At 39.5% G+C, this 115,343-nt stretch carries 109 protein-coding genes, 2 tRNA genes and 2 pseudogenes (2 of these 113 only partly in view); 67 read left to right on the plus strand and 46 right to left on the minus strand.

Features of this window, described 5'->3' with window-relative positions:
* Positions 1-984, minus strand: partial view of a MalY/PatB family protein gene (locus HMPREF9455_RS14385; RefSeq protein WP_006800449.1) — the 5' portion only. It extends 198 nt beyond the left edge of the window; the window shows 984 of its 1,182 coding nt (coding positions 1-984); the start codon lies at positions 982-984; its stop codon lies beyond the left edge, outside the window.
* A gap of 88 nt (positions 985-1,072) precedes the next feature.
* Here HMPREF9455_RS14385 and HMPREF9455_RS21410 point away from each other — a divergent pair, with 88 nt between their 5' ends.
* On the plus strand, positions 1,073-1,210 hold the full coding sequence (locus HMPREF9455_RS21410) for a hypothetical protein (protein ID WP_006800450.1): 138 nt from the start codon (positions 1,073-1,075) through the stop codon (positions 1,208-1,210).
* 128 nt (positions 1,211-1,338) lie between these two features.
* Here the strand turns inward: HMPREF9455_RS21410 and HMPREF9455_RS14390 are convergent, their stop codons facing one another.
* Complete coding sequence (locus HMPREF9455_RS14390; RefSeq protein ID WP_006800451.1) at positions 1,339-1,974, minus strand: peroxiredoxin; 636 nt, start codon at positions 1,972-1,974, stop codon at positions 1,339-1,341.
* A gap of 264 nt (positions 1,975-2,238) precedes the next feature.
* Here HMPREF9455_RS14390 and HMPREF9455_RS14395 point away from each other — a divergent pair, with 264 nt between their 5' ends.
* The 12 genes from HMPREF9455_RS14395 to porD all read left to right on the plus strand — a co-directional run bounded on the left by HMPREF9455_RS14395 (position 2,239) and on the right by porD (position 13,813).
* Positions 2,239-3,438 (plus strand): hypothetical protein, encoded by a 1,200-nt coding sequence (locus tag HMPREF9455_RS14395; RefSeq protein WP_006800452.1) that lies wholly within the window; start codon positions 2,239-2,241, stop codon positions 3,436-3,438.
* A 95-nt stretch (positions 3,439-3,533) separates the two neighbouring features.
* On the plus strand, positions 3,534-4,133 hold the full coding sequence (locus tag HMPREF9455_RS14400) for a riboflavin synthase (RefSeq protein WP_006800453.1): 600 nt from the start codon (positions 3,534-3,536) through the stop codon (positions 4,131-4,133).
* 1 nt (position 4,134) lies between these two features.
* Positions 4,135-4,689, plus strand: coding sequence for a nitroreductase family protein (locus HMPREF9455_RS14405; RefSeq protein ID WP_006800454.1), 555 nt, complete (start codon positions 4,135-4,137; stop codon positions 4,687-4,689).
* Between the two features lie 11 nt (positions 4,690-4,700).
* Positions 4,701-5,423: a porin family protein gene (locus HMPREF9455_RS14410; protein ID WP_006800455.1), complete on the plus strand. Its 723-nt coding sequence runs from the start codon at positions 4,701-4,703 to the stop codon at positions 5,421-5,423.
* Between the two features lie 42 nt (positions 5,424-5,465).
* Positions 5,466-6,071, plus strand: a complete 606-nt coding sequence (locus tag HMPREF9455_RS14415) for a DUF2238 domain-containing protein (protein WP_006800456.1) — start codon at positions 5,466-5,468, stop codon at positions 6,069-6,071.
* A 37-nt stretch (positions 6,072-6,108) separates the two neighbouring features.
* On the plus strand, positions 6,109-7,047 hold the full coding sequence (locus HMPREF9455_RS14420; RefSeq protein ID WP_006800457.1) for a DMT family transporter: 939 nt from the start codon (positions 6,109-6,111) through the stop codon (positions 7,045-7,047).
* A 153-nt stretch (positions 7,048-7,200) separates the two neighbouring features.
* On the plus strand, positions 7,201-8,403 hold the full coding sequence (locus HMPREF9455_RS14425) for a hypothetical protein (RefSeq protein ID WP_006800458.1): 1,203 nt from the start codon (positions 7,201-7,203) through the stop codon (positions 8,401-8,403).
* Between the two features lie 141 nt (positions 8,404-8,544).
* Positions 8,545-9,054 carry a hypothetical protein gene (locus HMPREF9455_RS14430; RefSeq protein WP_006800459.1) on the plus strand — a complete coding sequence of 170 codons (510 nt, stop codon included), beginning with the start codon at positions 8,545-8,547 and terminating at the stop codon, positions 9,052-9,054.
* A 10-nt stretch (positions 9,055-9,064) separates the two neighbouring features.
* Complete coding sequence (gene mnmA / locus HMPREF9455_RS14435; RefSeq protein ID WP_006800460.1) at positions 9,065-10,141, plus strand: tRNA 2-thiouridine(34) synthase MnmA; 1,077 nt, start codon at positions 9,065-9,067, stop codon at positions 10,139-10,141.
* 47 nt (positions 10,142-10,188) lie between these two features.
* A complete protein-coding gene (locus tag HMPREF9455_RS14440; protein ID WP_006800461.1) occupies positions 10,189-10,824 on the plus strand; it encodes a trimeric intracellular cation channel family protein in 636 nt (211 codons plus the stop codon).
* Between the two features lie 103 nt (positions 10,825-10,927).
* Positions 10,928-12,913 carry a PorE family type IX secretion system protein gene (gene porE / locus HMPREF9455_RS14445; RefSeq protein ID WP_006800462.1) on the plus strand — a complete coding sequence of 662 codons (1,986 nt, stop codon included), beginning with the start codon at positions 10,928-10,930 and terminating at the stop codon, positions 12,911-12,913.
* Complete coding sequence (gene porD / locus HMPREF9455_RS14450) at positions 12,914-13,813, plus strand: type IX secretion system protein PorD (RefSeq protein WP_006800463.1); 900 nt, start codon at positions 12,914-12,916, stop codon at positions 13,811-13,813. It abuts the gene before it with no gap.
* Positions 13,814-13,870: 57 nt separating this feature from the next.
* Here the strand turns inward: porD and HMPREF9455_RS14455 are convergent, their stop codons facing one another.
* Together HMPREF9455_RS14455 and HMPREF9455_RS14460 are read right to left on the minus strand one after the other, a co-directional pair.
* Positions 13,871-15,157 (minus strand): hypothetical protein, encoded by a 1,287-nt coding sequence (locus HMPREF9455_RS14455; RefSeq protein WP_006800464.1) that lies wholly within the window; start codon positions 15,155-15,157, stop codon positions 13,871-13,873.
* A 113-nt stretch (positions 15,158-15,270) separates the two neighbouring features.
* Complete coding sequence (locus HMPREF9455_RS14460) at positions 15,271-16,029, minus strand: TrmH family RNA methyltransferase (protein ID WP_006800465.1); 759 nt, start codon at positions 16,027-16,029, stop codon at positions 15,271-15,273.
* Positions 16,030-16,328: 299 nt separating this feature from the next.
* Here HMPREF9455_RS14460 and tamL point away from each other — a divergent pair, with 299 nt between their 5' ends.
* The 5 genes from tamL to HMPREF9455_RS14485 all read left to right on the plus strand — a co-directional run bounded on the left by tamL (position 16,329) and on the right by HMPREF9455_RS14485 (position 24,686).
* Positions 16,329-18,734 carry a translocation and assembly module lipoprotein TamL gene (tamL, locus tag HMPREF9455_RS14465; RefSeq protein ID WP_006800466.1) on the plus strand — a complete coding sequence of 802 codons (2,406 nt, stop codon included), beginning with the start codon at positions 16,329-16,331 and terminating at the stop codon, positions 18,732-18,734.
* A 135-nt stretch (positions 18,735-18,869) separates the two neighbouring features.
* Positions 18,870-19,691 carry a tetratricopeptide repeat protein gene (locus tag HMPREF9455_RS14470; protein ID WP_006800467.1) on the plus strand — a complete coding sequence of 274 codons (822 nt, stop codon included), beginning with the start codon at positions 18,870-18,872 and terminating at the stop codon, positions 19,689-19,691.
* A gap of 743 nt (positions 19,692-20,434) precedes the next feature.
* A complete protein-coding gene (locus tag HMPREF9455_RS20775) occupies positions 20,435-21,148 on the plus strand; it encodes a transposase (RefSeq protein WP_006800468.1) in 714 nt (237 codons plus the stop codon).
* Positions 21,149-21,429: 281 nt separating this feature from the next.
* Positions 21,430-22,866, plus strand: a complete 1,437-nt coding sequence (locus tag HMPREF9455_RS14480; RefSeq protein WP_006800469.1) for a PDZ domain-containing protein — start codon at positions 21,430-21,432, stop codon at positions 22,864-22,866.
* A 206-nt stretch (positions 22,867-23,072) separates the two neighbouring features.
* Positions 23,073-24,686: an ABC-F family ATP-binding cassette domain-containing protein gene (locus HMPREF9455_RS14485; RefSeq protein ID WP_006800470.1), complete on the plus strand. Its 1,614-nt coding sequence runs from the start codon at positions 23,073-23,075 to the stop codon at positions 24,684-24,686.
* 228 nt (positions 24,687-24,914) lie between these two features.
* On the opposite strand, the gene serB is transcribed toward HMPREF9455_RS14485, so the two are convergent.
* The 9 genes from serB to feoB form a co-directional block, all read right to left on the minus strand.
* Positions 24,915-26,135: a phosphoserine phosphatase SerB gene (gene serB, locus HMPREF9455_RS14490; protein WP_006800471.1), complete on the minus strand. Its 1,221-nt coding sequence runs from the start codon at positions 26,133-26,135 to the stop codon at positions 24,915-24,917.
* 32 nt (positions 26,136-26,167) lie between these two features.
* Positions 26,168-27,508 (minus strand): argininosuccinate lyase, encoded by a 1,341-nt coding sequence (gene argH / locus HMPREF9455_RS14495; protein ID WP_006800472.1) that lies wholly within the window; start codon positions 27,506-27,508, stop codon positions 26,168-26,170.
* Between the two features lie 3 nt (positions 27,509-27,511).
* The gene (locus tag HMPREF9455_RS14500; RefSeq protein ID WP_006800473.1) at positions 27,512-27,952 is read right to left on the minus strand and encodes a hypothetical protein; all 441 of its coding nucleotides are present in this window, start codon (positions 27,950-27,952) and stop codon (positions 27,512-27,514) included.
* Between the two features lie 15 nt (positions 27,953-27,967).
* Positions 27,968-28,597 carry an orotate phosphoribosyltransferase gene (gene pyrE, locus HMPREF9455_RS14505; protein WP_006800474.1) on the minus strand — a complete coding sequence of 210 codons (630 nt, stop codon included), beginning with the start codon at positions 28,595-28,597 and terminating at the stop codon, positions 27,968-27,970.
* 832 nt (positions 28,598-29,429) lie between these two features.
* On the minus strand, positions 29,430-30,137 hold the full coding sequence (locus HMPREF9455_RS14510) for a lipid-binding protein (protein WP_006800475.1): 708 nt from the start codon (positions 30,135-30,137) through the stop codon (positions 29,430-29,432).
* Between the two features lie 15 nt (positions 30,138-30,152).
* A complete protein-coding gene (locus HMPREF9455_RS20780; RefSeq protein ID WP_006800476.1) occupies positions 30,153-30,866 on the minus strand; it encodes a BT_2262 family domain-containing protein in 714 nt (237 codons plus the stop codon).
* Between the two features lie 18 nt (positions 30,867-30,884).
* Positions 30,885-32,408 (minus strand): SusD/RagB family nutrient-binding outer membrane lipoprotein, encoded by a 1,524-nt coding sequence (locus HMPREF9455_RS14520; protein WP_006800477.1) that lies wholly within the window; start codon positions 32,406-32,408, stop codon positions 30,885-30,887.
* Between the two features lie 22 nt (positions 32,409-32,430).
* Positions 32,431-35,622 carry a SusC/RagA family TonB-linked outer membrane protein gene (locus HMPREF9455_RS14525; RefSeq protein ID WP_006800478.1) on the minus strand — a complete coding sequence of 1,064 codons (3,192 nt, stop codon included), beginning with the start codon at positions 35,620-35,622 and terminating at the stop codon, positions 32,431-32,433.
* A 487-nt stretch (positions 35,623-36,109) separates the two neighbouring features.
* Entirely contained in the window at positions 36,110-38,599 is a 2,490-nt protein-coding gene (gene feoB / locus HMPREF9455_RS14530; RefSeq protein ID WP_006800479.1) for a ferrous iron transport protein B, read from the minus strand.
* Positions 38,600-40,483: 1,884 nt separating this feature from the next.
* Between feoB and HMPREF9455_RS14535 the strand changes: the two genes are divergently transcribed.
* Genes HMPREF9455_RS14535 through HMPREF9455_RS14545 form a run of 3 tightly spaced genes read left to right on the plus strand, consistent with a single transcriptional unit; the run spans position 40,484 to position 44,113 of the window.
* A complete protein-coding gene (locus HMPREF9455_RS14535) occupies positions 40,484-42,946 on the plus strand; it encodes an endonuclease MutS2 (protein WP_006800480.1) in 2,463 nt (820 codons plus the stop codon).
* 15 nt (positions 42,947-42,961) lie between these two features.
* The gene (locus HMPREF9455_RS14540) at positions 42,962-43,207 is read left to right on the plus strand and encodes a hypothetical protein (protein ID WP_006800481.1); all 246 of its coding nucleotides are present in this window, start codon (positions 42,962-42,964) and stop codon (positions 43,205-43,207) included.
* A gap of 30 nt (positions 43,208-43,237) precedes the next feature.
* Positions 43,238-44,113, plus strand: a complete 876-nt coding sequence (locus HMPREF9455_RS14545; protein ID WP_006800482.1) for a TolB family protein — start codon at positions 43,238-43,240, stop codon at positions 44,111-44,113.
* Between the two features lie 60 nt (positions 44,114-44,173).
* On the opposite strand, the gene HMPREF9455_RS14550 is transcribed toward HMPREF9455_RS14545, so the two are convergent.
* Together HMPREF9455_RS14550 and kbl are read right to left on the minus strand one after the other, a co-directional pair.
* Complete coding sequence (locus HMPREF9455_RS14550) at positions 44,174-45,133, minus strand: NAD-dependent epimerase/dehydratase family protein (RefSeq protein ID WP_006800483.1); 960 nt, start codon at positions 45,131-45,133, stop codon at positions 44,174-44,176.
* A gap of 3 nt (positions 45,134-45,136) precedes the next feature.
* Positions 45,137-46,333, minus strand: a complete 1,197-nt coding sequence (gene kbl, locus HMPREF9455_RS14555; protein WP_006800484.1) for a glycine C-acetyltransferase — start codon at positions 46,331-46,333, stop codon at positions 45,137-45,139.
* 468 nt (positions 46,334-46,801) lie between these two features.
* Between kbl and HMPREF9455_RS14560 the strand changes: the two genes are divergently transcribed.
* Both HMPREF9455_RS14560 and HMPREF9455_RS14565 read left to right on the plus strand, forming a co-directional pair.
* Positions 46,802-47,836 (plus strand): glycerophosphodiester phosphodiesterase family protein, encoded by a 1,035-nt coding sequence (locus HMPREF9455_RS14560; RefSeq protein WP_006800486.1) that lies wholly within the window; start codon positions 46,802-46,804, stop codon positions 47,834-47,836.
* Between the two features lie 143 nt (positions 47,837-47,979).
* Positions 47,980-48,306: a hypothetical protein gene (locus tag HMPREF9455_RS14565; protein ID WP_006800487.1), complete on the plus strand. Its 327-nt coding sequence runs from the start codon at positions 47,980-47,982 to the stop codon at positions 48,304-48,306.
* Between the two features lie 155 nt (positions 48,307-48,461).
* Here the strand turns inward: HMPREF9455_RS14565 and HMPREF9455_RS14570 are convergent, their stop codons facing one another.
* On the minus strand, positions 48,462-49,415 hold the full coding sequence (locus HMPREF9455_RS14570) for a hypothetical protein (protein WP_006800488.1): 954 nt from the start codon (positions 49,413-49,415) through the stop codon (positions 48,462-48,464).
* A 266-nt stretch (positions 49,416-49,681) separates the two neighbouring features.
* Here HMPREF9455_RS14570 and HMPREF9455_RS14575 point away from each other — a divergent pair, with 266 nt between their 5' ends.
* Positions 49,682-52,222 (plus strand): alpha/beta hydrolase family protein, encoded by a 2,541-nt coding sequence (locus HMPREF9455_RS14575; RefSeq protein WP_006800489.1) that lies wholly within the window; start codon positions 49,682-49,684, stop codon positions 52,220-52,222.
* Between the two features lie 85 nt (positions 52,223-52,307).
* On the opposite strand, the gene HMPREF9455_RS14580 is transcribed toward HMPREF9455_RS14575, so the two are convergent.
* Positions 52,308-52,787 (minus strand): hypothetical protein, encoded by a 480-nt coding sequence (locus HMPREF9455_RS14580; protein ID WP_044216388.1) that lies wholly within the window; start codon positions 52,785-52,787, stop codon positions 52,308-52,310.
* Between the two features lie 11 nt (positions 52,788-52,798).
* On the minus strand, positions 52,799-53,713 hold the full coding sequence (locus tag HMPREF9455_RS14585; protein WP_006800491.1) for a dimethylarginine dimethylaminohydrolase family protein: 915 nt from the start codon (positions 53,711-53,713) through the stop codon (positions 52,799-52,801).
* 1,343 nt (positions 53,714-55,056) lie between these two features.
* Between HMPREF9455_RS14585 and HMPREF9455_RS14590 the strand changes: the two genes are divergently transcribed.
* Together HMPREF9455_RS14590 and HMPREF9455_RS14595 are read left to right on the plus strand one after the other, a co-directional pair.
* Complete coding sequence (locus HMPREF9455_RS14590; protein WP_006800492.1) at positions 55,057-55,482, plus strand: organic hydroperoxide resistance protein; 426 nt, start codon at positions 55,057-55,059, stop codon at positions 55,480-55,482.
* Between the two features lie 391 nt (positions 55,483-55,873).
* A complete protein-coding gene (locus HMPREF9455_RS14595; RefSeq protein ID WP_006800493.1) occupies positions 55,874-56,230 on the plus strand; it encodes a hypothetical protein in 357 nt (118 codons plus the stop codon).
* Between the two features lie 56 nt (positions 56,231-56,286).
* On the opposite strand, the gene HMPREF9455_RS14600 is transcribed toward HMPREF9455_RS14595, so the two are convergent.
* On the minus strand, positions 56,287-57,237 hold the full coding sequence (locus HMPREF9455_RS14600; protein WP_006800494.1) for an NAD-dependent epimerase/dehydratase family protein: 951 nt from the start codon (positions 57,235-57,237) through the stop codon (positions 56,287-56,289).
* A 168-nt stretch (positions 57,238-57,405) separates the two neighbouring features.
* On the opposite strand from HMPREF9455_RS14600, the gene aldA reads away from it, so the two are divergent.
* From aldA to HMPREF9455_RS14620, 4 genes are all read left to right on the plus strand, one after another.
* Positions 57,406-58,842, plus strand: a complete 1,437-nt coding sequence (gene aldA, locus HMPREF9455_RS14605; RefSeq protein ID WP_006800495.1) for an aldehyde dehydrogenase — start codon at positions 57,406-57,408, stop codon at positions 58,840-58,842.
* A gap of 90 nt (positions 58,843-58,932) precedes the next feature.
* A complete protein-coding gene (locus tag HMPREF9455_RS14610) occupies positions 58,933-59,673 on the plus strand; it encodes a (Fe-S)-binding protein (protein WP_006800496.1) in 741 nt (246 codons plus the stop codon).
* Entirely contained in the window at positions 59,670-61,064 is a 1,395-nt protein-coding gene (locus HMPREF9455_RS14615; RefSeq protein ID WP_006800497.1) for a lactate utilization protein B, read from the plus strand. Before HMPREF9455_RS14610 ends, HMPREF9455_RS14615 begins: the two co-directional genes overlap by 4 nt.
* Positions 61,054-61,632 (plus strand): LutC/YkgG family protein, encoded by a 579-nt coding sequence (locus HMPREF9455_RS14620; RefSeq protein ID WP_006800498.1) that lies wholly within the window; start codon positions 61,054-61,056, stop codon positions 61,630-61,632. Before HMPREF9455_RS14615 ends, HMPREF9455_RS14620 begins: the two co-directional genes overlap by 11 nt.
* Before the next feature lie 115 nt (positions 61,633-61,747).
* On the opposite strand, the gene HMPREF9455_RS14625 is transcribed toward HMPREF9455_RS14620, so the two are convergent.
* The 4 genes from HMPREF9455_RS14625 to HMPREF9455_RS14640 all read right to left on the minus strand — a co-directional run bounded on the left by HMPREF9455_RS14625 (position 61,748) and on the right by HMPREF9455_RS14640 (position 64,301).
* Positions 61,748-62,563 (minus strand): META domain-containing protein, encoded by an 816-nt coding sequence (locus HMPREF9455_RS14625; protein ID WP_006800499.1) that lies wholly within the window; start codon positions 62,561-62,563, stop codon positions 61,748-61,750.
* A gap of 25 nt (positions 62,564-62,588) precedes the next feature.
* The gene (locus HMPREF9455_RS14630) at positions 62,589-63,374 is read right to left on the minus strand and encodes a nitrilase family protein (protein WP_006800500.1); all 786 of its coding nucleotides are present in this window, start codon (positions 63,372-63,374) and stop codon (positions 62,589-62,591) included.
* A 106-nt stretch (positions 63,375-63,480) separates the two neighbouring features.
* Complete coding sequence (locus HMPREF9455_RS14635; protein ID WP_006800501.1) at positions 63,481-64,020, minus strand: 1-acyl-sn-glycerol-3-phosphate acyltransferase; 540 nt, start codon at positions 64,018-64,020, stop codon at positions 63,481-63,483.
* Positions 64,020-64,301, minus strand: a complete 282-nt coding sequence (locus HMPREF9455_RS14640; RefSeq protein ID WP_006800502.1) for a hypothetical protein — start codon at positions 64,299-64,301, stop codon at positions 64,020-64,022. The genes HMPREF9455_RS14635 and HMPREF9455_RS14640 overlap by 1 nt, the downstream gene beginning before the upstream one ends.
* A gap of 342 nt (positions 64,302-64,643) precedes the next feature.
* Between HMPREF9455_RS14640 and HMPREF9455_RS14645 the strand changes: the two genes are divergently transcribed.
* The 11 genes and pseudogenes from HMPREF9455_RS14645 to HMPREF9455_RS14695 all read left to right on the plus strand — a co-directional run bounded on the left by HMPREF9455_RS14645 (position 64,644) and on the right by HMPREF9455_RS14695 (position 74,267).
* Positions 64,644-66,296, plus strand: coding sequence for a glycogen/starch synthase (locus tag HMPREF9455_RS14645; protein ID WP_006800504.1), 1,653 nt, complete (start codon positions 64,644-64,646; stop codon positions 66,294-66,296).
* A gap of 267 nt (positions 66,297-66,563) precedes the next feature.
* Positions 66,564-69,149, plus strand: a complete 2,586-nt coding sequence (gene glgP, locus HMPREF9455_RS14650; RefSeq protein ID WP_006800505.1) for an alpha-glucan family phosphorylase — start codon at positions 66,564-66,566, stop codon at positions 69,147-69,149.
* Positions 69,150-69,263: 114 nt separating this feature from the next.
* Positions 69,264-69,470 (plus strand): annotated as a pseudogene (locus tag HMPREF9455_RS14655) (hypothetical protein); the annotation flags it as partial.
* Positions 69,471-69,490: 20 nt separating this feature from the next.
* On the plus strand, positions 69,491-69,979 hold the full coding sequence (locus tag HMPREF9455_RS14660; RefSeq protein WP_006800507.1) for an RNA polymerase sigma factor: 489 nt from the start codon (positions 69,491-69,493) through the stop codon (positions 69,977-69,979).
* The gene (locus HMPREF9455_RS14665; protein ID WP_006800508.1) at positions 69,966-70,571 is read left to right on the plus strand and encodes a hypothetical protein; all 606 of its coding nucleotides are present in this window, start codon (positions 69,966-69,968) and stop codon (positions 70,569-70,571) included. The genes HMPREF9455_RS14660 and HMPREF9455_RS14665 overlap by 14 nt, the downstream gene beginning before the upstream one ends.
* 198 nt (positions 70,572-70,769) lie before the next feature.
* Positions 70,770-71,432, plus strand: a complete 663-nt coding sequence (locus HMPREF9455_RS14670; protein WP_006800509.1) for a helix-turn-helix transcriptional regulator — start codon at positions 70,770-70,772, stop codon at positions 71,430-71,432.
* A gap of 212 nt (positions 71,433-71,644) precedes the next feature.
* Positions 71,645-72,115, plus strand: coding sequence for a DUF4252 domain-containing protein (locus HMPREF9455_RS14675; protein ID WP_006800510.1), 471 nt, complete (start codon positions 71,645-71,647; stop codon positions 72,113-72,115).
* Positions 72,116-72,232: 117 nt separating this feature from the next.
* A complete protein-coding gene (locus HMPREF9455_RS14680) occupies positions 72,233-72,733 on the plus strand; it encodes a DUF4252 domain-containing protein (protein ID WP_006800511.1) in 501 nt (166 codons plus the stop codon).
* Positions 72,734-73,228: an RNA polymerase sigma factor gene (locus HMPREF9455_RS14685; protein ID WP_006800512.1), complete on the plus strand. Its 495-nt coding sequence runs from the start codon at positions 72,734-72,736 to the stop codon at positions 73,226-73,228. It abuts the gene before it with no gap.
* Positions 73,228-73,794: a hypothetical protein gene (locus tag HMPREF9455_RS14690; RefSeq protein ID WP_006800513.1), complete on the plus strand. Its 567-nt coding sequence runs from the start codon at positions 73,228-73,230 to the stop codon at positions 73,792-73,794. Before HMPREF9455_RS14685 ends, HMPREF9455_RS14690 begins: the two co-directional genes overlap by 1 nt.
* A complete protein-coding gene (locus HMPREF9455_RS14695; RefSeq protein ID WP_006800514.1) occupies positions 73,791-74,267 on the plus strand; it encodes a DUF4252 domain-containing protein in 477 nt (158 codons plus the stop codon). The genes HMPREF9455_RS14690 and HMPREF9455_RS14695 overlap by 4 nt, the downstream gene beginning before the upstream one ends.
* A 63-nt stretch (positions 74,268-74,330) precedes the next feature.
* On the opposite strand, the gene recA is transcribed toward HMPREF9455_RS14695, so the two are convergent.
* From recA to HMPREF9455_RS14720, 5 genes are all read right to left on the minus strand, one after another.
* Positions 74,331-75,353 carry a recombinase RecA gene (gene recA / locus HMPREF9455_RS14700; protein WP_006800515.1) on the minus strand — a complete coding sequence of 341 codons (1,023 nt, stop codon included), beginning with the start codon at positions 75,351-75,353 and terminating at the stop codon, positions 74,331-74,333.
* 25 nt (positions 75,354-75,378) lie between these two features.
* On the minus strand, positions 75,379-75,840 hold the full coding sequence (bcp, locus tag HMPREF9455_RS14705; protein ID WP_006800516.1) for a thioredoxin-dependent thiol peroxidase: 462 nt from the start codon (positions 75,838-75,840) through the stop codon (positions 75,379-75,381).
* A gap of 15 nt (positions 75,841-75,855) precedes the next feature.
* Positions 75,856-76,389: a hypothetical protein gene (locus HMPREF9455_RS14710; RefSeq protein WP_006800517.1), complete on the minus strand. Its 534-nt coding sequence runs from the start codon at positions 76,387-76,389 to the stop codon at positions 75,856-75,858.
* A 47-nt stretch (positions 76,390-76,436) separates the two neighbouring features.
* Positions 76,437-77,012, minus strand: coding sequence for an LOG family protein (locus HMPREF9455_RS14715; protein ID WP_006800518.1), 576 nt, complete (start codon positions 77,010-77,012; stop codon positions 76,437-76,439).
* A gap of 631 nt (positions 77,013-77,643) precedes the next feature.
* Positions 77,644-78,501 (minus strand): helix-turn-helix domain-containing protein, encoded by an 858-nt coding sequence (locus HMPREF9455_RS14720; RefSeq protein ID WP_006800519.1) that lies wholly within the window; start codon positions 78,499-78,501, stop codon positions 77,644-77,646.
* Positions 78,502-78,954: 453 nt separating this feature from the next.
* On the opposite strand from HMPREF9455_RS14720, the gene HMPREF9455_RS14725 reads away from it, so the two are divergent.
* Positions 78,955-80,220, plus strand: coding sequence for a carboxypeptidase-like regulatory domain-containing protein (locus HMPREF9455_RS14725; RefSeq protein ID WP_006800520.1), 1,266 nt, complete (start codon positions 78,955-78,957; stop codon positions 80,218-80,220).
* Positions 80,221-80,321: 101 nt separating this feature from the next.
* Complete coding sequence (locus HMPREF9455_RS14730) at positions 80,322-80,900, plus strand: acyl carrier protein phosphodiesterase (RefSeq protein ID WP_006800521.1); 579 nt, start codon at positions 80,322-80,324, stop codon at positions 80,898-80,900.
* A gap of 12 nt (positions 80,901-80,912) precedes the next feature.
* Here the strand turns inward: HMPREF9455_RS14730 and HMPREF9455_RS14735 are convergent, their stop codons facing one another.
* A complete protein-coding gene (locus HMPREF9455_RS14735; protein WP_006800522.1) occupies positions 80,913-81,650 on the minus strand; it encodes a LexA family transcriptional regulator in 738 nt (245 codons plus the stop codon).
* Positions 81,651-81,839: 189 nt separating this feature from the next.
* On the opposite strand from HMPREF9455_RS14735, the gene HMPREF9455_RS14740 reads away from it, so the two are divergent.
* The 3 genes from HMPREF9455_RS14740 to HMPREF9455_RS14750 all read left to right on the plus strand — a co-directional run bounded on the left by HMPREF9455_RS14740 (position 81,840) and on the right by HMPREF9455_RS14750 (position 82,761).
* Positions 81,840-82,019 carry a hypothetical protein gene (locus HMPREF9455_RS14740; protein WP_006800523.1) on the plus strand — a complete coding sequence of 60 codons (180 nt, stop codon included), beginning with the start codon at positions 81,840-81,842 and terminating at the stop codon, positions 82,017-82,019.
* 14 nt (positions 82,020-82,033) lie between these two features.
* Positions 82,034-82,306 (plus strand): immunity 17 family protein, encoded by a 273-nt coding sequence (locus tag HMPREF9455_RS14745; RefSeq protein WP_006800524.1) that lies wholly within the window; start codon positions 82,034-82,036, stop codon positions 82,304-82,306.
* A gap of 152 nt (positions 82,307-82,458) precedes the next feature.
* The gene (locus tag HMPREF9455_RS14750) at positions 82,459-82,761 is read left to right on the plus strand and encodes a hypothetical protein (RefSeq protein WP_006800525.1); all 303 of its coding nucleotides are present in this window, start codon (positions 82,459-82,461) and stop codon (positions 82,759-82,761) included.
* A 92-nt stretch (positions 82,762-82,853) separates the two neighbouring features.
* On the opposite strand, the gene HMPREF9455_RS14755 is transcribed toward HMPREF9455_RS14750, so the two are convergent.
* The 4 genes from HMPREF9455_RS14755 to HMPREF9455_RS14770 all read right to left on the minus strand — a co-directional run bounded on the left by HMPREF9455_RS14755 (position 82,854) and on the right by HMPREF9455_RS14770 (position 86,699).
* Positions 82,854-84,005 (minus strand): esterase, encoded by a 1,152-nt coding sequence (locus HMPREF9455_RS14755; protein ID WP_006800526.1) that lies wholly within the window; start codon positions 84,003-84,005, stop codon positions 82,854-82,856.
* A 40-nt stretch (positions 84,006-84,045) separates the two neighbouring features.
* Positions 84,046-85,056: an AI-2E family transporter gene (locus HMPREF9455_RS14760; RefSeq protein WP_006800527.1), complete on the minus strand. Its 1,011-nt coding sequence runs from the start codon at positions 85,054-85,056 to the stop codon at positions 84,046-84,048.
* 297 nt (positions 85,057-85,353) lie between these two features.
* Entirely contained in the window at positions 85,354-85,764 is a 411-nt protein-coding gene (locus HMPREF9455_RS14765) for a DoxX family protein (RefSeq protein WP_006800528.1), read from the minus strand.
* Positions 85,765-85,838: 74 nt separating this feature from the next.
* A complete protein-coding gene (locus HMPREF9455_RS14770) occupies positions 85,839-86,699 on the minus strand; it encodes an energy transducer TonB (RefSeq protein WP_044216392.1) in 861 nt (286 codons plus the stop codon).
* A 683-nt stretch (positions 86,700-87,382) separates the two neighbouring features.
* Between HMPREF9455_RS14770 and HMPREF9455_RS14775 the strand changes: the two genes are divergently transcribed.
* The 6 genes from HMPREF9455_RS14775 (at position 87,383) to HMPREF9455_RS14800 (ending at position 90,411) form a co-directional block, all read left to right on the plus strand.
* On the plus strand, positions 87,383-87,973 hold the full coding sequence (locus tag HMPREF9455_RS14775) for a hypothetical protein (protein ID WP_006800530.1): 591 nt from the start codon (positions 87,383-87,385) through the stop codon (positions 87,971-87,973).
* Between the two features lie 9 nt (positions 87,974-87,982).
* Complete coding sequence (queG, locus tag HMPREF9455_RS14780) at positions 87,983-88,906, plus strand: tRNA epoxyqueuosine(34) reductase QueG (RefSeq protein WP_006800531.1); 924 nt, start codon at positions 87,983-87,985, stop codon at positions 88,904-88,906.
* 30 nt (positions 88,907-88,936) lie between these two features.
* Entirely contained in the window at positions 88,937-89,410 is a 474-nt protein-coding gene (locus HMPREF9455_RS14785) for a hypothetical protein (RefSeq protein WP_044216394.1), read from the plus strand.
* 112 nt (positions 89,411-89,522) lie between these two features.
* Positions 89,523-89,595, plus strand: a tRNA-Gly gene (locus HMPREF9455_RS14790).
* A gap of 8 nt (positions 89,596-89,603) precedes the next feature.
* Positions 89,604-89,686 (plus strand) — tRNA-Leu (locus HMPREF9455_RS14795).
* A gap of 365 nt (positions 89,687-90,051) precedes the next feature.
* Positions 90,052-90,411 carry a DUF805 domain-containing protein gene (locus HMPREF9455_RS14800; protein WP_006800533.1) on the plus strand — a complete coding sequence of 120 codons (360 nt, stop codon included), beginning with the start codon at positions 90,052-90,054 and terminating at the stop codon, positions 90,409-90,411.
* A gap of 74 nt (positions 90,412-90,485) precedes the next feature.
* On the opposite strand, the gene HMPREF9455_RS14805 is transcribed toward HMPREF9455_RS14800, so the two are convergent.
* The 4 genes from HMPREF9455_RS14805 to HMPREF9455_RS14820 form a co-directional block, all read right to left on the minus strand.
* The gene (locus HMPREF9455_RS14805; RefSeq protein ID WP_006800534.1) at positions 90,486-91,748 is read right to left on the minus strand and encodes an LVIVD repeat-containing protein; all 1,263 of its coding nucleotides are present in this window, start codon (positions 91,746-91,748) and stop codon (positions 90,486-90,488) included.
* Between the two features lie 39 nt (positions 91,749-91,787).
* Positions 91,788-93,101: an outer membrane beta-barrel protein gene (locus HMPREF9455_RS14810; protein ID WP_157256605.1), complete on the minus strand. Its 1,314-nt coding sequence runs from the start codon at positions 93,099-93,101 to the stop codon at positions 91,788-91,790.
* A complete protein-coding gene (locus HMPREF9455_RS14815) occupies positions 93,079-93,639 on the minus strand; it encodes an RNA polymerase sigma factor (protein WP_006800536.1) in 561 nt (186 codons plus the stop codon). Before HMPREF9455_RS14815 ends, HMPREF9455_RS14810 begins: the two co-directional genes overlap by 23 nt.
* 209 nt (positions 93,640-93,848) lie before the next feature.
* A complete protein-coding gene (locus HMPREF9455_RS14820) occupies positions 93,849-94,226 on the minus strand; it encodes a hypothetical protein (protein ID WP_006800537.1) in 378 nt (125 codons plus the stop codon).
* Between the two features lie 204 nt (positions 94,227-94,430).
* Between HMPREF9455_RS14820 and HMPREF9455_RS14825 the strand changes: the two genes are divergently transcribed.
* The 3 genes from HMPREF9455_RS14825 (at position 94,431) to HMPREF9455_RS14835 (ending at position 96,636) form a co-directional block, all read left to right on the plus strand.
* A complete protein-coding gene (locus HMPREF9455_RS14825; protein ID WP_006800538.1) occupies positions 94,431-95,084 on the plus strand; it encodes a hypothetical protein in 654 nt (217 codons plus the stop codon).
* Between the two features lie 199 nt (positions 95,085-95,283).
* Entirely contained in the window at positions 95,284-95,955 is a 672-nt protein-coding gene (locus HMPREF9455_RS14830; protein ID WP_006800539.1) for an oxidoreductase, read from the plus strand.
* A gap of 147 nt (positions 95,956-96,102) precedes the next feature.
* On the plus strand, positions 96,103-96,636 hold the full coding sequence (locus HMPREF9455_RS14835; RefSeq protein WP_006800540.1) for a GNAT family N-acetyltransferase: 534 nt from the start codon (positions 96,103-96,105) through the stop codon (positions 96,634-96,636).
* A 4-nt stretch (positions 96,637-96,640) separates the two neighbouring features.
* Here HMPREF9455_RS14835 and HMPREF9455_RS14840 read toward each other — a convergent pair whose 3' ends face one another.
* The 4 genes and pseudogenes from HMPREF9455_RS14840 to HMPREF9455_RS14855 all read right to left on the minus strand — a co-directional run.
* On the minus strand, positions 96,641-97,399 hold the full coding sequence (locus tag HMPREF9455_RS14840; RefSeq protein WP_006800541.1) for a GNAT family N-acetyltransferase: 759 nt from the start codon (positions 97,397-97,399) through the stop codon (positions 96,641-96,643).
* 25 nt (positions 97,400-97,424) lie between these two features.
* Positions 97,425-98,300, minus strand: a complete 876-nt coding sequence (locus HMPREF9455_RS14845) for an SPL family radical SAM protein (RefSeq protein ID WP_006800542.1) — start codon at positions 98,298-98,300, stop codon at positions 97,425-97,427.
* On the minus strand, positions 98,297-99,184 hold the full coding sequence (locus HMPREF9455_RS14850) for an AraC family transcriptional regulator (RefSeq protein ID WP_006800543.1): 888 nt from the start codon (positions 99,182-99,184) through the stop codon (positions 98,297-98,299). The genes HMPREF9455_RS14845 and HMPREF9455_RS14850 overlap by 4 nt, the downstream gene beginning before the upstream one ends.
* A gap of 4 nt (positions 99,185-99,188) precedes the next feature.
* Positions 99,189-99,473, minus strand: a pseudogene (locus tag HMPREF9455_RS14855) (zinc ribbon domain-containing protein); the annotation flags it as partial.
* A gap of 200 nt (positions 99,474-99,673) precedes the next feature.
* Here HMPREF9455_RS14855 and HMPREF9455_RS14860 point away from each other — a divergent pair.
* From HMPREF9455_RS14860 to HMPREF9455_RS14870, 3 genes are all read left to right on the plus strand, one after another.
* Positions 99,674-100,414: a hypothetical protein gene (locus tag HMPREF9455_RS14860; protein ID WP_006800545.1), complete on the plus strand. Its 741-nt coding sequence runs from the start codon at positions 99,674-99,676 to the stop codon at positions 100,412-100,414.
* Between the two features lie 140 nt (positions 100,415-100,554).
* The gene (locus HMPREF9455_RS14865) at positions 100,555-100,989 is read left to right on the plus strand and encodes a hypothetical protein (protein ID WP_006800546.1); all 435 of its coding nucleotides are present in this window, start codon (positions 100,555-100,557) and stop codon (positions 100,987-100,989) included.
* Between the two features lie 163 nt (positions 100,990-101,152).
* Entirely contained in the window at positions 101,153-102,145 is a 993-nt protein-coding gene (locus HMPREF9455_RS14870) for a hypothetical protein (RefSeq protein WP_148401907.1), read from the plus strand.
* 39 nt (positions 102,146-102,184) lie between these two features.
* Here HMPREF9455_RS14870 and HMPREF9455_RS14875 read toward each other — a convergent pair whose 3' ends face one another.
* The gene (locus HMPREF9455_RS14875; protein WP_006800548.1) at positions 102,185-102,571 is read right to left on the minus strand and encodes a hypothetical protein; all 387 of its coding nucleotides are present in this window, start codon (positions 102,569-102,571) and stop codon (positions 102,185-102,187) included.
* A gap of 471 nt (positions 102,572-103,042) precedes the next feature.
* Here HMPREF9455_RS14875 and HMPREF9455_RS14880 point away from each other — a divergent pair, with 471 nt between their 5' ends.
* Genes HMPREF9455_RS14880 through HMPREF9455_RS14895 form a run of 4 tightly spaced genes read left to right on the plus strand, consistent with a single transcriptional unit; the run spans position 103,043 to position 108,099 of the window.
* Positions 103,043-103,702 carry an HAD family hydrolase gene (locus HMPREF9455_RS14880; protein ID WP_006800549.1) on the plus strand — a complete coding sequence of 220 codons (660 nt, stop codon included), beginning with the start codon at positions 103,043-103,045 and terminating at the stop codon, positions 103,700-103,702.
* Positions 103,702-104,604, plus strand: coding sequence for a class I SAM-dependent methyltransferase (locus HMPREF9455_RS14885; RefSeq protein WP_006800550.1), 903 nt, complete (start codon positions 103,702-103,704; stop codon positions 104,602-104,604). The genes HMPREF9455_RS14880 and HMPREF9455_RS14885 overlap by 1 nt, the downstream gene beginning before the upstream one ends.
* A 9-nt stretch (positions 104,605-104,613) precedes the next feature.
* A complete protein-coding gene (locus HMPREF9455_RS14890) occupies positions 104,614-107,187 on the plus strand; it encodes a glycosyltransferase family protein (protein ID WP_006800551.1) in 2,574 nt (857 codons plus the stop codon).
* 6 nt (positions 107,188-107,193) lie between these two features.
* Positions 107,194-108,099 (plus strand): glycosyltransferase family 2 protein, encoded by a 906-nt coding sequence (locus tag HMPREF9455_RS14895; RefSeq protein WP_006800552.1) that lies wholly within the window; start codon positions 107,194-107,196, stop codon positions 108,097-108,099.
* 84 nt (positions 108,100-108,183) lie between these two features.
* Here the strand turns inward: HMPREF9455_RS14895 and HMPREF9455_RS14900 are convergent, their stop codons facing one another.
* Complete coding sequence (locus tag HMPREF9455_RS14900; protein ID WP_006800553.1) at positions 108,184-108,441, minus strand: hypothetical protein; 258 nt, start codon at positions 108,439-108,441, stop codon at positions 108,184-108,186.
* 181 nt (positions 108,442-108,622) lie between these two features.
* On the opposite strand from HMPREF9455_RS14900, the gene HMPREF9455_RS14905 reads away from it, so the two are divergent.
* From HMPREF9455_RS14905 to HMPREF9455_RS14925, 5 genes are all read left to right on the plus strand, one after another.
* Entirely contained in the window at positions 108,623-109,333 is a 711-nt protein-coding gene (locus HMPREF9455_RS14905; protein ID WP_006800554.1) for a helix-turn-helix domain-containing protein, read from the plus strand.
* 612 nt (positions 109,334-109,945) lie between these two features.
* Positions 109,946-111,790, plus strand: a complete 1,845-nt coding sequence (gene glmS, locus HMPREF9455_RS14910; protein WP_006800555.1) for a glutamine--fructose-6-phosphate transaminase (isomerizing) — start codon at positions 109,946-109,948, stop codon at positions 111,788-111,790.
* A gap of 110 nt (positions 111,791-111,900) precedes the next feature.
* Entirely contained in the window at positions 111,901-112,428 is a 528-nt protein-coding gene (locus HMPREF9455_RS14915) for a Hint domain-containing protein (protein ID WP_006800556.1), read from the plus strand.
* A gap of 6 nt (positions 112,429-112,434) precedes the next feature.
* Positions 112,435-112,872, plus strand: a complete 438-nt coding sequence (locus HMPREF9455_RS14920; protein WP_006800557.1) for a PaaI family thioesterase — start codon at positions 112,435-112,437, stop codon at positions 112,870-112,872.
* 87 nt (positions 112,873-112,959) lie between these two features.
* On the plus strand, positions 112,960-113,550 hold the full coding sequence (locus tag HMPREF9455_RS14925) for a hypothetical protein (protein WP_006800558.1): 591 nt from the start codon (positions 112,960-112,962) through the stop codon (positions 113,548-113,550).
* Between the two features lie 194 nt (positions 113,551-113,744).
* Here HMPREF9455_RS14925 and HMPREF9455_RS14930 read toward each other — a convergent pair whose 3' ends face one another.
* The 3 genes in view from HMPREF9455_RS14930 to HMPREF9455_RS14940 are tightly spaced (at most 4 nt apart) and all read right to left on the minus strand, a layout consistent with a single transcriptional unit that may run on beyond the window.
* Entirely contained in the window at positions 113,745-114,104 is a 360-nt protein-coding gene (locus HMPREF9455_RS14930; protein WP_006800559.1) for a GntR family transcriptional regulator, read from the minus strand.
* A gap of 4 nt (positions 114,105-114,108) precedes the next feature.
* Positions 114,109-114,891, minus strand: coding sequence for a hypothetical protein (locus HMPREF9455_RS14935; protein ID WP_006800560.1), 783 nt, complete (start codon positions 114,889-114,891; stop codon positions 114,109-114,111).
* A gap of 4 nt (positions 114,892-114,895) precedes the next feature.
* Positions 114,896-115,343, minus strand: the 3' portion of a protein-coding gene (locus HMPREF9455_RS14940) for an ABC transporter ATP-binding protein (protein WP_006800561.1). It continues 386 nt past the right edge of the window; only the last 448 of its 834 coding nucleotides appear in the window; its start codon lies off the right edge, out of view; the stop codon is at positions 114,896-114,898.

Here is a 115,343-nt window from a genome sequence, read left to right on the forward strand (position 1 = left end):
ATCGAGCCAGACAAGGAAAGAAGCCTGTGGCAACATAACCTTTATCTGAGGTATATTCTCTTTCAGGTATTCATCTACAAAAGTAATGTTTTTCCAGATATAGTCCTTAGCCTCTGCAAGCCACTCATCGCCATGTTCATAAACAGCCTGTGCGGCAATATAGGCAAAGATATGCCCTTCTTCGAGTTCACTGCTCGAAAGATAGGCATTGAACCGGTCCCGTAGATCCTTATTTGGTATAATAGAATAGGAACTTACTATACCTGCTATATTGAATGTCTTACTTGGTGCCATAAATGTTATGCTGTTTTGAGCAGCTTTTTCTGACACACTGGCAAAAGGAATATGTTTATATGGAGTAAATGCCAAATCGGAATGAATCTCATCTGAGATAATAAGGATATTATTATCATAACAGATTTCAGCTATATCAAACAATTCCTGCCGTGTCCATACCCGTCCGCCGGGATTATGAGGATTGCAAAGAATAAGGACCTTACATGACGGATCGATCATTTTTTTCAATCCCTCCAAATCCATTCTATATTGCCCGGACTCCAATATCAACGGGTTATCCGCTACCGGACGGTGGTGCAATGTGGGAATTATACGAAAAGGGTGATAAACAGGCGGCTGAATGATCACTTTATCCTCTTTGGTTGTAAAGCAGTCGATAACAAAAGCAATTCCTTTGACAATACCGGGAATGAATGTTAACCATTCCTGTGCTATCTTCCAGTCATGTTTTTTGTTCACCCAGTTGATTATAGAATCATAATATGCCTGAGATGGACATGTATATCCAAATATACCATGTTTTGCCCGCTCTATAATAGCCTCTCTAACTGCCGGAGGTGACAAAAAGTCCATATCGGCTACCCATAGGGGTATCAGATCAGGATTTCCATAGCGCGGCTCCAGTGCGTCAGTTTTAAGGGCATTTGTTCCTTTGCGGTCGATTATCTGGTCGAAATTATATTTCACAATTCGGTTATATTAAATTAGCAACCGCAAAGGTACAGAATAGTTAGCAGAATAAAGTCTTAATAAAAGATAGAAATTATTTATTTGTATGGATCATCAGATAATATTCATTCATTTCAACGGCTTTGCGATAACCGGAATAATAGGTTATGAGATATACATTCTTTTCAAATCAGTACCTATCGATAAAACAGAAAGCCGTAATCTCCCGATTACAGCTTTCTGAACTAAATTAACCTAAAAATATTCCACTAAGGTCTCAGGCCTTTTTATTAGTTCTGTATCTGCAACAACAATAGTTATACTTGAAATATGTTGCATTAATACATTCTATCGCTTATATAAGATTGATCCTTAATGTTTGTGGGATAAATAATCGGATATCCCCTCTTGTGTTGCCTTTAGTGCTTTATCTCCTTTTTTCCAGTTAGCAGGGCAAACTTCGCCATATTCTTCAGTAAACTGAAGGGCATCGATTACACGAAGAATTTCATCCACGCTACGGCCTAATGGCATATCATTTACCACCTGATGGCGCACTACACCTTCCTTATCGATAAGGAAAAGACCGCGATAAGCCTGAGGAGCACCGTTAAATACGTCTTCGCCCTCATCGTTATAATCGAATGCTCCGGCCAATACATCATATGCCGAAGATATCATTAAACTCTGATCCGCCACCAATGGATATTTAACCCCTTTGATGCCACCATCGTTTTGTTCTGTTTGCAGCCACTTCCAGTGTGAAAAAGCTGAATCGGTTGAAGCTCCGACCACTGCAACATTACGGGATTCGAATTCTGCTATTTTTTCCTGAAAAGCGATGATCTCAGTTGGACAAACAAATGTAAAATCGGCCGGATAGAAAAAGAATACGACATATTTCTTACCTTTGAATTGTTCCAAAGAAAAACCTTCTACTATTTCGTTACCGTTTACCACTGCATTAGCCTTGAATACAGGCGCTTTTTTTCCTACTAATACTGACATAATTTATTATTTTTTGAGTTAGTTATTTTCAATTGTGACACAAATATAAACCCTTATTTTCAATAAGTCAAATAGATAATTATTATGTTAATATTGATATCGTTTATACTATTTTTATAAATCGGAGATTCAAAAGATATTCACTATTTTTGCAAGCGTTAAGTTTAGATAGAATTTAATGATATGATCTAAAGCGATAAGCTGATACCCGTTGTTTCGCTTACTTGAATAATAAAATAGGTCTATGACCTTAAATAATTGAAAATGCTTCTCTTCTTCAATCCCGGACATGAAACTGCTGTAAAAAACAGTTCTCCATATTATACAGCGCCGTCAAATATTGCATCGATGCAAAAGGAACTGTCTTTCCTTCCGGCATGGTATGGCGCAGCCTGCGATTCAGTCTTGATTGACGAAAATAATGATACCGGATTTTATCGATTTCTATTAGAATATTTTCCGTCACTATCTAAGCATATAATTGCCGAAAACTTACATCATTACCCGGAACTGGAGGTGTCATTATGGGGAATATCACCACAAGCCATATATTACTTCTGCGAACTGAATAAAAAATATGATACAAGCCTGAAGATACCGGAATGGAATGAGGCATACACCTACCTTAATAGCAGGCAGGCTGCAAACGATTGTTTAAAAGACATTATTGCAAACATACCCGAAATATCAGAAAATATCGCCACACATTTTTATAAAAAGCTGGAAGATATTGAAGAAGCTGTAAATAGTTCTCCTCAACAATTATTGGCAAAAGCGCCTTATTCTTCATCAGGCCGGGGCTTACTGTGGCTTCCATCAACTGGACTGACACGAACAGAACGACAAATATTGCATGGCATACTAAAAAAGCAAGGCAGTGTATCCATCGAAAGGGTTTTAGATAAACAAGTTGATTTCGCTATGGAATTTATTTGTGATGGACAAGGAGGAATCGACTTTGCGGGATACTCTTTATTCTATACCACCAATAAAGGTGCATATCAGGGAAATTATCTGGGTTCGCAAGAGAATATCGTAAATGAGCTAATGACGAATATCCCGCTATCCCTTCTGGATAAAATCAAGTTAGAACTCATCGCTATTTTAAAAGAGAGATACGCATTTGTTTACAAAGGTTGTATCGGAGTGGATATGCTTATATATAAAGAAGAGGGTGGGTATAAGATACACCCTTGCCTGGAGATAAATATGCGCTACAATATGGGATATCTGGCAATCCGTCTGTTCGAGAATTATATATCGCCCCTGTCGGACGGCAGATATCACCTTGAGTTCAGTTCCGGAGAAGGAGAAATCTTTAATCGCCACAAATTGATGGAAGAGCAATATCCTGCTGTATTTAAAGACAACAGGCTGATCGAAGGTTATCTTCCTCTTTGCCCTGTGAACAAAAACAGCAAATATTGGGCTTATATAATCGTTAAGTCGTTATCAAAAGAATAGAACATTAAATCTCAACTACCGATTCATATAACTTGTAACTTTTTCCGTACCTTTGCACTACTAAATATAATTCAACTAACTAAAATAAAGATATCATGTTTTCAGGTATAGTAGAAGAGGCAGCAAAAGTGGTTTCGTTGCGTAAAGAGGCAGAGAATCTGCATATAACAATGGAGTGTTCATTTACCCATGAGTTGAAGATTGACCAAAGTGTCTCACACAACGGAGTATGTCTTACAGTAGTGAATATCGATGATAATAAATATACCGTTACCGCTATTAAAGAAACATTGGAATGTTCAAATCTCGGTTTGTTGAAGGTAGGAGATAAGGTCAACCTGGAACGCAGTATGTTGATGAACGGCCGCCTCGACGGACATATTGTTCAGGGACATGTAGACCAGACTGCAAAATGCGCTGAAATAAGGGAAGCCGATGGCAGCTGGTACTTCAAATTTGAATACGAGTTCGATCGTGAAATGGCAAAGAAAGGCTATCTGACAGTCGATAAAGGCTCAGTAACAGTAAACGGCGTCAGCCTGACCGTAGTTGACCCTACCAATAATACATTCGAAGTGGCTATAATACCTTACACATACGAACATACTAACTTCCACCAGTTTAAAGTAGGTAGTGTGGTAAATCTGGAATTTGATATTATAGGTAAATACATCAGTCGTATTACACAATTGTAATATGGATAAAGATTTTTTTTACAATCTTGTAAAACAACGCCAGAGCACCCGTGCTTATGATATTGCCCGCATGGTAGACCGTGAAATCATAAGCCGCATACTGGAAGCTGCCCGTCTGGCTCCTTCGGCCTGCAATGCGCAGCCGTGGCATTTTATCGTGGTAGATGACCCCGAACTGAAAAATAAGGTGGCAGATGCGGCCTCGGCCCGGTTGCTGGGTATGAATCATTTCACCAAACAAGCCCCTGTGCATATTATAGTAATAGAGGAGAAGGTGAATATAAGTTCAGGTATTGGCGGTATTGTGAAAGATAAACATTTCGCCTTTCTGGATATCGGTATTGCTGCTTCTCATATTTGCCTTGCGGCTGAAGCCGAAGGGCTGGGCAGTTGCATCCTTGGTTGGTTCGCCGAGTCAAAAATGAAAAAACTGCTGAATATCCCTGATAACAGACGTGTGGTACTCGATATTGTTATCGGCTATCCCGCACAGCCGTTGAGAGAAAAGAAACGCAAGCCTACAGAAGAAGTTATTTCCTATAATACTTACACTTAACCTAAAAAAAAATGAAAAAAAACCTCTTACTGGTACTTTTTATTATGGCAGTATGTTCTGCGAATGCCCAATTTCGTTTTGGTGTAACAGCCGGTGGAAATGTATCTAAAATTACAATGGAAGATGGCTTGGGTAACAATAACGGACTCTATAAATCCCGTATTGGATTTCAAGGAGGAGCAGTTGCCGAATACATGTTTTCCGATGTATTCGGACTGCAAACACGTTTGCTTTATACACAAAATGGCTCTAATATGGATAAAGAGAGGTTGAGCGAAGGCATGCGTATGACTAACGAAGAAGAAATACCTGAGGGTATGACTATGGGAGGACGTACAATTTACAACCAGATTCAGCTGCCTCTTTACGCAAAAGTAAAGTATCCGATCGCTCCGGGGCTGGACATATATGGACTGTTTGGCGGTTTTGCCGGATATATTTTTGATGGGAAGGCTAAGATGGAAGCAAAATTGAATGGTGTGACCCAATCCTTTACCTGGGATTTGTTTGATGTGCAGATTTTCGATGGCCAGTCGACAGAAATAAATCCTTATTATACAAAGAGATGGAATGCAGGTCTAGCTGTAGAACTGGGTTTTGAACTTTCAGATAAAATGTTTCTGGGAGTAGGATACAAGCGTATTCTGACAGAAATGTCAGCATATAGCATAGCCGGATACAGATTGAAAACGCATTTAGACGATTTTTCCCTGTCGGCAGGCTATTTCTTTTAAGCAATTACTAAATTATACAAATAAAAAAACTACATACGATTAATGGAAAAGAAGCATTGGATATTCCTTATCATATTCTTTATAGTAGGTATATGGTCGGGTATTAATCCTTACGAAACGGGACTGTGGTTTCTCGAAGCGGGAATGTGCATTGTCGGTGTGGCTATACTAGCCTTTACCTTTAAGCGGTTCAGGTTTACGGATATGACCTATGTTTTTATCCTCATCCATCTTATCATCCTTTTTGTAGGGGCGCATTATTCCTATGCTAAGGTTCCTTTATTCGACTGGATAAAAGAAGCATTTGACCAAAGCCGCAACAATTATGATAAAGTAGGGCATTTTGCGCAGGGCTTTATTCCGGCAATGATTACCCGCGAATTGCTTATTCGTCTCAATGTGCTCAAAAAACGTTCATGGCTGCCATTTATCGTTATTTGTATCTGCCTTGCCATCAGCGCTTTTTACGAATTGATCGAGTGGTGGGTAGGTGCATTGTCTGACGACGAGGCTGACGATTTTCTCGGTACTCAGGGATATGTCTGGGATACACAGTCGGATATGTTTTGCGCCATGTTTGGGGCCATCTGTATGCTGATATTCTTTTCGAAATTACAGGATAAGCAAATTAGCAGGCAGGCAAATTAACAAATGAATTCATCATTATTAATTCTTAATTAACACAATGACTCTTTCTCAGAAACAACAGGGACATCTTATTATGCTTGTTGTGATGACAGTTTTCGGACTGAATATTCCCATCAATAAGTATCTGTATAGTACCGGACTTCTTACTCCTATGGCTATGACAATGCTGCGTATGGGTTTTGCTGCCATTGCCTTTTGGGTAGTGTCGTTATTCACGAAAAAAGAAAAAGTAGACAGACGGGATTTACTCATACTGTGTATAGGTGGTATTTCGGGCATGCTCATCAATCAGAGTCTCTTTGCATACGGTCTTGGGCAAACATCATCTGTGGATGCATCTATAATAACTACCAGTGGCCCTTTGTTTGCCATGATACTGGCGGCTGTATTACTCAAAGAACCCATTACATTCAAAAAAGCAGGCGGTGTGCTGCTCGGTGGACTTGGAGCGATATTTCTGGTTTATACGTCCAATCAGGTGGTTACTCCCGGGCAGGGATCAGCCCTTGCAGGGGATATCGCCGTGCTTAGCGCGCAACTGTTTTATGCATTTTATCTGGTAATTACACGTCCGTTGTCGACTAAGTACTCTCCCATAACGATGATGAAATGGATGTTTTTCTTTGCCGCCCTGATCAATCTGCCTGTCAGCTATAATGCTGTATTTACCGCGCAGCTGTTCCGTCAGCCCGATATAATGCCGTATCTGATGCTATCATTTACATTGCTGGGCGCTACATTTTTTACTTATATGATGATTCCCTTAGCTCAGAGGCGTATAAGGCCTACAACTATTTCCATGTATAATAATATGCAGCCACTCATTGCTTCCGGCGTAGCCATATATATGGGAATGGACCGGTTTACATTCGAAAAACTGCTGGCCGCCATATTAATCTTCGGAGGAGTATATCTGGTGACGGCCAGTAAATCAAGAGCCGATGTAGAACGGGAGTCCAAAATAGAACAACAATAGGCTTGTATTCTGGTTTTCTGAAAAATAAGCTGTATTTTTGCACAGATTTTAAGGTCGCAGACCTATTTATTGCTTTAGTAGGCATGCCAACAACTGGAAGGCTATGTTTGAATAAAGGTGAATAAATACTTACTCTTACTTAATACATACACAATGGACAAAGTTAGCAACCGCATAAAGTATTGCTGTTTCGGCCTTATATTCCTGGGGCTGGTAATCAGGCTGCTTTTATTCAAATATCATTCTACTGACTATGGCGGATTCCTTATTCACTGGATAGATCATATAAAGACATATGGCTTTGCCGGATTTAAGGACGATTTCTATAATTATGCACCTACATATATCTATATGCTTGCTATTGTGGCAAAAACAGATATATACCCCTTGTACGGAATCAAGATATTGTCGGTCATATTCGACTTTATAGCCGCGTATTTTCTTTCGCAGATTGTTTTCCATGTAACAAAGAAAGAGTCTTTCAAGTGGATTGCATTTGCTTTGGTATCAGTACTTCCTACTATTATACTCGATGGCTCATTCATGGCGCAATGTGATTCTATTTACGTATCGGTAATACTGGCTAGTGTTTATTTTTTACTGAAACGGAACAATCCGGCCTCTGTGATCCTTCTCGGGCTGGCATTTGCCCTGAAAGCTCAAACGGCAATTGTGCTGCCATTCTTCTTCGTATATATGCTTAGGGGAGGTATAAAATGGTATTATTTTTTGCTTGTACCCGTTGTGTTTGTCATTATGATTATCCCTGCATGGCTTGCCGGTAGGCCGTTTCTCGATCTATTGCTGGTTTATAAGATGCAATCGGAATATTATGAAGGTATAGTAGGATTCTTTCCTAATATCTATGTGTGGATACAGCAACTTATCAATTACGATAAGAATATTGGTATGATATTCACTATGCTGCTTACTCTTACAGGAGGGTTTATCCTCTGCCGGAAGAAGTATATATTTTCACTCGAATCGTGGATACAATTACTCTTTATCAGTGCGATTGTTTGTCCGTTTTTCTTGCCGGGTATGCGCGAGCGTTACATGTTTTTGGGCGATGTAGTGGCGGTTGCCTATATCCTTATGTTCCCTAAAAAGATGTATTTACCGATAGGGATAATATTCATATCGTTCTTCTCCTACATCAGGTGTTTTTACTACTTCGCGCCTTTTGCCGATTATCCGCAGGCTGTGTTTTCTTTCTTCGAGTTTATTCCGTGGAGGCTGATGGCGTTGGTATATTTTACAATAATTGTGCTGACAGTGATAGACTTTATAAGGACTTTGCAGAATAACAAGCCGGAAGATGAATTTGTGATGGGAGACAAAGCAAACCCAAATTAATTGTCATCTGCAAAATAAAGCGTATTTTTGTACCTTGATTGAAAATGTTAAAGTAAATTATAGTAATTCAAACTTATAACAGCCAGTCGTTGTTATACTTGGGTGGCTAATAAATAGGGTCGGTGACCATTGTTGATAAAAATGAAAAAGATACAAATTATATGCTTGTTCCTGCTATTGCCTTTTGCCTGTTCAGCTCAGTTTATAGGTGTCGGGGCGCAGTATGCAGATGCCAAGGGTAAAGGAAACGATTTCCAGTTTGCAGCTAATGCATCCTTTCCGGTATGGCATAAGAAAAATCCGCTGAATTCGTTCGTGTCCAGTGGTGTGGATTATACAGGAGGAAGTTCTCCGGTCGCAGGGTTGAACTTGAAGCCTATACAATTGACTTCTTTCCTGAGCGAATCTTTATTTAATAATAACAAAGCGACAATTCTGGTTGGCTGTGATGCCGGGTATATCTTCAATTTCAGGCATGGAAAGGACGGAATTGTGATTACTCCGAATGTATATGCCGATTATAAATTCTTTTTTGTAAAGGCAGGTTATGATTTTAATGTGACGGGGAATGAGCAGCAATTTTTTGTCAGAGCTGGATTTTGCTTTGGCATGGGAACATTTAAAAATTTTGTGAAGACAGAAATCTGGTAGATAGATAATAATGAAAATAGCAGCATTGGTATCGGGCGGGGTAGACAGTTCCGTAGTTGTACATCAGCTAAAGGAACAAGGTTACGACCCTACCATATTTTATATACGCATAGGAATGGAAGATGAGCAGGGTTATATCGATTGCCCTGCCGAAGAAGATATTGAAATTACAACCTATATAGCAAAGAAGTATGGTTGTAAGATGGAGGTTGTGTCCCTGCATGAGGAGTATTGGGAAAATGTGGTGAGTTATACAGTCGATGCGGTAAAGCGTGGACTGACTCCCAATCCGGATATGATGTGCAACAAAATGATTAAGTTTGGATGCTTTGAGCAAAAATGGGGGCACGAATTTGATAAGATTGCAACAGGACATTATGCAACAACTACTGAACTGAACGGCAAGACATGGCTCTCTACTGCAAAAGATCATGTGAAAGACCAAACCTACTTTCTCGGGCAGATAGATTATTTACAAGTGTCGAAATTGATGTTTCCTATAGGTGATCTGCTCAAGAGTGAGGTACGCGCTATTGCCGCTCAACAGGGATTGCCATCGGCCCAGCGTAAAGATAGTCAGGGTATTTGTTTCCTAGGCAAAGTAAATTATAATGACTTTATTCGCCGCTATCTGGGAGAACGCAAAGGTAAGATTGTGGAATTGGAAACAGGGAATGTTCTAGGCAAGCATGATGGTTATTGGTTTCACACTATCGGCCAACGTCGGGGTTTGAAGCTGAGTGGTGGCCCGTGGTTTGTGATAAAGAAGGATACGAAACGCAATGTCGTTTATGTTTCTAATGGCTATGATCCTGAAACACAATATGGGAAAGTGGTAAATCTTGCAGGCTTTTCATTTATCACAGAAGATATCTGGGGAGATTTTGAAGGTAGGAAAGACATCACTTTCAAAATACGGCATACCCCTGAGTTTACCCATGGCTATATAGAAAAAATAGGAGATCTGTATCGCATCCACTCCGATGAAAAGATACAGGGTATTGCCGCCGGACAGTTTGGCGTAGTCTATGATGCCGATTCCAAATTGTGTATTGGCAGCGGGATGATAGCCAATGACGAGACTTAAGATAAGTATATCAGCAAAGAACTTATAACCATAATCCATAAACATCCATGTTTCTCTTTGATGACCTAGCTAAAATCCAGCTTGTCGATGTAATCGAATTTCTGGGGACGATTGCGTTTGCTATCAGTGGTATCCGTCTGGCTTCGGCTAAACGGTTCGACTGGTTCGGAGCAATAGTAATCGGTTTTGTTACCGCTACCGGAGGTGGTACATTGCGCGACCTGTTGCTGGATGTGCCTATATTCTGGACACAGGCCAGCCGGTATATCTGGTGTACACTGTTTGCCTTTCTTATTGTACTGTGTTTCCGTAAATTTCTGGTACATCTCAATAATACCATTTTCTGGTTCGACTGTATCGGGCTGGGACTATTTGTTGTAGTAGGTTACGAAAAAGCTCTGGCTCTCGATTATCCGGTTTGGGTATGTGTGTCTATGGCTACTATAACAGGTATAGTCGGAGGTATGATACGGGATATTCTGATAAATGAAGTCCCTATTATTTTTACGCAGGAGCTTTATGCTGTAGCCTGTATCTTGGGCGGAATTTTGTTTAGCATCCTTCATTATCTCAATGTGGATTTGGCGGTAATAGAAATCTCTACGGCTGTATTTGTTGTAGTGATAAGAGTATTAGCTACAAAATATCGGCTGAAACTACCTATATTAAAAGGAGAGGATTAGTTAATAAACATGATGATTCTCACTGTTGTAGACAATATTAGACGGATAAATGAGTTATATTTGTGTATTAATTAATGATTGTTAAGTAACAGGTGACAACATCTTGAAAAGATATATTTACTATACATTAGGTTCGATAATATTACTCTCATATTTAGCTTCGTGCAAATCGGTTAAACTGGAAGATGCCGATAAGAAATTTGCACAGGGCGAGTATTTTGTTGCTGCCGATATGTACCGTAAAATATACCGTAAAACACCGGCAAAAAAACGTGAATTGCGTGGTGAAGTAGCTCTTCGTATGGCTGAAAGCTACCGTCTCATAAATTACCCGATGAGAGCAAATGCGGCATATGCAAATGCTATACGCTACAAGGTGAACGACAGTACGGTAACCCTTCAGTATGCACGTTCTCTTCACAAGGCAGGCGATTATAAGCAGGCGGCAAAATATTATCAGGAATTTCTTCAATTATATCCGGGAAATCAATTTGCCCTGAATGGTCTGGAAGGTACGCGACTGGCTCCGCTATGGAAAGCCAAGCCCACGCTACATCCCGTCAAACGTATGGACTTGTTTAACTCCAACAGAGGCGAATTCAGCCCCATGCTTCTGCCTCCCGATTACGATCAGGTTTATTTCTCATCCAATCGCAAAGAAGCTACAGGTGATACTATCAGCGGGATAACAGGGGCAAAACTGAATGATATTTTCATGTCCCGGAAAGATGAAAATGGTAACTGGATGAAGGTCGAGCATGTCGAATCAACAATTAATACAGAATCGGATGAAGGAACGCCATCTTTTACCACAACAGGGACAACAATGTACTATACACATACTCCGGTTCCCGATTCGGTAGGAATATTCTTCCCGGGTATTTATGTGTCGCAACGTTCGGGCGGATCGTGGAGTGCAGGTACTAAACTGGATATAGGCAGAAAGGATACACTCAGTGTGTATGCCCACCCTACAATAAATTCGACGGGAGATGTGCTCTATTTTGTATCCGACAGGGCAGGCGGGTATGGAGGAAAAGATATATGGAAAGCTACTTTAGTTGGTGATCTTGTCGAATCTGTTCAAAATCTTGGGCCGGATATAAATACGGCAGGAGACGAAATGTTCCCTTATCTGCGCAATGATTCCACCCTTTACTTTTCATCGGACGGACACCCGGGGATGGGAGGTCTGGATATATTCAGGGCATCTTATAATTCTGTAACCGGACGATGGACTCCGGAGAATATGCAGTTTCCTGTCAATTCGCAGGCTGATGATTTCGGCATAACCTTTGAAGGAGAGAGGGAAAGCGGGTTCTTTAGTTCCAACCGTGGCGACGGGAAAGGCTTCGACCATCTCTATTCGTTCGAATATCCTGTAATCAAGACGCTTGTTGAGGGCTATATAGTAGATACCGATGATGAGTTTGTCACCAATTCCACTATCCGCATCGTAGGCCGCGACGGAACGAATAAAAAGTTTCCTGGTAAGAATGACGGGACTTATACTCTCAATGTCGCGCAGGGTGTTGATTATGTATTCCTTGCCAGTGGCACAAATTATCTGAATACCCGCATGTCATTGAAGACAGTGGAGATGGAAAAGGATTCCACTTATCTGGTCGATTTTATTCTGACTCCGATAAATAAGCCTGTGGTGTTGGAGAATATATTCTATGATTTTGATAAAGCTACTTTACGTCCCGAATCGAAAGAGGAACTGGATGGGTTGATAGATTTACTCAATCTGAATCCGAATGTAACCATAGAATTATCGGCGCATACCGACCGTAAAGGTTCGGATGAATATAATAACAGATTGTCGCAACGTAGAGCTGAGTCAGTGGTCAATTATCTGATTACACATGGCATAGCCAAAGATCGCCTGACTGCAGTAGGTAAAGGAAAGGCCCAGCCAAAAAACGTAACCAAAGCGGTTGTCAAGAAATATGATTTTCTGAAAGAAGGAGAGGTCTTGACTGAGCAATTTATACAGGAGTTGCCGCCTGAACAGCAGGATATGGCCGATCAGGTAAACCGTCGTACAGAGTTCAGAGTATTGAGTATAACTTATAATTTGGAATAGATGAAAAGATTTATCCTGTCTTTTTTACTCTTTGCTGTATCTTTTGTCTTTTTGCAGGCGCAGGAACTGAATGCCAAACTGACTATAAATACACAACAGGTCCCATCTGCCGATAAGCAGTTGTTCTCTTCTCTGGAGTCTGAGCTCAATAAGTTATTAAACGAACAGAAATGGACAGATGCCAATTTTAGCAGGGATGAACGTATAAGCTGCAATGTAAATATAACTGTAACTGGTTTTTCGCCTTCAGATAATAATTATACCGCCGAAATACAGATTACATCCCAGCGTCCGGTTTATAATTCGTCCTATGTAACTTCTCTGATAAATTACAGGGATACTCAATTTGATTTTAACTATTCATCCGGTTTGTCGCTGGATTTTAATAACACGGCAGTTAGCAATAATCTCGTTGCTGTGATCTCGTTTTATGCTTATATTATTATTGGTTTCGATTTCGATTCCTTTTCTCTGAATGGAGGCAGGCCCTATTTTAGTAAGGCCATGGAGATAGCCAATATGTCGCAATCTTTAGGTGTGAGAGGGTGGGAGCCATTCTCCGGAAAGAATAATAACAGATATGATTTAGCACTAGCGCTTACAGAAGAGAGTTCCTCTTCTTTCCATAGTTTCTGGTATAACTATCATCGCATGGGATTGGACGAGATGGCCGCAAATCCGTCGCGTGGAAGGATACGTATTATAGAATCTGTCAGTGATGTACGTAAGTTATATGATGCCCGCCCGTCCTCGATATTACTTAGTATTATCGCTGAAACGAAGATAGATGAAATCGTCCGTGTATCTTCTCAGGCTACAACGGAGGAAAAGCAAAGTATGAAAAAAACATTGAGCCAGATGTTCCCTACCAAGAGCTACAATATAAATATGCTGAAGTAATATAAAGTAACGGCGTAAAAAATGGTTGGTGCTTTTTTGCACCGTTACTTCTTATATTTAGAACTTACAGCCAATACGTACCAACAGATTTCCATAAGGTTCGTAAGCATCGAATCCAGTTACCGAGGAGGACTCCTTATCACTTATTAATGATATATTATGGCGATAACCTGCTCCTATAAAAAAGATTTCGCCGCGTTTGAGTCTGAAACCCAGATCCAACGTTCCCATCGGTCCGTAGTAAAGCGTATTGTATCCACTCCCGACCATACCTCCAAGAACTATATGAGCGGCAGGTATTACATATATTTTACCGAAACAGAAAGGTAACTGCCCGCCTGCAAAAGCATTGACGCGGAATAAGGTACTTTTGGAAAAATCGGCATCTGTAGCAGGAGTTTCCGGTTTACCCGTGATTACCGGATGATTTTCAAGCCATTTTACCTGATCGATATATTTCGCGGAGGCAAAACCGAGATCGGCACCATAAGTAAGAAATTTGTACTTGGAAGTCCTGATCCCCAAGCCGAACTGAGTACCATATATGTCTTCCGTAGGAATGGCCGCTTCAAGGGAAAGAATCATTTCACCATCAAAGTCATTTGTCAGTAAACTTCTTTTTTTCGATTTTATTACCTTTCCATCTATAACCAGTTCATTATTACCTCTATGCGGATCGTAATTCGTTATAATAGTACCGATATTGTCAAAATCCCACTTTTCCTGGCGCATGTGTTCGCAAAGCGTAGGATCATCGAACAAATAATGTGATACGCCACTCCTGAAAGCTGAGCCTTCGAACTTGATACCTTCTTTCAGAGCAACGTTTACTAAGGCTTTACCTCCTTCTTTGAGCATATATACAGGAAAACTTGGCTGTATGATAGCTCTGCTTGTCCCGGTGTTTATCACTTGTCGTGTTCCTTCCAGCTTAACAGTACCGTCCGGATTGAGGCTATAACGCTCAGCGCCGATATAAGCCGAAGCATACCGGCCCTCTGCGACCTGTAATACCCATATAGTGCTTGTCCTTCCAAACACTTTTTTTATCGGCATATACCTTACAACTTGGTGGTTGCCGGCATATTCAAACACTATTTTGTCTACATCCGTAGCATTGATAGAGAGTTCGGTGGTATTATCCTGTCCTTTGAACAGTACTGATTTACTTGATGGCCGGGGCATTGTAATATAACCTGTCTTTTTCTCCCCGTTTGAGAGAAAAACAGTTCCTTGATACGTATTGCTTATACCATCCAATGATAGTTTGTTGGTTCCACAACTGTAAAATAAGAGAACAAGGCTAATAAACAGAGGTAGTTTGTGTAATTTGCTAGTTTTCATGTAATAATAGTTTTGTTTAGTGTCAATTTCTGCGCAAGAATAAGGTTACAATATTATAAATAAAAAGTAAATTATAAATATAAATAACTAAGTTATTTTTATTATTTAATGATTCAACTCTTATTACTTCTCCTCCTGAACTCCGCACATACTATGGCTGTCGCTATCGCTACATTCAGCGACTCGGAAGTTGTATTTCCTTCAGGATAATTGGGTATGTAAAGTTTCTTTGTAATCCGTTTCTCTATCTCGGGACGGATACCATTGCCTTCATTACCCATTACAATAATGCCGTGAGGGGTAATATCCTGTTCATACATATTTTTGCCGTCCAATAGCGTTCCGTAAACCGGGATGTGTTTATTATTATCCAGAAAGCCGGCTAAATCGACATGATGGATAGTAACTCGTGCGAGTGCTCCCATTGTGGCCTGCACTACTTTCGGATTGTAAATATCGGCTGTATCGTGTGTACAAAATATATGTTTTATTCCGTACCAGTCGGCCAAACGGACTATCGTTCCCAGGTTACCGGGGTCTTGTATGCCATCGAGAGCAAGTACGAGCTGATTATTAATATCAATAGCTTCCGGATGTTTAGGTTGATAGAAAACGGCAAGCACCTGTTGCGGATTTTGGAGAAAACTGGCTTGTGCGAGCTGGCTTTCATTCACTTCTATAACTTCTTCAATGTCTGTAATATTCAATTCAGATAAGAAGCCGGGTAGTGCGACCAGTAGCTGACACTTCATATAGGGGAGTAAATCGCTCACCAGTTTATTACCTTCTGCGATGAAAGTTCCATATTCAGACCTGAATTTTTTCTCTTTCAGCGAACGGATATATTTTAATTTATTTTTGCTTAGACTCATTTGTTTACATGTAATTCATAGACTGCCGACTGAAGCAATTGATACAATATGTTTTTATATCAGTCACCCAAATAGTTGAATGATACGCCTTCATATCCGACTCTTTTTCTTAAATTAAACAGTTTCTTGCAACAAAACTACAAAAAGAAACAATTAAAACCCTAAATTTGTCGTTCATTTGATAAATGCTAAGGTCACAGACCTGTTTATTACTATTGTATCTACAACAGTAATAGTTGATTACGACTAGATTACGTTGCTTTGAATACAGTCTTTTACTTATATTTGTTAGGTTGCCAATGAGGTATAAAATAATAGTTTTTGCGCTTGTAATTAGTTTTTGCGCCATTTTTATTCAATCCTGTAGTTCCACGAAATTTGTTCCTGACGGAGAATATTTGCTGGAGAGCGCTACCGTAAAGAGCGATAAGAAGGTTATACCAACCTACGAAATGGAGACGTATATAAAGCAGAAGCCGAACTATAAGACTTTTTCCATCTTTAAATTACCCCTTTTTATATACAATCTTGCCGGGACGGATACCACCAAATGGATAAGCCGCACATTGATACATGCGGGTGACCCGCCGGTGCTTTATGATAGTTCGATGGTACATCTGACCGTGAATAATCTGGAGAGGATAATGACGAACAAAGGGTATTTGAATGCCGAAGTAGCACCAATTATCGATTTGGATAAAAAGAAGGCGAAGATAACATATGATATAAAAGCCGGAGAACCTTACCGAATCAGTGATTATAGAATAGATGTCAATGACAGTATCATATCCAACCCGCTACTGATAACGCCTCCATCACGTAAAAATGAGAATAAGGATGGTATGATACGGCCTCCTCTGGGTATAGATTCTATACTGAAAAGAAATACCCTGGTAAAGAAAAATTCGATTTTCGACCTCGATATGCTTGATCAGGAAAGGGATCGTATCTCCTCCATTTTCAGGAGAGCGGGTTATTTTGCCTTTAATAAGGAATATATAGGTTTCGAAGCTGATACTACAATGGGTAAAAACAATGTAGAGTTGGATCTTGCTATATATCCTTTTGTTCAGGGAGGAAATGGCGGTAACCAGACTAATCCTGTGCCACATCGTCAATACAGGGTAAAGGCAGTAGAATTCTATGTTGATTATAATCCTCTGGAGGATGGGAATCTGTCCCAATATAAGGAGACAACGGTATATGAAAGAGGTGGATATAAAATAAAATACGGGCCCAGAGGGGAATATATCAAGCCTAACGCGATCCTTAATAATTGCTATATTACACCGGGAAGCTTGTATAATGAAACCCTGACAACGATGACATACAGTGCCTTGTCGCAGTTGAAAATTCTCAAAAATGTCAATATTGCCTGGGAAAATGATTCTACGGACTTACGTTGTATAATCACATGTGTACCGGATAAAAAGCAAGGGATCTCGGCAGAGATAGAAGGTACCAATTCAGGAGGCTTCTTCGGTCTGGGCGCAGGAGTGGGTTATCTGCACCGGAACGCATTTAAAGGTTCGGAGTTATTTAGTGCCCGTTTGCGTGGTTCTTATGAAGCTATTACACCTAATTTTTCCAGTTTTTATAAAAATTATTTTGAGATCGGCGGAGAAACTTCTCTTACATTTCCCCGTTTTATGTTCCCGTTTCTTAAGCGTGATTTCCGGCGTAGTATACACGCTTCTACACAATTCAATACGAGTTATACCTTTCAGCGGAGACCGAATTTTTTCACTCGCACTGTTTTGTCGGGAGGAGTAAAATATATATGGCAAGATAGGCGATTATCCTTGAACAGGCATGTATTCGATCTGATAGATATCAGTTATGTGCATTTGCCTAAAAGTTCATTAGATACTACATTTTACAATGAGCTGTCTGCAGCAGCGCAGCAATATAGCTTCAATGACCATTTTATTATGAGTATGGGGTATACATTTTCCCGCTCAAATGTAGCTAGTCCTACCAGACGAAACCAGCCTGTCTATTCATTGCGTGCATCCATAGAGACGGCGGGTAATGCGCTGGCCCTTGCCGCGGCTATTGCCAATGCGGAACCTAACGAGATGGGTTCCAAACAGGTATTTGGAACTAATTTTGCCCAGTATGTCAAAGGAACAGTTGATTATAGTAAAACATATCAGGTGGATGAGAAGAATTCTTTTGCATGGCATGTGGGAGGAGGTATCGCCTATCCGTATGGAAACAGTGAACAGATACCTATACAGAAACGGTTCTTCTCCGGCGGTGCCAACAGTGTAAGAGGATGGTCGATCAGAGAACTGGGGCCGGGTTCGTACTATTTTAAGCCATCGGAAACCGGAAACGAGAAAGACAACTTTTATTACCATTCGGGAGATATTCGTTTCGATGCCAGTCTGGAATATCGTAGTAAACTCTTCTGGGTACTGGAGTTGGGAGCCTTTGTAGATGCCGGGAATATATGGACGGTAAAAGAGTATGAGAAACAAGAAGGAGGAGTCTTTAAAGTGGATAGGTTTTACAAAGAAATAGCTGTTGCATGGGGGCTTGGACTTCGCTTCGACTTCGATTATGTCCTGATTCGTCTCGATTGCGGTTGGAAGGCATACGACCCATCCGGTGATCCTAAAACAAAGAGATGGCCAATCTCGGAACCTTTCAAAATCAGGAAGAATACTGCCTGGCATATCGCAGTGGGGTATCCATTCTGATGCTTTCCTGCAAATGAGTAAAAGAAAGTATAACTGCCTCACCGCTTCTTTTAATTCTTTTTAGGCAATATGTTTTAACAAAGTTAGTTTATAAGACGTACATTTGTTGATGAATAACTAAATGAATATCTGTTGATGAAAAAGATACTCCTGCCCTTATTTATTATTGGTCTTACGCTCAATCTGACAGCTCAGACATACGAAGATATGGTGAGTCGTGCAATGGACTATGTAGAGCAGAATGATTATGCAGCTGCGGAACAGGCAATGAAGGCCGCTTTGCGAAAAGAACCGACCAATCCTAATAACCCCATGCTAATGGTAAATCTGGGAACTATACAACGTAATCTGGGAGAGCTCGATGAGGCTCTGATCTCATATAATGTCGCTATAGAGAAATATCCTGATGCACCTTTCATCAGGCACAACAGGGCTGCACTTTATTGTGAGATGAACAAGTTCGACGATGCACTGAAAGATTACAACACAATACTTGCAACCGATCCGAAAGATTTAGAAGCATTGTATCGTAGAGGATTGATTTATATCAGCAATAGAAATCTTTTCGCGGCAGAAGAGGATTTTGAAAAAATTATAGAATTATACCCCGAAAATCTGAATGGCAAAATGGGGATAGCAGCTATAAAAAAACGCAGATCGGAATGGAAAGAAGCTGAAGAAATGTATGCCGACCTGATTTATAAACATAAATCGAATGCTGATCTGTATTATAACCGTGCCGAATGCTATTTGAGACTTAATAAACTGGCCAGTACAGAGAACGACATAAAGAAAGCGTTGGAACTTGGCTATGATGGCGCGCCTATCTATATTCTGAGGGGACAACTAAGGTTGGCTCAATATGAGAAACGTTTAGCCCGGGAAGATTTTCTTAAGGCTAAAGAACTGGGTGCAGATGAAAGTATTATAGAGGATTTTTTACGGCTTTGTAAATAAGTATGGTTCAATTACATTGGTTATTTTTGAGTCGTCTACACTCCTATATTGTTAATTCGTGACTCGGCATAATCAAAATAAATTTTGCTTCTGCTCTCGCTACTTAAAACGTTCGTTTTTTTTTACACATAACGCCTATCCCTGTTTACAACTTGCAACCTTATCTCATTACTGCCGCGCCCTTCCGGGCTTGTCCTTACTTTTGGCATTGCCCAAAAGTAAGCAAAAAGCTAGCGCTTCGATCCTCAGCGACCCACAACCGATTTGCCGGCTGAAAGTGACAAACGGGCTATCGCCCAGTCCCTTTCTACGCCGTCTGCACCGTGTGGGTGCCCCGCCTGCGTCACTAATGCGCGAGGGCTGACGCACGTGGGGCTAACGCCTGAAGAACCTTTGTCCTGTCGTCGCATCGCGATTCCGGCCTCGTCCCGCAGGCGGGGTACCCAATCCGTAAAGCAGAGGTGTAGGATAAAATACGGTAGCTGCTATACCCTGCTGATAATTCGGCTAAAGATGACTCCGTATTATTTTGACCCACCGAAGCTGCGGCTTTGGGTCGCCGGGGGATGCAGCCTTGATTTTTTGTTTCGTTTTGCATCAAGGCTAAATGAATTGGAGCGAAGCGGAATTGAAAATCGGCGTTAGCCAAATACAAGACGGCAGGCGCGTTAGAGAAAACGAACGATTTTATATTTCAAATCATCATTAAATCCAAAATCATTTATCTATACTATAAAAACCTTATGGCAAAGTATAATGAAGAATCAGTAGAAAAAATCGTATCATTGATAGAAGATGATTTTTGTTCGGTGGCTGAAATATGCAGGGTAATGGGTATCAGCCGTAAAACATTTTACACGTGGAAAGACACCAAGCCCGAACTGGCGCGGGAAATATCCAAAGCCGAGAATCATCGGGAGGAAAGAACACGCCAGATGTTGTATTCGTCCCTGAAAAAACGGCTCGACGGCTATATCATGATTGAAGAAAAAGAAATTTACCTGCCTGATCCGGGTAATCCGGAGGGAGTATCCTTACAATCGAAAACGATAAAACGGAAGAATTGCCTGCCCGATCTGCGTACCATAAAGCTGCTGTTGGACAGGCAGGATAAGCGAAGTCTTTCCCGCCCTCCACAAGAGGAGGGGAAAGACGGTTCATGGAAAAGTGTGGAAAACAGTAGAATTGGAACATTCGAAAAAAACGAAGAGCCGGAGGTTGAATCCGCCCTTGCGCCATCTGAGATACCGGAGGTGGAAGATGATATGGAACAGGCCATAGCAGGGAATAATGATGAAGATAGCAGTGAGATTGACGAAGCAGAAATGAATGAATATTTTGAGCGAATGGATAATGCCTTTGCCGTCCGTCAGGAAATAAAGCGGAGACTGATTACCAATAATAATCGAAAGGCTGTAAGCCAACAGAATAAAAGGAAAAAGAGACGTAGAAAATGAAATATGTAACAGGTGAAAAAAGTGGAAAAAGTGTTACTTTTGTTACCTTTTAATAAGTAGTAAGTATTGAGTAATAAGTTGAAAGTTATATGAGATACGAGTAGACAAGATACGAGATACAAGTTGTTAACTGTTAACTGATGACTGTTAACTGTTGGCTGCTATCTGAAATAGCACCAATTTTCATCGGTTTATCCTAACCTCATAGAGTTATAAATGAGAATATTCACAAAAAAATCATATATTTGCGTCTTAAAAAATTTTCAATTCTTATACCTAAAATGAAAAGATTACTTTTTACACTGTTACTTTTTATAATATTCACTCATTATACAAAATCGCAGGTATACGATAAAAACTGCTATTTCGGGTTTACTTTCGATGTAAGCGAAAATAAAAACTGGGGATACGGCGAGTTGATTATCACAGAGGTAGAACCTAACTCTCCGGCTGAGAGAGCAGGAATAAAGATAGATGACATCATAATGGAAATAAACGGAAAGGCTACTTATCTCCGCGACAATCAGACGATAGCCAATTGGCTGTTTGAAGATATGTATGCCCCAACTGTTACATTTACCATACGGAATATGAATGCATACTTCAAAGAGTATACTCTCTCGCGTAAATGCATCGCTACAAATTCGGTAAGTGAAATGGAATTATCTAAAATCTTTTCGTTTTACAGTCTCGAAAACACCAGCGAACGAATATTCACCCTCCCATTGTATGTGCAACCCGATAAAGATGTCGACTTCTACGATTATCATACCTACGATTTCTATAAAGACGGCAAACCCGTACCTGCTATCGATAGCCAGATAACTGCCCTGTTGGCAAAAGATCTGGAAGCGAAAGGCCTTGTCCGGGATACATCCGACCCTGACATAGTGGTGCAGGCTTATTATAATTATGAGCCGAATACAAAATTCACAGGATTGAATAACCCGAATTATGCACCGGGAACATGGCGGTTCGATGTAGACAAGCAACAAATGGTATTATTACCTATATTCGATACTAACGAACCTAATGTTGACAAAGCTGCCCAATACATAGTGGAATATGGATTCAGCTTCTACGACCGCAAATATATTAACCCATCAAAACTGACACAGATATGGGATTGCAATATAAAAGATTATCTATCTTCGAAATATACACTGGAGGAATATGTCAGGCTACACACTCCGCTTATGCTAAAGCAATTTCCATATTCGGCACCGAAAACAGAGGCACGATACAAAGTGGATTTTAACAGGTATAATTATACAGGGATGTACTTCGATGCGGATGATCTGGTTACTGTAAAAGACGTAGATATGGATTCTCCTGCTTACCAGGCAGGGATACGTCCCGGATATGTCATAAAAAAGATTAACAACAGGAAATTTGAGCATACTAAAGAAAGTCTGTCGGAAGCCTATAAACGCTTTATTGCCGAAACAATGGTATTCCGCGATCAGGCTACCCGGTTTACCAATGCAGGAGGATATACAGAATGTATGCTCTGGAATGTAGGATACTATCCCGAAATAGCTAAGGAACTGAACAAAACCCAATACCTTGCTCAATTTTCTTATCTGTACGATTTCGAGAAGTATGTGAATAGCAAATCGGACAACAGGATTACTGTAGAAGCTTGGGATGGAATGCAAAACAGGGTATTCAGTGTAACGCCTGAGATAAGGAAGTCTGTTGTTATAAAAGCATTGTAGATACAGACTCCGATCCCATCCGAACGACTAATGCTAAAACAGGAAGTTTTATATAAACTTTATTTTTAGTATAAGATGTGATTTAACCCACTATTAACACCTATCTATTATAAAATCAGGCTAAAAAGTTGTACCTTTGCGCCCGGTTTTCGGTTATGATTTCATAACTGATTTATCTATATATAAAGTATACAAAGAAAGAAAAGATGATAACAGTTTCAAATTTAGGTATTCAGTTTGGTAAACGTGTATTATTTCAAGATGTGAATCTGAAGTTTACAAGCGGTAATTGCTATGGCATAATAGGAGCCAATGGCGCAGGAAAATCCACTTTCCTGAAAATTCTGAGTGGAGAAAAAGATGCAACCAGCGGAACTTTTGCCCTGGGGCCAGGTGAACGGCTTTCTGTATTGGCGCAGGATCACTTTGCGTTCGACAGCCAGTCGGTGATGGATACCGTATTACAAGGGCATACAGTACTTTGGGATATAATGAAAGAAAAAGATGCATTGTATGCTAAAGAAGATTTTACAGATGCTGACGGTATCAAAGCCTCGGAACTGGAGGAAAAATTTGCGGAACTGGAAGGTTGGAATGCTGAAAGCGATGCTGCTATGCTGCTTAGCGGACTTGGAATTCCGGAAGAACTGCATTATCAGATAATGGGAGATATAAGCGGTAAACAGAAAGTGAGAATCCTTCTTGCCCGCGCGCTTTTCGGCAATCCGGACAATCTGTTGCTCGACGAGCCTACCAACGACCTCGATATAGAAACTGTGATGTGGCTGGAAAATTATCTTGCGAATGCAGAAAATACAATTCTGATCGTATCGCACGACCGTCACTTCCTCGACTCGGTATGTACTCATACTGTAGATATCGACTTTGGCAAGGTAACCATGTTTGCCGGTAACTACAGCTTCTGGTACGAATCGAGCCAGCTGGCACTACGCCAACAACAACAGCAAAACAAGAAAGCGGAAGAAAAGAAAAAGGAACTCGAAGAATTTATCCGCCGTTTCAGTGCCAATGTAGCGAAGTCCAAACAGACTACCAGCCGTAAGAAAATGATTGAGAAGCTGAATATCGAAGAAATTAAGCCATCGTCCCGTAAATATCCGGGTATTATCTTTAGCCCGGATCGTGAGCCGGGAAATAAGATACTGGAAGTAAACGGGCTAAGCAAGTCTATCGAAGGCAAGAAACTGTTTGATAATGTAAGTTTCAATATAGAGAAAGAAGATAAGGTAATTTTCCTGTCAAGAGATCCGCGTGCCATGACCGCTTTCTTCGAAATAATAAACGAATATGTACAACCTGACACAGGGACATTCAGCTGGGGACAGACTATAACTCCGGCCTACCTGCCACTGGATAACAGCGATTATTTTAAAGATGACCTGAACCTTATCGACTGGCTTGCCCAGTTCTCTGACGATACCAGTGAGATTTACATAAAGGGCTTCTTAGGCAGAATGTTATTCTCCGGAGAAGAAGTACTGAAGAATACCAAAGTGTTGTCGGGAGGAGAGAAGATGCGTTGTATGATTGCCCGTATGATGATGAAAAGCGCAAATTGCCTTGTACTGGATTCACCGACAAATCATCTGGATTTGGAATCTATACAAGCATTTAATAATACACTTATACAATTCAAAGGTAATGTACTGATGTCTTCGCATGACCATGAATTCATACAAACGGTTTGTAACAGGGTGATAGAACTTACTCCGAACGGCACTATCGATAAAATCATGGACTATGACGATTATATCACGTCTGATGAAATAAAGGCTTTGAGAGAGAAGATGTATAAATAAATCCAATTATAAAAGGATGAGAACGGGTGTAGCTAAAACGCCCGTTCTACTATATAACTTAATATCGGAAACGTTCTTTGAAATATTGGCTTACAGTCTTTTACACAATTTCGGTTCTAAGCCTATCAAACAATGCTTACTAAGGTACGAAAGTTATTTCAGGCAAAACATAAACGGGTTTATCAGGATGCTTTGAAAGTATAATGAAGATTTCGCTTATATTATTATTCACTCTTCGCCTACAAGCATCGAATCCCTGTATCCAAGGAAGTAAAGGATACCATCCAATCCAACAGTGGATAATGATTGCTTAGCATTCGCCTTTACTTTAGGCTTAGCATGGAAAGCAATGCCCAGTCCGGCAATACCAAGCATAGGTAGATCATTGGCTCCGTCTCCGACTGCTACAGTCTGGCGCATATCTACTTTCTCTACCTGGGCCAATAAACGCAGTAGCTCAGCTTTACGTTTGCCATCGACAATATCGCCTACATAGTTTCCGGTAAGTTTACCATCTTCTATCTCAAGCTCATTGGCATACACATAATCGAACCCGTATTTCTCTTTCAGATAGTTGCCAAAATAGGTAAATCCTCCGGAAAGAATAGCCAGCTTACAACCACTCTTTTTCAATATGCGGATAAGGCGGGTCATCCCTTCTGTTATAGGTAGATTCTCGGCAATATCTTTCATCACGGACTCATCCAGTCCTTTGAGAAGGCTCACTCTTTTCTTGAAGCTTTCGGAAAAGTCGATCTCACCACGCATAGCCGATTCGGTAATGGCTTTCACCTCCTCTCCTACTCCTGCACGTTCAGCCAGTTCGTCTATCACTTCTGTCTGAATCAGAGTAGAGTCCATATCGAAACAAACCAGACGGCGCATACGGCGATACATGCTTTCTACCTGAAATGCGATATCGATACCCTGATCATCGGCAAGTTTCATAAAGTCATGCTTCAACTGCTGAACATCATCTACGGTACCTCGTATTGCCAGTTCTATGCATGCACGGCTGGGGCGTTCTTCTGTCTCCAGCGGAACACGTCCTGTTAGTCGTATTATCTTTTCTATATTGAGTTTGTACTTCTGACTTATTTGCGCTACAGCCGATATCTGGCTGGGGCTAAGTGTACGCCCTAGCATGGTTACAATATAGCGATTCTTTGTACCTTGCATGCATACCCAGCGCATATACTCTTCTTTGCTAATAGGAGAAAAGCGGATGATAACACCTACTTCTGTTGCTTTAAAAAGGAGATCTTTGATTACCTCTCCCGCATTTTTTGCTTCAAACATAATCGCCAACGACAACGAATGATGTATATTGGCTTGACCTATATCAAGAATATTCGCGTTATGTTTTGCCAATACGGCAGTTAGAGCTGCTGTCACACCGGGTTTATCCTCTCCGGACAGACTAGCTAGTATTATTTCTGAATCTTCCATATCAAGAGAACTTCTTTCTTATAATATCGGGGTTAATTAATAGAGCCGAGTAATGCCTGCTCGGCTGACACCACTTTTCTGAAATTGAACTGACCAATGACTTGTTGCTTCAATAAGTCTATATGGTCGTTGTATAAATTACCTATACTGCCTTCGTGTGTATGGTTCACTTTCTTATTATGGCTGAAGTTTCCTTTTTCGATATCTAAACCTACCTGTTTATACGCATCTCGGAAAGGAACGCCCTCCAACACCAATCTATTCACCTCTTCTACACTGAATATGAGAAGATATTTACGATCATCAAGTATATCTTCATTTATCTTCACCTCATTCATCATACGTGCCACCATATGCAAACAATCATTCATTTCCTCAAATGATGGAATGAATAGTTCTTTGATAATCTGCAAATCGCGGAAATATCCTGAAGGAAGGTTATTTATTATCAAAGTTATATCATTAGGTAATGCCTGCAGCTTGTTGCATTTAGCACGTGTCAGCTCAAATACATCGGGGTTCTTCTTATGTGGCATAATGCTCGAGCCTGTTGTATATTCATCAGCTAATTTGATAAATCCAAAGTTCTGGCTATTATACAAACATGCATCATATGACAGCTTCGATAATGTGCCTGCTATACTTGCTATGGCAAATGACACTATACGCTCCATCTTGCCCCGCCCCATTTGAGCATAAACCACATTGTAGTCCATAGAATCAAAACCTAACAAGTCTGTGGTCATTTGCCTGTTCAGAGGGAATGACGAACCATATCCGGCGGCCGAGCCCAAAGGATTCCGGTTACATATTTTATATGCCGCCAGAAGCAATTGCAGGTCATCTACCAGACTTTCGGCATAGGCTCCAAACCATAATCCGAATGACGACGGCATCGCGATCTGCAAATGAGTATATCCCGGCATCAGGACATCTTTATATTTTTCGCTTTGGATAAGGAGAACATCAATCAGGGCTGTAACAGAGTCAACAAGTGTATGAATCTGATCCCGGGTAAAGAGCTTCAAGTCTACTAGTACCTGATCGTTGCGGGAACGTCCGCTATGTATCTTTTTGCCTATATCTCCCAATCTTCTGGTAAGCATCAATTCCACTTGCGAATGTACATCCTCTATTCCATCCTCTATCTCAAACTTGCCGGCAACTGCTATGCTATAAATTTCTTTCAGTTCCTTAAGAAGAACCGATAATTCATCTTTGGTAAGCAACCCGATAGACTCAAGCATTGTGATATGAGCCATAGACCCAAGTACATCATATGGAGCAAGATATATGTCCAACTCCCTGTCATGCCCTACTGTATAAGACTCTACATCTTTATTTACCTGAACACTCTTTTCCCAAAGTTTCATTCTTTATTCTATTGTTCCTTTATTCAATATATCGTTGTAGGGTAGTCCGGCCAAACCTTCGGCCACTTTGTCCAATCCTGCCTGCAATGGTTTACTAACCATTGGTTTCAAAAATGGATTCAAATCTGCTTTTATGGTTAGCTTCATTTTAGTTTCAGCGCTATTGATTGATACTAATTGTATCCACATAGTCACACCAAAAGGTAATTGCTCGGCCTGAAACTTAATAGTCTTATTAGGTTCACGCTCTACCACTACAAATCTGATCTTACCTACAGGATCGACAGATACAGTACATGAATCGGTATCGAAAGTAAAATCTTTGACTTTATCCTGAGGTATTATATTTTTGGCTAATTCCAGATTGTTCAGATCGGAAAGCACTGTATAGACATCCGCATCAGAATGCGGGATCGTCTTTATCTCACTAACAAATTCTGTCATGCAATTTTTACCAGTTTATTTCCAATCGGCGGGAGCCTTTCTCCATTCCTGCAAAGTTTCAAGATCAGATTCGGCAATATAGTCTATTCTCAAAGCTTCGTCTAAAACGGCATCATAGTTGGTCAATGTCAATAGCTGAACACCTGCAGCATTAAACTTCTCTGTAGCAATAGGGAAACCATAAGTGAAGTTAGCAACCATACCGATAACATCCGAGCTGTCGCGACGGATAGCTTCCACGGCCTTCAAGCTACTGGAGCCAGTAGATACAAGATCTTCTACAACAACAACTTTACTTCCGGGCTTCAATTCACCTTCTATCAGATTTTCTAATCCATGATCTTTCGGTGTTGAACGAATATATACAAAAGGCAATCCTAATGCATCGGCGACTAATGCTCCGGGAGCAATAGCACCTGTAGCCACTCCTGCAATCGCATCTACCTCCGGAAAGTTTTCTATAATCAAACGGCTAAGTTCGATTTTTATAAATGTGCGTATTCTGGGATACGATATCAATTTTCGATTATCACAATAGATCGGTGATTTCCAGCCCGAAGCCCATGTAAATGGATTGGATGGCTGTAGTTTGATGGCTCTGATACTAAGAAGCTTCTCAGCTGTCAGTTTTTCTAAAGTGTTCATATTTATCTTTTCTAAATAACAACAATCAACATTATCTGGCTACAAATATACAATTAATAGGTAGAATAAAAGAAAATATAACATAAAGAAAATGTGAATAAAATATAGACTCTCCCACTATTTTGGTGGATATAACGTCCAATACCAGGCATATGATTGGGAATATACCAGTAAATATTTTCTACTATTTAAGAGGGTAATTAATAATAAAATCAATGGGAATTACCCTTTTCGGATAACTCCCATTGTATATAAAAGTCGTATTGGTGGATATAGCCGAAACTCCGTAAAACAGGATTTGAGCGCTTCGATCCCTTTGTAATCCACCGTGCTAAGCAACCCGGAGGTGTGGCCCGCCATTAGAATCAAAAGCTTGTCTCGGATATTTTATTAATTGATGAGCTTCCCAATCGACCAACACGACTTAGACTAAGCTTTGTTTTATTTTCTATATCAAAAATAGATAGAATAATCCGGATACGCAAATAATATATCAATATTTAACTGACTTCTGCTTTGTACTGCATCCACAATTTGAACATCCGCAACTTCCTTTTTGTTCATTTTTTGAAAAGAAAAAGCCGTATACTTTATAGATTATCAATACAGCTACGCAAAATCCAATTATACCAACTATTATTTCTTGAAACATATCTTATATATCCTCCTTTTCTGTGTTCAAAGGTATATAAGAAATCTGGGTATTGGCGTTAATAGAGGGTTAAAAGAAATAAAAACATATAAACGTAAAACAGTAGCAAGGTATACCTTACTACTGCTTAAATATTTATGATTTTGCAATAAAATACAATAATCTCTCTATAACAATGAATTAATGAGCTGCATCTTCAGGATATCCTGTATAACGATAACCCTCGAGAGTCCATGTCTCATCCCAACCATCGCTATCAGCTGGTGTATTACTTCCATCTTTTAATTCCCACACGAATTCAGGCACACCGGGAACCTTCCAATCCTTCTCAGGCACCAGAACTCCTATAAATTGCACATAATCATGATGCATTATAGTTTTAATATAAACACCATCTGATATATTACCTCCGATAGTTGTAGCACTTTTGGGAGTAACTTTTCCCTCTACCAGCGTTATACGGGTATATAATTGAATACCACCAATTAACTGACCAACTGCAGTCGGTTTTGTATATGTCGCGGGATCATATACACTACCATCTACATATATATAAGACGTCAGGTCTCTTACGTTTTTAACTTCTGCATCTACTCCTTTAAAGCCTGAAGCATCTCCAGTTATTTTGAACTTACCTTTGACTGCTGTACCTGCAACTTTAGCATCAATCCAAATTTCATCTTTTACATTAGCTGCTGAATTATAGATCATAGCCTCTAGCCCATCTTCGATAGGAGTATCATCAGAAGAATATTCTGCACATTTTGTTGCTACAACATAGCGACCGTCCAACGCTGCAGTTTCTGTATACCAGTTATCTTTTTCTTCCAAGCACGATGTTAAAGCCATGCAAATGAAAGCACTTATTATATATCCTAAATTTCTCATATTATTTATACCTTATTATTGATTTTGAACTATGTTCAGGTGAAAAGTAAAGGATGAATAGTCAACCTGAAGCTCCAATGTTTTTGCTTCTGCATTATAAGTTCCTCTTACGGCTGTATGCTTATCCTTCCAAGGTGTCACATTACTGCTTACTAAAGAAAAATTGGTACCATCAAATGCAACAATACCGGATATATCATATGCTGCACCATAACCGCGTCCAATGCTATAGTAGCCGCCAAACAAATCTGATATATAAAATTTCCCAGGCGCTGTCTGATAAATTGTTATAGGCGGCTCTGTTTTAAATTCTGTAGCAGGTGATCCTGCCGCTCCCCCAAGCCCACTACGACTGCTTGAAGCATCTACATGATAGAAGCCCGTTTCTATAACAGAAGGTGTTGTATCATAAACGATTACCTTACGCTCTACCGATGTTGGATATCCATCCGAGTTATTTACCGAATAGACCAAACGATAAAGACCTGCTACTTGCGGATTTACCGTACCTGAGACAGCTACTTTATCTGTAATATCTTCATCATTTTCAGAAGCAATCCATCCCTGTTCGGTGTATGTACCTCCCAACGATACAAATTCTACAGTGCCGCCTTTGAGATCTAACTCACAATAATAGGTGATTCTAGAAATATCTTCTGTGTCTTTATCGCAGGATAAAAGAAAAAATAGAGAGGCGATTATCAGACTATATTTATATAATATTTTCATATTCTTCAATTTTTGCAATTACTTACCTTGTTTTTGATTCCACCATACCTTCTCTCCAACATTTGGCTTCTGTGAAGGTGCATTATTATTTCTGTCCCTATAAGATGAAGGATATAAAGGAGAAGCCGGCAAATTACCGCCCAACAAGGCTCTTCCTCTAACCGATATTGTCAGGTCGCCTACAGGAAAATTGATCCACGCCTTCTTCCTGTCGGCAGCGATATCAATTTCGTTTACTGAAGGATATTTAGTGCGGTTACGTTCCAAAAATGCTTCTATATGTTGATAGTTACAATTAGCCACCCACTTCTGCATGGCAATTTGTTTTATCTGGGTCTCTGCATTACCACCGGTCCATTTAGCATAGCCAGTTTCCAAAATAGAATAATCGGGATTTTTGTTCGCATCAACAATAACGTGCTGATTCAACGATGCTTTCACTCCGGCTTCATAATAATCCTTAGCTTTAGCATCCCCTGCACGGGCATACACTTCAGCAATGTAAAAATTCACCTCCCAATCCGTCATCAACATCAAATCCATATCCTCAGGTAAAACAACAGTAGCATATGCTTCTTTATCGTCTGTAGTGCCGTTTCCATCAGAGTCTTCTTTCGAGTTGAAATCACCGAAAAATGCAGCTTTTGTACCAGAGAACAGCTTAGCCAAACGAGGATCGTCATTTACGACCAAATAATCAAAAAATGATTTACAAGCAATTACATTTGTTGAAATATAGTTAGCCTCCCCCTGTTGAAATTCGCGCATAGGATGGCGTTTACCTTCCATATCATCGTTCCATATTTTGCCGGAGATTTTAGCGCTCAACGTTAACATATCCGTACTCTTAATATAGTTCAATGTTTTAGCATTATCATATTGAGAAGTTTCAGATAGACGTATCATCAATTTCAGTTTCAGCGCACAGGCAAATTTATGCCATTCTGCCATATCACCTTTATATATGTAATCGTAAGTTCCGTCAATGGAAGATCCGGTTAAATCAATTGCCAAAAGATCATCTATCCTCTTTAATAAATCAGCATATATATCTTCCTGCTTGTCCTGCTTGGGATGATAAACACCTTCTTTAGCCTTTAATGCTTCGAAATAAGGCATATCACCCCATACATCGGTAATGATTTGCCAAGTAAAAATAGATAAAGCTTCTGCAACGAAGTAATATCCGTTATTTCCGCTGTCTTTCGTATTGGCCTTAATATATTCCAAATCAAGCATTGGCTGACTTGTCAGAGACTGATAAGCTGTATTGAATTCCTGCGGCAGGTATTCACTTAATGATTTAAATTGAGATGCCGTATAAGACTGAGCCCAGTATTCTACCCAATAAGCTCCACCAAATCCGAAATCCCAGCCCATGAGGTTGTTGGCAACACCCATTTCTACAGCCGGCAGTAATACTTTTGGATCCGGCACTTCTGCTAATGCGTTTGGATCATGATTAATATCTAACCAATCGCTACATCCGGTTGTGAACAATAAGAAGATAGCGGATAATATAATTAATAATTTTCTTTTCATAATCTTTACTGTTTAATCGCTTTTAAAATGACAGTTGTACTCCAAACACATAGGATTGATACGGAGGTGTGGATGCAAACTCCCCGAATTTGGAAGAAATGTCGTTACCCCAGGTTGTTACTTCCGGATCAATATACATATTATCTTTCGGAGTCCACAGCAGTATATTGGACGCTGTAGCTGATACCCTTAAAGAAGAAACCCTAAGTTTTTCACAGATTTTTTTCGGTAGTTGATAAGCCAGACTTACATTACGAAGTTTCAAGTATGAACGGTCGATAACATTATTATCCGAATATTCAAATCCACCATTGCTATAAAATGTATTTAAAGATGTTGGATCGACGGGAGTCGTATTTTCAACATACACAGGATTACCGTTAGTATCCGTACCATTTTGCACAACCGAATTTGGTATAAGAAATGGGTTTCGATCATTATATGCCGTTTCAGGGCCACTACCTACCCAGCCCAGATAGTCCTTGGAATAGGAGTAAATATATCCTCCATAGCGAAGATCTAATGTTGCCGACAATGAAATACCTTTATATGTAAAGGTATTGGTCAATCCCATCCGGTATTTTTCGTTAATATCTTTATCCAAGAAAACTTCATTAGGGGTTGGCTGAGGATTCCCGGCTCCATCGACCACGGTATGGTCCACACCATCAATATTCACAGTCAAAGCCTTTTGGGTTTTAAACTGACCGAGCGGCTTGCCTTCAACAGCGTAAATACCTATTCCTCCGTATCCACCCAAATAAACTTCAGGAACACCTAAAGTTTCCACTTTATTATTGTTTTTAGTAAAATTGTATGTGATATCCCATTGGAAATCCCGGGTTTTTACAGGAACTAAAGAAAGAGATAATTCTATTCCACTATTGCGTACATCCCCTAAATTAGCCCTTTGGGCTGTATAACCAGCTGTTGGGTCTATTGGCATTGTAGCAATCAATCCTTTTGTCAGTTTATTATAGTATGAAAATTCAAGACCGATACGCTGATCGAGAAAAGAACTTTCAAACCCAACTTCAAATTCATCGGTCAACTCAGGTTTCAAATTCTGATTTTCTAACGTATTGGAGATTGTATAACCATTGATACCTCCTAACGGGAATGATAGATCGTCAACATTCGGGAAACCCGGATTAAGTACTGATCCAACAACAAAGCGGTCGTAGACGAAATAAGGAGTTGTGTCTTTACCTGTCCGTCCGTAGGATAATCTTACTTTTGCATAATCAAGCGGGCCAGTATTAATATTTTTCAGTTTCATATAATCAGAAACAATGAAACTCAACATAGCTGCCGGATAAAAGAAAGAGTTATTCTTTTTAGGCAATGCTGAAGACCAGTCGTTACGCGCAGTAAGCGTAAGATAGAGGTAATCCTGATATCCTAAATCTGCATTAACATAAGCGCCCACTATCCGGTAACGGTCACTAGTTTGTTCGGCAACGGCCGGGGTAAGCGTATTGGATAAATGATAAAAACCAGGGATATCAATTGAAGAAATCGATCCATATAAACGAGTCATTTTCTGTTCATTGGCATTTCCTCCAACAATTGCATTCAAAGAAAAATCTCCAAATCGCTCATTGAATGTAGCAAAATAGTCATGGTTAACCTGCAGGTAATCTCTTTTATCCTGTGAGTAACTACCCGCATTGGATGGACCTTTTTGATTATAAGAACCAGGAGTAAAAGAAACTGCATCGAAATGCATATCGGCAGTAGACGTTTCATAGTCACCTCCAAATCGGTAAGTAAGTTTGAGATTACTTAGCAAATCATAGTCTAGTTGAACTTTTCCAAAGAATTTATATTTCCTCTGCAATGCTTCCTTAGCACTTAATACAAAATATGGATTTAAACCATATGGAGTAAAATAATTGTCCAAATTATTAAATTTATCATTGTAGTCTTTCAAGTCGACAATGGAAATATCTGTCGCAATTTCATTTAATGAACGATATACTGATTGGTCTTGTCCCGTTGTCGATACACGATTCTTTTCTACACTGACATTAAAAGAAGAACTTATTAATAACTTATTTGCTTTATGGGATGCGTTAGAAGCAACTGTAAAGCGATTGTAAGAATCGGTATTGGTCGGAATAGGCCCGTCCAGATAGTTATGTGATACCGACAGATGATATAAGGTCTTGTCTGTACCACCGCTCAATGAAAGTGCATTGTTGTACCCAAAGCCCAAATCATAGAAATCACGTATACGGTTTTTCAGATAATTATAAGGTTTTATTTTCTGGCTATTGTCCACCACATTACCCCAAACTCGGTCTTTACCATCGAAGCGGGCACCCCAGCTTCCGTTTTCATCCAAGGCACGATCTCCGCTCCAACCTTGACCGAACATCTGTTGCTCGTCCGGTAAACGTCCGATCTGCTGAATGGTTATACCACCATTATATTCTATTTTCAGCTTTCCGTTAGTATTTTTTCCCGACTTAGTAGTAATCATGATAACCCCTTGGGCAGCACGAGAACCATACAAAGCCGATGCAGCAGACCCCTTCAAGACAGTCATACTCTCAATATCATTCGGATTCAGAGCATTAATACCTGAACCAAAATCAGCCTGGCTATTCAGCGTATTTGTACCTCCGGAAATACTTCCCGACTGATTCTGTTTATTGGTAAGAGGAATACCATCTACCACATATAGAGGTTGGTTATTTCCAAAAGAGTTAAATCCACGAATAGTTACGTTTTGCGTTCCTCCCGGAGTTCCGGATGAAGAAACCTCTACCCCTGAAACTTTACCCTGAAGGGCAGACATCGGATTTAGTGCTCTCGAATTGGCAATATCATCACCCTTGATTGAGGATACTGAATATCCGAGCGTTTTTTTATCTCTTGCAACCCCTAAAGCTGTAACAACAACATCCTGCAACAGATGCTCATCATTCTCCATTACAACTCTCATATCCTGAGACATCCTCAGTTCTACAGTTTTCATTCCCACCAATGTAAACACCAAAGTATTTCTTCCTTCGGGTACATTTATGGAAAACTTACCGTCTACGTCTGTAACGGTACCAACAGTAGTCCCCTTCACTACTACCGAAGCACTGATAACAGGCTCAGCGTTACTGTCGACAACAGTACCGGAGATTTTTGTTGTTTGTGCTACGATAAATCCTATGCTTAGAAATAAGCAGGATAGAATTAACATCACTCTTTTCTTCATACAAACACTACTTTATTAAAAATTAAAACAACATACAAACCCAATTACATACAAACACTTGTCATTCAAAATAAAAGCAACCCTTCTAATCTTATATCAATTTAACAATTTAATACCATATTGGGCTTTTTAGCATCAGTTTGCTTTTTGATATGCAAATTTAGACAATTTTCACGAAAAAAAAAATTTTGGATTAATTTATATAAAATATAACAATATGAAAGCATTCAAAGTCAATCAAATATAAAATCAGAGATCAATTGTTATGTTTTAGTTAAAAATATGTTATTTTGAAAGAAATAAAAAGACAAGACGACAAGTACACTCTGAAAATGTGCTTCTTCACGATGAATGAAAAGTGCATTTTAACACTTTCCATTCGTATTCTCTCATAAATATGAAAGAGAAACTAATATTTACACTTCCTGGATACTATATCAATAAAATATAGGCATTAAGCATCAAATTAAAATAAAAAAAGTAAAAACTACAACATATTTCCAATCTGATAGACCAAAAATGATATTATCCAAGCCAGTAAAGTAGTGTAAATGATACTGAAAACACCCCATTTCCATGATCCTGATTCTTCCTTTATTGCAGCTATAGTAGCGACACATGGAAAGTAAATCAGTACAAAAAGTAACAAACTGACAATAACCAATGGTGTAAATGTCGGTGTACCGTCGGCCTGGGTATCACTCACAAGGCGGGTCTCCAGTGATTCCTGATTCTCGGAGTCTCCTGTATATAAAACACCCAGAGTACTCACGACAACCTCCTTAGCAGCCATACCGGAAAGCAAACTCACACTTATCTTCCAATCGAAACCTAAAGGACGCATCACGGGCTCTATAGTCTTCCCGATACGACCAATGTAAGACTCTTCCTGATGTGCAATATTACGTTGGTCTTCAACCTCCTCTATCAATTCAGTCTTTCGATTATCATCTATTTCATTGTTACCAAACTGTGTCTCTACTCTGGATATCTGATTATCAAACTGCAATTCACGTTCTTTATCCCGGGGAAAATACCCCAAAAACCAAATAATAATGGATGCAACCAAAATAACGCCTCCCATTTTTCTCAGATATTGCCTCGACTTATCCCACATATGTATAGATACAGCACGCAATGTAGGCATTCGATATGGGGGCAATTCCATTACAAACGGGGTATCTTCTTTCGGAAAGAGGAATTTCTTAAATAGCCGCGCCGATATCACAGCTATCAATATACCTATAAAATAAAGCCCGAAAAGAACAAAACTTGCGTAAGGCTTAAAAAATACTCCGACAAAAAGCAAATAGACAGGTAACCGGGCACTACAAGACATAAACGGATTGATAAGCATTGTTATCATACGGCTATTGCGGCTCTCAATGGTACGTGTAGCCAGAATAGCCGGCACATTACACCCAAAACCCATAACCAAAGGAATAAAAGATTTTCCATGCAATCCCATCTTATGCATCACCTTATCCATTATAAAAGCAGCCCTGGCCATATAACCCGAATCTTCCATAAAAGAGATGAAAGCATACAATATTAATATATTAGGCAGAAAGACGATTACTCCCCCTACTCCTCCTATAATACCATCTACAATCAAATCTTTGAGCATGCCCTCAGGCATAGTTCCGCGGATAAAATCCCCGAATGCCGCAACCCCATTCTCAATCCACTCCATAGGATATCCGCCCAAACGAAAAGTACATTCAAACATCACCCACATGAAGAAGAAAAATATAGGGAATCCCAGATATTTATTTGTAACGATAGAGTCAATAATACGTGTACGGTCCGACTCATTCGTTTTTTCCTTCAACGTTTCTTTCAACCCTCCGGCGATAAAACCATAACGGGCATTTGTGAGAGTCGACTCTGTATCTTCTTTTAGTGTTTCTTCAATATATTTTATTTCTGCATCCCTTGTCGCCAGTATATCCTTGCCATTCGAAAGAGTAGACACATAAGACTCAATGTCTTTATCTTTTTCAAGCAATTTTATTGAAATATAACGACGGGGAAAAATAAGCTGGGTAGATTTATCCTTTTCAAGTTTTATATTAAGTCTGCTTATTGAGTTCTCTGCTATATTACCATAAGATATATGTACCCGCCGCACGATCGGCTCCTTATCTTCATACATTCGTATGACCGTATCAAAAAGATCGTTTATCCCCATTCCGGTTTTGGCCACCGTCGGAACCATAGGAATACCGATCATCTTGGATAATTTCCCGTAGTTAAATTCACCTCCGCTCTCTTTCAGCTCATCATACATATTCAATGCGATAACCACTGGAGCTTCCATGTCTATCAACTCAGTTGTCAGATATAAATTCCTTTCCAGGTTGGAAGCAGCCACAATATTAATGATAACATCAGGTTTATCTTCCACAATATGGCGCCTCACAAAAAGCTCTTCCGGAGTATAAGCTGACAAAGAATATGTCCCGGGCAAATCGACTATCTTAAATGTATAACCTCCATGTTTAAATCGTCCCTCCTTCGAATCGACCGTTACTCCTCCATAATTACCCACATGCTCATGTGCCCCTGAAGCAATATTGAACAAGGATGTTTTTCCGGCATTGGGATTACCGACTAAAGCCACGGTTATAACTTTCTTGCTATTTGGGCTATTCTTAATTTTAGAAGAATACTCTTCTATTGAAGATTCTTCATGAGACAAATCGCCATTGAAAGACGATTCCGTCTTCAGAAACTCTTGTTTTTTATTTATTTCGGGATAAATTACTTCAATAAGTCCCGCTTCGCTACGGCGAAGAGAAACTTCATAATCCATAATTTTATATTTGATCGGATCTTTTAGGGGAGCATTCAGGATGACTTTAATGGTTTTTCCTTTGATGAAGCCCATCTCCATGATGCGCTTACGAAAGGCCCCGCTACCATTGACGCGTACAATAACACCTTTCTCTCCTGTCCTCAGGTCTGATAAAAGCATACCAACAATCTTTCATTTAATAATAGAGCTACAAAGATGGGTATTTTTTGTTAGATACAAAGAACTTTTATGCGCATTATTTAGAATGAATATAAAAAAGAACCATCTTTCATTCCTGAATATATTTTATTTGAGATACTTTTTTAGGAGTATTATAAGCAAATAAAAAAACCAATGCTTTAGAGGTTATACTTCAATGGTCGAATCTCACAAATCCACTTTCACAAGCAAAAGCATGAAACTATATTTTTTATAATAAAAACCATCGTCGGAGTAATAAATGCCCAATATATCCGATTGTGTCTCTGCCGCATTGGTTTTGTATATATGAATTATATCAAAATCATTCTAATGATACAAACAACTTAATTCAAATTTAATCATAATAATAATTGCTACTTACGTGGATAAATACTGTAGTAATCTTCTGTAATTTTGCAAAAAATAATATTTCTTTTATTGGGGCAAATTAATTGCTAAGGTTGTTTGTAAATTCAATAAACAAGTTAAGTAAAAAGTATTTCCGTAGGGATGAGGAATATAATAATCCAACGCCTCGCTCACCTTTCTTCCAGCGGTAAAATTACAATTTTGTTTTTATTTCGCAAATTTTACACGATATAATTTAATCTAAACGTAGGCAATTTAATTTTTTTGAGAAAGTTTATCTATATAATAAGCTGGTAGTCTTTAACTATTAACTTATAGCTCTTTGAAAAATTGATTCGTAAATCTGTAGATTAGCATATTAGCATATTAGCAAATGAGTGAAATAGTGTAACCTTTGTAACCTTTTAACAAGTAATAAGTTTTAAGTAATGAGTACAAAGTTGAAAGAACTGTATTTATGTTTACCCTAAAGTCTCTTGTGCGATAGCCAAAGCTAACGGCTAATAGCTATCAGCTAAAAGCTGAAATATGTGTTACCTCTGTTACTTTTTATTTAAACACAGAGTAAAAGGAGTAACACGGAGTTTTTTATAAACAGGATACTCGGCTCTGCTCAACACGATAAGCTAATTATTAATTTTTTATTCTTAATTCTTAATTATTAATGCCAATCAGTAGTTAAAGCAATTATTGTAGGATAAAATTGTTCTATTTTTTCTAACGCGCCTGCCGGCTTGTTTTTCTTAACTTTTTCTTGATAAAAAGTTACAAAAATCAAGGCTGCATCCCTCCGGCGACCCAAAACCGCAGCTCCGGTGGGGCAAAATAATACGGAATCATTTTTAGCCGGATTATCAGCCGTGTATAGCAGCTACCCTATTTTGCCCTACACCTCCGCTTTACGGATTGGGTGCCCCGCCTGCGGGACGAGGCCGTTACCGCGATGCGGCGACAGGACAGAGGCTCTTCATGCTTTAGCTCCACGTGCGTCAGCCCTCGCGCATTAGTGACGCAGGCGGGGTACCCAATCCGTTGCAGGCGGCGTAGAATCAAACGGGGCGATAGCCCGTTTGTTTGATTCAGCCGACGAAACGGTTTTGGGTCGCCGAGGAATTGAAAATCGAGGAGCGTAGGCGACTCAACAGAAGCGCTAGCCTTTTGGTTCGTTTTGGGCAATGCCAAAATGAACATTTAAGCGGAACGAAGTGGAGCAGAAAATAATGAACATTAAATCTCAACTACTGATTCGCATTATTAATTGTTTCCTATGTTACCTTTGTTACTTTTTAATCACATATAGTTAACAGATGTAAAAAACAACGGCATAAAATAGTAAAAAAGTTGTCAGATGTGTCAGATTTTAACCAAATATAGTTAAACAACACAAAAACGACCGATAATTATAATTGCCAATTTTCAAACCTTACAGCTAAAGCTTATAGTTTATAACTTATAACTAAAATTTTTATCTTTGCATCCTAAAATGAACACAACGTGATATATCCGGAGAATTTCGAATCGAAAATAGGATTTGACAAAATACGGCAATTACTCATGGCTAGATGCCTGAGTCCGCTAGGAGAGGAAAAAGTAGAGAATATGGCTTTTTCTTCCGATTATACATTTATTACTGAAAGCCTCTCCCAAACAGAGGAATTCATGCGCATCACACAGGAAGAAGATGATTTTCCAACGAATTATTTCCTTGATGTACGCCCGTCGCTACGGAACATCAAAGTAGAAGGTACGTGGATAGACGAAAATGCACTGTTCGATTTAAGACGCTCCTTGCAGACAATTCGTGACATTGTAAGTTTTCTGAAAAAAGAAGATGAAGAAAATACGCCCTACCCTCATCTATATACATTAGCAGGGGAAGTGGTTGTATTTCCTCAGCTGATAAGTAAAATAGACAATATCCTCGACAAGTTCGGGCGCATAAAAGACAATGCGTCATCCGAATTGCACCGTATACGGAAAGATATGGCCCATATATCGGGAGGCATATCTAAAAGTCTGAATGCCATATTACGTCTGGCGCAAAGCGAAGGCCTTGTAGAAAAGGATGTAACACCTACCATGCGTGATGGACGGCTGGTTATCCCCGTTGCTCCGGGATTTAAACGGAAGATTAAAGGGATAGTGCATGACGAATCTGCTTCAGGTAAGACAGTCTTTATAGAACCGGCCGAGGTAGTGGAAGCAAACAACCGGATACGTGAACTGGAAAGCGAAGAAAGACGCGAGATAATTAAAATACTCATTGCTTTTACTGACGTTCTACGCCCACTGGTTCCCGAGATACTACAATCGTATGAATTTCTGGCTATGATCGATTTCATCCGGGCAAAAGCTACATTCTCTATCGAGTTGAGTGCCATCAAGCCATCTATAGAAGATAAACAAATAATACGCTGGTACAGGGCGAAACATCCGCTGCTGTTTCTCTCGCACCGCAAGCAGAATAAACAAATAGTACCGCTCGATATAGAATTGGAAGAAGACAACCGGCTGCTGATAATTTCAGGACCGAATGCCGGAGGAAAATCTGTTTGCCTGAAAACAGTAGGACTGCTCCAATATATGGTACAATGCGGTTTGCCGATTCCTCTGGATGAGAATTCTAAGGTCGGGATATTCAACCATATATTCATAGACATAGGAGATGAACAATCGATCGAAAACGATCTGAGTACATATAGCTCCCATCTGACCAACATGAAGTTTTTTGTCAGGAACTGTGATAAAAAGACCATCCTGCTCATTGACGAATTTGGCGGAGGTACCGAACCCCAGATAGGCGGGGCAATTGCCGAATCTCTATTGAAACGTTTCAATGAAAAAAGCGCTTTCGGAGTAATCACCACCCACTATCAGAATCTGAAACACTTTGCCAATGAAAACAAAGGGGTGATAAATGGAGCCATGTTATACGACCGCCATCTGATGCAACCTCTGTTTACCTTATCCATAGGAAATCCGGGCAGTTCGTTTGCCATAGAGATTGCACGGAAGATAGGATTGCCTGAAGATGTTATTGCCGATGCTTCGGAAATAGTAGGCAGCGATTATATCAATATGGATAAATATCTACAGGATATTGTCCGCGACAAACGTTATTGGGAAACCAAACGCCAAAGCATCCGTCAAAAGGAAAAACGGCTCGAAGAAGTTACCGAGACCTACGAAACCGACTTGCTGGCTGTAGAAAAGCAGCGAAAAGAAATCATCCGTCAGGCAAAGGCTGATGCTGAACGCATTATGTCGGAGGCAAATGCCAAGATAGAGAATACTATCCGCACGATCCGTGAATCACAAGCCGATAAAGAGAAAACTAAGCAGGCGCGACAAGCGTTAAGTGAATTCAAATCGACACTGGATAATGAAGATAATTTCTCCGATGATAAGATTACCCGGAAAATACAGAAGCTAAAGGACAAGGAGAAAAATAAGAAACAAAAAGAAAAGGCTCCTGAAAAGCAAAAAACTCAAGCAATTACCATCGGTGATAATGTCCGCATAAAAGGGCAAACATCTATAGGGCAGGTACTCGATATACAAAGAGGTAATGCAACAGTGGCTTTCGGGATGATAAAATCGACAGCCAAGCTCGACACACTGGAATATGTAAGTAAGAATCAGGTCAAACGGGATTCGAAGAGTACATTGGTCAGCGCTGCCGTAAGCGACGATATGCGCGAGAAGAAACTCAACTTCAAACAGGATATAGACGTACGCGGCATGCGTGGAGACGAAGCCTTACAGGCCGTTATGTACTTCATTGACGACGCCATTCTTGTCGGGGTATCCCGTGTGCGTATCCTGCATGGAACAGGCACGGGCGCACTGCGGCAAATCATACGGGATTACTTACGTACAGTACCGGGTGTACATAATTATCAGGACGAACATGTCCAATTTGGTGGTACAGGTATTACGGTTGTAGACCTGAATTAAATAAGCTTTAAAACTATGGATATAAATATTGACCCTTCCGGCGGATTTTCTCTAGGCTTTGGCTCCGGCGCCATAATAGCCTTACTTGTCATTGCCATACCCGTATGGTTTATCTGTTGGCGCATATTCAAAAGAAGAGCTAAACCGGAGAAGCCTAAGAAGCTTCATATAGCGGCAGCCATAATTATTATTACGCCGATAATATACGCTATGTTAATTATTCTTTGCTATCTTGCAATAAAACTATTGTACTTAGAATAATTATCTATCAGAAAAAACAGTCATAACATTATGCAGTCACAACAAACCGAGCCATCCAAAGTTACCAGTATCCTTGAAATATACGATATTACGGCTGGCAGACGAACCATCGTGAAAGAGTTTCCTTATCTGATAGAAGCTCCCGATTGGACGCCTGACGGCAAACATCTGATATATAACAGTGAAGGGTTGATATATAAACTCCCGGCAGATTTTTTCGGAGAGCCGGAATTAATTGATACAGGCTTCGCCACCAGATGCAACAACGACCATCTGGTATCACCGGATGGAAGGTTAATGGCAATCAGCCACCGCTCATTACCGGACGGACGCCCCACAATATTCGTATTACCGGACGAGGGTGGGGAACCGAAACAGGTAACTCCTTCCCTGCCAAGCTATATGCACGGATGGAGTCCGGATGGAAAAATGCTTACCTATTGTGCCAACCGCAACGGGGAAATGGATGTATATACAATTTCCATTGACGGAACCAATGAAACCCGCCTGACAACATCCGAAGGTCTGAATGACGGACCCGAATATTCTCCCGATGGCAAATACATCTGGTTCAACTCCGTGCGTACGGGACTGATGCAGATATGGCGGATGAAAACCGACGGTAGTGAACAGACACAGATAACGTTTGATGACGATAGTAACTCCTGGTTTCCACACCTGTCTCCAGATGGCAAGAATGTCGTATATATCGCATACAGGAAAGGGGATCTCGAACCGCACGAACATCTCCGCTACAAACATGTAGAGATACGAATGATACCTGCGACAGGAGGTGAACCTCAGACTTTAGTCAAATTATTCGGCGGACAGGGTACTTTTAATGTAAACTCATGGGCGCCGGACAGCAAACGCTTTGCTTTTGTCAGTTTCAGTATAGAAGAATAAGATTTATAGAGAGAAGTAAAGCATGGATTCTATTGCCATGCTTTCTAACTCTATCTATTATCAAATCAAATGTACTTCCCTCTCTTTGAGTACACTTATCATATCAGCGGTCATCTTCTCCAGATCGTATTCAGGTTTCCAGTCCCATTCCTGACGGGCACAGGTATCATCCAGAGAGTTGGGCCATGAATCGGCAATAGCCTGCTTCAACGGGTCTACATCATATTCCATTACAAAATCGGGATAATGCTTTTTAATAGCCTTGTACAGCATCTCAGGGTCGAAACTCATTGCCGCTATATTGAACGAATTGCGATGTACCAGCCTATCAGGATCAGCTTCCATAATGTTGATAGCTGCGTTCAGTGCATCGGGCATATACATCATATCCATAAAAGTTCCAGCCTTAAGCGGACAGATAAACTTCTCCTCTTTCACCGCATTATAGTATATCTCTACGGCATAGTCGGTAGTTCCACCGCCCGGGTGGGTAAGGTTGGATATAATACCCGGAAAACGAACCGAACGGGTATCCACTCCCCAGCGGTCGTGGTAATAATCGCTAAGTAATTCCCCCATTACCTTGGTTATCCCATATACGGTTTTCGGACGCTGAACTGTATCCTGCGGCGTTTTATCCTTTGGAGTATTAGGGCCGAATGCGCCGATAGAACTTGGAGTAAATACTGCACAATTGAACTCTCTGGCCACATCGAGACAGTTCATCAGGCTGCCTACACCTACATCCCATCCCAATTTAGGATTTTTCTCGGCTGTAGCAGACAATATAGCTGCCAGATTGTAGATAGTATCTATCTTGTATTTTTTTACAACATCTGCAATTTGCTTTATATCGGTTGCATCTATCTCCACTGTCGGTCCCCAATCGAAGAAACCATCGGGATAAGGCGGCTTATAATATCCGCAGATTACATTACCGTCTCCATAAATCGAGCGCAACCTGATACTCAATTCCGAGCCGATCTGACCCGTACTACCTACTATAAGAATGTTCTTCATCGTTTATTTAATTACACCTAGTTCTTTTCCTGTTTTCGTGAAAGCTGTTATACATTTGTCGAGATGTTCTTTCTCATGTCCTGCCGATATTTGCACACGGATACGCGCTAAGTCTTTAGGTACTACCGGATAATAAAATCCTGTAACATAAATACCCTCATCCAATAACCGGGCGGCCATATCCTGTGATAACTTCGCATCGTACAGCATTACCGCACAGATGGAGGATTGCGTAGGCTTAATGTCAAAACCTGCCGCTTTCATTTTTTCCACGAAGTAGTCTGTATTGGCATGCAATTTATCCTGTAATTCATTCGTGCGTTCCATCATCTCGAACATCTTAATCCCTGCCGCAGTGATTGCCGGAGGTAAGGAATTTGAGAACAGATAAGGGCGTGAACGCTGGCGAAGCATATCTATTATCTCCTTCTTACCTGTTGTGAATCCACCGATGGCTCCCCCAAACGATTTACCTAAAGTACCCGTGATAATTTCAACCTTACCACGCAGATTAAATAATTCGGTAGTTCCACGGCCGGTTTTACCGACTACACCTGCCGAATGTGATTCGTCTATCATTATCATGGCATCGTATTTTTGTGCCAGTTCGTATATTTTATCCATCGGGGCCACATTGCCGTCCATAGAGAATACACCATCTGTCACTATCAGCCGGAAACGTTGCGACTGTGCCAGTTTCAACTGTTTCTCCAAATCTTCCATATCCGCATTTGCATAACGGTAACGAACAGCTTTACACAGGCGTACGCCATCTATTATGGAGGCATGGTTCAATGAATCGGAAATAATGGCGTCCTGATCGCTCAACAGCGGTTCGAATACGCCGCCATTAGCGTCGAAACAAGCTGCATACAAGATCGAATCTTCCATGCCGAAGAACTTGGCGATAGCTGCTTCCAACTGTTTATGTAAATCCTGAGTACCGCAGATAAACCTTACGGAAGACATACCAAACCCGCGGGAGTCCATAGCCTCTTTAGCGGCTTCGATTAGCTCCTTATTGTCTGATAATCCAAGATAATTATTGGCACAGAAATTCAGGACTTCTTGTCCGGTGTTTACACGTATAGATGCCCCCTGTGGAGATACTATTATACGCTCGTTTTTGTACAATCCTGCCGATTGTATATCGGTCAGTTCATTTTGAAGATACTTTTGAAAGCTAGAGTAGGTATTCATAGTCTTAATTTTTAACGTAAAGGTAATAAAATGTCAACTGATAGAATAAATATTAATTGGAAATATTTTTCAAAATAAGAGAAATAAAATCCTTCAAAAATGAAATGACAAAAGTATCCCAACTAAATCTAAAATACAGTATCGTAATAATCAAAAAAGGTAACAAAAGTAACACTTTTTACAAATTACACAGCCCTGTTACATTTCTTCGAAAAACCTATAATCACCTGATAAATAATCAATTTTCAATTTATTAATAAAAAAGGTAACAAAAGTAACAGATTATACACACTTTTTCATTTCTTACTTTTTATCTTTGACTATTCAAGATCATTATCTATTCCTGTATATAGATAAATTTTTATAGAAAGAATGCTAAGTTTGCCCGTTTTCAACTATAACGTATCTACTACTGCATATATTCATAGTATATAGTATAATATACGATTAATGTCTAAAAATATAATTATGAAAAAGTTATTGTTCTTATTTTTTATTTTATTCTCAAGCCAGACCATCATGTATTCACAATCGGCAACAGAACTGTTAGTATTAGATAATTACCTGATTAAAAACAATAAAAGGGGTGTAAAAGTTGGAAAATTTAATATTCCGGCCGGAGAAAAAATCTCCTTGATAAAAGATGAGGCTAACTTGTTTGTATTGAGCGAAGACGGGCATTTACTGATTAAAAAAAATGCTACAATCACAAAATCCACTCCGTGGCGATTCGAAATCACGGTAAAAACCAAAGACGGAGAGAAAACCTTCGAACTGGTCAGAGACAACTTTATCCGAAACAAGGTTATCGCACACCGTGGAGCGTGGAAAAACCATGACGCCAGCCAGAACTCATTAAAGTCATTGAAAAAAGCGATAGAAATAGGCTGCGAAGGCTCTGAATTCGATGTATGGCTATCATCCGATAATAAGGTTATCCTCTCACACGATCCCGAAATAGGAGGAAAAAAAGTGGAAGAAACCACAGCGGACGAATTATTCAAAATAGAATTGAAAGACGGAGACAAACTGCCAAGCCTCGAAGAATATATCAAATGTATTAAAGAACAAAACAAGACCCGCCTGGTACTGGAAGTCAAGGCCTCACAGAAAGGAAAAGAACGTTGCGAAGCCGTTGCCGATTCGGCTGTCCGTATAGTACATCGTATGAATGCGCAGGCATGGACCGATTATATAACATTTAGCTTCGATGCGGCAAAACGTATCCGGGAGCTGGACCCAACCGCTAAGATTCTTTATCTGGAAGCTGATAAAACGCTCGAAGAACTGAAAGCGGAAAGAATGTCGGGTATAGACTATCATTACGGTAATTTTATTAAAGATACGGATTTGGCAAAGAAAGCAAAATCCATAGGTTTGTTAACCAATGCATGGACTGTGAACAAGACTGAAGATATGCAGACAATGCTCAATCAGGATATCGATTACATTACCACTGACGAACCGGAAATTCTCCTTGAAATACTGGATGCTAAAAAATAGAAGATAGAATTAAACACAGGAAGCGCTGAAAATCAATCATTTCAGCGCTTTTTTATTTTCTATAAAGAAAAAACAGGAGTCTTATTATGGAATATATACTGTATATCCCTCTATATAACGTAACCGATAAAACTTAGATTATTATGAGTAAGACTGCAATATACCCTATCTGCCTGATATCGATGATAGCTTCCGCTATATTCTATCAATTTAAAGGTAATCCCAGAGATAAGTACAAAAATAACACTGAAGTATTAGCTCAATCCGAAGAACAACAGAAACACCAATCTTTTACATCGACAATCTGTAATAACGCTGTACCAACCATACTGTCGGCTATGGCGATAGCCAAACCGCTGCTAGCCGGACAGGAACCGTTTTCGGTAAGCCTGGATAACGGAATATGGTATATCAGTGGGACAAGAGGCGATATAGTAAAAGTCAGTAAAGCCACAGGAGAAGTATTATGATATATCCGCCCGTAGATAATATCTGAAAATATAAGGCTGCCCCCTTAGCCTCCCGGCTTGGTTAGGTAATGAATATCTCTCAATTCTTCGTTCATTATTTGTAACTAAGTCGGGATTAAACAAGAAAGTCCGGTTTAATGCCGGACTTTCTTATATTATTTCTTTTCTTTTCCGAAATGAGAGAACTTAGATACAAAATCATCCGGAATACGTTCTCCGTTAACCGTTCCGGAAAGTGTCGCCGTACTTAACATATTATTCTCATCAAGAACATATTTATACGCGATGTCAGCATAATCCGACTCACTTCCGTTTCTTTCTGTTTTCTTTATAATAGTTCGCGATACGTTGTTCACACTCGACTTTCCTAGATATTTAGCCGACAGAAAAGGCAGACTGGACATAAACCAGCATCCTCCCCTGCTCTTTATGCTTATTGTATTCAGAGGCATTTCATACACATAGCTTGCCGACTTAATATATGCAGTCTTGTCATATGTATATATATGACGATAACCCGCCGATGAGATTACTTCGGTTATATTGCCGTCTGTAATCACATATTCCTCGGCATATGACAGGGAGTTATTATTTCCACTGTAATCATAATGATCCATATTGGTCATGTAGCCTTCCGCATTATATTTACAAACGGTGGAATCGTTCCATGTTCTTCTGTTCGAAACCAACTCACCGTCCTTAAATGTCTCTGTATTGGTCACATGCAGGGCATAATCTATCTGCTTATTCTCATTCAGATAAATCAACAGGCTATCCGATGTCCGGCTTGTCGCGGAAGAACCCCTTACGCGGGAAAATGAGAAAAATTTGTCTTTATAATCAACCTGAATGTAGTCTCCCCCATCATTATCTATTACGATTATGGAATCAGCATCATTGTATGTCAGGGTAAAATCATCTCGGGACTGCATTTCCAACTTATTATATTCCGGATAATCCACACTTTCCAACAACCAATAATATTCCGGTTCGGGCTCTGGTTCCGGTTCGGGTTCCCTCTCATGATAAAGCATTATATCTTCGCCACACGAAGAAAATATGACAAGAACAGATAAGATACAGATAAGGTAGTATGTAAAGATCTTCATTTTTTAATATTAATGATACTATTTAATATAGGCGCTATAACATTAAGTACTTTTGCAAGATTTGGCAGGATCAAAATAAATTCTGCTCTGCCCCTGCTAGTTAAGACGTGCATTTTTAATGCTCAAAGATAATATATTATCCTCAATTAAAGATATCCCTGCTATAAAACATCATGGCAGACAAATGCTTTTCATTGCTATTATTCCGTTTGTCTATCGTATAATTCATATCTTTATTGCCTAAACTATAAAATATTATAAAATATATGAAATTACGATTGTCGGTTATCGCCCTATGCCTTACATCCGTTATAGGCATGTTTTCTCAGATCAAACAAAAATTACCCCAGATATATGCAGCTCCGCCCGTTGCTGTTATCAATCCGTTAATTGTAGACTCTACCAATCTGAAAGGAGATAAGTATTCGGAAAAGGATTTATTGAAAATGAATCTGACCATTCCTGAGCAAACCGCTTTTGTAAGACCTCTCAAATCCGACACTGCCGGATATTTTTATGCGGAAAAGCCAAGGGAAGGCTATACTTTCCAACTATTTTCATTCTATGTACAGGCCGACCGTTATGCGAAATTATCCTTAAAGATAACCTCTCCGAATATGTTCGAGCTATATGTGGATGGTAAACTCAGCACATCGAAAACCACCAGGGAAGAAAACTTCAGAAATGAAAAAGAGGTTACTGCTGCTTTCAACCCATATCCTTTATCCAGCCGTGTTGTAATAAAGTTATTGGCTTCAGCGGAAGATAAGTCCTCTCCTATTTTCAAAATTGTATTGGAAAACGAGAAGGGGGACGATAAAACGACCTTCTCAGTTCAAAATACGAGCAAAAGGTTCGTAAACTTTACCGATATGCTCTTAGGTAAAAGAGTAACCAATACCAGCATGTCGCCAAACGGTCAATACGCTTTGATCTCGTACAGAAATACATTCGGAGAGAAAAGTGTATCCACTACCGAATTATATAATGTCTCCACAGGCAAACAAATCCTTCTGGATACCGATGGCAGTAAAAAACAGTTAAGTTGGATGCCTGTAAGCGAAAAAATGTTCTACTTACTAAAAACCGAAGATGGTACAAATCTGATCTCCATCGATCCCGCGACATTACAGGAAACGATCCTAGCAAAGAACATTCCGGACGAGTATATGACCTTCTCCCCCGATGAAAGAACTCTTTTCTATACCAAACAGGAAAAGGGCGAAGAGACGAAAGGAGATTTAAAGCTTTTATTATCACCCGAAGACCGCCAACCGGGATACACTAACCGTTCGTTCATCTATAAATACGACATCAGATCGGGTCTAAGCCAGCAACTTACATATGGCTCGCATACGACATGGCTCAACGACATCAGCGCCGACTCAAAACAGCTTCTGGTTTCTTTTACCGATGAAACAGTGACCGAACGTCCGTTCCGTAAATATACAATGCTCAAGCTGGATTTGCCGACTATGAGTGTAGATACTTTATGGACAAACGAAGGTTTTGCATATGGCGCGACTTTTTCCCCCGACGGTAAAAAAGTCCTTATATCGGGTGCCGGCGAAGCCTTTGGCGGCATAGGACAAAATATAGATGCCGGACAAATAGCCAATAGCTATAATGGCCTCGCATTTATCATGGACTTAAGCACAAAACAGATTGACCCGATCACAAAGAATTTCGATCCGAGTATCGACAATAGTTTCTGGAACAAGAAAGACAATCTGATCTATTTCCGTACTACCGACAAGGACTATGTGAATATGTATGCATACAATCCTTCCGGCAAGACTTTCACTAAATTACCATTGAATGAAGAAGTCATCCGTTCATTCTCTACGGCTGACAATGCTCTGTCCGCAATCTATTTCGGCGTAAGCCAGTCGAACTCTACCCGTGCCTATCTGTATGATATAAAAAATCAAAAGTCGACAATGGTAGCCGACCCATACAACGACAGGCTATCTGAAATGACTCTCGGAAAAGCAGAAGACTGGAATTTTACCAATTCCGCAGGAACAGAGATTAAAGGCAGTTGTTACCTGCCGCCAAACTTCGACGCGTCCAAGAAATATCCGATGATCGTATATTACTACGGAGGTACCAGCCCTACTTCCCGTACATTTGAAGGACCGTATCCTGCCCATGTGTTTGCATCGCAAGGCTATGTGGTGTATATTATACAGCCGAGCGGCGCAACCGGCTTCGGACAGAAGTTTGCAGCCCTGCACGTCAATGCATGGGGTAAACGTACCGCCGAAGATATCATAGAAGGAGTAAAACAGTTTGTAAAAGAACACCCTTATGTAAACGAAAAGAAAATCGGCTGTGTAGGCGCGTCATACGGCGGATTTATGACCATGTACCTGCAAACCCGCACGGACATATTCGCTGCTGCCGTATCCCATGCGGGAATCAGTTCCATCAGCAGCTACTGGGGCGAAGGATACTGGGGATACACTTATAGTTCGGGCGCAAGTGCTCACAGCTACCCGTGGAACAACCCCGACCTGTATGTAAAGCAAAGTCCGTTGTTCAGCGCCGACAAAGTACACACACCTATTCTATTTACACACGGTACGATCGACACCAATGTGCCTATAGGCGAAAGTATCCAGATGTATACAGCCTTGAAGATATTGGGCCGCCCGGCGGAATTCATACAGGTGAAAGACGAAAACCACGGAGTAATGAATTACAAACGGCGTGTGGAATGGAACAATTCCATAATGGCCTGGTTTTCCAAATGGCTGAAGGACGATAATGGCTGGTGGAAAGGACTTTACCCCGACGCAAAATAAGTTTATGAATGATAATTAGTAAGTATTGAGTAATAAGTGGTTTGAAATTCTTTCAACTTAATACTTAATACTCAATACTTATTAATTATAATGAAAGAATCAGTCCCAAGCGTACGAAAAATTGATTGTTGCCACGCGACACATTCATATCATACCCTGTCTTTATATAAAACAAACTATAAGCACACATAATATTAGGAGTAAGCACAATCCCGCTCGCCCTTTTTTCATTAAAGTTCCGTAAATACCCCGCATCGCACGACAGCCACAAAACACTTCTATCGGCATAATCTCCAAAAACCATACTTGCAAAATCCAATGTGGGCGAAATAGCCTTCGTATTCAATCCTGAAAGTTTGGTACTGCCTCCTGTATAATCCAAGCCTCCAAACAGGAAGAAATTTACATCCCCCTTGTATGTGTAATATCTGGTATGTATATTGGCTGCGAACTCAACTTTCTCACTTTTTGCCGCTTGTATGCCTGCGCCGATCATCTGTGCAGATAAGGTAACGGACGCAAACATAAAAACAATAAAAAGCCCCAAAGATTTAAGCATATTCATTTTATACTAGATTATCCCCTAACTAATGGTAGTGTAGAGCAACGGAGCAACCCTCCCATTTTCGATATTTCGAAATAAGGGATAGCCTCTACTGTCAACCCCCATTCATCGGCCAAATGGCGATTAAGGCGTGTAAAACGTTCTTCACTTACAACAACTGTAGGAGATATGGAAAATACATTTGTATTCATATAATACATTTCCTCCTGCGTAACCTCGAAAATATTCTTCCTACCGAAAAAATCGACCAGAAGATTATAGTCTTTTTCGTTTTTGAAACCATCTTTATAGATAATGGCCTTACCATTACCTACCGGCATGAAAGTACAATCGAGATGCAGGATACCTTTACGGGGGTCGGTATCATCTTTCTCCAGTTCGAGTGCCACAAAATTTTTCTCAGGATATAATTCCCGAAGGAAAGCTATTGCATACGCATTTGTTCTGGCGGTTTTGTATTCAGGATAATCCCTTTCCATATAAGTACCGACAAAGACGGTATCACCATACAAGACCACGTCTCCACCTTCTACATGTGCTTTCTCGGGCAGGTTATATATTTTATTGAAAGCTATCTGACTATAGATAGGCGCATACGCTTCCTGCTCATCCGCACGATCGGGTATAATGTTTGATGTGATAATCTTATCATCAATTACAAATGCTACATCACGGGCATAGACCTGATTACAGTTGGGCAAAATAAGAGGACGAAGAACTTCCACATCATATTTTAAGAAAACTTTTTCAAATGCGGTCATTTCATCGGCGATATTCTCTTCCTTAGGATAAGTACCATTTTGGACAGATTCATAAGATTTCGCATCATATGTATCTTCCGGTGCAGGTTCTTTCCCTAACGAATAAGGCTGCCCCAACACAACGGTTTTCAGTGGTGCGGTTTCATTTTGTATATTTAGTATCATAACTTCTTATTTTGTGCAAAGATAGTGCTTTTATAAAAATAAGGGATAACTCTTTAAGTCTTTACAGGGCAAACGCACGAAAAGCGAAAATTTCAACCATTAATATTATTTACATTAATTAACTCTGTTTAGTTAAAACCTGACATATCTGACAATTTTCTCACTATTTTCATGTCAAAATTCTAACATTCTTTAATTGTATATAGTTAAAGAGTAACAAAGGTAACATAGAAAACAATTAATAATTAATGCGAATTAGTAGTTGGATTTTAATGTTCAATTCTTTTCAGCTCCACTTCGTTGCGCTTAAACGTTCATTTTGGCATTGCCCAAAACGAACCAAAAGGCTAGCGCTTCTGTTGAGTCGCCTACGCTCCTCGATTTTCAATTCCTCGGCGACCCAAAACCGTTTTGACGGCTGAATCAAACAAACGGGCTATCGCCCCGTTTGATTCTACGCCGCCTGCAACGGATTGGGTACCCCGCCTGCTTCACTAATGCGCAAGGGCTGACGCACGTGGAGCTAAAGCATGAAGAGCCTCTGTCCTGTCGCCGCATCGAGGTCACGGCCTCGGCCCTCAGGCGGGGTACCCAATCCGTAAAGCGGAGGTGTAGGGCAAAATAGGGTAGCTGCTATACACGGCTGATAATCCGGTAAAAGATGATTCCGTATTATTTTGCCCCACCGCAGCTGCGGTTTTGGGTCGCCGGAGGGATGCAGCCTTGATTTTTTGTTTCGTTTTGCATCAAGGCAAAATGAAAAACAAGCCGATAGGCGCGTTAGAAAAAATAGAACAATTTTATACTACAATAGTTACTTTAACTACTGATTGACATAATTAAGAATGGAAAATAATAATTAGCTTATCGTGTTGAGCAGAGCGGGGTATCCTGTTTATAAAAAAAAACTCCGTGCTACTCCTTTTATTCTGTGTTTAAATAAAAAGTAACAGAGGTAACACATATTTCAGCTTTTAGCTGATAGCTATTAGCCGTTAGCTTTAGCTATCGCACAAGAGACTTTATGGTAAAAGTAAATACAGTTCTTTCAACTTTGTACTCATTACTTAAAACTTATTACTTGTTAAAAGGTTACAAAGGTTACACTATTTCACTCATTTGCTAATATGCTAATCTACAGATTTACGAATCAATCTTTCAAAGAACTACAAGCTGACAGCTAAAGGCTATCGGCTAATATATAGATAAACTTTCTCAAAAAAAATAAATTCCGTGTCATTACCCTATTATGTCTTATATTCTTTATTATAGCTATCATTGAACAATACAAGTCTTACTATTGTTTTATTATACTAACTAGGCAAATTATAAAAAACAGTAGTATGGAAAAAATGTACACAGCAGTAGCTACCTCGGTAGGAGGAAGAAGCGGTAGTGTCAAGTCTTCGGACGGAGTACTGAACCTGGAAGTAAGACCTCCTAAAGAAATGGGCGGCCCGGGTGGTAATTACACTAATCCTGAACAACTTTTTGCGGCAGGTTATTCCGCTTGCTTCGGCAGCGCACTAAGCCACGTTTCACTAGCCAAAAAGATTCACATAAAACCGGAAGTGACCGCCAAGGTAAGTATTGGCACAAAAGAAGGTGGCGGCTTTCAACTGGCTGTGGAAATGGATGTACATATAAAAGGGATCAGCCAGCAAGAAGCTGAAGAACTGGTTAAAGAAGCACATCAGGTATGCCCTTACTCCAATGCTACACGAAACAATATAGAAGTAACTTTGAAAGTGACTACTGAGAATAAATAATTAAGCAGTTTTACTGCCCTGTATTTATTATTATATATGGATTGATTTTTTGGATAAAGGCGTGAGCGTATGTTCACGCTTTTTATTTGATAATAACTAGGTATGTCTTCAGCTGTAATTTGTTTTACATTTAGTGAGTTTCCATATAACAATCATATATCAAAAAAGTTCACAAAAACCCAATAGAAAATATATATGACATATAAATGCATATTTTTATGCCAAAAAGACATTAAATCAAAAATTATTCCTTACATTTGTATCGTGAATTAGGTTATCAATAATTTACAAGTATAACGAACAAAGAATACCATGAACAAGATGGGATTTCTTTGTTTTTTTTATGCCTGTAAGTCTATAAAGATTGTTTTTAAATTAAAATTTTTTGGTTATGAAAAGGTTATCAATTTTATTTGTAGCGGTACTGGCGTTCAGTATCAGTTCATTTGCGAGCAACGATTATGAGGTTTTGTGGGTATTGAATAACAAGAGCACATTCAATACAGTAACCGATTATGTACAGGCGACTCCTGCACAGAAAGAACAACTCGGAAATATATTCTACGATTCGGCGGAGAAGCTGAAAGATGCATTGCAGGATAACGACAAAGAGGGGGCATGGAAAGCCTTAGCCTTCAATTTGGCAAACACAAAATCTGTATTATCTGCACAGCAATACCGTAAATATCTGGCAATATTAAATGCTACATATCAGCAGACACAAGGTGTTCTTGTAGCTAATAAATAAGATGTGATGTTTATTAAACAAATTGGAGGGAAGGATTTATTCTTCCCTTTATTTTTTCAAAACAGTTCAATACCTTCTCTGTATGTCTTGAATTTCAGTTCGGGAAGCAGTTCTTTTCTCATACGCCTCGTATCTCCATAATAAGACACCATTCCTATTTTTACAAAATCAACAGTCAACGGGCTTTGCGTACCAAAAAAAACAGAGAACAACTCAAACCCGCGTGCAGCCGTCATTATCATCCACACGGGCATGCGCCACGGTTTGTGATTTCCTTTATAGATTGTTATATCGTCAAGAAACTGTTGCAAAGTCTGTACACCTTCATCCCCAATATGATAAATTCCCTTTACACCGGGGTTTAGAGTGGCCGCAATAGTTGCATCCACAAAATCTGATTTCGAGATAAGATGTATATCGGTTGGTTTCTTCCACACTCCCAGCAACCTGTGACGGGCAAACCATTGTGCTGCATCTATCATAAGAATTCCTTCACCATACACCATCCCTACCCGCAAAGAGACAGCTTCGAAACCACATTTTTCTCCATACCGGAACAAGAGTCTTTCTTCTTCAAGACGTGTTTTTGCATGCATGGATTCCGGTTTTCCGTCCAATACTCCGGTCGCCGGATTTTGCGGGCTGCATTCACCTTCTACATGAGGGAAACTGATAAGGATGATGCGTTTTACTTTTTGTCGGATAGCAACATCTAACAGGTTATTGAAGTATTGAGTATTCGTAGTAGGCAGGAATTTTTCGGGATTCGCTTTGAATAGTATTCCCGCAAAATGAACGATTACATCGACATTGTCGAGTGCATCGCACAATGTCTCCTTGCTTGCTAAATCTACTTTGAAAACGGATATATTTTCTTTTTCTTTCAGGTTCCCGGCAATATCTTTCTTATGTGTCAGCAGATTTAGATACACATCCATATCTTTCATCCCCTGAGCTAATAGTCCGCCAAGATTGCCTGCCGCTCCCGTTATTGCTATTCGTTTCATGTTAAGTTTATTTAAGCCGTAAAGATAAGTCTAGTTTATTATTATATAGTCATTTATTGAAACTATAATATCAAATTTTGTAATGCGGTATGCTCTTTTTTTTATAATTTTAGTTTCCGAATTTAGCTATATAATACCTGTATATTAATAATATAAACATTAAACACCATGAAAGAACTAAAAATGTTTATCGACGGCAAATTTGTAGAAAACGCATCCGGAAAATGGATAGACGTACTGAACCCGTCGACAGAAGAAGTAATCTCGCGGCAACCCGAAGGCACAATCGAAGACGCCCGCAAGGCAATAGATGCGGCCGAAAAAGCACAGGATAAATGGGCAGCTACTCCTGCCGTAGAAAGAGCAAGCTATCTGATCAAGATTGCAGCAGGCATCCGCAAACGGGAAAAAGAACTGACCGATATCATTGTCCGTGAAGGTGGTAAAACTCAGGGACTGGCAAACGTAGAAGTCCTTTTCACAGCCGATTATCTCGAATATATGGCAGGATGGGCACGCAGATATGAAGGTGAAATTATCCAGAGCGACCGTCCGCACGAAAACATTTTCCTGTTTAAGAAACCTATCGGTGTCACTACGGGTATTCTCCCGTGGAACTTCCCGTTCTTCCTCATTGCCCGTAAGGCTGCTCCTGCATTGGTGACGGGAAATACAATCGTGGTAAAGCCCAGCCAGATTACTCCTGAGAATGCATATGTATTCGCCCGGATAGTTGAAGAAGTGGGTATGCCTGCCGGTGTATTCAACCTTATAATGGGACGTGGTTCCGTTATCGGGCACGAACTGGCTGCTAACCCGAAAGTAGGAATGGTAAGCCTTACCGGAAGCGTTGGCGCAGGACAACAGACAATGGCTGCCGCAGCTCCGAATATCACAAAAGTATCCCTCGAACTGGGCGGAAAAGCTCCGGCTATCGTTATGGATGATGCTGATATAGATTTGGCGGTGAAATCGATAATCGCATCCCGTGTCATCAATACAGGGCAGGTTTGTAACTGTGCCGAACGGGTATATGTACACAAGAAAGTGAAAGACATATTCCTTGAAAAACTGGTTGCAGGCATGAAAGCCGTCAAAGCGGGTAATCCTTCCGAAATAGTAGATTTGGATATGGGACCTCTAGTAGAAGCCAACGCATTAAAATTAGTGGAAGAAAAAGTAGCGAAAGCCGTGAATCAGGGCTGTAAACTTCTTTGTGGCGGCAAGCGTATCGGAACGAAAGGCTATTTCTTCGAGCCTACTGTTCTCGCTGATGCCACTCAGAAAATGGATATTATACAAGAAGAAACATTTGGTCCGGTATTGCCTGTCGTTGAATTTTCCGATATAAACGATGCCATTGAATGGGCTAACGATTGTGAATATGGGCTGACATCTTCCGTTTATACTCAGAATCTGGATACTGCATTCAAATTGGTAAGAGCGCTTAAATTCGGAGAAACATACATCAACCGTGAAAACTTTGAAGCTATGCAGGGATTCCATGCCGGATGGCGCAAATCGGGAATCGGCGGCGCTGATGGTAAACACGGGCTTGAAGAATATCTTCAGACACATGTAGTGTATCTGGAAACAAAAGGCTGATAAGTCTAATAATAAAAAACTCAAAGTACTGCTGGCTTTGTAGTTTTTTATATTATTACCTTTATAGCGATCAACTAATTTAAGATAAAGATGAAAGTAGGATTATTTATCCCCTGCTATGTAAATGCCATATATCCCGAAGTGGGGGTAGCCTCATACAAGCTCCTCGATTATCTGGGTGTGGATGTGGATTATCCCATCGATCAGACCTGTTGCGGGCAACCGATGGCGAATGCAGGTTTTGAAGACAAAGCCATTCCTTTGGCAAAACAGTTCGAAAAACTTTTCGACAAATACGACTATATCGTCGCTCCGTCGGCCAGTTGCGCCGCTTTTGTAAAAGAAAATTATCCCCGCCTGCTGGAGAAAGAACAGCATCTGTGCCAGACAAGCGGAAAAATATATGACCTGTGCGAGTTCCTTCACGATATATTGAAAGTGGACAAACTTCCGGGTAACTTCCCTCATAAAGTGAGTGTACATAACAGTTGCCACGGCGTGCGGGAACTACATTTGTCTTCGGCAAGCGAACTGAATATTCCCCGTTACTCAAAGGTCAGGGATTTACTGTCCTTAGTAGAGGGAGTAGAAGTACTGGAACCTCAGAAAGTCGATGAATGCTGCGGCTTTGGAGGAATGTTTTCTATCGAAGAACCTTCCGTATCTGTATGTATGGGGCAGGATAAAGTAAGGAACCATATGGCTACCGGGGCAGAATATATAACCGGAGCCGATAGTTCATGCCTGATGCATATGCAGGGAGTGGTCAGCAGAGAGAACCTTCCTATTAAGTTTATTCATGTTATTCAAATTTTAGCTGCGGGACTATGAGTACAAAACATACGAAGGCGGCAGACCGCTTTATTGCTAATAAAGAGCAGGAGACATGGCATAATGAAACCCTTTGGATGGTACGCGAAAAACGCGACCGCATGGCAATGGCTATCCCCGAATGGGAGCACTTGCGTGAACTGGCTGCGAAGGTGAAGATGCATACCATTACCCATCTCGACCAATATCTCGAAAAATTTGTCAGTAATGCCGAATCCAACGGTGTTATTATTCATTGGGCAAAAGATGCGGCGGAGCATAACCAAATTGTTTATGATATCCTGTCGAAACATAATGTAAAGAAGCTGGTAAAAAGTAAATCTATGCTTACCGAAGAATGTCACCTGAACCCATACCTGATAGACAGGGGAATAGATGTGGTCGAGAGTGATTTGGGTGAGCGCATTCTCCAACTGATGAACGAGCCGCCGAGCCACATTGTAATGCCTGCGATTCACCTGAAGCGGCAGGAAGTAGGCAAGCTCTTCGAAGATAAGTTGCATACCGAAAAAGATAACAGTGATCCTACATACCTTACCCGCGCTGCCCGTCAGCATTTGCGCAATGAATTCCTGACAGCCGGTGCAAGTATGACGGGGGCCAACTTCGGTGTGGCGGAGACCGGTGACGTAGTAGTCTGCACCAACGAAGGGAATGCGGATATGGGTACGTCGCTACCCAAAGTACACATCGTATCGATGGGAATAGAGAAGATTATACCCGACCACCGTGCCTTGAGTGTATACACCCGTCTGCTCGCGCGTTCGGCCACGGGGCAGCCTGTAACGACTTATACTTCCCATTTCCGCAAGCCGCGCAAAGGTTGTGAAATGCACATTGTACTGGTCGATAACGGACGAAGTGGAATACTCGGAAATAAGGAACATATACAAACACTGAAATGTATCCGTTGCGGGGCATGCATGAATACATGTCCTGTTTATCGGAGAAGCGGCGGGTATTCCTATACTTATTTTATACCCGGTCCTATAGGTATTAATCTGGGAATGCTGAAATCGCCGGAAGAATACGCTGATAATGTTTCGGCCTGTTCGCTGTGCTATTCATGTAACAATGTTTGTCCGGTAAAAATAGATCTGGCAGATCAGATATACCGTTGGCGGCAGAATCTAGATTCGTTTCACAAGGCGGATAAGATGAAGAAGATAATGTCATGGGGTATGAAATTCCTGTTTATGCACCCGGCTTTATACAAGACAGGACTGAAATTTGCACCGGTTGTAAATCACCTGCCACGATTTATGCTGTATAACGGATTAAACGATTGGGGTAAAGGACGAGAACTGCCACAATTTGCCAGCGAATCGTTTACCGAGATGTGGAAAAAAGGGAAAGTACAAACGAATAAAGCAGGAAGCGATGAACAGTAAAAACAATATATTAGGAAATATAAGGCGGCATATAACAGACAGGTATGAGATGCCCGATATAGATATAGAAGGAATACAATATCCCGATAAAGTCGCCCAATTTATAGAAATAAGTAAGGCTGTAGGAGGAGATGCGATTGTCTTGAAAGAGGGGGAGGATATAAATGAAGTTATACGTTCGTTATACGCCGACGCTAAAGTGATAGCTTCCAATTTGCCCGACATCACTATCGCAACCATCAATCCGGATAATGCCGCGGATCCGCACGAATTGAATGGGATAGACCTGGCTATAATAGAAGGAGAAGTCGGTGTTGCCGAAAACGGATGTGTATGGATTCCACAGAATGTAAAGGAGAAAGTGGTTTACTTTATTTCAGAATACCTGGTTATCGTACTCAACAGGAAGGCTGTGGTAAATAATATGCATGAAGCCTATGATAGGCTAACCTTTAATGACTATGGTTTCGGTGTATTTATTTCCGGCCCGTCTAAAACGGCTGATATAGAACAGTCGCTGGTTGTAGGGGCACATGGTGCAAAAGGAGTGACGGTTATATTGAAGTAGAAAATATAGGGGTGAAAAATTTTTCACCCCTACTCTATTCAATATAAATACTTAAAACGCCTAAAGATTCAAACTTTGCTTACAAGCGCTTTTATATTAGATAAGACAGAAAAAATCATTCTGCCACTCCTTTTACAAATTCAAGTACGACATTTCCCTCTTTGGAGAATGTCAGTTTATCGCCATTCAATCCGGCTTGCAGTGGACTGGCAAGAAGTCCTGTAAATAAACCTTCTCCTTTCAGACTCGGACAAGCCATCTTTGTAGACATCACTGGGCCAAAAGTCACCGTGTTTTCCTGTAGTGTGTATGATGTACGATATGTGTTACAACCTCCATTACCGAATGCTTTTCCATCTGCTGTGAATTCCAACGTAGGAGTTTTTCCTGTAAACAATGTAGCCATATCGCCACCGGCTATAGACGTAAGGGTCCAAGCTCCGGCTAAGTTTTCTGCATTTACAATATCCGTAGCTGCTGCTACTTTAGGAGCTTCGCCTTTTTCGAACTGTAGTATCACTGTTTTATCTTCAGACAACGTCAGTAACCCTTCTTTGTCTAATGACAAGATGAGGTTAGGAGTAGAAAGGGCTGTGAAAAACTGGGGCTCTTTATTCGCTTGTACGCACATCATCATTGTTGCAGCCAGATTAGGTGCAGAAAATTCATTCTTATCTGTCAGTGTAAAAGCTCCCGTAAATCCATTACATCCGCCATTACCGGAGACCAGATTTTTAGCGAAATCGAATTGCAGATAGGGCAATGTTCCCGCAAATGCTGTTTTAGCATCTTCACCTTTCAGAGTTTTAAGTGTCCAATAACCTTCCAGTTGGGTTTTATCAACCGGTTTTGCTGAATTGCAACTTTGTAAGCCGAATGTAAGTGTTATAATTGCGATTACAAGAACCGCCGGATTTAAAATACGTTTCATAATTAATATTTTAATGATAATTCTATTACTTTAATTCAAATCTGTCGGCATCTTTCCATACTGGAAATTTAGCCCTGAATTGCTCCAACTCCAATTTTGATAAACAAACAGTTTCGACCTGCCCTAGGTTCAGGCCGAGAGAGAGTATTTCATCCCCTTTGGCATCGACAACCTTTGAGCCGCCTTCGTGTATCAGTCCGTTACCATCCTTTCCTATCCGGTTTACCCCACATACATAAGCCATATTCTCAAGAGCACGGGCCGTTAACAACGCGTTCCATACTTTTGCCCGTGAAGCCGGCCAGTTAGCCGTGTAAATGAGCAGATCATACTCATTATCAATATTTCTTGCCCATACGGGAAACCGTAAGTCGTAACAAATAAGTAAACAGATATTGAAGCCTTTATGTTCAAAGATCAAACGTTTACCTCCTGCTGAAAAAGACTGAGGTTCAGCTCCCATGCGGAAGAGATGGCGTTTGTCGTAATAGAATTCTTTATCAGGAGTAATGAAAAATCCCCGGTTATAAAAATCAGTATTTTCTTCGGCTATATAACTACCGCATACAGCAACATCATATTGCGCAGCCCACTGTTTCAATAAGGTTATAGTATTACCGCTAACCGGCTCTGCCAGATTATGGCTGTTCATGGAAAAACCTGTAGTGTACATTTCGGGTAGAATTACAACATCGGTTTTACCTTCGAGACCTGATACAACAGTATGTATATAATCGAGGTTCTTTTGTTTATTTTCCCATGCAATGTCGTATTGCACAAGACTAATCCTGAGTTTACAGTCTTGTAGCATAGCGCGTTATAGTTATGATTTTATACTATGGATAGTTGTAAGTTAAGGGTAGACGAGATACAAGTTAACTCTTTCTCTTTTACTCCCGTTTTATACTCTTTACTTCCTACAAAGAAAAATATTGAGGGTGCTTTGCAACCACTCCTTTATAGCAGGCTTTAATTATTTCCAGATCGGCATCCACATCTCCTGTAGGCATCAGAATCTTCTTAAAGTCAGCCTCTTTCTTACCATAATCGAGTGCTGCAACAACAATCGGTACATTAGCAGCCAAAGCGATGAAATAGAATCCTTTTTTCCATTCTGCATTCAGTTTACGGGTAGCTTCAGGAGTTATAGCCAGTTGAAAATTTTCTCTCTTTGCATATATTTCCGACATCTGCTCAGTCAGTGAAGTTTTTCGTGAACGGTCTACAGGAATACCGCCAAGTCCTTTGAAAATAAGATTCATAGGAAAAAAGAACCACTCTTTCTTGATCAGGAATGATGCTTTTCTGCCTAATGCACTATAAACAGTCAATCCTAAAGGTAAATCCCAGTTACTTGTATGCGGTGCAACACAGATAACACATTTTTCAGGCAGCTCGGTCTGCCCGGTTATTTTCCACCCGATAAGACGGAGAATAAAATTACTGAAACTTTTCATTAACCCAGAGCTGCTATTTCTTTGGCAATCGTATTTGTTTGTTCCTGGATATCAACTCTTAATTTTTTATAATAAGACTTAACTCTGCCTTTCACATCCTTGCCTTCATTTACATTCACACGCTTCAGCAATTCGTTTTGGACTTCTACTATATGGGTAATGACTTTGTCGGCAGCTTCCTTATCCGCATCGACTACGAATATCTTATAAAACAGACAGTCTACATACAGTAATTCCATCGTTGCAATTATACTTTTTTTTAGTTTTCGTCTGCTACTCATAAGAAAATATTTTTTATACGTTTATATCTTTATTATCTTTGTGCTCCTTTGAAGCGAAGAGGTATTTTATGTCTTATCTCCAAATCATAAACAACAAGCGTTGTTGTGTTTAGATAAGCAATAAATAGGTCTGAAGCCTTAAAGTGCGTGGCAAAGGTACTAAAAAAGATACTCATAAACTTACGCATTAGAAATTAATAAGTATTAAATAAAATAAACCGCAAAGCAATATTGTACAACTAAGGGAAAGAGTGTCTCTGATGATATACATCTCAATTTAGCTACTTATTGTCTTTATTAAGCTTAACAAAGTAATAAACAGGTCTGAGACCTTAATATAATATGGCAAAACAAAATAATAATCCGGATTATATCTTCGAAGCAAGTTGGGAGGTTTGTAACAAAGTAGGAGGAATATATACGGTATTATCTACCAGAGCCAAGTCGATGCAGGATGTATGCAAAGACAAGGTTGTATTTATAGGTCCGGATGTGTGGACAGAGAAAGAAAGTCCATGGTTTAAAGAAGATAAGGCACTTCTGGCAGACTGGAAAAAAACAGCAATAAAACAAGATAAATTAAATATCCGGATAGGTCGCTGGGATGTTCCGGGGCAACCTATTGTGGTGCTGGTTAATTTCAATCAGTTTTTCCCGGCAAAAGATGCGATATACGGCGATATGTGGCATAAGTTTGGTGTAGACTCGCTGAATGCTTATGGCGACTATGACGAATCATGTATGTTTGCATATGCTTCGGGTGCAGTTATCGAAAGTTTCTATAAATATCATAAACTTCAGAATAAAAATGTAGTCGCTCATTTCAATGAATGGATGTTGGGAATGGGTGCATTATACATAAAAGACCGTCTACCGAAAGTGGGGACGCTATTTACCACACATGCCACATCTATCGGACGTTCTATAGCCGGAAACGGTAAGCCTCTTTATAATTATCTGTCGGCCTATGATAGCGACCAGATGGCACGCGAACTGAACATGGAAGCAAAGCACTCAATAGAAAAGGCCGCAGCACGGCATGTAGATTGTTTTACGACTGTGAGCGATATTACAGCCCGGGAATGCCGCCAGTTGCTTCATCGCGACCCTATAGTTACGCCTAACGGATTCGAGAAAGATTTTATTCCGGTAGGACAGGAACACGAAGAAAAACGCCTGATAGCACGCAAGAAGCTCATTAATGTAGCCGAGAAATTATTGGGGTACGATATCCAGGAAGATGCTCTGCTGGTTGCTACCAGCGGGCGTTATGAGTACCGCAACAAAGGCATAGATGTGTTTATCGACGCTATGCACCGACTGGAGCAGATAAAACAGCTCGAAAAAGATGTGATCGCATTCATAATGGTGCCGGCATGGATTAGCGGTCCCCGTGCCGATCTGCAGGACAGATTAAAATTAAAAAAGACTCCGGGAACTGCTCTCAGTCATCCGCATATCACCCATTGGCTTCGTAATATGAATCACGATTCGGTACTGAACCAGATTAATTATCTGAAAATGGAGAACAAAGCCGAAGACCGGGTGAAAATTATCTTTGTTCCATCCTATCTCAATGGGAATGATGGTATCTTCAATATGCCGTATTACGATTTGCTAATAGGGCTGGATGTCACCGTATTTCCTTCTTACTATGAGCCTTGGGGATATACACCACACGAGAGTATTGCGTTCTCTGTACCTACTATTACGACATCTTTAGCCGGATTCGGATTATGGATGCGTAAAATGGGCGATGAAAAAGGTATGGACGACGGAGCTGAGGTTATAACCCGTGATGACTACAACTTTATTGAAGTGTCGGAAGATATCTGCAACCGCGTATTCGAAATGACGACAAAAAGTAATGAGCAGGAGAAGATCTTGCGTCAGGCAGCATTAGATAGGGCAGATATGGCCGATTGGGCACATTTCTATCAATATTACCAGGATGCCTACCGCATTGCTTTAGCTGAAGCGGCAAGCCGTACCTGAATTTCTTATTTCATTGCAAACGTTTGCAACAAGCAGGTAAGACTTAAACAAAATATATAACAATAGAACGTTCCAAATTCATTATATTTGTAGTTTCGAATAATAAACAAACAGCAAAACATATCCGTTATAATAAGGAATGAGAAAGGAATCTGAGGTCACAGACCTATTTATTATTCGGGCAAGCAGAAAAACAAAAGTACGTTATAATCTGAAAACATATCATCAAGTTCTATCAGTCACTTACAAAGTTTAAATAATATATTTATGAGAATTAAAGCAAGTTATTCTAACACTCCCTCTTGGAGGAGTGCGTATACACAAGTGAATCTGCCGAAAGAATTACTGCCACTGGAAAAAGTAGCACGTAATCTATGGTGGGTATGGAACAACGACGCAACAGACCTTTTCGCTGAATTTGATCCTGAACTTTGGAAAAAAAGCGAACACAATCCGGTTATCTTACTACAGAAAATTTCTTATGAAAGAATTGACGAAATTCTTAAAGACTCTATCCTGATGGATAAAGTGAAAAAAGTGATTAAGAATTTCGAATCATATATAGCCGAAAAATTTGATAAAGCAAAGCCATCCGTTGCATATTTCAGCATGGAGTATGGTTTTTCGCATGTATTGAAGATTTACTCAGGAGGTCTTGGAGTATTGGCGGGTGACTATCTGAAAGAAGCCAGTGATAGCCATGTAGACCTTACAGGCGTTGGATTCCTGTATCGTTATGGATATTTCACACAGTCTATTTCTCCTGACGGTCAGCAGGTAGCTAATTATGAGCCGCAGAACTTTGGCGAACTACCACTCGATCCGGTATTGAACGAAGACGGAAACCAGATGATTCTGGCTGTACCGTATCCGGATAGAGATATCTATGCAAACGTATGGAGAGTAAATGTAGGACGTATTAGTCTCTACTTACTTGATACTGATATTGACTTGAATAGTGAATATGACCGTCCTATTACTCACCAATTATATGGTGGCGACTGGGAGAACCGTCTGAAACAGGAATACCTGTTGGGTATCGGTGGTATTTTACTACTCAACAAACTGGGAATTAAGAAAGAAATATATCATTGTAATGAAGGCCATGCCGCATTGATTAATGTTCAGCGCCTACTTGACCTTATCGAAGGTGAAGGGCTTACATTCAATCAGGCATTGGAAGTTGTACGTGCTTCAGGTCTGTACACAGTGCATACTCCCGTTCCGGCAGGGCACGACTATTTCGATGAAGGTCTCCTTGGCAAATATCTTGGCAGCTATCCGGCCCGCCTGGGTATCTCATGGCAGGATTTCGTAGACATGGGACGTGAGCATCCGGGTAGCGGGGAAAAGTTCAGCATGAGTGTATTTGCACTAAACACCTGCCTTGAAGCCAATGGCGTAAGTTACCTGCATGGAATCGTTTCGCGTCATATGTTCCAGCCTGTATGGCCGGGATATTTCCCCGAAGAACTGCATGTAGGACATGTAACGAATGGTGTACATATGCCGACATGGACAGCGAAGGAAATGAAAGAACTATATGAGAGGACATTCGATAAGAATTTCTATAACGACCAGTCTAATCATGAAATATGGGATAATATATACAGTGTTCCCGATGCTGAAATCTGGAAACTGCGCCTGGCAATGAAGAAGCGTCTGGTATCTTATGTTCAGGAGCAAATGAAAGAAGGATGGATAAAGAACCAGAAAGCGCCGTCTGCAATATTCAACATTGTGGATAAGATCAATCCCGATGCGTTGCTTGTAGGTTTCGGCCGTCGTTTTGCGACATATAAGCGTGCTCACTTATTATTTACTGATCTCGACCGTTTATCGAAACTGGTAAATAACGAGAAATATCCGATACAGTTCCTGTATACAGGAAAGGCTCACCCTGCCGATGGAGCCGGACAAGGTTTGATCAAACAGATTGTAGAGATTTCGCGCCGTCCTGAATTTTTCGGAAAGATCATTTTTCTTGAAAACTATGACATGCGTCTTGCCAAACGCCTTATATCAGGTGTTGATATCTGGTTGAATACGCCGACACGCCCATTGGAGGCTTCCGGTACATCCGGTGAAAAAGCAGAAATGAACGGGGTGCTTAACTTCTCTGTCCTTGACGGATGGTGGTATGAAGGCTATCGCAAAGATGCAGGCTGGTGTCTGACAGAGAAACGCACTTATACCAATCAGGCATATCAGGATGAACTGGATGCTTCGGAAATATACTCTATGTTCGAGAACGAGATACTTCCATTGTATTATGCCCGCAATTCGAAAGGATATTCCCCTGAATGGATTCAGTATATCAAGAACTCTATCGCCAATATCGCTCCGGAATATACAACCAAGCGTATGATCGACGATTATATCAAGAACTTCTATAAACCGGAAGAAAGCCGTTCTAAGTTGGTTACAGCAAACAACTATGCCAAGGCTAAAGAATTGGCAGCATGGAAAGAAGATACTGCCGCTAACTGGGATAAATTCACCATAGAACAATTGACATTCAACGGGCAAGATTTAAGAGACGGCGCCGGACTGTCCTCCCCTAACCTTACTGAAGGTGAGAAATTGAAAGTGGAAGTAGTCCTTGACAAGAAGGATATGAAAGGTGATCTAGGCGTAGAATGTGTACTTACCGAATATGACGCGGAGAAGAAGGTTGACAAATTCATATCGACTCAGGAATTCAAGTTAGTAAAGCAGGAAGGATCGAAACTGTATTTCGAAATGAATGCCGAAGCTAAAATACCGGGCTTGTGTAATTTCGCATACCGTGTGTTCCCTAAACATCCGGACATGGCTCACCGTATGGACTTTGCTTATGTACGCTGGATTTGATAGTCTTTAAAGCAAAATAAGAGAATAACAGTTCTCGATAAAATGAACCCTAAAAGTTTGACAACTTTTAGGGTTTGTTTTTATGGTAAAAAGTTCGGGACACTTTTTACTATCTCACAGGGAGTTCCAATAGAAACGGGCAGTAAGATGATGGGGCATACTAATATCAAAACGACCCGGATTTACGCCAAGATAACAAAAGAGAAAACCAGTCAAGATATGGAAGCCCTTTCTCATAAATTGAAATCATTAGAAAAGCAAATGATAAAACAAATCCAAGATAATGTAATATTTTATGTGAATCATACGACTAACCTATAAAACGATTCAATATTTTAATTGTGGAAAAAGAATTTTTTAAACAAGTTAATGCATCTCAAGGTATATTACAAAAAATCTGTAATATTTACTTTTATGGAAACCCTTACAAAGAAGATTATTATCAAGAAATAATTATCAGACTTTGGAAAGCGTATCCAAATTTTAAAAATCAATCATCCTTTTCGACTTGGCTATATAAAATTGCTCTTAATACCGCCATTGACATACTCCGTAAACAAAGTATTCGTCCTATTCACGTTGAACTTACCGAATATGAATATAGGCAGCCGGATGATACTTATCACCTCGAATCTGAAAATAAGGATAAATTGTACCGGGCAATTCTCCATCTTACAGAAGTTGAAAAGGCGATAATTCTACTCTATTTGGAATCATATGAGTATAAAGAAATTTCTGTGATTATAGGCATTTCGGAAAGTAATATTGGCGTTAAAATTAATCGGATAAAAAACAAATTAAATAAAATACTTACAAATGGAAAAGGATGATATAAAACTGATGTGGCAGAAAATAAACCTTGCTGATGCATCATCAAGTGAGGTAGATGTCGAAGAAATTATTAAGAAAAGTCACAGCAACATAATTTTAAAAACTCTAAATCTGCAAAAAAAGAAAATGCTGGTATACTTTTCTTTTTTAACTGTTTATGCATCTCTTATGATATATGCTTTTGTTATTTTAAGATTGAATTTATCAATACAATCAGTCATACCACTTTCGTTGACAGGATTATTTCTTTTTGTAAAAACAATTTTCGAAATTAATGGGTTTCGACTATTACAAAGCATAAAAAGTGATATTGCTATTAAAGAATCTATTTTCTCTTTTAAACAAAAACTTAATCATGTAAAAATGGTTGAGTTTATATCTACCCTTATATACTGTTATGGTTGGGCAATTGGAATTGCCTGGGTTGTAATTAATGATTTTAACGAATTAATAAAGAACTTATTACCTCTTTTAATATTTCTTATCCTGATACTTCTTATTATTCCTTGGTACATAAAATATTTTCGTCCCCAATACAAAAATCTATACATTAGTTTAGATAAGGATATTGAGTTCCTTAAATCAAAATAGTTCGTATCATAATTGGATTTATATAAAAGTCATACAGCATAATAGAAAATTAACTCCAACATCAATATTCCGCTCACTCGTGCAGACGTCTCGTCTGTGTGTTACGAAGCAAAAGAAGGATCAATTGTTTTTCCTTGCTCTAAAATATTAAAATCCTGTATAAATATAAATCCCGTTTATCTATACCAATAAACGGTTATGACGAAGTATAATACAGAATTGACTGAAAAGATTGTAAACCTGATTGAAGACGAGTTTTTCACCGTATCGCAGGTATGTAAGGCAACGGGCATCAGCCGGGAGACATTTTATTGCTGGATGAATACCAAAGGCGATTTCCGTAGAGAAGTGGAACAGGCGGTAGCGCACCGTGAAGCCGAACTGATGACGATGGTACAGGCTTCGCTTAGAAAGAAACTTGAAGGATATTACACAACAGTAGAAAAAGATATTTATGTCTCCGATGAACATACAGGTAAAATTATTTTCAAGCAAAAGACAATTACGAAGAAAGAATGCCCGCCCGATCTTCGTACAATAAAGATGCTGCTGGACAGGCAGGATAAAAGCCCCTCACAGTCCCGAAGGGAAGAGAAAGCCGCTAAAGAATGCATTATGAAGAGTGAACCCGAAACTTTAGAGAAAAGAGAAGTACCGGAAGAAGAAATTATTCTGAATCCGGTGGAAGAAATATTGGAAACCTGTGCGGAGACCATCATAGAGTATCCCCCCAAAAACGAACATATAGAAAGGGATATGAAAGTACTGACTTCTTCACAAAAAAGAAAAGCCGAGCACAAAAAGAAGAAAAATATGACAACCGAAAAAATTAAAAAAAGTGTCAGATGTGTCAGATTTTAACAAGTGAAAAGTAGTAAGTAGTAAGTAGTAAGTAAAAAGTTATATGAGATACAAGTAAACCAAGTACAAGGTACAAGTTGTTAACTGATGACTGATGACATTTTTCTTACTTTTTATTGTAACAAATTTTCAACCTGTTCCGTCTTAGTATTTGAAAACAGATGAAAGCGCACATCTATCATTAATTTACTAACTTTTATATAGGAACTGTTATGAAAAAATATTTATTTTGTTTAGTATTACTTTTCGGTTTTATACTGGCTGCTCCGGCACAAAATATAGACCAGTTATTGAAAAAAGTATCTAAAACCGAGAATATAGAGAAAGTCAAAATCGGAAAGTTTATGATGTCTCTGGGCAAAGCGTTTGGTGGTGTAGGCGACATGCCGGTAGCAAGGGGGATACATTCTATGGAAATATATGATTTATCGTCTTGTGATAATGGCCTGAAAAAAGATTTAGCGAAACAATTCAATAAACTGAAAGACGGCGGAGGCTATGAAACCCTTATTTATGCCAAGGATAAAAGCGATGGGGTACGCATAATGGTGAAGAAAGACAAAGACACCATCAAAGAAATGATAATATTGTGTATGGACGAACAAGACCCTACCATAATCCGGTTTTCGGGAAAAATAAAAGATAATGACATTGCCGAACTGGTAAACAAGTACGACAAATAAATATAAAAAAGAAGGTATTTAATCCAATATTTTTGAATCATAACTAATTATTGCCGTTGCAGATATAAAAGTAACAAATAGGTCTGCGACCTTAGCAAAGTAAAACACAATCGATTTATGAAAAAGTTTATAGTATTTTTTATCCTAATATTAGCAGGAAGCCATATTGCAACAGCTCAGGATCTGGACGGACTGATGAAAGAAGTGGCAAAAAACGAAAAGGCACAACGTCAGGTAGTAGACAAAGCCATGCTAGGCACTTCCATGGCACAGGCTCAGGACCCGACAGGGGAATTGAAATCGAAAATGCCTTCGTTTATGCAGAAGATAGATTCCATACAGGTGGTCACATTGGAGGAGGATGCTCCCGATATAAGAAATATGGTACTGGACAATTTGAACTCATTTAGAGATGATGATATATATTCCACACTGGTAAGAGTCAAAGACGGTGAAGATAATGTACGCATCATCGCTAAAAGAAACGGGGAAACAGTATCCGATGTATATATCTTGGTCATGGATGAAGAAGATATCGTTTTGGTAAAAATGAGTGGCAGACTGGAGCAATCCGATTTGGAAGATATAGTTAAAGAACAGGCAAAGAACAAGAAATAGATGGATGCAGAAACTTTTAAAAAAGTATTTCTACCATATCATCAGAAATTGTATCGAATAGCTTATCGTATTGTACAGGATGCCGCAAATGCCGAAGACATAGTTCAGGAAACATTTATAAAACTCTGGAACAAACGCGGGGATATGCAGGATATAGAAAATACCGAAGCTTTCTCTATTATCATACTCCGGAACACATGCCTGGATCATCTACGGAAAACGAAAAACGATTATCATACCAATTATGACTCCGATATCCCCGAAACAGCTTCTTTGGTCAAACAGATAGAAATACAGGATGAAGCCGAACGGGTAAAAAAACTGATAAACAAGTTGCCTGAACAGCAACGCCAAGTTATGATAATGAAACATTGGGACGGGTATTCGGATGAAGAAATAGAACAGATAACGGGAATCAGTCCGGGAAACATTAGAGTGATACTCTCAAGGGCCAGGAAAACGATACGCGAACAATTCATAAAAATACAACAGTGATGAAAACGGACGAAATAAAAATAATGCTGGATGCTTTCTACAACGGTGAAACAACTGTCGCAGAAGAGCTGATATTGCTGAAATATTTTAGCAGTGAAGACATAGCCGAAGAATTACTGGATGAGAAAGAAGTTTTTCTCAGTATGTATCAGGCAGAGCCGATAGACGTACCTCCGGCTTTGGATTCGAAACTGGAGAATCTCATCGACGAACTTGCTTCGAAAGAAGAAAAGAATACTGAGATAAAAACCGTGGCTAAGAGAAAACATCTGCTGAGATGGGTCGGGAGTGCCGCAGCTTGTATAGCCTTGCTGATTTCCGTCACATTCTATTTCAACAATAAGCCGGATACAGGCCAACCGCCTACAACTCCTGAACAACAAACTGCCGATAACCTGAGTGAAGCGGACAAGAAAGCCCTGAAAGAAGCGGAAGACGCGCTTATATTGTTGTCTTCTAACTTTAACAAAGGAGTAGATCAACTGGCTGTAGTATCTTCAAGCCTTGACAAATCAAATGAAATATTAAACAAAACGCTTAATCGCAAAAAAGATAAAGAATCATGAAAATAAAAGTACTCATTACAGCAATATTACTCCTGACCGGTTTTGCTACTATGCATTCGCAGAACAATATGTTCGACAGGCTTTCGGATAACAAGGACATATCCACAGTCTATATATCCAAAGCATTGCTCAATATGATGCCGAAGATGGATGTTGGAGCGGGAGGTGCCGATATAAAATCATTGGCCGGCAAACTCGAACAACTGGAAATATACAGCAGCCAAAGCAAAGAGGCGGCAAAACTCATCAGAATGGAATTTGAAGGGCTTACAAAGAGTAAAACATACGAGACCCTGATGGCCATCAAAGATAAAGGCGATAATATAACTTTCTATGCCCGCAAGGAGAAGGATAACTTCAAAGACCTGATAATGTTCGTCAACGAACCCGAAGAATGTACGGTCATCCGTATCATGGGTACTTTCACGGCAGAAGACGTACAAAAAGTGATGAACAGCAGTAACAAAAAATAAACAATAAAAAGCCCCGGAGAGTAATTCTCCGGGACTTCTTTATCTAATAACTTATTGGTTTCGTTATTTTTTTGCCTGCAATGCTGCAAATATCAGGCCTTCGAGTTCTTCGGCAAGTTCCGGATTGTCTTTTACCATATCCTTTGCCGCTTCACGTCCTTGTCCCAGCTTTGTATCATTGTAGCTATACCACGATCCGCTCTTCTTGATGATCCCTAGTTCGGCACCGAGGTCGATAATCTCGCCGGAACGGGAGATTCCCTCTCCGTACATGATGTCGAATTCAGCTTTACGGAATGGTGGGGCAACCTTGTTCTTCGCTACCTTCACACGGGTCTGGCTACCTTTCACTTCATCTCCGTCTTTTAGCTGGCCGATACGACGGATATCGAGACGCACAGAAGCATAGTACTTCAAGGCATTACCTCCGGTTGTTGTTTCCGGCGAACCGAACATAACTCCGATTTTGTCACGCAACTGGTTGATAAATACACACGTGGTACTGGTTTTATTGATAGCTGCCGTTAACTTACGTAAGGCCTGAGACATCAGACGAGCCTGAAGTCCCATTTTAGAGTCACCCATTTCACCTTCGAGTTCAGCCTTCGGGGTCAGTGCTGCCACAGAGTCTATCACTACGATATCTATAGCCGACGAACGGATTAACTGTTCTGCGATCTCCAAGGCCTGCTCTCCACTATCGGGTTGGGATATATAGAGGTTCTCAATATCTACGCCCAATTTCTCTGCATAGAAACGATCGAAAGCATGCTCTGCATCAATAAATGCAGCTATACCTCCGGCTTTCTGAGCTTCGGCGATAGCATGTATAGCCAATGTTGTTTTACCGGAAGATTCAGGTCCGTATATTTCGATTACCCTGCCACGAGGATACCCTCCTACCCCAAGAGCCGCATTCAACGCGATAGAACCTGTAGGAATGACAGAAATTTCGTCCACCTTATCATCTCCCATTTTCATTATCGATCCTTTACCGTAGCTTTTCTCTATTTTATCCATTGCAGCCTGCAGAGCTTTAAGCTTCTCTGTATTCGGCGCCGCTTTCTTTTCTTTCTCTTCTGCCATTATTGGTTTCTTTCTTTTGGTTTGTTTATAATTGTTTTAATATTTGCTCCGCATGCTCTTTTGTCTTTATCTCTTTTGGGCCTATTATTTGCTCGATAACTCCCGATTCATCGATAAGGAATGTTGTACGGAAGGTTCCCATAAATTTACGTCCCATAAACGTTTTCTCGCCCCATACACCGAATGCCTCCACCAGCTTTTTATCAGTATCGGCAATAAGTGGAAACGGCAACTGTTGCTTCTCTATAAACTTTTTATGCGCCTTTTCATCATCTACACTTACTCCAAGTATCTGATATCCGGCCTTACGCAACTTCGAGAAATTATCCCTGAAACTACATGCCTCAGCAGTACACCCGGGTGTACTGTCTTTAGGATAAAAATAGAGTACTAATTTTTGTCCCGCATAGTCGCTGGATTTAACGGTTTCCCCATCCTGATTTATTCCTAATATATCCGGGATCTTATCCCCTATGTTTAATGCCATTATTCATATTATTAATTATTCAACATAGGCAGTGCGCTCATAAATCGTCTTCTGCCTTCTCACCTTATTCCGTTTATCTATAGTAACGTTGTCCGCCTCCTGAAATTTACGGCTCGTCTCGTAATATAATTGTATATCGGAATTGGCATCAGCCCCGAGGATACCAAATTTTTCCAATACCGCTATCTTTTGTTTTACTGCCTCCAGATAATCAAGTACAGAGTTACGGTATTCCAGCCCACCCTGATATATCGGCATATTTACTATTTCGGTACGGATATTATTTATTTCTTTAAGCGGAGTAACCGAGGTCTTTTGCAAATTCAGATTGACTTCATTATCCCATACCCTCTGTATCAGTTCCTCATACTCCGTATAAACTACATCCACATCTTTTACAACATCGAGCATAAAGTAGTTGTAGCCACTTTTGGTTTGTATATTCTTATTTCTTTCGATGCGCTGCCTGCCTGCCTTAGCTTCCTGTTTTTGAGCATACCCCATTGCTGCAACGAGCAATAAGAGTACAATAAAAAAAATTGTTCTCATACTATTTGTTTGTAAGTTGTGTTAATTAAATTGCGGTCGCTACCGTCCTATTTTACCTCGAACCATTTATCATTTTTGAGGGGCACGAATAATTCCATCTTATCTAATAATGTATCTACATTATCTTCCACTATCATAATACCCCTATATTCATCTTTCAGGAACCCTTTCTCTATCATCTTTTCGGACATAGCCACCAAAGGGTCATAATATCCTAATGTATTAAGTAATCCTACTGGTTTCTTATGTAGGGCTAATTGTGCCCATGTAAGCATCTCAAACAACTCCTCCATTGTACCGTAGCCTCCGGGCAATGCTATTACGGCATCACTGAGTTCGCTCATTAAAGCTTTACGCTCATGCATCGTCTCTACGATATGCATTTTGGTTATTCTTTTATGCTCTAATTCTTTTTGTTTAAGAAATTCTGGTATTACACCAATCACTTCTCCATTTTCCTCCAATGCACCATTGGCTACAGCACCCATCAGGCCTACATGTGCGCCTCCATAGATAACGCCGTATCCTCTGCGGGCTATTCTTTTTCCTAACAATATTGCCTGTTCTGCAAAAACGCTCTCGTTTCCTGATGACGAACCACAAAAAACCGATATATATTTCATTTCTATAAAATCTACTTTAAAGGAATACCCAGAGTTTATAAGTCTTTAATCCCTATATGTTAAGATGTACGCTAAATATTATGTAATTTATAACTCATTATCCAAACAAAGATAATAATAATCTTACAGAATATGATGGAATAAAAAACTCTGTTGAAAACTTTTGTTCCTTTATTATTTTACAGGTAAATGAAGCTCTTTTTACCATTCATATTCACCGATGAATGTGACCTTCGTACCACATTGGTCTCACCCATTACTTTTTAGTTGTGGATACTATAATAAATAGATACATCTCAAAATATTCATTATTATAGATAAAGATATATTGCAGAAAAATACTTTAAACAAAAGTTATGAGATAATTTTAGTTTATGAAATGAACCAAGAATAATAATTTGATTAATATATAAAAATGTAAAAAGTCCGCAAATTCCCTTCGCAGACTTTCCAACCTTAACACAAACTTTACAAAACTACACAATAATAGAGTTAAACTACAACCTATTCAGGTTTTCATTTAAATAAATATATTTTCCTCATATATTTACATTACAAATGTAAGGAATTATAGGCCTTTATCATTACATAAAAATACCCGCTTTTACAGAATTCGTGCCTTTTTGTTAAATCAGGCTTTTGTCGCAGCTTTTTTTCGACGGATTCTGCCTGGAGTGGTACCAAAATGGACTTTACAGAAGTCGTTAAAATGGGAAGGTGAAGAAAACCCATACTCATCACTTATTTCTTTAAATGATTTCTCGGTACTGTTTATCTGATGATATATAGATTTTGAGCGCACATCTTTCATCCAATGATATGCAGAAACGCCAAATACTTTCTTGAATCGTTTTTGAAAACCGGAAAGACTATAATGTGTCATATCTGCCAACTCCTGAACAGTCTTGGCTTTATAGTGGTTTTTTATAACCAGATCAGAGAATGAAATATCTTTGCTGAGCAGGGGATAGAAAAAAGCTAAAAGGGCAGGTTTCTCGTAATAGGCGCGCAAAAGGAAATAGAATTCTTTTGCTTTCAACTCGAAATAATATGTACACTTCAAGCCGTCAGTCATACAAATATCCAAAAACGAGAGGAAAGATTCCACTCTTTCATTTATATCTAAGTAATATAAATCCGGCTCAAAATCATCAGTTTTTTCCTGAAGTAAAACATCTAAAGAAAAACAATCGCACAGCTGCTTTGTATTATGTAAACGAATAATAATAAAAGTACAATCGTCCTCGGCATAGCAATCCATCTGGCTACCCGAAGGAATCAGCATTATTTTACCTCTGGTAATGGTTCTTTCCGTAAATTCTCCAAAAGAAAAACGTATACTTCCCAACTGCATAAAAAAGGCTTTATTATCAATAGAAAATATTTTCCATTTCTGCCCTTTTTTTACATTAATTTTTTCGATTGTAGGTCTTTCCCCTTTTTCGTAATTATAGCATGTGAGATGTTCCTGTGGATATAATAATTCCATTTGGATATTCCTCTAAAATTGTTTTGTTATAGCCTTGTTTCGCGATGTACCGAAAGATTTGTTCCTATTCTATTATAATTCAATATTGTGATGTTATCAAAACATAATGTCCCAGATTGCAAATATAAATAAAAAAAGTAACATTATCGCCTCCCCAAAGGATAATATACCATTATTTACCTATCCTCACACAGACCTCAACTACAAAATCAAGCCTGTATAGATAAAAGGATTTTAATTAATCCTATTCCGAAACAGAAGGCGGTTTAAAAGAACCCTTTACTATGGATTAAAAATTTTCGACAAACACTACATTTAATTGATACTTTTTCACTATCTTTTAGTCAGAATAAACACGATGCAACTCACGGCAAGATTTAAACATTAAGGCAATCTTATATGTTTAATATTATATAAGCAGGAATCTGATACTTAACCGAATAGCTGAAAAATATGAAAACAAATCATAAACCTACTGCAAATTCAGCCATATTGCTCCTGTTTCTCTTTTTTGCAATTCCATTATGGGCACAGGTCGGTATGGACTACACCTCTATAAGCGGGGTAGTGAAAGATAAACGCACTAAAAAGAAAATAGAGTATGTAAGCGTTTCCGTTCCAGGTACGAATATCGGAACTATCACGAATGCCGACGGAGAATTTACAATCAAAATAAAAGATAAAGCGCATGCAAAATCGATAGAGATATCCCATATCGGATATATAAATTACACATTGCCTATTGACGGCAGGAATATGAACAACGTGACAATATTGCTTACGGCAAATGAGAACAAGTTGTCGGAAGTAGTTGTACACCCGACAAATCCGCGTGAACTGGTAAAAGTAGCTATTCAAAAAATCGGGGATAACTATAGCCTTCAGCCGAATTTATTGACAGGATTTTACCGGGAAACAGTAAGAAAAGGAAGAAATTACATTAATATTTCCGAAGCGGTTATCGACATTTATAAATCTTCTTACAAAGAAGACATACGAAAAGACAAAGTACAAATATTCAAGGGCCGAAAGTTGATTAGCCCGAAACCCAGCGATACACTCGTGGTAAAACTTCTCGGAGGTCCTACCCTGGCTGTTTATCTGGATATTGTAAAAAATACAGATGATATTTTACTGGACACCGAGACTCTGGACTATTATAGCTATACAATGGAAGAGAGCGTGATGATAAATGAACGGCTTCATTATGTTATCAGTTTTAAACCCATCCTGATCCTCCCATACGCCTTATATTATGGAAAATATTATATAGACAAACAAACTCTTGCTTTTTCGAGGGCAGAATTCAGCCTGAATATGGATGACCGCGATAAAGCCACACAGGCAATACTGATAAAAAAACCGCCAAAACTACACTTCAAGCCGGAAGAGATATCATTCACAGTGACATACAGAGAGCGGGAAGGACGTAGTTATCTCAATTATATTCGTAATGATATCCGGTTTAAATGTGATTGGAAAAAGCGTTTCTTTTTCTTCTCAACCAACTACGAAGTGGTTTCCGAAATGGTAGTAACTGACCGCAAGGAGGAAGATGTAGCCAATATACCGAACAAACTGGCATTTAAACAAAATCAGTCCTTATCTGATAAAGTCAGTGATTTCTCCGATAAAAATTTCTGGGAGGATTTCAACATTATAGAACCTACCGAATCACTGGAATCAGCTGTAAACAAACTGAAAAAGAAGCATGAATAAAAACAGCCACCCAACCCCCTCTTAACCGGAGGAGTTCTTTTTATGAGCTATTGTGCCGATAAAAACACTATCTTTGCGTCTCATTCGTAAAGTACAAAGACATGAATTTTCTGGCACATGCATACCTGTCGTTCGGAGACCCTGATATATTGATCGGAAATATGATTGCCGATTTGGTAAAAGGTAAGCAAATAGAGCAATATCCCGAACGGATACGGCATGGAATACATATACACAGGCACATTGACGCATACACCGACAGCCATCCTGTTACTTTACGGGCAATGGAGGTATTCCGGTCATCGGCTCATAAATATGCAGGCCCTTTTCTGGATGTCTCGTACGACCATTTTCTGGCTTTAGATGAATTGAGTGAACCGGAAGAAGGCTGGAAAGAATTCGCTGCGAAATGCTATTCGCAAATTGAGCAATATGCTGAAATTCTGCCATCAAAATTCTGCAGTATGTTTATGTATATGAAAAGCGAGGACTGGTTTTTCAACTACCGTTACAACTGGATGATAGAGCGCAGCTTCGACCGGTTGCAACAACGGGCAGCTTATTTGCCCGATAATGCGCATATATTCACCGATTTTGAAAAACATTATAAGGAAATAGCTGACAGCTACAATGAGTTCTTCCCTGACTTAAAGGATTACACGAAAAAAATATCCCTATAGATATTCCTCTTTTTAAAAAGAGCTGGACATCCGCTGCACAATATTGCACAACTGGCAAACATCATCGAGCTTAAGCTCGAAATCGGTATATTCCGGTGATGGGTTCAGGGAATGACAGGCGATAGTACCCTTCTCCAAATCCTGGCTGATTATTTGCTTGCAGAGTATCGTGTTGTTAAGGACGATTACCCAGTTGGGGAAATCTTCGGTATGCAGTTTGTTGCGCCAATGTTCTTTGCCTAACTCCCGGGCGAGGACAATATCGCCATTACTGAGGCTGCGTTTCGAATCATTGTCCATACTATCGCCTTTTATCTCAAAAGCAAAGTAACGGCCATGCCCTATCTTGTCTACAATAAAGTCAAATTCTTCGAATTCATCGCTTACATACTCCACGTCGCGGCAATCGTCGATATATTTGGCATACGCTTTTACAGGAATAAAAGGTACCCGCATACGATACTTTCCGTTCGACATTTCGTAATACTTCAATCCTGACTTAGTGGTAAGGTATGGCTCTTCGCCCCGCACTTTTTCAGGACGGTTCATATAGCCTGTCCCATTGGCAAGCCACTCTTCATTCACTTTAAAATATGCAGCCAAGATGGCAATATTTGACTTATTGGGATTCGTCTTGCCTTCTATATAATTGGCGATTGTACCCTTAGTTATCGCTGTATCTTTCCAGATACGGTAAGCGGTGACGCCCTCTTTCTCCAATAAATGCTTCAACCTGTCTTTAAATTCCATACTATCCGCTTTTAAAATTTAACTTAGCAACTCTCTCATTCAGTATAAAAATCAATCACAGCAGCAAATATAGTAAAATATTGAATTATAAATATGTTTTTAGGTTAAAAATACACATTTCATCGGGAAATATATATTTTTAAGAGAATATTTGCTAGTTTTGTACAAAAAGCTACAGTAAGAATACAAATGAACGATAAAAAGGGTGAGAATGGCAATTGGGGTTTTATGCAGTGGGCGCTTCTTATTACTATTATATTGATGATAGGATTTGCCTTCGCTCATTTCTTTTTCGATATTCCTGTAAAATTTATTCCCATCATACTTATTTTCCCCCTATTTAGCGGTATTTTTAGTAAAAAGAAATAATAGATATTTTTCTAATGGATAACCTTAAAGACACAGTACAAGACTATTACAATCAATATCCGGTTATACTTCCTCTTTTTTGTATAGCAGTAGGCATATTCTTTCTTCTGACATGTATTTTCGACTGGAACTGGATGTTTGGAGACGTAAATACCACTACATACAATCTGAAAAAAATCGATGGATTGGTCAATATGTTCGGAAGGAAGACTGCCCGCATCCTGACCGGAATAGGAGCCATTTTCATCATAGTACTTGGTATAGGTCTGGCTATTATAATCATATAATAAAACCTTATTGATAAAAATTTATAGCCTAAATGTTTTTTTAACAATTTAGTTATTTAAGGATAAACAATAGCCTTTATTTGATTGTTATTTTAATAAATATCCTATATTTGTTAATAAGAAAATTACTAATTCATAAAATAGATATCATTATGAAAGGTTTTATATTGGGACTTGCTGTCGGTGCACTGGGAGTGTATGCAGCGCTTAAATTATCGGATGAAGAAACCCGCGAAGAATTGCGCACCAGAGTAAATAACGCTACAGGTAAAGCTAAAGCCGAATTGGATCATACTCTTGTCGTAGGTAAGAGCAAAGCCTTACGCGCCGGAGTACGCGCAAGACAGGAAGTAAGAAAAGGTACAAAAAAGATCAATGAAGTGACAGCCGATGTAGCAGGAAAATTAGCGAACGAACTATCTGACATTGAAGCTAAAGCTAAGGCAAAAGCTTAATATAGTATTAAGTTTAGATATATAAAATAAGGCTTGAGAATCTCAAGCCTTATTTTTTAGGTCACAGACCTATCGATCTCTACCCACACTATCTATTTAAATAGTTGCGGAATAAATTCTATCATATAATCACGCCAATTGCTCCATGTATGCCCGCCTTCACTCTCATGGTAAATATATTTGAATTTGAGGCTGTCCAGTTTAGCACGGTAATCGGTTACATCCTTATATAGGAAATCCGTTTTTCCTATAGCAATCCAATATAGCTTTACCCCATTCTTATTCTGAGTTTCCAGCGTAGTATCGATATCTTTATATACAGGAGAGTCTACATCCGGCCGCGGCTTAATCGCAGGAGAGAAAAGACCGATATAATCGAACGTATCGGGATAATATCGGGAAATATGCAGGGAATGAAAACCACCCATCGAAAGGCCCGCTATTGCCCTACCCGATTTATCGCTTACAACCCGGTAACTGTCTTCCACAAAACGTATCACATCTTTGAAGGTCTCCTCCATCTTTCCATCCATTGTGTGCGGAAGCATGAAAGACGGCTTGTAAAAGCCAAGGCTCGATTCTCCGGGTGCTGCTTCCTGAGCAACATTCCCGTTTGTCATTACCACTATCATCGGTTTTGCTTTACCTTGTGCGATCAGATTATCGAGTATCTGGGAAGTCCGACCGAGAGCCATCCATGCCTCTTCATCACCCCCCATGCCATGAAGCAGATACAGCACCGGATATTTTTCCTTACCGGTTTCGTATCCGGCAGGCGTATAGATTGTAATCCTGCGCTCCATATCATTTCCCGGAGAAGAATACCACCGGCGTGTCACGGAACCGTGAGGAACTTTATTTACCTTATATAGATCACCGTTTCCTCCACCAATTATAAATATATTGGAAAGGGTGGAGACATCCCTGTTGATATAAACATTGCTTGGATCATCCGTCTTCAAACTATCTACCCAGAAAGAATAACTGTAAAGATCGGAACGAAGCGGCCCGGTCGTATATGACCAAAGGCCTTTTTCATCTTTATTCATAGCCACAGGCTGTTGCAGCCAATCTCCTGATATTTTTACTTCCTTTGCATTAGGCGCATGCAACCTGAAAGTTACGGTATTGTTCCCATGTGCCTCCGGAGAAACAACTTCGGAACCTCCCCATAAAGCCTGCTGGGAAAATACGCTTGTGCAGAATATGATGCTTACAATAAGCAGAAATAGTGTTTTTTTCATGACTGGTTATATTAAAATGTATATGTCTCAAGAAAAATCCCTACTTACCACTGTCGAGATAGCCACGTTTGAAGATATCGACCAACAGTATAAACATTGACAGGAACAACGGGCCAAAGATAACACCCCAGAACCCAAAGACGGGCAATCCTATCACAACACCAAATACGGTAATCAGCGGATGCGTATTTGCAATCTTCTTTTGAAGGATAAAGCGCAGCAGATTATCGACATTAGAAATAACAATCAATGAGTAAGCCGTCAGGCCGATCGCATTCAACCAATCCCCGGTAATAGCCATATAAATAACAAGTGGCAACCAGATAAACATAGTTCCCACGATAGGAATAATAGTGGCAAAGCATGTAAGAAACCCGAAAAGAATAGGATCGGGAACTCCAAAGATGATATAACCGAGCGTCGCAAAAATACCTTGTATGGATGCCAGCAAAGGAATACCTATGGCATTCGATTTTACCATTACATCTATTTCGCGCAACACATCCTTCTTATTTTCATTATTGAATGGTAATAAGTCATTCAGGTAAGCCTCCATTTGCGGACCTCCGATCAACATAAAATAGAGAACAAATAACATTACTACCGAATTGACGGCAAAACTGCTCACACTACCGATAAGTATCTGTCCGATCTTAGGCAGATAGGCGGCAGCGCTCACCAGGTTATCTGTACTCAATATATTGTAACCCGTGCGCTCCTTCACCATGGCTATTACTTCCTGGACAGATTCTATAGACGAGGTAAGATTTAAGTTTATCCCCTGCAATTCCTGAATCAGCAACCACACGGCAATGGCCAGAGGTATAAGAAAACACATAACCACCTCAACCAATATGAGCGAAGCCGCTAAATTCTTCCCGAATTTCTTCTTCCCGGTCAGGTAAAACATTTGTTTCCTCACCAAAATATATACGGTAGATGCTCCTAATATCCCGCTAAAAAGCGGTGAAAAATAATGAAAGAGAATCACTCCCATAAAAAGGATAATAATAATCAGGGAATATTGCCAGTATTTTTCTTTTATAGTCATAAATACAGAAATTTGATCGGTTACAAGTTATGTGATTCTATTTTCAATATATTTAACACGAAAGATGCAATTATGTTTAACATTTTACTTTTTCCTTCTTATAGAAGGCATTTATTGTATCTTTTATCGGGGTCCGTGTTTTATATTCTTACAATAATATGATTATTTACCCATAGTGGTTATCACCAATAATCCGAATCCAAATTTAAGTAAATAATGTCTATTTTAAGCTATTATAAGATACAAAAACGGCCGACACCTCATGTATCAGCCGTAATATATCAAAGACTACAAATTTTAATCCCAAAGTTTCTTGTTGCTAAGTGCATATTTACCACCACCGGTAAAAATCAAAGCTACTGCACCAAAGAAATATAAAGCCTGCAACTCGATAGTCCAGCCACCCGCTTCATTAACTGTAAAGATATCTGCACTATGCGCCATTCCCACAGCTACAAGCATATTAAACGCAAATATAGCTGCTGCTATACGCGTGCCAAAACCGAATATAATAAATAACGGAGCTATTACCTCCCCTACATATACCCCATAAACGATAAAAGCCGGCAGCCCGCTGGCTTCGAGCATCTGTTCTATACCACCTGCGCCGTGCATCAATTTGGCTATTCCATGCATCAGCATCAATACACCGACACTCAACCTGAGGATAAGTAATCCTAAATCTATATTTCTTTCTAATACTTTCATATACTGTTATTATAATAGTTACAGTACATAGAACAAAGAAACATCCGGAAAGTTCGTTCTTTCCGGGAAAAAAATTACTTCGGTAATACAAAAGGAATAGGCAGCATTACTTCCATCGGTGCAGGCTTACCATCTTTAAGACCTGGAATCCATTTAGGCATCTTCTTTATAAGGTAAAATGCCTCTTCGTTACAGTCACGGAATATACCTTTGAATAGGGCTATCCGGGATATCTCCCCTTGTTCCGAGATTAATATATTAAATATAACCCGCCCTTCTATCCCCATCTGAATAGCCCGCTTAGGATATTTCAGGTTAGACTTCAGATATGCCTCCAAAGCATCCTTTCCACCGGGAAACTGAGGCGACCGGTTTAACAAGGTATCTGATTGGCTAATTACACCAGGGGCAACCTCTCCGGAATCGATTCCGGATAGATCCGTCTCATTTATTATGAGAGAACCAATATAAAAATTATCATTCGGTTCTTTTTCACGTTGTTCTTTTGCTCTCTTCTTCAAATTGTCATCGGCTTTGAAGCTAATAGTCAATTTCTGATCCATTTTTACAGGCTGGCCCGAATGGGTGGCAGGAATCCATCTGGGCATAGCTTTTACCATACGTATTACTTCATCGTCGGCAACAGGATCAAATCCCCTCGTTATTTCAACATCTTGTACAACTCCGTTCTTATCTACATTGAATTTTATATCGAGATCGCCTTCCATATCTATTTTTAACAGAAGATAAGGGTATCTGGTATTACTTTCGATAAACTTATATAATCCGGCCTCTCCTCCCGGAAATTGTGGGGCTATGATATCAGCCGATTCGACTTCTACCGGAATAAGTTTTGCCGACACTCCGTTTTGTGCCGAAAGTGAAGAAATGCTGATCATTAAAGTTATTGTAAAGATCAAGTATTTGTGTATCATTATATATTTGTTTTACCTATTGACTAACGTGTTAACTTCTGAAAGATTACTTAATACAAGAAAAATAATAGAAGAGCCTTATTCTCCATCGCTTATTGATTAGTAAATATTACTCATAAAATATATTCTCTCTTTCAAAAATAACAGGATAACAGGATTAAGCAAATATATCGGTATATTTTTTAAGAAAGTTTATCTATATAATTAGAGCTGATAGCCTTTGGTGGTTAGCTTATAGCTCTTTGAAATATTGACAGGCCCCCTGAGAAAAGCAGACAAGATACGAGAAATAAGTTGCTTACTATTTACTGAAATAAGTGTTACCTTTGTTACTTTTTATTTAAACACAGAGTAAAAGGAGTAACACGGAGTTTTTTATAAACAGGATGCCCCGCTCTTCTCAACATGATAAGCTAATTATTAATTTATCATTCTTAAATATTAATTGTTTTCTCTGTTACTTTTGTTACCTTTTAACTATATATAGTGAATAAATATTAAATACAAATGGCTTCCCGACTGTATTAAGTTAAAATAACAGGCAGAATGTAACAGGTGCAATAGGTTGTAAGTTAAATGTTTATTTTTGTCTTGTATCGTACAGAAAGTAACAGGATCAATATTGATAAATAGTGTTACTTTTGTTACTTTTTTGAGAGTAAGATTATAATATACAATTATATATGAAAAAGAATAAGAAAAATACCGTTTACACGGTGATTATATCTGCGGTAATCGTTATTATACTGCTTTTTTTCCTGAAGGGCAGTGTTTACCGGATGGTTGTAAAATATGAAGATGCGGGAGGACGAAAATCATATGATATAAAGGATGAGAAGCTGGCTTCCTATATCAATCAGAGCCTGCCAAACGATGAGTCGCTGGATGCAAATATAGATATAGAAACCATCATTGATTTATCGTTGGATATAACGGGTGATGCTCTTGATTTTTCGGCAATGTATAATGACAGCGAGCCTCATAAAGCTTTTGAGAATGGCGGTGCTAATTATGTTGGCTATGCTTCATTTACTGCTGCTGTGGGTAATTATCTGATAAAGCGTTTCGGAATGGATAAGGAATGGGAAGCTAAACCCAAAAAAGGGAAACTATATCTCTTTGGAAACAATATGCATAAGGATGCCAAGGATGGCTGGTTTAAAGATCATGACTTTGTCGTCTTCAGGAACAAGAATACTAAGGAAGAAATATATGTAGATCCCACTGCATTCGATTATTTTGGGACAAGGCGGGTTGATAAACGTGAAAAATGACAGGAAGGTTTGATAACTTCTGCTCAAATAAAAGAATATGCCCTGACGCTTGGCTTCGATGCCTGCGGTATCTGCCGTGCCGAAGAAGTAGACTTGGAAAATCAGGAAGGTTATAAAAACTGGATTGATAATTCATTTTATGCAGGAATGGACTATATGGCTCGTAATGAGGACAAACGATGCAATCCAGCTTTGTTAGTCGAAGATGCCCGTTCGATAGTATGTGTGGCATTAAATTACTACCCGGGAACAAAGTCGCCGGAAGAAAATCCACAGTTTGCATACTATGCTTACGGGAAAGATTATCACGATGTGGTAAAAGCTAAGTTGCAACAGCTTTTTGATTTCATTAAGTCATTAAACCCATCAGCCGAAGGACGCTCCTTTGTTGATACCGCTCCGGTGCTGGAGCGCTATTGGGCAGCAAAGGCCGGATTAGGATTTATTGGTAAGAATTCATTGCTTATTATTCCCAAAAGAGGATCGTATTTCTTTTTGGGAGAATTAATCCTTAATTTGGATTTAGAGTATGACAAGCCTTTGTCCCTCTCTTGCGGTAACTGTACACGGTGTCTTGATGCCTGTCCTACAAAAGCAATTGTTGCACCCAGGGTCGTAGATGCCAACAAATGTATTTCGTATCAGACTATAGAAAATAAGGGAGAGATAGATGAGACCATTGTACCTAATCTGAACAACCGTTTTTACGGATGTGATATTTGTCAGCAGGTTTGCCCCTGGAACCGTTATTCGAGGCCACATAAGACTGAGGAATTTAATCCGTCACAGGCTTTTCTGGATTTGTCTTTGGAGAGGCTCGATAATCTGAATGTTGAAGAATATCAGATTATTTTTAAAGGTTCGGCAGTGAAACGGGCAAAGTATAGCGGACTGAAACGGAATCTGGAAGCGTTAAAACGGAGTAAGAAGTAATATTGATTGTATGATTTACGTTATATATAGATGAAAAAGATTAAAGATATATTAATAATAGGTTTGTTGATGTTTATCGCTTCTTCTTGTGGAAAAGAGGAGGAAAGAAATGTTATTCCGGTGGAACAGGTAAACTTTAAGCTAAATTTAGCCTATGCAGATCAGATATTACGAACACCTGGGAATAGCAAGGAATATATAAATGGGAAATACCCTGTACTAGTGGGTGAATATTTAGGATATGGCGGTCTGTTGATTGTCAATAGTTTTTATGCGACAGACAGGCCGGATCTACTGGCTTACGATCTTAGTTGCCCATATGAGGCATTGAGGTCTGTATTGGTAAAAGCATCGGATGATGGAAATGCTAAATGTTCAAAATGTGGCAGAATTTATAACTTAATGGAAAAAGGAAGGGTGATTTCGGAGTCATCGGATCTGCATTTACAAAGATATTCAGTCAGTCCGACATCGAATCCGGATGTTTTTTATGTCACACGTTAATTTTGCTTGAATAAACCTTGCAGAAAGCAAAAACATTTTTTACATTTGCACTCGCTAAATGAGAATGGGTGCCATAGAGTTGGTTTAACAGAATTTCTCAGGCAGTAAAAATGCGAAAGTAGCTCAGTTGGTAGAGCACGACCTTGCCAAGGTCGGGGTCGCGGGTTCGAATCCCGTCTTTCGCTCTTAGGCTGCTCGGATGGTGGAATGGTAGACACGCAAGACTTAAAATCTTGTGACCATTAGGTTGTGCGGGTTCAAGTCCCGCTCCGAGTACTAACTCTTTAGCAAAGCGGTGTAATCTTGTGATTACACCGCTTTGCTTTTATACCACATTTAAAATAGATTAAATTATGAATATTTCCGTCATCTTATTCAGATATATTTATCTATATCTAAAGTTCAAATTGATATAGTTCTTTGACATATTTATATAATTATCTATTATTTAAAAAAAACATGCAATATCAGATACGATTGAGATTAACCGCATTAAAATTTAATTAAAATACATAAACTGTTCGTTTTTTTATATATATTCGCAAAACACACAAAATTATATGGAGTTCAGAGACCATACACAAACGAGGCGGACCCGAAAAGCCATATGAGTAGGAACTTAACGTAACAAACAGAATTATATGGAGTGGTTTTTAAAAGTTGTAAAAGGACATTATGCAGATTTTAACGGAAGAGCAAGACGCAAAGAGTATTGGATGTTTGCTTTGGTAGCAACAATCCCAATTATAGTCCTTTATATTCTTGGAATAATCTTTGCATTTATTTCCGGCATCTTAAGTGCCATTATTTTTATTGTTATAGGATTGTTTGCCTTAGCAATAGCAATTCCGGGTTTAGCAGTCGGCATCAGACGCATGCATGATGTAGGTAAAAGCGGCTGGTATCTGCTTATCCCAGTTTACAGCTTTATATTAGCTATCACCGAAGGAGAAAAAGGAGACAATCAATATGGTCCCGATCCTAAAGCAGGTGAGCGTTAATTGTATATATAAGTACATAAAAAATGAGCCGGATTTTATTTTGGCTCATTTTTTATCATTTATCTTATTATCCCTTATTTACCGATACTTAGTACGCTGATTTGCCTGATATTCTGTAAATCGCTATAATCATATTGATACAAACCGTTTTCAGCAATCATCATCAATGTATTGCCATGCGGTATTACATCGTATCCGTTCATGCCTTTATGGTGAGCCAGTTGATTTGACATCAGCTTCTGAGGGTCGTCCGATTTATAAACTTTCAGACCGTCATCACAAAGGAATAATGTACCATTATCTATTCCCAAACCCTTAGGGCCGGTCATTGTATAAGATACTATCTGTTTTGGCATTTTTACATCACTTACATCTACTATAAACAATTCATTTGCATTTTGTCCGCACATATTTCCCGAATGAATGGTGACATAGGCCAGATCATTTTCCACAACCACAGGGTCACAACCATAGACATGTTGCAAAGATGATTGATAATCGGGTTTTAGAGGATCTTTTACCGAATATATCAACATTCCGGTAGGTGTGCCCATAAACAAGTTATCCTTGTAACTGAAGATTGTTTCTACATTTCCTCCAATATAAATATTATCTGCAGCTTTTACAGGTTTCTCCCCGGACAGGTTAAATATACTCATGCTATTATTAATTACAGTATATAGGTAGCCCTGGTATAATCCGAAGCGGGACATGGAACCATTCAAACCGCTTGCACTGTTACCACTACTACTATTATCCATATATGCATAATCGTAATACCAACCCGGATTCCGTTTAACAGTTTCGGTTCTTTCTACCAGCGTCCAGCCTACTATGATATCTTTATTATCATTGTTTGGATAGCACATTGCATAGTCATATCCAAACTGGAAATCTTCCATTGGAGGTAAAGCTTTTTCAAAGACATTTTCTAACCGACCTTTGAGTTCCGGTTGTGCAGGATTGCTTATATCAAACCATACAAGGTCTATATAGGAATCTGCATAGAGCATATTGTTACGGATGCTCAGGTCTGCATTTCCCATAAGTTCTATGTAACCCACATTTTTGGGAGCAGAAGGAAAGCGGTTGTCAATGATGTGGATACCTTTGTCCGGCTCAGATATATAGAGATAATTCTCATAGAAGCAGATTTTGCCTTTTTGCGAAATCTCTTGAGGTGTGACTGATACCTTTACGGAATTGCGAAAAGCGGTGGCATTCATAAATACCGGTTCGTGGATTTTGTAGGTGATGGTTTCAGTATTGTCATTGTCGCTACAGCTATACAATACACAGAATGTGCTAATGTATAATAAATACAATAGTTTTCTCATTGTTTAAAGATTTAAGTTATTAAAATTTCCGTGTTGCTTTTAAAACTTGTATCTGAGTCCGGCACCAAGACCAAATACTGAAGGTTTTTCTGTTCTAATGCTAATTGGTTGTTTATTATCAAAATAGTAAGAGAATCGAGGTTCGAAATATATACTCCAGTCATTATAGAACATATAGGATGCACCCAATGATGCATTCAATGACCATTGCAGCCCACTTATACTACCCTTGTCATGAACAACAGCAGCACTATTATTCTTGTCATATATATCTTCTGTATATTTGTAGGTTAATCCTTTTTCCACCATACCTCCGGCAGACAGGTAGATATTCCAGTTTGAACTGTTCCACAAATACAGGACTACATTGACAGGAATACCCAGATAATGCAATTCCTGACGGGCTTCTAGCGATTTAATCGCTTTCTTCTGGAATTTTGATGACAAGTAGGTATATGTCAATCCGGTTTCAACACCGATATACCTGTTAATATCCTTGCGAACATTCACGCCGAATGACAGCGGCAAAGAGTGATCTATTTCTGAAAAATCATTAACATTCAATTCTCTATTTAACAAGGATGGAGCCGCATCAGAGAATGATTCTGAAACGTTTGCCGACGTAGCATAGTCATACATAAGACCCTTATGCATATTTCCGTTGGATGAGGAACCTCCTCCTGATGACACCGATGCAGACATGAGCCATTTGTTGTTATTATTCTCAGCCTTTGCAATTAATAGCCTGGCAGGTTCTTTTGATGTCTTCTCTATGGGTTTCTTCTCCTGTATAGTCGAAGCACCAGAAATAGTATCAGTAATATTGACGTTATTCTCAGCCAGATTATTGTTTTCAGCAGCTACTTCCTGTACAATCTCTTCTACATGCGCCAGATTAATGGTATCGGTAATCGTTACAGGCAATGACTCATTCAAAGTGTTGCTTTCCTCAGCTAACAGTTTCCCTTTATCTGTCTTGCCGGAGATAGATACCGGATATCTTTTAGCTTGTAGTTGTAATACATCGTTGTTAGTTGTGCTAGTAACTGTGGCTGTTTGTTTCTCCGGTTTTGATATTCTAATATCAGTAGCATTGAAATTATTTATTCCTGCTACCGGATTGAAAGGGGGCTCGTCATTTTTGGGTATAGAGAGTAGTAAAATCACGATGACAGCTATTGCTGCAACAGAGCCCCCAATCCACCAGACAGACTTCCTCTGTTTGGGCTTCATCTGAAGCTCAATCTCGTCCCAGCAGCCTGCTTCTACAGGCATCCGGTAATCTTCCAGTTTTTGCCTTATCAGTCTGCTGAACTCGTCAGGTTGTTCGTTATGGTTTTTCTTGTCTGGCATTTTCATGCATTAATAGAGATTCCACTTTATTTTGTAAAACTTTTCGCGCCCTGATAAATTGAGAACGCGAGGTACTTTCTTTGATATTCAGCATATTTGCTATTTCGCTATGTGTGTATCCTTCTATAGCAAAAAGGTTGAAAACTGTCCGGTAACCTTCCGGTAATGCAGCTACACATGCCATCAGCTCATCTGCCGAAATCTGATCCAAAGCCGAAACATCAACATTTTCCATCGCTTCATTGTAATCGTCGATGCTTACACTTAGTTTCAGAGCGTCGTTTCGCCGGAGATATTCGAGTGCTGTAGTTACAAAAACCCGGCGCATCCAACCGCCTAGCGAACCTGTTTCGGAATAGGTGTCTATTTTGGTAAATACCTTGATAAACCCATCCTGAAGTATATCTTTAGCCGTCTCCCTATCGTTAGTATAGCGCATGCAAACTCCCATCATGACCGGTGCATGTAACTCGTATAATTGCTTACGAGCCCATGATTCGCCACGTTTACATCCCGCTATTAATAACTGTTCGTTCATCGGCTAACTATACTCTCTACTTACATTGATGCAATATTATTTCCAAAAGTTGCATTTATATAAAAATAAAGGATTTTTTTGTCGGACATTTTATAACTTGTAGTTTAACAGGTTATAAAAGTACGATAATTTTTATAATACATAATAAAAAAACTCCCTGAGGGAGCTTTCTGTTAACTGGGGAAAATCTTTTCGATTCTTTATATTCTCTATTCTTTTATCTTTCGCAGCCTCATCACTATCTTCTCCGGATCGTCTTTATCCATAACAATAAGAATGTTGTCTTTCAGTACAAATTTACACTCCCGATGTTTTCCGTAGCTATCTGTTATTATTACGCTGTCTCCTTTAATGGTGTAGATACCTATGCACTGGCTTCTGACAGAGCCTTCGCTTGTCCGCACATCCATGTATACGGTATCATATTCGAAACGGAGTTCCGGTGACACAATGGTATCATCAGGCATTTTGATAGATGTCTCATCTGTACCGTCTATCTCCATTGCCCATCTTCCTATGATGGCATTTCGTTCACCACAAGCCATCAAGGCAAAAATACACAGACAACAAAATACTAATTTTTTCATTATTTTTTCTTTCAGAGAAAAGCAGTGCAATATATAAAAATATTCGCTATCTTATGATATTTTTTCTTAGATTTGTATAGTATCTAATCTACATATCATGAGAGCGAAAAATACCATTTTATTACTTGTGTTCTTATTATCAAGCATATATATGTGCGTCTGTCAGAAGATGCTTTTGGATGTTGAATAATTAAATCACCGGATATGAAAAAGCTATTGTTTCTTATATTGTCAATAACGATGTTCGTCTCTGTACTGGGGCAGGAGGGACATAAGTTGAATATAGATATAGATGCATCTTTTAATCTCAACTATGCATTTGATAGCAAAGACGGGATTAAAGACCCTGCCGCTCTTGGGGCGAGTTTCGGTTACGAATATGATGTGAATATGTTCTTTGGCATAGAAGCCGGATTCAGAGCCGGAGGTTTTAATCAGGGTATCCGTTATTATGATCCTAATATAGGGGTTGATGGTTTTGATAATCCTTACAGCTATACCGAAACATCCTATAAAGGAACGTATTGGGCTCCATATATAGCTCCAAAACTTTATCTTCCGATAGCATATGACGATAAAAAAGACAGGGCTAAATATATTTTTATTGAAAACAGGTTTTCATATACCCGTATCAATCTGAATAAAGCAAAAGGAATGGATGCCGCTGCGCATAAATACCGCCTGGTATACGAAATAAGGTTAGGATATCAGTTTCCGATAGATGACAGATGGGCTATGAGTTGCTGGCTGGGATATAACACATTTGATTTTTCGAAAGTGAAGCCGGAAGTTATTGAATACAAAAACGCAACACCTATACAGATAGGGATAGGTTTTAATTACATTATCAAACAATAGAGGTTAGCAGCTCAGATATTCACATTATCATGTAATTGGAGCAATTAAGTTTAATTAGGAGTCGGGAGACATGAATATTCCGTTTTTTTGATTATCTATACATAGTCAAAGCAGGTAAGTAAGCATAAATAGGATAAGAAAACTCGGATTTATTATAATAATGTTATCTTTGCCGCATTTTAAACCCAAAATATTGTAGATGACCAAGACAGCAATTATAATAGGAAGTTCTGGACTCACAGGCTCACAACTACTGAAAGCATTACTAACCAGTAATGTATATGAGAAAGTTATCAGTTTTGTGCGTAAGGGATCGAAAATATCACATCCTAAGCTGATACAGCATGTTGTAGATTTTGATAATCCTGAATCATATCAGGATTTGATAGAGGGGAATGATATGTTTTGCTGTATGGGCACAACAATAAAGAAGGCCGGAACCGAAGAGGCTTTTGAAAAAGTAGACCTGCATTATCCTGTCCAATTCGCTAAAGCCGCAGTGAATAGAGGGATAAAACAATATTCGATTATTTCTTCGATTGGTGCAAATGCCAAATCCAACAATTTCTATTTGCGGACAAAAGGCAGGTGTGAAGAGGAATTAAGAAAACTGCCATTCCAATCTATTTCAATATTCCGTCCGTCGTTGCTATTAGGCAACAGAAAAGAATTCAGACTTGGGGAAAAACTGGGTGAATATGCCATGAAGATATTCGGAATTTTCTTTGTTGGCAAACTGAAAAGATATAAACCGGTAGACGTAAAGAAAGTGGCATATGCCATGTACAATATTGCACAAAAAAACACAGTAGGCTATCACATTTACGAATCTGAAGAGATTGCCGAAATATATGTAGAGAGCCATAGATAAAAGTAACGTTATTCCCCCACTGTGGAAATAATTGTGAAAACTTAGCCGAATAAAATTTAAACAAGGTCCAATAGTTATTTTTATATAACTACTTTCCTATTCATTATTAATTCATTATCTTTATGGGGTACTTAATTTCTTGTTACCATGGAAGATAAAGACATGAAGGTCGAAATAAGACAGGAAGAAGCATGTGACTTTCCGGCGGTTTACGATATCAATCTAAAAGCATTCAACAGAAAAGAAGAGGCACGGTTGGCAGACCGTTTACGCCTGAGTGACGGATTTATACCCGAACTATCGCTTGTCGCGATAGTCGAGAATAAGATTGTGGGGCATATTATGTTTACTAAAATCAGTATTGTAGACGAGGGCAGATCTCAGGATAGTCTGGCGCTTGCCCCCATGGCAGTTAGCCCCGGCCTGCAACGTAAAGGTGTCGGCCAGCAATTGATCCGCTACGGATTGGACAAGGCGCGTGAACTTGGGTATAAATCTGTTGTCGTTTTGGGGCACACCGAGTATTATCCGCGTTTTGGCTTTGTACCTACCAGCAAATGGGGAATAAAGCCTCCGTTCAATGTTCCGTCCAATGTATTTATGGCAAAAGAGTTAATTGACGGTGGTTTGTCGGATATTAAAGGTACGGTAAAGTATGCCAGAGAATTTGGAGAACTGTAAAAATCTATAGTTCTTTCTCTATTATTTTTTTCAACTTATCGGGAGTCAATATTTCATTTGTAAAGAATTTCCCGTTGATAAAAACACAGTAGCTTGTCACCGGGGCCGAGTGGTTTTGCGCCATTTCTTTTGTCGTGATCTGGTGTAACCGCACCGGATAGTCAGAGGCTAAAATAACAGGTTCTAATAATTTTGTATATGGTATGGTGAACGGGCATTGAGCCGTATAAAAGATATCGATACCTTTTATGTCCTGTCCCATCCCTAACCGTACGGAATCTTTAAAACGGGGCAAGGAAGCTGACTTGTCGAAGCACTTTACTGCCAGTTCGAAGAAAGGAGGACAACTATCGCTTATTTCATATCCATGGCGCATCATAAACGCCTTGTCGGAAAGGAATGGCTTTTTCTTTTGACCTACAATCAATACTACGCCTTTACATCCGTCTTTGAGTGCATCGGCTTCACATTCGGCGAGTAATTGTTTACCATAGCCCTTCCCTTTAAACGAACCAGATACCCAGAAACAGTTAATGTATAAGTATCCGTCTGCTATTATTGGCACCCATGCATTTTCTGCGGGCAAATATTCTATAAATACTTTACCCCGGGCATCGAGTTTCTTAAACTTCAAACCTTCCAGCATACGGCAACTAAGCCATTCTTTTTTAGCGGCAACACCAGTTTCGGTTGATTTGCTGCTTATCGAGCAGCAGATATGTTCGGTCGCGATATTTTCGGGAGATAGTGTAATTATATCCATTTTATACTAAGTAACTGTTTAAATTTTAGAATAACGTTAATTGCTGTTCTTTTTGCGGTTTGTAAAACTGCATCTGAGACGGGATTCCCACCCGGTTGCTTTCGTATGTAAATTCATTAAGGAGTGAGTAATAATTGCTGTTGTGACAGATATATTGTTCTCCGAAAGTCTTTTCATACAGGCCTCGCATCCCCGGAAAATCCTTGTCAAATGTGTTATACAGGTAGTCACGTGAGCCTTTTCGCAATGTTACGCCAAGCATAGGGATAATATAAGATGCTCCGGCGTCTTTGGCTTTTTGTATTATTGTTTTTACATTCTCTTTTGTATCATTGATGAAGGGCAGTAAGGGCATAAGGGTAATGCCCGTATATATTCCTTTCTCTGCCAGAAATTCGATAGCTCTGAATCTGTCGGATGATGATGGGGCATTGGGTTCCAACTTTTTTGCCAGAGCGTCATCGGATGTCGTTATTGTAATGCTTACGGCAGCGTATATTTTACTTATATCCTGCAAAATATCATAATCGCGTGTTACCAGATCACTTTTGGTGATAACATGAACGGGGAACCTGTAATTGGAAATTATTTCCATTGCTTTCCGTGTTATATTCTGTTTAGCCTCTACAGGCATATAGGGATCGTTCATAGACCCTGTACCGATAGTTCCCTTTGTGCGTTTGCTTTTCAATTCCCCGGAGAGTAATCCGAGAGCATTCTTTTTCACAGAAATCCGTGCTATATTGCCTACTCTATAGCATTCACTGCGGGTATCACAATAGATACAACCGTGCTGACACCCCCTATACAGATTCATGTTGTAGGTGAGTCCGAACATCGGGTCGCTTCCCTGTAATTTCGACAGGATGCTTTTGGCTTCGGTATATTGTATGGCATTCACTGTACGGAATTTTGTTGTTTATAGCGTTTCGATACAGGGATATATATCTCTGTCAGAATATCTTCTTCCTTCACATGGTCGGGATTATTGAGATATCTTTCGAATGAGCCACCGCCCCTCAATTTATAACCACTTTGAGGTAGCCATATCATATAGATATTATAGTACATATCCAACAATTTATTGTAAGAGCCTTTAAGAGTAAAAACAGCATATAAGCCTCCGCTTAAATGCTGTACTCCAAAAGCGCCTGAGGGTTTTACCTCTTCTCCTACCGTAAAGCAGGCGTAGAAACGGCAATTTTCCGGAGGGGTTATCGTGGGATTATCAAAACTGAGTCCGATAAATTCTGTCGAATGATTCAACAGATTGTTCTTCTTTCCGAATTGCCCCAGTTTTTTCCATGCGGTACGATACGATTCGGGAGAGCCGTACGAATCTATAATACGAATGTAAACCAGCTTCTTGGGTTCGACTTCCCTCATATCTACCGATAATTGTATAACTTTTCGTTCACCTCTTCCGAAGAAATTGAAAGGGTCTCTGTCTTGTGCCCGGAAAGCTGAAGGTGATATGCCGAAATGCTTTTTGAAGGCCTTAGATAATGCATGTTTTGTTCCATAGCCTGTTTTGGCGGCTATTTCGTCGAGACTGCAATGGGTCATTTGTAAGCATTCGGCAATGTACTCGAGACGGATACGTTTGATGTAGCCCCTGATATTTTCTCCGATGGTAGTTTTGAATATCCGGTGAAAATGATATCCGGATATGTTGGCTATCTCCGATAGTTGTTTTATATCAGGGGTTTCGAATAAATGACGGTTGATATAATCTATCACCCGGTTTACAGCTTTATCGTACCCGTTTTGAGTCGTCTCCTTCATTCTTTTATGCAGATGCCCAGCGCTTTAATGTTGGGAAATACTCTTTCATTTGGGAAACAGCCTGCTCTTTCGTTAGTTTTTGCTCCGTGTCTTTGTTAAAATCGTCCAGATATTGCACACAATGCTCTATCATTTCGTCCATTGTGATATCTTCGGTGAACTCACCGTTTTTGAAACAATAAGTGCAGTATTCGTCATTCCTGCTTTGATCTGCATTCGTTCCGAAATCTTCACTCGCATTCAGTGGCATTCCACAGCTTTGGCAAAATTTTTGGTTCATAATGTTCTGTTTTAATGGTTAATAATCTTAATGCAAATAAAAGGATTTATATGGTATGTCAGGTTATCCATTCTTGCTAAATTAGTATATCTTCTGCCTGAAGGTTAATTAAAGTTAAGCAAGGGTGTTTCAATTAATCCTTTTTGCCGTTATTATATCAAAGATACAAAGAGATGAAATTCAGTATTCACCTTTTAATATTTAAAGTTATGAAAAAGTTTTTATTGGCATTTGCGTTATTCATAGGTGTTACATCATTTTATAGCACAGTTGAAGCCCAAAATATAAATATAAGTATCAATATAGGCCGTCAACCGGCATGGGGTCCCGTAGGATATGATTACGTGGGATATTATTATTTCCCTGATATAGACTGTTACTATGATGTAAATGTGGGGTTATTCTATTATTTTGACAGAGGACGGTGGATTTCGGCACGTTACTTACCATACGGATACCGTAACTATGACTTATACGGGCTATATAAAGTGGTGCTGAACGTACGTGATCCGTGGAGATATCATCATATTCACTACCGGGACTATGCCCGTTACAGAGGCCACCGTAACCAGATAGTGATTCGGGACAGCCGTGACCATCGTTATCATGATAGCCGCAACAATAGAGTGACTTGGTATTCCAACAATAGAAAAGACCATAAATACAATAGCGGTCGTCCTAATAATAGTTATAATAATAACCGCAAGGATGGTTACGACAATAACCGTAATAAGGACAAGAATTACAACAATAGCCAAAGGAAGAATGACAACAAGCGTTCCGAATATGGCAGCCGGGATAACCGCTCCAACAGGAATGACAATGTAAAGAGCCGCCCGTCTACAAGCCGTGGTGATAACCGCAACAGTAAGGCCACGCAGTCTTCTTCGGGTAGAAGCGACTTAAGAATGGTGTCGAATACAGGCTCGGAAAGAAGTAACAAGAGGTAATTAAATATAGGTTTAGGTGAATGGTTTTTGAATGAAAGTGACAGGTGTATATCTATCAGGATATACACCTTAATCTTTATAAAATTGAAATGCTTATTATATCTTTGCATATATAAATACAATTAACACAAACCACAATAATGAGAAAATATCTATTGGTCATAGCCCTTTTTCTCAGCTTTACGCAGCTGATAAAATCACAGGACAGTCTATTTGTACAATCTTTCCGGAAAGAAAATATTGTAGGCAGGTGGGTTGAGGCAGAGCGTACAGAAGGTGAGAAGACAAAACCTGCCGGAGAATTTCCCGATACATATATATTCCGCGATAATATGGTGTTTCACAAAGGTGAAGCCGCAGAAGGAGTCATAGTATTCAATATAACCGGAAAATATGAGATGGAAGGTGATTTTATAACCATCTACTATAATAATTACCTGCTGAATAAGGCAAACAGGTTGAAACCAAAGAAAATTCAGTTTAAAATACTCTCTGTTTCCGACGATGAGATGTATGTTATGGTAAAAGATTATGATTACGAATATACAATGCTATTGAACAAGCAGTCTCAATGATGCAATATATTAAGTATTCCATCGTTGATGTCTATGTAAAGCTGTTAAAAATAGAGGCTTAAGTATTTCAATAATATAAAAAAACTATAGACAGACTAATCTTGTAGCAGAATTATATATCTTTGCTCTCTAATATTACACAATGGTCCATTATTACAAAACGATGAAAAAAATCTTCTATATACTGTTTCTCTCTTTTCTGGGATTATCAAGTTGCGTCAGTAACAGCGATCAGCCTGACGAGCCCGTGATACCAGATCCGGAACCTCCGGTAAGTGCGACAGCAGATGATCTGATCGGGTTTTGGGAAACATATTATTACCAGAAGGATATAATTTATATTTATCCGTCAGGCGAACAGCAGATATTTCCCGGTTTAAGGCTTATCGAGTATGATGGTTTCAGAACACGATTTTATATCGATCCGGAAGATAATGAATATAAGTTTAAGAGTTATAATGTCATAGATCAAGTAATTGATGAGGGGACATACACAGCAAGTAGCGATACTGTTCATTTTAATTTTACCTATCTGGCAGGAGAACCAAAAGATACTATAACAAAGCAGATCATCCGTCGATTAGACCCATCGAAGGGGATATTTAAAACTGAAGATATTTATCCGGGAACTATTGGGAACACAGGTATGAAATTTAAAGTATTCGACATGAAAGCCAACCGGAATGTTGATATTGCTCCGGCATATACAGATGTGTCGAAAGTGATGGTTGAGTCTCATTTCGAGGAATTGTCAAAAGCCCCATGGGATATCACCGGATGCGCTTATTATTACAATAGTTTGTATCAACCTGATGAGACGAAGATAATGGAAGATGCCCTGTTGAAGACCAAGACTTCGTATCGATTTTACAAAAATGAGCAGGGAAAGAAATATTGTATTGTGAGTTCTCTCAATCCGAAGACAAATGAAATAGAAGATAGTGAACCCTATCCCATAGTAATAGTAGATGATGTTATTTACCGCTTTTATACAGAAGCAGAAACCGGAAAAACAGAGAGCATTTACATATGGGTGACAGATTGGAAGACGAAAAATGGATCGCTTACTTTTATAGATAAAAAAAACGAAAGACTTGGGAATGATATATCTGTGATAATAACAACAGATCAATATCTTGTTCAGAGAAAAGAATAAAAAATATATTAAAGATAGGACGGAGCAATAATAGCGGTATTATTGCTCTGTTTTTTTATATACCCATTTGTTATCGGCAAGCGAAAGTACCAGCGAATCTTTTGACAGGGCATCGATATCCAGGCTTCGGAAGGGGGTATCGTCTTTATATAAATTCAATTGGTAATTGTGTATTGTAAATCTGAAGGTTAAGGTGTCTTCCCAGTCTGACATATGCTGAGCGCATTTGTCATCCTCGAAAATCAGGTATGTACGTTCTTTATTATAATCAACATTTATGCTGTCGTAGATAGCTCTGTTTACATCTGTTAATATCCATTTTCCCTGTATCAGTGAAGTATTTACCCTATCTGCATTGTAGGGGGTACAACCGCAAAAAAGGTATCCTGTAAGGGATAAAGTGATAATGTAAACGTATTTGATCATAAATAATAAGTATCAGCCACAAATTAACGAATAAATTCTTATTATATACGCTAATCTGCGTTTGAATTAATAATCACAGGAACAAAGTGCGTACAAATTAAACGCTCAGTTCTTCTCTACTACACTCAATCACAGATTGCTTGTGTTCCTTTTGGGCAATATCAAAAGGAAGGGCATGGCAGAGATAGGCTAAGAACTAATATATAAGTAAGGAATTGCGTAGAAAAGAACTGAACGTTGAAACTCAACAACAGATTCACATAAGTAATATTTGCCAGTAAAACACGTGTCGGAATGCAATAGAAAAGTAGCAGCTAAATAATCTTTCCCTATTTATAATATCTCGTTAACCAAGGAGATAAAAGACCTTGCAAATTTTAAATTAAGGCTTATACATATAAAAGTCACAAAAAGGTCTGCGACCATATCCAAGTATTTCGTACATTTGTCTCTCAATTTAATATTTAACAGATGTCGTTTTCAGGAGTAATTTTCGATTTTAACGGGACATTGTTTTGGGATACCAAATTGCATAACAAAGCATGGGATATTTTCCTGACAAAACATGACTTATATCTTTCCGATGATGATAAATTTTCCAAAATGCATGGAAAAAATAACCGCGATATATTTATCTCTATCTTTGGAGGGCAACTTTCCGACCAGCAGATAATCGATTATACAATGGAAAAAGAGTTGCTTTATCAGGAATTATGCTTAAATACAGACATGCAGCTGGCTCCCGGAGTCACCGGTTTTCTCGATTTCCTGAAAGATGAGAATATTCCTTTTACAATAGCGACGGCATCAGGTAAAGAAAATCTTGATTTTTACTTCGAGCATCTGCCACTCTCCAGCTGGTTCGAGTATGATAAGGTAGTTTACAATAATGGTAAGATAAAAGGCAAGCCCGATCCACAGATATACCAGACAGCATTGTCTGTAATAAATAAAAAGCCCGGAGAAGTAATTATCTTCGAAGATGCAGTAGCCGGTTTGCAGGCTGCAAGAAATGCCGGAGCCGGAAAAATTATCGTGGTCGATTCCAATGATGACGACTATACTGATTGGGCGGATTGCCAGATTATCAAAAGTTTCGATGAAGTGGACAGGACACAATTTAAGCGTTGATGAAGAAAATACACACCGATATATGTCCTGTTTGCGGAAGTATAGAACTGGTTCCGTATCTATCCTGTAAAGATTATCTGACAACACAGGAAATATTTGATATTTGCCAGTGTAAATCATGTGGTTTTGCGCTTACACAAGATTTTCCTGCCGAAAATGAGATTGGCCCTTATTACGACGCTCCGGAATACATTTCCCATTCCGACACACATAGAGGTATTATAAATACCTTGTACCATTTGGCAAGGAAGATCGCATTGAAATCCAAATCGAAAATAGTGAGCCGCTATGCTTCTAAAAAAACGGGAATGCTGCTTGATATCGGTTCGGGCACAGGCTATTTTCTGAATAAGATGAAAGAAGAAAAATGGATCGTTACAGGCATTGAAAAATCTGAATCTGCACGCAAGTATGCAAAACAGAAATTTGATATTGATTGCCAATGTTCCGAGTATCTTTATAACGTATGTGAAAAAACAAAGGATGTCATAACTATGTGGCATGTACTTGAACATATGGAACATCTGAACCATGTGATGGGACATCTTTCGGCCATATTGAAAAATGACGGAACAGTTATTATCGCATTGCCTAATAAAAGCTCACTCGATGCCGTTCATTATAAAGAATACTGGGCAGCTTATGACGTACCCCGTCACTTATGGCATTTTTCTCTTCCCGATTTTGAGCGTCTGGCAGAGAAGCACCACTTCGAAGTGATAGATGTGAAGCCAATGTACTTCGATGCCTTTTATATTTCCATGCTTAGCGAGAAAAACAAAGGTACTTTAATGGCTACTATAGTAGGGTTAGCAAAAGGCGGAATATTCTTCCTGCGTACACTGGCCGATAAGGAGAAAAGCAGCTCGCTGATTTATATACTCAAGAAAAACAAAAAATAATAAAATAGGATGATAAAAAAGGAACAATCATTAGTTGGGAAAATATTGCCGCATATTATTGCTATTATAGCTTTTTTGGCAATAACGATGATTTATTTCAGCCCGTTGATGGAAGGAAAGATATTGTCTCAGAACGATGTGATGCACTATACCGGAGGATCGCAGGAATTACGAGAATATTATAATAATGAAGGAGAATCTTCTGCCTGGACAGGAGCTATGTTTTCGGGTATGCCTGCCTACCAGATAGGTATATGGGGTGGTAGCCCCAATTTTCTCGATTATATAGAATATCCGTTGAAGGCCTTGGGTGGAAGCTCAGCCGGGCCTGTTTTTGCCGGTATGCTGATGGCTTATATATTATTCTGCCTGATGGGTTTCAAGCCCGGATTCTCCATACTTGGGGCAATCGCCTATTCGCTGTCATCCTATAATATCGTTATACTCGAAGCCGGACATGTGACCAAAGCGTGGGCACTCGCTTATATGCCACTGATTGTGGCGGGGATAATGGTGCTGTTCCGGAAGAAAATACTTCTCGGCGGTTTTCTCGTCGCTTTAGGTTTGGCCTTACAAATTAAAAGCAATCACTTGCAGATAACTTATTATACAGGAATCCTTTGTGCTATTCTGTTTATCGCGTTTGCCGTGCAGATGATTTCGGAGAAAGATATAAAATCCTTGCTTAAAGCATCAGGAGCGATGGCTGTCGCGCTGGTACTCGCTGCTTTGTGTAATATGGGGAGTATCTATGCCAATATGGAAATGGCAAGGGAAAGTACACGGGGAAAATCGGAGCTTACCGCTGCTGCGGCTTCTGCCGGAGAAAAACAATCGACGGGGCTCGACAAAGATTATGTCTTTGCCTGGAGTTACGGGAAAGCAGAGACTTTCACCCTGATGATACCGAATATACATGGAGGTGTATCCGGCGGTACATTGGACCAGTCTTCGAATTTGTATAAAGAAATGGTGAAACAGGGAGCACAAGTAGACCCTAAAGGAGTACAGGCGTATACATACTGGGGTGCTCAGCCATTTACTCAAGGCTCTGTTTATTTCGGGGCGATTATATGTTTCCTTTTTGTATTGGGGATGATTGTAATCCGTAGCAAAGTAAAGTGGGGACTGCTGATTGCGACCATATTCTTTATTTTTCTTGCATGGGGTAAGAATATGGAGTGGTTCAACGATCTGTTTTTCTACCACTTCCCCCTGTATAGCAAGTTCAGGGCGGTATCTACAGCCTTAGTTATCCCGGCGCTCACGATGGTGATAATTGCCGTATGGGGACTGAAAGAGTTCTTTACGGCAGATATAGATAAAGAAAAACTGAAAAAGGCACTTTATATCTCTCTCGGCATAATAGGTGGATTGTGCCTGTTCTTTTGGATTGCACCGGGCTTCTTCTTCAATTTTATGGCTGAAGCCGATGCCGCTTGGCGCACGCAGGTTCCTGATTGGTATTACAATGCCTTGCTTGCCGACCGTAAAGATCTGTTATCGTCCGACGCGCTGCGTTCATTGATATTTGTATTGCTGGCAGGTGCAGTGCTGTTTTTCTCACTCCGGACCAAAATGGAAAAACAAAAACTGGCATTATATGGTTCTATAGCTATTATATTGTTGGTATTGGTTGATCTTTGGGGTGTAGACAAGCGCTATCTGAATGACTCTAAATTTGTAAATAAGAATACATACGAAACTCAAAGTTTCCCACAAGCGACAGTTGATAAGATTATCCTGCAAGATAAATATCCATCGTACAGGGTATTGAATCTTGCAAATACATTCGAAGATGCAAATACGTCTTATTATCATAAATCTATAGGTGGCTATCATGCCGCCAAATTGAAGCGTTATCAGGAGTTGATAGACCACCGTTTGTTTAACGAAGTCGGATTTATACGGCAAAAAGCGAATACGTTATTGCAGCAGGAAGTCGCTAAACTTCAACAAGGGCAGGGAAGTCCCGAGACTATCAATCAGGCTATGCAAGATAGTATTTCTCCGATGTTCGGAGCCACTACAGCTTTGAATATGCTGAATGCCAAATATGTGATTTATCATCCGGAACTGGCACCGATAGTGAATCCGTATGCTTTGGGTGAAGCATGGTTTGTGCCGGCGTATAAGTTTGTGAATAATGCCGATGAAGAAATTGCGGCTGTTAATACCCTTAACCCGCTTGAAATGGCGGTTGTAGATAAACGCTTCGAACAGGAGTTGTCGGGGCTGAATATCGTTACGGATTCGACAGCCACAATTAAAATGACAGAATACAAGCCGAATATACTTAAATATAAGTCGAAAGCCGCAACAGAGCAACTAGCCGTATTATCGGAGGTTTATTTCTCTGACGGCTGGCAGGCATATATTGACGGAAAGGAAGCGCCGCATTTCCGTGCCGACTGGACACTGAGGGCAATGCGTGTTCCTGCGGGCGAGCATGAAATTGTATTCAAGTTCGAACCTAAAGACTATTATCTGAGCCGCACAGTTGCTACTGCTTCATCCGCTGCCCTGGTATTGTTACTGATCGGTATGGTAGTAGTGCCTTTTGTCAGGAAAAAACAAGAATAAAACAAGATGAAATTTTCCGTCATATTTTGTACTTACAACAGGGAAAAATATATCTACAATGCCATGAAAAGCATTGCAGAACAGGATTTTCCATACACGGACTATGAGATAGTGCTTATAAATAATAACAGTACAGACAGTACGGAAAGTATCTGCAACCGATTCAGGGAAGATTATCCACAGGTCGGATTCCGCTATTTTATGGAAACAAATCAGGGGTTGTCGTATGCCCGCAACAGAGGTGTGAAGGAGAGCAGGGGGGATATTCTTGTCTTTGTGGACGATGACGCAACTGTATTCGAATCATATTTATCCTCAATAAATAACTTTTTTAATACCTATCCGGAGGTGAATGCCTGCGGAGGCCCTATTGTCCCCGTCTATGAGGTGGAAAAACCAAAATGGTTATCCCATTATACCGAGCAGCTTCTTGGAGGTGCATTGTATGAAGGAGATAAAGTGAAACCGTTCAGGAACGGAAAATATCCCGGAGGAGGAAATTCTGCATTCAGAAAAGAAGTCTTTGAAAAATACGGGCTTTTTAATGTCGAACTCGGACGGAAAGGCACAGGGCTGATAGGGGCGGAAGAAAAAGACCTTTACGACAGGTTTACACGTGGTAATGAGCAATTCTATTATCTGCCTCAGATGGGTATTCATCACTATATACCCGAAAAGAAACTGACTATAGCACATTTCAAAGAGTTGACATATTCCATAGGAAAAAGCGAGCGGATTCGCACAAAAGGTGTCTCTCCGAAGGCATATAGGAACAGGGTATTGGCGGAATGCAAGAAATGGATGGCATCTCTTGTCCTGTTTGCCGGATACACGCTGATATTTTCTCCGGGCAAGGGCTGGAAATTGGTGCAATTCAGATGGTATGTAAGTAAGGGGTTGATGGGTAAATGATTTAGAAGTTGTTTGAGTTATAACGGAATAAAAACAATAAAGTAAAAATACGCCACACACGGGACGTCTGCGCGGGCGGGGACATTATTTATATTCAACAGGAATATCTAGCATCTGTTCTTCAAAATTCCAGTTCTCAGGTTTCTTTTTTGAGTTAAACCACAGACAACCTTTCTTTATCCACTGCTTACGATATTCTTTAGTAGATTCAATGGTATAATCCTCGTTTCCAAATTCCACCCCACAACATAAGCAAACTTCATAAGTAGGACACTTCTCATCTTCACCCCAAGGTTTATCTTCGATATCTAAACCGCATACTCTGCAATTATGTTCTTTCATGTAATTTATTTTTGATTATTCCCCTCCTCCCGCCAGCGCGGAGATCTTGTCTGTGTCTTACTTGCAGGGCAAACCTTTTACTACCAACACACAGATACGATATCAGCACGAACTTCAAATTTATCAAAAAAACTTTATCTATATAAGAAACTAATTATTAACATTAATATTTAAGTATCTTATGAAGTATAAAGAAAAAATTGCAACAGAGATTATCCGGATGATAGAGCAGGACTTGTGCAGCATATCAGAAATCTGCAAATCATTTAAAATCAGCCGGAAGACATTTTACGAATGGAAAAAGGTAAAGCCTGAATTCGGAGAAGCGGTAGAAGAGGCCATCGACCACCGCGAAGATGTGATGATAGCCTCGGCACGGATAGGACTGAAACAATTACTGGAAGGGTATGTACAGAAAAAAGAGAAGATCACCTATGTCCCCGATAAAAACGATCCGCTGAACGATGTGGAGAAATGCCGTGTAGTGGAAAAGAAATTCTGCCCGCCGAGTATCCGTGCTATAAAGTACGTCCTCGACCGGGAGGAAAGGAAGAAAGACAAAGACCGATTATTGGCATCGGAGCGCCGTCCGCTGGTCATCGAAGTACAGGATGAAGAAACCAAACGGCAACTGATGATCTTACAGGAGAACGGCTTCCGTCCGGGCGGCTCGCTCAATGCGGAGGTAGTGGCGGCCGTGGACAGGAAACTGGAGGAAGAACTAAAAGTGAAAAGTGAAGAATTAAAAGTGAAAAATGGGCAAGAGCAAACTGAACAAGGGCAAGTTATGGAACAGATGACTGTCGCTCAACCATCCGCCGCTCCGGTGGAGAAGCCCAAGGTGAATCTTTATCCGTTTCTGCCGCCGGGATATACATCGAGAACGGATTGAGGGAGTAGTAAGTAATGAGTAATAAGTTAAAAGTTATATGAGATACGAGTTGTTCACTGTTTACTGATACATGTGTTACCTTTGTTACCTTTTTAATTGGAAAGGTAACAATGAAAAACATTGCAAAAGTGTCAACTTTGTCAGGTTTTTGAAAAAGTAACAGAAACACAATTCTTAATTATTCATTCTTAATTTTTAATTGTTTCCATTACTTTTGTTACTTTTTATTTAAACACAGAGTAAAAGGAGTAGCACGGAGTTTTTTTATAAACAGGATACTCCGCTCTGCTCAACACGATAAGCTAATTATTAATTTTTCATTCTTAATTATTAATTGTTTTCTGTGTTACCTTTGTTACCTTTTAGCAATAAATTGCAAACGCAGGTTAAAATAAAAAGTATCCGGACTATCCGGCATTGGTTGGCTGGCAAATATAATAAGACAATGTATAAAGACTAATGTATTAAGTTATAAACTTAGTCTGTATAAATCACATCAAATAACACAAAGATAAAAAAACGGTGAAAAAATAGAATAAAGTTGTTAAAGACCCAATTTAACGTTAAAAAAAAGTCTTTCTGTTTATCTTTGCATAAAAAAATATTAAATATATGTGCGGAATAGTAGGTTATATTGGTTTTCGGGAAGCCTATCCAATTTTAATTAAGGGATTACACAGGCTTGAATACAGAGGTTACGATAGTGCGGGAGTTGCCATCATCAACGAAGAAAATAAACTATCGGTATATAAAGCCAAAGGACGGGTACAAGACCTTGAAGAATACGCCCGCGACAAAGACACAACAGGCACAATCGGTATTGCACACACACGTTGGGCTACACATGGTGAACCCAGTAATGCCAATGCACACCCCCATTACTCCCAATCGGAATCACTGGCCCTTATCCATAACGGGATCATCGAAAATTATGCTGTTCTAAAAGCCGAACTGATAAATAACGGATATTCATTCCATAGCAGCACCGATACTGAAGTATTGGTGCAATTGATCGAATATATAAAACAGATAAATCACTGTGACCTCTTCTCTGCCGTACAGATTGCGCTAAATCAGATAGTTGGAGCTTACGCTATCGCTGTAATAGAAAAAGGAAATCCCGACCAGATCATCGCCGCCCGTAAAAGCAGTCCTCTGGTAATAGGAATAGGTGAAGGAGAATTCTTTATAGGTTCCGATGCATCACCGATTATCGAATTTACAAAAAAAGTTGTATATCTCGACGATGAAGAAATAGCCATTATCAAAAGGGACGAAGAACCCAAAATAGTCACGATATCGAATATCGAGCATACTCCGAAAGTTAAAGAATTGGAAATGAACCTCAGCCAGCTGGAAAGAGGAGGTTATCCACACTTTATGCTGAAAGAAATATTCGAACAACCCGAAACATTAAAAAGCTGCATGAGTGGACGTATCAATGTCGAAGGTACACACGTGACTCTGTCGGGTATTATAGACCATAAAGAGAGATTCGTTAATGCGCGGCGCATTATAATAATAGCATGTGGTACATCCTGGCATGCAGGATTGATAGGCGAATATCTGTTCGAAGAATTTTGCCGTATTCCGGTGGAAGTGGAATATGCATCGGAATTCAGATACCGTAATCCGGTAATCTGCCCCGATGATATTGTTATAGCTATTTCGCAATCGGGAGAAACCGCCGATTCACTTGCAGCTATCGATCTGGCCCGTAAGGCTGGTGCATTTGTTTATGGGGTTTGCAATGTGGTAGGCTCTTCCATTCCCCGCAATACCGACTCCGGTTCATATACACATTGCGGGCACGAAATCGGGGTTGCTTCCACAAAGGCATTTACAGCACAAGTTACCGTCCTGACAATGATGGCGCTTGCTATTGCTAAGGAGAAAGGAACTATACCTGACTATAAATATCTGAAAGTAATAAAAGAACTTCAAAGTATTCCGGCAAAGATAGAACGTGTTCTTACGTTGAACGATAAGATAAAAGAACTCTCGTTAATCTTCACCTACGCACAGAACTTTATCTATTTAGGCCGTGGTTACAATTACCCGATTGCCTTGGAGGGAGCTTTAAAGTTGAAGGAAATATCATATATCCACGCCGAAGGTTATCCTGCGGCTGAAATGAAGCATGGCCCTATTGCTCTAATTGATAACGAAATGCCGATAGTAACAATTGCCACGCATAGTGCTATCTACGAAAAAGTAGTCAGCAATATACAAGAAATAAAAGCCCGTAAAGGCCGTGTCATAGCCATCATCAATGAAGGTGACGAAACAATGAAAGCATTGGCTGATCATTATATCGAGATCCCGGCTACAGAAGAGTGCCTTGATCCGCTATTAACTTCGATCCCACTGCAATTACTTGCATATCATATAGCTGTGAATAAAAACAGAGATGTGGATATGCCGCGCAATCTTGCAAAATCTGTTACTGTAGAGTGATTGTTTTGATATATTATAATTATATTTATCGATATATATTATCAGCCAGAGGCATTTTGCAAAATATTTCTATCTTTGCATAAAACTTTACATAGAAAAACGAAATTAATATGAAAATCAGATTCTTCCTTTTCACACTGGCCTGCTTTTTTATCCTCAGCGTGAGTATGGTTGCACAAAGCACTAGTCTGGCTGCCGGCACAAAAATAACGATGTTCGACGATAAGAAAAAGAATATTGAAACCTTAGAAGTTGGTGATGTTGTTTTATCTTTCAATACCAAAGATAAAGTGTATGAAGAAAAGAAGGTAAAAAGCATAAACAAAAGAATGTACAGCCGGCTTGTCCGTGTGACCCTTAATAGCGGAATACAACTTACCATGACCAGCGATTGTCCGTTCCTTGCCGAAAAAGGCTGGGTATCTGTCGATCCGGAGTTGACTAAGTCAAATAAAAAATATACTGATGTAAAACGTTGTCAGATAGGTGAATTTGCTCTTTTCTACAATGTGACAAGTACAGACTATGTAGAAATCTCCGTTATACAAGGCATAATGGATCCAACCCAGACCTATATAGTAGAACTGGAAGGAGACGGAGCTATTGTAGCTAACGGTTTTCTTGTAGGACAGAATTAATAAAGAATGAAGCTTGATACAAATAATATACGAGAGCGAATAAAGAATACCTTCCTGGAGACATTGAACATCACATTCATAGAATCTGATGATCCAATGTCTCTTGAAGCGATTATGCCCGTTACCCAACAGATGACTCAAACTATGGGCATATTGCATGGCGGGGCAACCATCTCCCTTGCCGAATCGTTGGCAGGAGCAGGTTCGAATAACATATGTGCAAGTGATGAACGATGCTTTGGTATGCAGATAAGCGCAAGTCATATATCGAGTGCTAATGTAGGCGACACAGTCCGGGCAAAAGGGATAATCCAACATAAAGGACGCTCTACACACGTGTGGAATGTGGATGTATTCTCAGAAAATACAGGCCGGCTAATATCGTCTATACGTATAACAAATGCTGTTGTGAAACAGGTCGTATATTTCGGAAAAGGAAAATAGTATATCCCTTAATTTATGTAAACCAGATTAAACCTTTCACCACTTTCTATGTTCTAATAGGAAAACAAACTACTAAAAGGAACTGTTATGAAAAAGTTGATATTCATCACCATATTTACAATTCTGCTATTCTCAGCCTGTGGTACTATGCGGCTCGCGGATGTTTCAAATCTGGCTATAGGGATGACTCAAAATGAGGTAAACCAAATAATGGGACAACCAATACGAGTGTTATCTTCCACTTATACACAAGACGGACGACAGGACGTATATGAGTATTATACCTACAGAAATGAAGCCTATGCGATAGAGTTTTGGGACGGAAGGTTATCCCGATACGACTTTATGTATGAAGACATCCCCCCTGCCGGAATTGCTCCACGGCCACCTTACACCACTTATCCTAACCGGCCGTCTCAGCCCGTTCGTCCATCACAACCGAACAGACCGGAAAGCAGTAGGCCGTCAAATACAAACCGGCCAGGAAATAGCACTTCCAATTCAGGTCGGCCTACAACTAGACCGTCGGAGGATAATAAACCCGGTAATAGTGGCAGACCTTCATCCGGCGGCACAGAGCGACCGTCTTATGGCACCGGTAACAGACCATCGTCAAGAAGCAACACCCAGACGACAGAGCAAAGTAAACAAACCGAAGAAAATAAAGACAAAAAATAAAAATCAATACCCATTCTTACCTGTTAAGAATGGGTATTTTATAGTATTGAGTCTCATCACTTCCTCTTATTATTTCCTATCACAAAGACGCTGTCAGTATATCAATAAGTTTGTATACTATAACAACTATACATACTACAACGATTGCTATCATACCTGCTAAAATTTTATTTGCATATTTTTTCATAATATCTCTATCCTTTTGACTTATTATACCTATCAACCACCTCATCTATACTGATATCCAGCAATTCCATAGTCTTGAAAGTTTCAGGAAGCATTTCCTCGAAGAAATCTTTCTTCTGAAGATTCAGTATTTGTTTACGGGCATTTTCTGCTACATAATATCCCATACCACGTTTTGAATAGATTATATTTTCTGCCTGCATATATTCAAAAGCCCGCATGGCTGTATTGGGATTGACCTGCAATATTGTACCCAACTCTCTGACAGAGGGAACGCGCTCCTCTTCGGCCCATTCATTGGTCAGCATTTTCTGAAAACAGAAGTCCACTATTTGCAGATATATCGGCTTATTTGATTTAAAATCCATAATATTAAATTTCTGTTTCTCTCAGTTTAAAAAAGGATACAGTCCACATACCTATAGGTACCACAATATCTATAATAACACTACAAGCCCTGATTATAGCATCGGAGGTAAAAGCCATGAGCCCCATAGAGTGTCCTGCTTCATAACCTATATTAAAAGCTTGCTGTTGATCACTATTCAGGTTAAATGTCATATTACCATGTTCCATGGATAGATGCACCATCAATATTGCTCCAAATATGAGTATTATAAACAATATCAATAAGATTACCGAGGTTTTAGCAAAAGAATACCTTTTGAAATAATAATATCCACACATGAATATAGATTGGAAAAACAGCATCACAAACAGAACTTTTGGCTTATAAAGATTATCTGTCAATACCATTTCTTTAGCATGTACCTGTACTCCTTCGACCGGAATAAAGCCTGTTATAATGTTCAACAGTGACAATAATATGAATATCATTACTGGTAGTACAATCACATATTTAATCCAGACACTTATAAATTTTTCAAAAGTTGATGACGGTAATGTAAAATCGAAAATACTCGAATGCCTTCCCCTCGATTTCTCAAAAAAACAAGGTCCGCCAATTATAATTGTACCAGCTATCAAATATATCAATGCAATCAAATTGCTATCGGTTGTTAACACGTTCAAAAGCATGGACAAAAAGTAAAGCCCGACGAGTCCGCCTGCAATGTACAAGTACTGCATCCTTGACAAGAAGAAGTTACGCTTTTCCAGTTCCCAAAAACGATTTATATTAAATATTGCATTCATCCTATCACTTATTAGAGTTAAATAATTCCTTGATCTTCCCCTTATTACTCACAACCGTATTGAATAGAGTCTCTATATTTAAGGTACTCTCTTCCTTATATTCGTTTACCTGTACCGACGCATAGCCTTGCATCGTCTGCTCGCAATAAAGCGCCTCTTGCGGTTTGGTTGATGTATATGAGAACAAAAGTTTTCGGGTAATCTCTTCCACCGAGTTATTCAACAATATCTGATTACGGTCCAATATAATGATAGGATCTATCAGGCTTTCCAGATCCCGTACCTGATGGGTGGAAATCAGGATACATCTGCTATCCTCAAAAGCCGAAGCTACGATCTTTCTGAACTGCGCCTTTGATGGAATATCCAGGCCATTGGTAGGTTCGTCGAGCAAAGTAATTGGTGTATTAAGAGCAAGAGCGAATGCTATCATTACCTTCTTTTTTTGCCCA

Source organism: Dysgonomonas gadei ATCC BAA-286, from assembly GCF_000213555.1.
Classification (GTDB): Bacteria; Bacteroidota; Bacteroidia; order Bacteroidales; family Dysgonomonadaceae; genus Dysgonomonas; species Dysgonomonas gadei.

Bases quoted from the DNA above. Each gene is read 5' to 3' on its own strand.
- HMPREF9455_RS21410 (WP_006800450.1), top strand. From the start codon at position 1,073: ATGGATCATCAGATAATATTCATTCATTTCAACGGCTTTGCGATAACC.
- HMPREF9455_RS14390 (WP_006800451.1), bottom strand. From the start codon at position 1,974: ATGTCAGTATTAGTAGGAAAAAAAGCGCCTGTATTCAAGGCTAATGCA.
- HMPREF9455_RS14395 (WP_006800452.1), top strand. From the start codon at position 2,239: ATGCTTCTCTTCTTCAATCCCGGACATGAAACTGCTGTAAAAAACAGT.
- HMPREF9455_RS14400 (WP_006800453.1), top strand. From the start codon at position 3,534: ATGTTTTCAGGTATAGTAGAAGAGGCAGCAAAAGTGGTTTCGTTGCGT.
- HMPREF9455_RS14405 (WP_006800454.1), top strand. From the start codon at position 4,135: ATGGATAAAGATTTTTTTTACAATCTTGTAAAACAACGCCAGAGCACC.
- HMPREF9455_RS14410 (WP_006800455.1), top strand. From the start codon at position 4,701: ATGAAAAAAAACCTCTTACTGGTACTTTTTATTATGGCAGTATGTTCT.
- HMPREF9455_RS14415 (WP_006800456.1), top strand. From the start codon at position 5,466: ATGGAAAAGAAGCATTGGATATTCCTTATCATATTCTTTATAGTAGGT.
- HMPREF9455_RS14420 (WP_006800457.1), top strand. From the start codon at position 6,109: ATGACTCTTTCTCAGAAACAACAGGGACATCTTATTATGCTTGTTGTG.
- HMPREF9455_RS14425 (WP_006800458.1), top strand. From the start codon at position 7,201: ATGGACAAAGTTAGCAACCGCATAAAGTATTGCTGTTTCGGCCTTATA.
- HMPREF9455_RS14430 (WP_006800459.1), top strand. From the start codon at position 8,545: ATGAAAAAGATACAAATTATATGCTTGTTCCTGCTATTGCCTTTTGCC.
- mnmA (WP_006800460.1), top strand. From the start codon at position 9,065: ATGAAAATAGCAGCATTGGTATCGGGCGGGGTAGACAGTTCCGTAGTT.
- HMPREF9455_RS14440 (WP_006800461.1), top strand. From the start codon at position 10,189: ATGTTTCTCTTTGATGACCTAGCTAAAATCCAGCTTGTCGATGTAATC.
- porD (WP_006800463.1), top strand. From the start codon at position 12,914: ATGAAAAGATTTATCCTGTCTTTTTTACTCTTTGCTGTATCTTTTGTC.
- HMPREF9455_RS14455 (WP_006800464.1), bottom strand. From the start codon at position 15,157: ATGAAAACTAGCAAATTACACAAACTACCTCTGTTTATTAGCCTTGTT.
- HMPREF9455_RS14460 (WP_006800465.1), bottom strand. From the start codon at position 16,029: ATGAGTCTAAGCAAAAATAAATTAAAATATATCCGTTCGCTGAAAGAG.
- tamL (WP_006800466.1), top strand. From the start codon at position 16,329: ATGAGGTATAAAATAATAGTTTTTGCGCTTGTAATTAGTTTTTGCGCC.
- HMPREF9455_RS14470 (WP_006800467.1), top strand. From the start codon at position 18,870: ATGAAAAAGATACTCCTGCCCTTATTTATTATTGGTCTTACGCTCAAT.
- HMPREF9455_RS20775 (WP_006800468.1), top strand. From the start codon at position 20,435: ATGGCAAAGTATAATGAAGAATCAGTAGAAAAAATCGTATCATTGATA.
- HMPREF9455_RS14480 (WP_006800469.1), top strand. From the start codon at position 21,430: ATGAAAAGATTACTTTTTACACTGTTACTTTTTATAATATTCACTCAT.
- HMPREF9455_RS14485 (WP_006800470.1), top strand. From the start codon at position 23,073: ATGATAACAGTTTCAAATTTAGGTATTCAGTTTGGTAAACGTGTATTA.
- serB (WP_006800471.1), bottom strand. From the start codon at position 26,135: ATGGAAGATTCAGAAATAATACTAGCTAGTCTGTCCGGAGAGGATAAA.
- argH (WP_006800472.1), bottom strand. From the start codon at position 27,508: ATGAAACTTTGGGAAAAGAGTGTTCAGGTAAATAAAGATGTAGAGTCT.
- HMPREF9455_RS14500 (WP_006800473.1), bottom strand. From the start codon at position 27,952: ATGACAGAATTTGTTAGTGAGATAAAGACGATCCCGCATTCTGATGCG.
- pyrE (WP_006800474.1), bottom strand. From the start codon at position 28,597: ATGAACACTTTAGAAAAACTGACAGCTGAGAAGCTTCTTAGTATCAGA.
- HMPREF9455_RS14510 (WP_006800475.1), bottom strand. From the start codon at position 30,137: ATGAGAAATTTAGGATATATAATAAGTGCTTTCATTTGCATGGCTTTA.
- HMPREF9455_RS20780 (WP_006800476.1), bottom strand. From the start codon at position 30,866: ATGAAAATATTATATAAATATAGTCTGATAATCGCCTCTCTATTTTTT.
- HMPREF9455_RS14520 (WP_006800477.1), bottom strand. From the start codon at position 32,408: ATGAAAAGAAAATTATTAATTATATTATCCGCTATCTTCTTATTGTTC.
- HMPREF9455_RS14525 (WP_006800478.1), bottom strand. From the start codon at position 35,622: ATGAAGAAAAGAGTGATGTTAATTCTATCCTGCTTATTTCTAAGCATA.
- feoB (WP_006800479.1), bottom strand. From the start codon at position 38,599: ATGCTTTTATCAGACCTGAGGACAGGAGAGAAAGGTGTTATTGTACGC.
- HMPREF9455_RS14540 (WP_006800481.1), top strand. From the start codon at position 42,962: ATGGATATAAATATTGACCCTTCCGGCGGATTTTCTCTAGGCTTTGGC.
- HMPREF9455_RS14545 (WP_006800482.1), top strand. From the start codon at position 43,238: ATGCAGTCACAACAAACCGAGCCATCCAAAGTTACCAGTATCCTTGAA.
- HMPREF9455_RS14550 (WP_006800483.1), bottom strand. From the start codon at position 45,133: ATGAAGAACATTCTTATAGTAGGTAGTACGGGTCAGATCGGCTCGGAA.
- kbl (WP_006800484.1), bottom strand. From the start codon at position 46,333: ATGAATACCTACTCTAGCTTTCAAAAGTATCTTCAAAATGAACTGACC.
- HMPREF9455_RS14560 (WP_006800486.1), top strand. From the start codon at position 46,802: ATGAAAAAGTTATTGTTCTTATTTTTTATTTTATTCTCAAGCCAGACC.
- HMPREF9455_RS14565 (WP_006800487.1), top strand. From the start codon at position 47,980: ATGAGTAAGACTGCAATATACCCTATCTGCCTGATATCGATGATAGCT.
- HMPREF9455_RS14570 (WP_006800488.1), bottom strand. From the start codon at position 49,415: ATGAAGATCTTTACATACTACCTTATCTGTATCTTATCTGTTCTTGTC.
- HMPREF9455_RS14575 (WP_006800489.1), top strand. From the start codon at position 49,682: ATGAAATTACGATTGTCGGTTATCGCCCTATGCCTTACATCCGTTATA.
- HMPREF9455_RS14580 (WP_044216388.1), bottom strand. From the start codon at position 52,787: ATGAATATGCTTAAATCTTTGGGGCTTTTTATTGTTTTTATGTTTGCG.
- HMPREF9455_RS14585 (WP_006800491.1), bottom strand. From the start codon at position 53,713: ATGATACTAAATATACAAAATGAAACCGCACCACTGAAAACCGTTGTG.
- HMPREF9455_RS14590 (WP_006800492.1), top strand. From the start codon at position 55,057: ATGGAAAAAATGTACACAGCAGTAGCTACCTCGGTAGGAGGAAGAAGC.
- HMPREF9455_RS14595 (WP_006800493.1), top strand. From the start codon at position 55,874: ATGAAAAGGTTATCAATTTTATTTGTAGCGGTACTGGCGTTCAGTATC.
- HMPREF9455_RS14600 (WP_006800494.1), bottom strand. From the start codon at position 57,237: ATGAAACGAATAGCAATAACGGGAGCGGCAGGCAATCTTGGCGGACTA.
- aldA (WP_006800495.1), top strand. From the start codon at position 57,406: ATGAAAGAACTAAAAATGTTTATCGACGGCAAATTTGTAGAAAACGCA.
- HMPREF9455_RS14610 (WP_006800496.1), top strand. From the start codon at position 58,933: ATGAAAGTAGGATTATTTATCCCCTGCTATGTAAATGCCATATATCCC.
- HMPREF9455_RS14615 (WP_006800497.1), top strand. From the start codon at position 59,670: ATGAGTACAAAACATACGAAGGCGGCAGACCGCTTTATTGCTAATAAA.
- HMPREF9455_RS14620 (WP_006800498.1), top strand. From the start codon at position 61,054: ATGAACAGTAAAAACAATATATTAGGAAATATAAGGCGGCATATAACA.
- HMPREF9455_RS14625 (WP_006800499.1), bottom strand. From the start codon at position 62,563: ATGAAACGTATTTTAAATCCGGCGGTTCTTGTAATCGCAATTATAACA.
- HMPREF9455_RS14630 (WP_006800500.1), bottom strand. From the start codon at position 63,374: ATGCTACAAGACTGTAAACTCAGGATTAGTCTTGTGCAATACGACATT.
- HMPREF9455_RS14635 (WP_006800501.1), bottom strand. From the start codon at position 64,020: ATGAAAAGTTTCAGTAATTTTATTCTCCGTCTTATCGGGTGGAAAATA.
- HMPREF9455_RS14640 (WP_006800502.1), bottom strand. From the start codon at position 64,301: ATGAGTAGCAGACGAAAACTAAAAAAAAGTATAATTGCAACGATGGAA.
- HMPREF9455_RS14645 (WP_006800504.1), top strand. From the start codon at position 64,644: ATGGCAAAACAAAATAATAATCCGGATTATATCTTCGAAGCAAGTTGG.
- glgP (WP_006800505.1), top strand. From the start codon at position 66,564: ATGAGAATTAAAGCAAGTTATTCTAACACTCCCTCTTGGAGGAGTGCG.
- HMPREF9455_RS14665 (WP_006800508.1), top strand. From the start codon at position 69,966: ATGGAAAAGGATGATATAAAACTGATGTGGCAGAAAATAAACCTTGCT.
- HMPREF9455_RS14670 (WP_006800509.1), top strand. From the start codon at position 70,770: ATGACGAAGTATAATACAGAATTGACTGAAAAGATTGTAAACCTGATT.
- HMPREF9455_RS14675 (WP_006800510.1), top strand. From the start codon at position 71,645: ATGAAAAAATATTTATTTTGTTTAGTATTACTTTTCGGTTTTATACTG.
- HMPREF9455_RS14680 (WP_006800511.1), top strand. From the start codon at position 72,233: ATGAAAAAGTTTATAGTATTTTTTATCCTAATATTAGCAGGAAGCCAT.
- HMPREF9455_RS14685 (WP_006800512.1), top strand. From the start codon at position 72,734: ATGGATGCAGAAACTTTTAAAAAAGTATTTCTACCATATCATCAGAAA.
- HMPREF9455_RS14690 (WP_006800513.1), top strand. From the start codon at position 73,228: ATGAAAACGGACGAAATAAAAATAATGCTGGATGCTTTCTACAACGGT.
- HMPREF9455_RS14695 (WP_006800514.1), top strand. From the start codon at position 73,791: ATGAAAATAAAAGTACTCATTACAGCAATATTACTCCTGACCGGTTTT.
- recA (WP_006800515.1), bottom strand. From the start codon at position 75,353: ATGGCAGAAGAGAAAGAAAAGAAAGCGGCGCCGAATACAGAGAAGCTT.
- bcp (WP_006800516.1), bottom strand. From the start codon at position 75,840: ATGGCATTAAACATAGGGGATAAGATCCCGGATATATTAGGAATAAAT.
- HMPREF9455_RS14710 (WP_006800517.1), bottom strand. From the start codon at position 76,389: ATGAGAACAATTTTTTTTATTGTACTCTTATTGCTCGTTGCAGCAATG.
- HMPREF9455_RS14715 (WP_006800518.1), bottom strand. From the start codon at position 77,012: ATGAAATATATATCGGTTTTTTGTGGTTCGTCATCAGGAAACGAGAGC.
- HMPREF9455_RS14720 (WP_006800519.1), bottom strand. From the start codon at position 78,501: ATGGAATTATTATATCCACAGGAACATCTCACATGCTATAATTACGAA.
- HMPREF9455_RS14725 (WP_006800520.1), top strand. From the start codon at position 78,955: ATGAAAACAAATCATAAACCTACTGCAAATTCAGCCATATTGCTCCTG.
- HMPREF9455_RS14730 (WP_006800521.1), top strand. From the start codon at position 80,322: ATGAATTTTCTGGCACATGCATACCTGTCGTTCGGAGACCCTGATATA.
- HMPREF9455_RS14735 (WP_006800522.1), bottom strand. From the start codon at position 81,650: ATGGAATTTAAAGACAGGTTGAAGCATTTATTGGAGAAAGAGGGCGTC.
- HMPREF9455_RS14740 (WP_006800523.1), top strand. From the start codon at position 81,840: ATGAACGATAAAAAGGGTGAGAATGGCAATTGGGGTTTTATGCAGTGG.
- HMPREF9455_RS14745 (WP_006800524.1), top strand. From the start codon at position 82,034: ATGGATAACCTTAAAGACACAGTACAAGACTATTACAATCAATATCCG.
- HMPREF9455_RS14750 (WP_006800525.1), top strand. From the start codon at position 82,459: ATGAAAGGTTTTATATTGGGACTTGCTGTCGGTGCACTGGGAGTGTAT.
- HMPREF9455_RS14755 (WP_006800526.1), bottom strand. From the start codon at position 84,005: ATGAAAAAAACACTATTTCTGCTTATTGTAAGCATCATATTCTGCACA.
- HMPREF9455_RS14760 (WP_006800527.1), bottom strand. From the start codon at position 85,056: ATGACTATAAAAGAAAAATACTGGCAATATTCCCTGATTATTATTATC.
- HMPREF9455_RS14765 (WP_006800528.1), bottom strand. From the start codon at position 85,764: ATGAAAGTATTAGAAAGAAATATAGATTTAGGATTACTTATCCTCAGG.
- HMPREF9455_RS14770 (WP_044216392.1), bottom strand. From the start codon at position 86,699: ATGATACACAAATACTTGATCTTTACAATAACTTTAATGATCAGCATT.
- HMPREF9455_RS14775 (WP_006800530.1), top strand. From the start codon at position 87,383: ATGAAAAAGAATAAGAAAAATACCGTTTACACGGTGATTATATCTGCG.
- HMPREF9455_RS14785 (WP_044216394.1), top strand. From the start codon at position 88,937: ATGAAAAAGATTAAAGATATATTAATAATAGGTTTGTTGATGTTTATC.
- HMPREF9455_RS14800 (WP_006800533.1), top strand. From the start codon at position 90,052: ATGGAGTGGTTTTTAAAAGTTGTAAAAGGACATTATGCAGATTTTAAC.
- HMPREF9455_RS14805 (WP_006800534.1), bottom strand. From the start codon at position 91,748: ATGAGAAAACTATTGTATTTATTATACATTAGCACATTCTGTGTATTG.
- HMPREF9455_RS14810 (WP_157256605.1), bottom strand. From the start codon at position 93,101: ATGCCAGACAAGAAAAACCATAACGAACAACCTGACGAGTTCAGCAGA.
- HMPREF9455_RS14815 (WP_006800536.1), bottom strand. From the start codon at position 93,639: ATGAACGAACAGTTATTAATAGCGGGATGTAAACGTGGCGAATCATGG.
- HMPREF9455_RS14820 (WP_006800537.1), bottom strand. From the start codon at position 94,226: ATGAAAAAATTAGTATTTTGTTGTCTGTGTATTTTTGCCTTGATGGCT.
- HMPREF9455_RS14825 (WP_006800538.1), top strand. From the start codon at position 94,431: ATGAAAAAGCTATTGTTTCTTATATTGTCAATAACGATGTTCGTCTCT.
- HMPREF9455_RS14830 (WP_006800539.1), top strand. From the start codon at position 95,284: ATGACCAAGACAGCAATTATAATAGGAAGTTCTGGACTCACAGGCTCA.
- HMPREF9455_RS14835 (WP_006800540.1), top strand. From the start codon at position 96,103: ATGGAAGATAAAGACATGAAGGTCGAAATAAGACAGGAAGAAGCATGT.
- HMPREF9455_RS14840 (WP_006800541.1), bottom strand. From the start codon at position 97,399: ATGGATATAATTACACTATCTCCCGAAAATATCGCGACCGAACATATC.
- HMPREF9455_RS14850 (WP_006800543.1), bottom strand. From the start codon at position 99,184: ATGAAGGAGACGACTCAAAACGGGTACGATAAAGCTGTAAACCGGGTG.
- HMPREF9455_RS14860 (WP_006800545.1), top strand. From the start codon at position 99,674: ATGAAAAAGTTTTTATTGGCATTTGCGTTATTCATAGGTGTTACATCA.
- HMPREF9455_RS14865 (WP_006800546.1), top strand. From the start codon at position 100,555: ATGAGAAAATATCTATTGGTCATAGCCCTTTTTCTCAGCTTTACGCAG.
- HMPREF9455_RS14870 (WP_148401907.1), top strand. From the start codon at position 101,153: ATGAAAAAAATCTTCTATATACTGTTTCTCTCTTTTCTGGGATTATCA.
- HMPREF9455_RS14875 (WP_006800548.1), bottom strand. From the start codon at position 102,571: ATGATCAAATACGTTTACATTATCACTTTATCCCTTACAGGATACCTT.
- HMPREF9455_RS14880 (WP_006800549.1), top strand. From the start codon at position 103,043: ATGTCGTTTTCAGGAGTAATTTTCGATTTTAACGGGACATTGTTTTGG.
- HMPREF9455_RS14885 (WP_006800550.1), top strand. From the start codon at position 103,702: ATGAAGAAAATACACACCGATATATGTCCTGTTTGCGGAAGTATAGAA.
- HMPREF9455_RS14890 (WP_006800551.1), top strand. From the start codon at position 104,614: ATGATAAAAAAGGAACAATCATTAGTTGGGAAAATATTGCCGCATATT.
- HMPREF9455_RS14895 (WP_006800552.1), top strand. From the start codon at position 107,194: ATGAAATTTTCCGTCATATTTTGTACTTACAACAGGGAAAAATATATC.
- HMPREF9455_RS14900 (WP_006800553.1), bottom strand. From the start codon at position 108,441: ATGAAAGAACATAATTGCAGAGTATGCGGTTTAGATATCGAAGATAAA.
- HMPREF9455_RS14905 (WP_006800554.1), top strand. From the start codon at position 108,623: ATGAAGTATAAAGAAAAAATTGCAACAGAGATTATCCGGATGATAGAG.
- glmS (WP_006800555.1), top strand. From the start codon at position 109,946: ATGTGCGGAATAGTAGGTTATATTGGTTTTCGGGAAGCCTATCCAATT.
- HMPREF9455_RS14915 (WP_006800556.1), top strand. From the start codon at position 111,901: ATGAAAATCAGATTCTTCCTTTTCACACTGGCCTGCTTTTTTATCCTC.
- HMPREF9455_RS14920 (WP_006800557.1), top strand. From the start codon at position 112,435: ATGAAGCTTGATACAAATAATATACGAGAGCGAATAAAGAATACCTTC.
- HMPREF9455_RS14925 (WP_006800558.1), top strand. From the start codon at position 112,960: ATGAAAAAGTTGATATTCATCACCATATTTACAATTCTGCTATTCTCA.
- HMPREF9455_RS14930 (WP_006800559.1), bottom strand. From the start codon at position 114,104: ATGGATTTTAAATCAAATAAGCCGATATATCTGCAAATAGTGGACTTC.
- HMPREF9455_RS14935 (WP_006800560.1), bottom strand. From the start codon at position 114,891: ATGAATGCAATATTTAATATAAATCGTTTTTGGGAACTGGAAAAGCGT.